At 27.6% G+C, this 115,343-nt stretch carries 134 protein-coding genes and 1 riboswitch (1 of these 135 only partly in view); of the genes, 107 read left to right on the top strand and 27 right to left on the bottom strand.

The genetic code is table 11. The annotated features are described in order from the left end of the window. A protein-coding gene (locus tag ACEXNK_RS11670; RefSeq protein ID WP_373598719.1) for an ATP-binding protein crosses the window boundary here: on the top strand, positions 1 to 584 show its 3' portion. 169 nt of this gene lie to the left of the window's left edge; the window shows 584 of its 753 coding nt (coding positions 170-753); the start codon falls outside the window, past its left edge; its stop codon occupies positions 582 to 584. An 84-nt stretch (positions 585 to 668) separates the two neighbouring features. Here the strand turns inward: ACEXNK_RS11670 and ACEXNK_RS11665 are convergent, their stop codons facing one another. Next, positions 669 to 815 (bottom strand): YvrJ family protein, encoded by a 147-nt coding sequence (locus tag ACEXNK_RS11665; RefSeq protein ID WP_373598718.1) that lies wholly within the window; start codon positions 813 to 815, stop codon positions 669 to 671. 96 nt (positions 816 to 911) lie between these two features. Between ACEXNK_RS11665 and ACEXNK_RS11660 the strand changes: the two genes are divergently transcribed. After that, positions 912 to 1,172 (top strand): Mor transcription activator family protein, encoded by a 261-nt coding sequence (locus ACEXNK_RS11660; protein ID WP_373598717.1) that lies wholly within the window; start codon positions 912 to 914, stop codon positions 1,170 to 1,172. Between the two features lie 113 nt (positions 1,173 to 1,285). Here the strand turns inward: ACEXNK_RS11660 and ACEXNK_RS11655 are convergent, their stop codons facing one another. The 3 genes from ACEXNK_RS11655 to ACEXNK_RS11645 form a co-directional block, all read right to left on the bottom strand. Beyond that, positions 1,286 to 1,879, bottom strand: a complete 594-nt coding sequence (locus ACEXNK_RS11655; protein WP_373598716.1) for an SPOR domain-containing protein — start codon at positions 1,877 to 1,879, stop codon at positions 1,286 to 1,288. Between the two features lie 183 nt (positions 1,880 to 2,062). Then, the gene (locus ACEXNK_RS11650; protein WP_373598715.1) at positions 2,063 to 2,290 is read right to left on the bottom strand and encodes a DUF2922 domain-containing protein; all 228 of its coding nucleotides are present in this window, start codon (positions 2,288 to 2,290) and stop codon (positions 2,063 to 2,065) included. Positions 2,291 to 2,317: 27 nt separating this feature from the next. Beyond that, a complete protein-coding gene (locus tag ACEXNK_RS11645) occupies positions 2,318 to 2,536 on the bottom strand; it encodes a DUF1659 domain-containing protein (RefSeq protein ID WP_373598714.1) in 219 nt (72 codons plus the stop codon). Positions 2,537 to 2,714: 178 nt separating this feature from the next. On the opposite strand from ACEXNK_RS11645, the gene ACEXNK_RS11640 reads away from it, so the two are divergent. The 12 genes from ACEXNK_RS11640 (at position 2,715) to ACEXNK_RS11585 (ending at position 16,070) form a co-directional block, all read left to right on the top strand. Continuing rightward, positions 2,715 to 2,954 carry a DUF1653 domain-containing protein gene (locus ACEXNK_RS11640; RefSeq protein WP_373598713.1) on the top strand — a complete coding sequence of 80 codons (240 nt, stop codon included), beginning with the start codon at positions 2,715 to 2,717 and terminating at the stop codon, positions 2,952 to 2,954. Positions 2,955 to 2,963: 9 nt separating this feature from the next. Next, the gene (locus ACEXNK_RS11635; protein ID WP_373598712.1) at positions 2,964 to 3,185 is read left to right on the top strand and encodes a YdbC family protein; all 222 of its coding nucleotides are present in this window, start codon (positions 2,964 to 2,966) and stop codon (positions 3,183 to 3,185) included. Positions 3,186 to 3,361: 176 nt separating this feature from the next. Then, positions 3,362 to 5,560, top strand: a complete 2,199-nt coding sequence (locus ACEXNK_RS11630) for an ATP-dependent nuclease (protein ID WP_373598711.1) — start codon at positions 3,362 to 3,364, stop codon at positions 5,558 to 5,560. Beyond that, positions 5,542 to 7,494 carry an AAA family ATPase gene (locus tag ACEXNK_RS11625; protein WP_373598710.1) on the top strand — a complete coding sequence of 651 codons (1,953 nt, stop codon included), beginning with the start codon at positions 5,542 to 5,544 and terminating at the stop codon, positions 7,492 to 7,494. The genes ACEXNK_RS11630 and ACEXNK_RS11625 overlap by 19 nt, the downstream gene beginning before the upstream one ends. Positions 7,495 to 7,564: 70 nt before the next feature. Further along, positions 7,565 to 8,320, top strand: a complete 756-nt coding sequence (locus ACEXNK_RS11620; protein WP_373598709.1) for a PD-(D/E)XK nuclease domain-containing protein — start codon at positions 7,565 to 7,567, stop codon at positions 8,318 to 8,320. 25 nt (positions 8,321 to 8,345) lie between these two features. Continuing rightward, on the top strand, positions 8,346 to 9,065 hold the full coding sequence (locus ACEXNK_RS11615; RefSeq protein ID WP_373598708.1) for a restriction endonuclease: 720 nt from the start codon (positions 8,346 to 8,348) through the stop codon (positions 9,063 to 9,065). A 170-nt stretch (positions 9,066 to 9,235) separates the two neighbouring features. Then, positions 9,236 to 10,180, top strand: a complete 945-nt coding sequence (locus ACEXNK_RS11610; RefSeq protein ID WP_373598707.1) for a hypothetical protein — start codon at positions 9,236 to 9,238, stop codon at positions 10,178 to 10,180. Between the two features lie 423 nt (positions 10,181 to 10,603). Then, positions 10,604 to 11,110, top strand: coding sequence for an RNA polymerase sigma factor (locus ACEXNK_RS11605; protein ID WP_373598706.1), 507 nt, complete (start codon positions 10,604 to 10,606; stop codon positions 11,108 to 11,110). Positions 11,111 to 11,113: 3 nt separating this feature from the next. Next, positions 11,114 to 12,166 (top strand): DUF4179 domain-containing protein, encoded by a 1,053-nt coding sequence (locus tag ACEXNK_RS11600; RefSeq protein WP_373598705.1) that lies wholly within the window; start codon positions 11,114 to 11,116, stop codon positions 12,164 to 12,166. 346 nt (positions 12,167 to 12,512) lie between these two features. Further along, positions 12,513 to 13,928: an SMEK domain-containing protein gene (locus ACEXNK_RS11595; protein ID WP_373598704.1), complete on the top strand. Its 1,416-nt coding sequence runs from the start codon at positions 12,513 to 12,515 to the stop codon at positions 13,926 to 13,928. Positions 13,929 to 14,288: 360 nt separating this feature from the next. Next, positions 14,289 to 14,972 carry a hypothetical protein gene (locus tag ACEXNK_RS11590; RefSeq protein ID WP_373598703.1) on the top strand — a complete coding sequence of 228 codons (684 nt, stop codon included), beginning with the start codon at positions 14,289 to 14,291 and terminating at the stop codon, positions 14,970 to 14,972. 45 nt (positions 14,973 to 15,017) lie between these two features. Beyond that, the gene (locus ACEXNK_RS11585; RefSeq protein ID WP_373598702.1) at positions 15,018 to 16,070 is read left to right on the top strand and encodes a hypothetical protein; all 1,053 of its coding nucleotides are present in this window, start codon (positions 15,018 to 15,020) and stop codon (positions 16,068 to 16,070) included. A 141-nt stretch (positions 16,071 to 16,211) separates the two neighbouring features. On the opposite strand, the gene ACEXNK_RS11580 is transcribed toward ACEXNK_RS11585, so the two are convergent. Further along, a complete protein-coding gene (locus ACEXNK_RS11580) occupies positions 16,212 to 16,697 on the bottom strand; it encodes a DUF2798 domain-containing protein (RefSeq protein WP_373598701.1) in 486 nt (161 codons plus the stop codon). A 157-nt stretch (positions 16,698 to 16,854) separates the two neighbouring features. On the opposite strand from ACEXNK_RS11580, the gene ACEXNK_RS11575 reads away from it, so the two are divergent. From ACEXNK_RS11575 to ACEXNK_RS11560, 4 genes are all read left to right on the top strand, one after another. Next, positions 16,855 to 17,286, top strand: coding sequence for a MarR family winged helix-turn-helix transcriptional regulator (locus ACEXNK_RS11575; RefSeq protein WP_373598700.1), 432 nt, complete (start codon positions 16,855 to 16,857; stop codon positions 17,284 to 17,286). Positions 17,287 to 17,552: 266 nt separating this feature from the next. After that, a complete protein-coding gene (locus ACEXNK_RS11570) occupies positions 17,553 to 18,323 on the top strand; it encodes a class I SAM-dependent methyltransferase (protein WP_373598699.1) in 771 nt (256 codons plus the stop codon). Positions 18,324 to 18,637: 314 nt separating this feature from the next. Then, positions 18,638 to 19,261, top strand: a complete 624-nt coding sequence (locus tag ACEXNK_RS11565; protein WP_373598698.1) for an EcsC family protein — start codon at positions 18,638 to 18,640, stop codon at positions 19,259 to 19,261. 130 nt (positions 19,262 to 19,391) lie between these two features. Then, complete coding sequence (locus ACEXNK_RS11560; protein ID WP_373598697.1) at positions 19,392 to 20,309, top strand: MerR family transcriptional regulator; 918 nt, start codon at positions 19,392 to 19,394, stop codon at positions 20,307 to 20,309. A 117-nt stretch (positions 20,310 to 20,426) separates the two neighbouring features. On the opposite strand, the gene ACEXNK_RS11555 is transcribed toward ACEXNK_RS11560, so the two are convergent. After that, entirely contained in the window at positions 20,427 to 22,166 is a 1,740-nt protein-coding gene (locus tag ACEXNK_RS11555) for an ABC-F family ATP-binding cassette domain-containing protein (protein ID WP_373598696.1), read from the bottom strand. Between the two features lie 330 nt (positions 22,167 to 22,496). Here ACEXNK_RS11555 and ACEXNK_RS11550 point away from each other — a divergent pair, with 330 nt between their 5' ends. The 7 genes from ACEXNK_RS11550 to ACEXNK_RS11520 all read left to right on the top strand — a co-directional run bounded on the left by ACEXNK_RS11550 (position 22,497) and on the right by ACEXNK_RS11520 (position 30,005). Next, positions 22,497 to 23,651 carry a 5-bromo-4-chloroindolyl phosphate hydrolysis family protein gene (locus tag ACEXNK_RS11550; protein WP_373598695.1) on the top strand — a complete coding sequence of 385 codons (1,155 nt, stop codon included), beginning with the start codon at positions 22,497 to 22,499 and terminating at the stop codon, positions 23,649 to 23,651. Positions 23,652 to 23,678: 27 nt separating this feature from the next. Continuing rightward, positions 23,679 to 24,827, top strand: coding sequence for a toxic anion resistance protein (locus tag ACEXNK_RS11545; RefSeq protein ID WP_373598694.1), 1,149 nt, complete (start codon positions 23,679 to 23,681; stop codon positions 24,825 to 24,827). Between the two features lie 125 nt (positions 24,828 to 24,952). Then, a complete protein-coding gene (locus tag ACEXNK_RS11540; protein ID WP_373598693.1) occupies positions 24,953 to 25,528 on the top strand; it encodes a hypothetical protein in 576 nt (191 codons plus the stop codon). 284 nt (positions 25,529 to 25,812) lie between these two features. Next, positions 25,813 to 27,642: a glycerophosphoryl diester phosphodiesterase membrane domain-containing protein gene (locus ACEXNK_RS11535; protein ID WP_373598692.1), complete on the top strand. Its 1,830-nt coding sequence runs from the start codon at positions 25,813 to 25,815 to the stop codon at positions 27,640 to 27,642. A 184-nt stretch (positions 27,643 to 27,826) separates the two neighbouring features. Next, positions 27,827 to 28,345, top strand: coding sequence for a GNAT family N-acetyltransferase (locus ACEXNK_RS11530; protein WP_373598691.1), 519 nt, complete (start codon positions 27,827 to 27,829; stop codon positions 28,343 to 28,345). A 289-nt stretch (positions 28,346 to 28,634) separates the two neighbouring features. Next, a complete protein-coding gene (locus ACEXNK_RS11525; RefSeq protein WP_373598690.1) occupies positions 28,635 to 29,342 on the top strand; it encodes a hypothetical protein in 708 nt (235 codons plus the stop codon). Between the two features lie 30 nt (positions 29,343 to 29,372). Further along, positions 29,373 to 30,005 carry a lysozyme inhibitor LprI family protein gene (locus tag ACEXNK_RS11520; protein WP_373598689.1) on the top strand — a complete coding sequence of 211 codons (633 nt, stop codon included), beginning with the start codon at positions 29,373 to 29,375 and terminating at the stop codon, positions 30,003 to 30,005. Between the two features lie 76 nt (positions 30,006 to 30,081). Here the strand turns inward: ACEXNK_RS11520 and ACEXNK_RS11515 are convergent, their stop codons facing one another. Together ACEXNK_RS11515 and ACEXNK_RS11510 are read right to left on the bottom strand one after the other, a co-directional pair. Then, on the bottom strand, positions 30,082 to 30,906 hold the full coding sequence (locus ACEXNK_RS11515) for a nitroreductase family protein (protein WP_373598688.1): 825 nt from the start codon (positions 30,904 to 30,906) through the stop codon (positions 30,082 to 30,084). A gap of 89 nt (positions 30,907 to 30,995) precedes the next feature. Further along, positions 30,996 to 31,346, bottom strand: a complete 351-nt coding sequence (locus ACEXNK_RS11510) for a MerR family transcriptional regulator (RefSeq protein WP_373598687.1) — start codon at positions 31,344 to 31,346, stop codon at positions 30,996 to 30,998. 557 nt (positions 31,347 to 31,903) lie between these two features. On the opposite strand from ACEXNK_RS11510, the gene ACEXNK_RS11505 reads away from it, so the two are divergent. Beyond that, complete coding sequence (locus ACEXNK_RS11505) at positions 31,904 to 33,442, top strand: M4 family metallopeptidase (RefSeq protein ID WP_373598686.1); 1,539 nt, start codon at positions 31,904 to 31,906, stop codon at positions 33,440 to 33,442. Between the two features lie 73 nt (positions 33,443 to 33,515). On the opposite strand, the gene ACEXNK_RS11500 is transcribed toward ACEXNK_RS11505, so the two are convergent. Next, complete coding sequence (locus ACEXNK_RS11500) at positions 33,516 to 33,788, bottom strand: hypothetical protein (RefSeq protein ID WP_373598685.1); 273 nt, start codon at positions 33,786 to 33,788, stop codon at positions 33,516 to 33,518. A gap of 95 nt (positions 33,789 to 33,883) precedes the next feature. Continuing rightward, on the bottom strand, positions 33,884 to 34,183 hold the full coding sequence (locus ACEXNK_RS11495) for a hypothetical protein (RefSeq protein ID WP_373598684.1): 300 nt from the start codon (positions 34,181 to 34,183) through the stop codon (positions 33,884 to 33,886). 486 nt (positions 34,184 to 34,669) lie between these two features. Here ACEXNK_RS11495 and ACEXNK_RS11490 point away from each other — a divergent pair, with 486 nt between their 5' ends. Further along, complete coding sequence (locus ACEXNK_RS11490; protein WP_373598683.1) at positions 34,670 to 35,320, top strand: YidC/Oxa1 family membrane protein insertase; 651 nt, start codon at positions 34,670 to 34,672, stop codon at positions 35,318 to 35,320. Between the two features lie 41 nt (positions 35,321 to 35,361). Here ACEXNK_RS11490 and ACEXNK_RS11485 read toward each other — a convergent pair whose 3' ends face one another. Beyond that, positions 35,362 to 35,535 (bottom strand): hypothetical protein, encoded by a 174-nt coding sequence (locus ACEXNK_RS11485; RefSeq protein WP_373598682.1) that lies wholly within the window; start codon positions 35,533 to 35,535, stop codon positions 35,362 to 35,364. A 111-nt stretch (positions 35,536 to 35,646) separates the two neighbouring features. Then, positions 35,647 to 35,982 (bottom strand): hypothetical protein, encoded by a 336-nt coding sequence (locus ACEXNK_RS11480; RefSeq protein WP_373598681.1) that lies wholly within the window; start codon positions 35,980 to 35,982, stop codon positions 35,647 to 35,649. Between the two features lie 339 nt (positions 35,983 to 36,321). Here ACEXNK_RS11480 and ACEXNK_RS11475 point away from each other — a divergent pair, with 339 nt between their 5' ends. Together ACEXNK_RS11475 and ACEXNK_RS11470 are read left to right on the top strand one after the other, a co-directional pair. Then, positions 36,322 to 36,522 (top strand): cold-shock protein, encoded by a 201-nt coding sequence (locus ACEXNK_RS11475; protein WP_373598680.1) that lies wholly within the window; start codon positions 36,322 to 36,324, stop codon positions 36,520 to 36,522. 151 nt (positions 36,523 to 36,673) lie between these two features. After that, positions 36,674 to 37,495, top strand: coding sequence for a hypothetical protein (locus ACEXNK_RS11470; RefSeq protein WP_373598679.1), 822 nt, complete (start codon positions 36,674 to 36,676; stop codon positions 37,493 to 37,495). A gap of 185 nt (positions 37,496 to 37,680) precedes the next feature. On the opposite strand, the gene ACEXNK_RS11465 is transcribed toward ACEXNK_RS11470, so the two are convergent. The 3 genes from ACEXNK_RS11465 to ACEXNK_RS11455 form a co-directional block, all read right to left on the bottom strand. Further along, positions 37,681 to 38,568: a DUF4300 family protein gene (locus ACEXNK_RS11465; RefSeq protein ID WP_373598678.1), complete on the bottom strand. Its 888-nt coding sequence runs from the start codon at positions 38,566 to 38,568 to the stop codon at positions 37,681 to 37,683. A gap of 114 nt (positions 38,569 to 38,682) precedes the next feature. Then, positions 38,683 to 38,835, bottom strand: a complete 153-nt coding sequence (locus ACEXNK_RS11460; RefSeq protein WP_373598677.1) for a hypothetical protein — start codon at positions 38,833 to 38,835, stop codon at positions 38,683 to 38,685. A gap of 243 nt (positions 38,836 to 39,078) precedes the next feature. Next, a complete protein-coding gene (locus tag ACEXNK_RS11455) occupies positions 39,079 to 39,528 on the bottom strand; it encodes a staygreen family protein (protein WP_373598676.1) in 450 nt (149 codons plus the stop codon). A gap of 148 nt (positions 39,529 to 39,676) precedes the next feature. Here ACEXNK_RS11455 and ACEXNK_RS11450 point away from each other — a divergent pair, with 148 nt between their 5' ends. The 3 genes from ACEXNK_RS11450 to ACEXNK_RS11440 all read left to right on the top strand — a co-directional run bounded on the left by ACEXNK_RS11450 (position 39,677) and on the right by ACEXNK_RS11440 (position 42,220). Further along, positions 39,677 to 40,378: an MBL fold metallo-hydrolase gene (locus ACEXNK_RS11450; RefSeq protein ID WP_373598675.1), complete on the top strand. Its 702-nt coding sequence runs from the start codon at positions 39,677 to 39,679 to the stop codon at positions 40,376 to 40,378. Positions 40,379 to 40,850: 472 nt separating this feature from the next. Continuing rightward, positions 40,851 to 41,423, top strand: a complete 573-nt coding sequence (locus ACEXNK_RS11445; protein ID WP_373598673.1) for a class I SAM-dependent methyltransferase — start codon at positions 40,851 to 40,853, stop codon at positions 41,421 to 41,423. A 5-nt stretch (positions 41,424 to 41,428) separates the two neighbouring features. After that, the gene (locus tag ACEXNK_RS11440; protein WP_373598672.1) at positions 41,429 to 42,220 is read left to right on the top strand and encodes a MerR family transcriptional regulator; all 792 of its coding nucleotides are present in this window, start codon (positions 41,429 to 41,431) and stop codon (positions 42,218 to 42,220) included. 107 nt (positions 42,221 to 42,327) lie between these two features. Here the strand turns inward: ACEXNK_RS11440 and ACEXNK_RS11435 are convergent, their stop codons facing one another. Continuing rightward, positions 42,328 to 42,387 (bottom strand): helix-turn-helix domain-containing protein, encoded by a 60-nt coding sequence (locus tag ACEXNK_RS11435; protein ID WP_373598864.1) that lies wholly within the window; start codon positions 42,385 to 42,387, stop codon positions 42,328 to 42,330. Positions 42,388 to 42,524: 137 nt separating this feature from the next. Between ACEXNK_RS11435 and ACEXNK_RS11430 the strand changes: the two genes are divergently transcribed. Together ACEXNK_RS11430 and ACEXNK_RS11425 are read left to right on the top strand one after the other, a co-directional pair. Continuing rightward, positions 42,525 to 42,905 (top strand): nucleotidyltransferase domain-containing protein, encoded by a 381-nt coding sequence (locus ACEXNK_RS11430; protein WP_373598671.1) that lies wholly within the window; start codon positions 42,525 to 42,527, stop codon positions 42,903 to 42,905. Continuing rightward, positions 42,895 to 43,326, top strand: a complete 432-nt coding sequence (locus tag ACEXNK_RS11425; RefSeq protein ID WP_373598670.1) for a hypothetical protein — start codon at positions 42,895 to 42,897, stop codon at positions 43,324 to 43,326. The genes ACEXNK_RS11430 and ACEXNK_RS11425 overlap by 11 nt, the downstream gene beginning before the upstream one ends. A gap of 59 nt (positions 43,327 to 43,385) precedes the next feature. Here the strand turns inward: ACEXNK_RS11425 and ACEXNK_RS11420 are convergent, their stop codons facing one another. Beyond that, positions 43,386 to 43,601 (bottom strand): helix-turn-helix domain-containing protein, encoded by a 216-nt coding sequence (locus tag ACEXNK_RS11420; protein ID WP_373598669.1) that lies wholly within the window; start codon positions 43,599 to 43,601, stop codon positions 43,386 to 43,388. Between the two features lie 9 nt (positions 43,602 to 43,610). Then, positions 43,611 to 44,087 (bottom strand): DUF2975 domain-containing protein, encoded by a 477-nt coding sequence (locus ACEXNK_RS11415; protein ID WP_373598668.1) that lies wholly within the window; start codon positions 44,085 to 44,087, stop codon positions 43,611 to 43,613. A gap of 239 nt (positions 44,088 to 44,326) precedes the next feature. Here ACEXNK_RS11415 and ACEXNK_RS11410 point away from each other — a divergent pair, with 239 nt between their 5' ends. The 5 genes from ACEXNK_RS11410 (at position 44,327) to ACEXNK_RS11390 (ending at position 50,662) form a co-directional block, all read left to right on the top strand. After that, positions 44,327 to 44,983, top strand: a complete 657-nt coding sequence (locus ACEXNK_RS11410; RefSeq protein WP_373598667.1) for a TetR/AcrR family transcriptional regulator — start codon at positions 44,327 to 44,329, stop codon at positions 44,981 to 44,983. Positions 44,984 to 45,106: 123 nt separating this feature from the next. Continuing rightward, positions 45,107 to 46,345, top strand: coding sequence for an MFS transporter (locus ACEXNK_RS11405; protein ID WP_373598666.1), 1,239 nt, complete (start codon positions 45,107 to 45,109; stop codon positions 46,343 to 46,345). A gap of 190 nt (positions 46,346 to 46,535) precedes the next feature. After that, positions 46,536 to 48,107 carry an oleate hydratase gene (locus tag ACEXNK_RS11400; protein ID WP_373598665.1) on the top strand — a complete coding sequence of 524 codons (1,572 nt, stop codon included), beginning with the start codon at positions 46,536 to 46,538 and terminating at the stop codon, positions 48,105 to 48,107. A 286-nt stretch (positions 48,108 to 48,393) separates the two neighbouring features. Beyond that, positions 48,394 to 49,728 carry a diguanylate cyclase domain-containing protein gene (locus ACEXNK_RS11395; protein ID WP_373598664.1) on the top strand — a complete coding sequence of 445 codons (1,335 nt, stop codon included), beginning with the start codon at positions 48,394 to 48,396 and terminating at the stop codon, positions 49,726 to 49,728. A gap of 79 nt (positions 49,729 to 49,807) precedes the next feature. After that, positions 49,808 to 50,662, top strand: coding sequence for an AAA family ATPase (locus tag ACEXNK_RS11390; RefSeq protein WP_373598663.1), 855 nt, complete (start codon positions 49,808 to 49,810; stop codon positions 50,660 to 50,662). An 80-nt stretch (positions 50,663 to 50,742) separates the two neighbouring features. Here ACEXNK_RS11390 and ACEXNK_RS11385 read toward each other — a convergent pair whose 3' ends face one another. Next, positions 50,743 to 51,303, bottom strand: coding sequence for a cupin domain-containing protein (locus ACEXNK_RS11385; protein ID WP_373598662.1), 561 nt, complete (start codon positions 51,301 to 51,303; stop codon positions 50,743 to 50,745). 196 nt (positions 51,304 to 51,499) lie between these two features. Here ACEXNK_RS11385 and ACEXNK_RS11380 point away from each other — a divergent pair, with 196 nt between their 5' ends. The 4 genes from ACEXNK_RS11380 (at position 51,500) to ACEXNK_RS11365 (ending at position 54,963) form a co-directional block, all read left to right on the top strand. After that, positions 51,500 to 51,760 (top strand): hypothetical protein, encoded by a 261-nt coding sequence (locus ACEXNK_RS11380; RefSeq protein ID WP_373598661.1) that lies wholly within the window; start codon positions 51,500 to 51,502, stop codon positions 51,758 to 51,760. Positions 51,761 to 51,828: 68 nt separating this feature from the next. Continuing rightward, on the top strand, positions 51,829 to 52,425 hold the full coding sequence (locus tag ACEXNK_RS11375; RefSeq protein ID WP_373598660.1) for a helix-turn-helix domain-containing protein: 597 nt from the start codon (positions 51,829 to 51,831) through the stop codon (positions 52,423 to 52,425). Positions 52,426 to 52,568: 143 nt separating this feature from the next. Then, complete coding sequence (locus tag ACEXNK_RS11370; RefSeq protein ID WP_373598659.1) at positions 52,569 to 54,083, top strand: WD40/YVTN/BNR-like repeat-containing protein; 1,515 nt, start codon at positions 52,569 to 52,571, stop codon at positions 54,081 to 54,083. Positions 54,084 to 54,261: 178 nt separating this feature from the next. Continuing rightward, positions 54,262 to 54,963 carry a hypothetical protein gene (locus tag ACEXNK_RS11365; RefSeq protein ID WP_373598658.1) on the top strand — a complete coding sequence of 234 codons (702 nt, stop codon included), beginning with the start codon at positions 54,262 to 54,264 and terminating at the stop codon, positions 54,961 to 54,963. A gap of 57 nt (positions 54,964 to 55,020) precedes the next feature. Here the strand turns inward: ACEXNK_RS11365 and ACEXNK_RS11360 are convergent, their stop codons facing one another. Next, positions 55,021 to 55,374: a DUF6693 family protein gene (locus tag ACEXNK_RS11360; protein WP_373598657.1), complete on the bottom strand. Its 354-nt coding sequence runs from the start codon at positions 55,372 to 55,374 to the stop codon at positions 55,021 to 55,023. A 216-nt stretch (positions 55,375 to 55,590) separates the two neighbouring features. On the opposite strand from ACEXNK_RS11360, the gene ACEXNK_RS11355 reads away from it, so the two are divergent. The 5 genes from ACEXNK_RS11355 to ACEXNK_RS11335 all read left to right on the top strand — a co-directional run bounded on the left by ACEXNK_RS11355 (position 55,591) and on the right by ACEXNK_RS11335 (position 59,788). After that, the gene (locus ACEXNK_RS11355) at positions 55,591 to 56,376 is read left to right on the top strand and encodes a helix-turn-helix domain-containing protein (protein WP_373598656.1); all 786 of its coding nucleotides are present in this window, start codon (positions 55,591 to 55,593) and stop codon (positions 56,374 to 56,376) included. Positions 56,377 to 56,403: 27 nt separating this feature from the next. Then, positions 56,404 to 56,988 carry a hypothetical protein gene (locus tag ACEXNK_RS11350; protein ID WP_373598655.1) on the top strand — a complete coding sequence of 195 codons (585 nt, stop codon included), beginning with the start codon at positions 56,404 to 56,406 and terminating at the stop codon, positions 56,986 to 56,988. Positions 56,989 to 57,225: 237 nt separating this feature from the next. After that, positions 57,226 to 58,434 (top strand): S41 family peptidase, encoded by a 1,209-nt coding sequence (locus ACEXNK_RS11345; protein ID WP_373598654.1) that lies wholly within the window; start codon positions 57,226 to 57,228, stop codon positions 58,432 to 58,434. A 288-nt stretch (positions 58,435 to 58,722) separates the two neighbouring features. Then, the gene (locus tag ACEXNK_RS11340) at positions 58,723 to 59,043 is read left to right on the top strand and encodes a PadR family transcriptional regulator (RefSeq protein WP_373598653.1); all 321 of its coding nucleotides are present in this window, start codon (positions 58,723 to 58,725) and stop codon (positions 59,041 to 59,043) included. Positions 59,044 to 59,056: 13 nt separating this feature from the next. After that, complete coding sequence (locus tag ACEXNK_RS11335) at positions 59,057 to 59,788, top strand: DUF2812 domain-containing protein (RefSeq protein WP_373598652.1); 732 nt, start codon at positions 59,057 to 59,059, stop codon at positions 59,786 to 59,788. A 47-nt stretch (positions 59,789 to 59,835) separates the two neighbouring features. Here ACEXNK_RS11335 and ACEXNK_RS11330 read toward each other — a convergent pair whose 3' ends face one another. Beyond that, the gene (locus ACEXNK_RS11330) at positions 59,836 to 60,024 is read right to left on the bottom strand and encodes a hypothetical protein (RefSeq protein ID WP_373598651.1); all 189 of its coding nucleotides are present in this window, start codon (positions 60,022 to 60,024) and stop codon (positions 59,836 to 59,838) included. A gap of 162 nt (positions 60,025 to 60,186) precedes the next feature. On the opposite strand from ACEXNK_RS11330, the gene ACEXNK_RS11325 reads away from it, so the two are divergent. Both ACEXNK_RS11325 and ACEXNK_RS11320 read left to right on the top strand, forming a co-directional pair. Beyond that, positions 60,187 to 60,723, top strand: a complete 537-nt coding sequence (locus tag ACEXNK_RS11325) for a hypothetical protein (protein WP_373598650.1) — start codon at positions 60,187 to 60,189, stop codon at positions 60,721 to 60,723. Positions 60,724 to 60,798: 75 nt separating this feature from the next. Further along, on the top strand, positions 60,799 to 60,981 hold the full coding sequence (locus ACEXNK_RS11320) for a hypothetical protein (RefSeq protein ID WP_373598649.1): 183 nt from the start codon (positions 60,799 to 60,801) through the stop codon (positions 60,979 to 60,981). A gap of 3 nt (positions 60,982 to 60,984) precedes the next feature. On the opposite strand, the gene ACEXNK_RS11315 is transcribed toward ACEXNK_RS11320, so the two are convergent. Then, complete coding sequence (locus tag ACEXNK_RS11315; RefSeq protein ID WP_373598648.1) at positions 60,985 to 61,251, bottom strand: DUF2087 domain-containing protein; 267 nt, start codon at positions 61,249 to 61,251, stop codon at positions 60,985 to 60,987. Positions 61,252 to 61,526: 275 nt separating this feature from the next. On the opposite strand from ACEXNK_RS11315, the gene ACEXNK_RS11310 reads away from it, so the two are divergent. From ACEXNK_RS11310 to ACEXNK_RS11300, 3 genes are all read left to right on the top strand, one after another. Further along, entirely contained in the window at positions 61,527 to 62,072 is a 546-nt protein-coding gene (locus tag ACEXNK_RS11310; protein WP_373598647.1) for a hypothetical protein, read from the top strand. Between the two features lie 98 nt (positions 62,073 to 62,170). After that, positions 62,171 to 62,506, top strand: coding sequence for a hypothetical protein (locus ACEXNK_RS11305; protein ID WP_373598646.1), 336 nt, complete (start codon positions 62,171 to 62,173; stop codon positions 62,504 to 62,506). A gap of 75 nt (positions 62,507 to 62,581) precedes the next feature. After that, positions 62,582 to 62,899, top strand: a complete 318-nt coding sequence (locus ACEXNK_RS11300) for a hypothetical protein (protein WP_373598645.1) — start codon at positions 62,582 to 62,584, stop codon at positions 62,897 to 62,899. A gap of 78 nt (positions 62,900 to 62,977) precedes the next feature. On the opposite strand, the gene ACEXNK_RS11295 is transcribed toward ACEXNK_RS11300, so the two are convergent. Continuing rightward, a complete protein-coding gene (locus ACEXNK_RS11295) occupies positions 62,978 to 64,318 on the bottom strand; it encodes an S-layer homology domain-containing protein (RefSeq protein ID WP_373598644.1) in 1,341 nt (446 codons plus the stop codon). Between the two features lie 154 nt (positions 64,319 to 64,472). Between ACEXNK_RS11295 and ACEXNK_RS11290 the strand changes: the two genes are divergently transcribed. From ACEXNK_RS11290 to ACEXNK_RS11260, 7 genes are all read left to right on the top strand, one after another. Beyond that, positions 64,473 to 64,679 carry a hypothetical protein gene (locus ACEXNK_RS11290; RefSeq protein WP_373598643.1) on the top strand — a complete coding sequence of 69 codons (207 nt, stop codon included), beginning with the start codon at positions 64,473 to 64,475 and terminating at the stop codon, positions 64,677 to 64,679. Between the two features lie 78 nt (positions 64,680 to 64,757). Then, positions 64,758 to 65,045 carry a hypothetical protein gene (locus ACEXNK_RS11285; protein ID WP_373598642.1) on the top strand — a complete coding sequence of 96 codons (288 nt, stop codon included), beginning with the start codon at positions 64,758 to 64,760 and terminating at the stop codon, positions 65,043 to 65,045. A gap of 406 nt (positions 65,046 to 65,451) precedes the next feature. Next, the gene (locus ACEXNK_RS11280; protein ID WP_373598641.1) at positions 65,452 to 65,889 is read left to right on the top strand and encodes a hypothetical protein; all 438 of its coding nucleotides are present in this window, start codon (positions 65,452 to 65,454) and stop codon (positions 65,887 to 65,889) included. A gap of 47 nt (positions 65,890 to 65,936) precedes the next feature. Further along, a complete protein-coding gene (locus ACEXNK_RS11275; protein ID WP_373598640.1) occupies positions 65,937 to 66,281 on the top strand; it encodes a hypothetical protein in 345 nt (114 codons plus the stop codon). A gap of 51 nt (positions 66,282 to 66,332) precedes the next feature. Then, on the top strand, positions 66,333 to 67,643 hold the full coding sequence (locus tag ACEXNK_RS11270) for a S41 family peptidase (protein WP_373598639.1): 1,311 nt from the start codon (positions 66,333 to 66,335) through the stop codon (positions 67,641 to 67,643). A 168-nt stretch (positions 67,644 to 67,811) separates the two neighbouring features. Then, complete coding sequence (locus ACEXNK_RS11265; protein WP_373598638.1) at positions 67,812 to 68,867, top strand: ABC transporter substrate-binding protein; 1,056 nt, start codon at positions 67,812 to 67,814, stop codon at positions 68,865 to 68,867. Between the two features lie 221 nt (positions 68,868 to 69,088). Next, entirely contained in the window at positions 69,089 to 69,724 is a 636-nt protein-coding gene (locus ACEXNK_RS11260) for a GyrI-like domain-containing protein (RefSeq protein ID WP_373598637.1), read from the top strand. Between the two features lie 22 nt (positions 69,725 to 69,746). On the opposite strand, the gene ACEXNK_RS11255 is transcribed toward ACEXNK_RS11260, so the two are convergent. Next, positions 69,747 to 69,914, bottom strand: coding sequence for a hypothetical protein (locus ACEXNK_RS11255; protein WP_373598636.1), 168 nt, complete (start codon positions 69,912 to 69,914; stop codon positions 69,747 to 69,749). Between the two features lie 162 nt (positions 69,915 to 70,076). On the opposite strand from ACEXNK_RS11255, the gene ACEXNK_RS11250 reads away from it, so the two are divergent. From ACEXNK_RS11250 to ACEXNK_RS11185, 14 genes are all read left to right on the top strand, one after another. After that, on the top strand, positions 70,077 to 70,853 hold the full coding sequence (locus tag ACEXNK_RS11250) for a hypothetical protein (protein WP_373598635.1): 777 nt from the start codon (positions 70,077 to 70,079) through the stop codon (positions 70,851 to 70,853). A gap of 78 nt (positions 70,854 to 70,931) precedes the next feature. Next, positions 70,932 to 71,609, top strand: coding sequence for an MgtC/SapB family protein (locus ACEXNK_RS11245; protein WP_373598634.1), 678 nt, complete (start codon positions 70,932 to 70,934; stop codon positions 71,607 to 71,609). Between the two features lie 252 nt (positions 71,610 to 71,861). Beyond that, entirely contained in the window at positions 71,862 to 72,200 is a 339-nt protein-coding gene (locus ACEXNK_RS11240) for a DsrE family protein (RefSeq protein ID WP_373598633.1), read from the top strand. A 14-nt stretch (positions 72,201 to 72,214) separates the two neighbouring features. Then, positions 72,215 to 72,988, top strand: a complete 774-nt coding sequence (locus ACEXNK_RS11235) for a TSUP family transporter (protein ID WP_373598632.1) — start codon at positions 72,215 to 72,217, stop codon at positions 72,986 to 72,988. Between the two features lie 266 nt (positions 72,989 to 73,254). Next, positions 73,255 to 73,497 (top strand): hypothetical protein, encoded by a 243-nt coding sequence (locus ACEXNK_RS11230; RefSeq protein ID WP_373598631.1) that lies wholly within the window; start codon positions 73,255 to 73,257, stop codon positions 73,495 to 73,497. Between the two features lie 42 nt (positions 73,498 to 73,539). Further along, positions 73,540 to 74,586, top strand: coding sequence for a DUF4003 family protein (locus ACEXNK_RS11225; RefSeq protein WP_373598630.1), 1,047 nt, complete (start codon positions 73,540 to 73,542; stop codon positions 74,584 to 74,586). Positions 74,587 to 74,596: 10 nt separating this feature from the next. Continuing rightward, positions 74,597 to 74,881: a hypothetical protein gene (locus ACEXNK_RS11220; protein ID WP_373598629.1), complete on the top strand. Its 285-nt coding sequence runs from the start codon at positions 74,597 to 74,599 to the stop codon at positions 74,879 to 74,881. Positions 74,882 to 74,977: 96 nt separating this feature from the next. Then, positions 74,978 to 75,057: riboswitch (cyclic di-GMP riboswitch) on the top strand. A 192-nt stretch (positions 75,058 to 75,249) separates the two neighbouring features. Continuing rightward, positions 75,250 to 77,316: a methyl-accepting chemotaxis protein gene (locus ACEXNK_RS11215; protein ID WP_373598628.1), complete on the top strand. Its 2,067-nt coding sequence runs from the start codon at positions 75,250 to 75,252 to the stop codon at positions 77,314 to 77,316. 316 nt (positions 77,317 to 77,632) lie between these two features. Continuing rightward, the gene (locus tag ACEXNK_RS11210) at positions 77,633 to 78,688 is read left to right on the top strand and encodes a DUF4003 family protein (protein WP_373598627.1); all 1,056 of its coding nucleotides are present in this window, start codon (positions 77,633 to 77,635) and stop codon (positions 78,686 to 78,688) included. 32 nt (positions 78,689 to 78,720) lie between these two features. After that, positions 78,721 to 79,314 carry a phosphatase PAP2 family protein gene (locus ACEXNK_RS11205; protein ID WP_373598626.1) on the top strand — a complete coding sequence of 198 codons (594 nt, stop codon included), beginning with the start codon at positions 78,721 to 78,723 and terminating at the stop codon, positions 79,312 to 79,314. A gap of 96 nt (positions 79,315 to 79,410) precedes the next feature. Then, entirely contained in the window at positions 79,411 to 79,728 is a 318-nt protein-coding gene (locus tag ACEXNK_RS11200; protein WP_373598625.1) for a DUF1540 domain-containing protein, read from the top strand. After that, positions 79,728 to 80,465: a hypothetical protein gene (locus ACEXNK_RS11195; RefSeq protein WP_373598624.1), complete on the top strand. Its 738-nt coding sequence runs from the start codon at positions 79,728 to 79,730 to the stop codon at positions 80,463 to 80,465. The genes ACEXNK_RS11200 and ACEXNK_RS11195 overlap by 1 nt, the downstream gene beginning before the upstream one ends. Before the next feature lie 112 nt (positions 80,466 to 80,577). After that, entirely contained in the window at positions 80,578 to 81,096 is a 519-nt protein-coding gene (locus ACEXNK_RS11190; RefSeq protein ID WP_373598623.1) for a GNAT family N-acetyltransferase, read from the top strand. Between the two features lie 39 nt (positions 81,097 to 81,135). Continuing rightward, positions 81,136 to 82,107: a DUF4003 family protein gene (locus ACEXNK_RS11185; RefSeq protein ID WP_373598622.1), complete on the top strand. Its 972-nt coding sequence runs from the start codon at positions 81,136 to 81,138 to the stop codon at positions 82,105 to 82,107. A gap of 67 nt (positions 82,108 to 82,174) precedes the next feature. On the opposite strand, the gene ACEXNK_RS11180 is transcribed toward ACEXNK_RS11185, so the two are convergent. Next, a complete protein-coding gene (locus ACEXNK_RS11180; protein WP_373598621.1) occupies positions 82,175 to 83,242 on the bottom strand; it encodes a TDT family transporter in 1,068 nt (355 codons plus the stop codon). Positions 83,243 to 83,474: 232 nt separating this feature from the next. Here ACEXNK_RS11180 and prmA point away from each other — a divergent pair, with 232 nt between their 5' ends. From prmA to ACEXNK_RS11030, 30 genes are all read left to right on the top strand, one after another. Beyond that, a complete protein-coding gene (prmA, locus tag ACEXNK_RS11175; protein WP_373598620.1) occupies positions 83,475 to 84,416 on the top strand; it encodes a 50S ribosomal protein L11 methyltransferase in 942 nt (313 codons plus the stop codon). A 9-nt stretch (positions 84,417 to 84,425) separates the two neighbouring features. Next, a complete protein-coding gene (locus tag ACEXNK_RS11170; RefSeq protein ID WP_373598619.1) occupies positions 84,426 to 85,178 on the top strand; it encodes a 16S rRNA (uracil(1498)-N(3))-methyltransferase in 753 nt (250 codons plus the stop codon). After that, entirely contained in the window at positions 85,178 to 86,479 is a 1,302-nt protein-coding gene (gene mtaB / locus ACEXNK_RS11165) for a tRNA (N(6)-L-threonylcarbamoyladenosine(37)-C(2))-methylthiotransferase MtaB (protein WP_373598618.1), read from the top strand. Before ACEXNK_RS11170 ends, mtaB begins: the two co-directional genes overlap by 1 nt. A 40-nt stretch (positions 86,480 to 86,519) precedes the next feature. Further along, on the top strand, positions 86,520 to 86,867 hold the full coding sequence (locus ACEXNK_RS11160; RefSeq protein ID WP_373598617.1) for a histidine triad nucleotide-binding protein: 348 nt from the start codon (positions 86,520 to 86,522) through the stop codon (positions 86,865 to 86,867). 162 nt (positions 86,868 to 87,029) lie between these two features. After that, the gene (rpsU, locus tag ACEXNK_RS11155; protein ID WP_021125460.1) at positions 87,030 to 87,209 is read left to right on the top strand and encodes a 30S ribosomal protein S21; all 180 of its coding nucleotides are present in this window, start codon (positions 87,030 to 87,032) and stop codon (positions 87,207 to 87,209) included. 26 nt (positions 87,210 to 87,235) lie between these two features. Next, positions 87,236 to 87,679 carry a GatB/YqeY domain-containing protein gene (locus ACEXNK_RS11150; RefSeq protein ID WP_373598616.1) on the top strand — a complete coding sequence of 148 codons (444 nt, stop codon included), beginning with the start codon at positions 87,236 to 87,238 and terminating at the stop codon, positions 87,677 to 87,679. A gap of 136 nt (positions 87,680 to 87,815) precedes the next feature. After that, a complete protein-coding gene (locus ACEXNK_RS11145) occupies positions 87,816 to 88,313 on the top strand; it encodes a TspO/MBR family protein (RefSeq protein ID WP_373598615.1) in 498 nt (165 codons plus the stop codon). A 169-nt stretch (positions 88,314 to 88,482) separates the two neighbouring features. Beyond that, the gene (locus tag ACEXNK_RS11140) at positions 88,483 to 88,719 is read left to right on the top strand and encodes a YabP/YqfC family sporulation protein (RefSeq protein WP_373598614.1); all 237 of its coding nucleotides are present in this window, start codon (positions 88,483 to 88,485) and stop codon (positions 88,717 to 88,719) included. A 14-nt stretch (positions 88,720 to 88,733) separates the two neighbouring features. Further along, the gene (gene yqfD / locus ACEXNK_RS11135; RefSeq protein ID WP_373598613.1) at positions 88,734 to 90,035 is read left to right on the top strand and encodes a sporulation protein YqfD; all 1,302 of its coding nucleotides are present in this window, start codon (positions 88,734 to 88,736) and stop codon (positions 90,033 to 90,035) included. A 17-nt stretch (positions 90,036 to 90,052) separates the two neighbouring features. Next, positions 90,053 to 91,054, top strand: coding sequence for a PhoH family protein (locus ACEXNK_RS11130; RefSeq protein ID WP_373598612.1), 1,002 nt, complete (start codon positions 90,053 to 90,055; stop codon positions 91,052 to 91,054). Positions 91,055 to 91,064: 10 nt separating this feature from the next. After that, on the top strand, positions 91,065 to 91,523 hold the full coding sequence (gene ybeY, locus ACEXNK_RS11125; protein ID WP_373598611.1) for an rRNA maturation RNase YbeY: 459 nt from the start codon (positions 91,065 to 91,067) through the stop codon (positions 91,521 to 91,523). Between the two features lie 4 nt (positions 91,524 to 91,527). Next, positions 91,528 to 92,241 (top strand): diacylglycerol kinase, encoded by a 714-nt coding sequence (locus ACEXNK_RS11120; protein WP_373598610.1) that lies wholly within the window; start codon positions 91,528 to 91,530, stop codon positions 92,239 to 92,241. A 135-nt stretch (positions 92,242 to 92,376) separates the two neighbouring features. Further along, a complete protein-coding gene (gene cdd / locus ACEXNK_RS11115; protein ID WP_373598609.1) occupies positions 92,377 to 92,778 on the top strand; it encodes a cytidine deaminase in 402 nt (133 codons plus the stop codon). A 39-nt stretch (positions 92,779 to 92,817) separates the two neighbouring features. After that, entirely contained in the window at positions 92,818 to 93,708 is an 891-nt protein-coding gene (era, locus tag ACEXNK_RS11110; RefSeq protein WP_373598608.1) for a GTPase Era, read from the top strand. A 15-nt stretch (positions 93,709 to 93,723) separates the two neighbouring features. After that, on the top strand, positions 93,724 to 95,103 hold the full coding sequence (gene mgtE, locus ACEXNK_RS11105) for a magnesium transporter (RefSeq protein ID WP_373598607.1): 1,380 nt from the start codon (positions 93,724 to 93,726) through the stop codon (positions 95,101 to 95,103). Positions 95,104 to 95,173: 70 nt separating this feature from the next. Continuing rightward, the gene (locus ACEXNK_RS11100) at positions 95,174 to 95,347 is read left to right on the top strand and encodes a YqzL family protein (protein ID WP_373598606.1); all 174 of its coding nucleotides are present in this window, start codon (positions 95,174 to 95,176) and stop codon (positions 95,345 to 95,347) included. Beyond that, positions 95,298 to 96,071, top strand: a complete 774-nt coding sequence (recO, locus tag ACEXNK_RS11095; RefSeq protein WP_373598605.1) for a DNA repair protein RecO — start codon at positions 95,298 to 95,300, stop codon at positions 96,069 to 96,071. Before ACEXNK_RS11100 ends, recO begins: the two co-directional genes overlap by 50 nt. Then, on the top strand, positions 96,064 to 96,645 hold the full coding sequence (locus ACEXNK_RS11090; protein WP_373598604.1) for a DUF4342 domain-containing protein: 582 nt from the start codon (positions 96,064 to 96,066) through the stop codon (positions 96,643 to 96,645). The genes recO and ACEXNK_RS11090 overlap by 8 nt, the downstream gene beginning before the upstream one ends. A gap of 136 nt (positions 96,646 to 96,781) precedes the next feature. Then, entirely contained in the window at positions 96,782 to 97,660 is an 879-nt protein-coding gene (gene glyQ, locus ACEXNK_RS11085) for a glycine--tRNA ligase subunit alpha (RefSeq protein WP_373598603.1), read from the top strand. Continuing rightward, complete coding sequence (gene glyS, locus ACEXNK_RS11080) at positions 97,660 to 99,726, top strand: glycine--tRNA ligase subunit beta (protein WP_373598602.1); 2,067 nt, start codon at positions 97,660 to 97,662, stop codon at positions 99,724 to 99,726. The genes glyQ and glyS overlap by 1 nt, the downstream gene beginning before the upstream one ends. Positions 99,727 to 99,872: 146 nt before the next feature. Further along, on the top strand, positions 99,873 to 100,514 hold the full coding sequence (locus ACEXNK_RS11075; protein WP_373598601.1) for a helix-turn-helix transcriptional regulator: 642 nt from the start codon (positions 99,873 to 99,875) through the stop codon (positions 100,512 to 100,514). Positions 100,515 to 100,524: 10 nt separating this feature from the next. Beyond that, positions 100,525 to 101,361, top strand: a complete 837-nt coding sequence (locus ACEXNK_RS11070; RefSeq protein WP_373598600.1) for a pyruvate, water dikinase regulatory protein — start codon at positions 100,525 to 100,527, stop codon at positions 101,359 to 101,361. Positions 101,362 to 101,605: 244 nt separating this feature from the next. Continuing rightward, positions 101,606 to 104,227 carry a pyruvate, phosphate dikinase gene (gene ppdK, locus ACEXNK_RS11065; RefSeq protein ID WP_373598599.1) on the top strand — a complete coding sequence of 874 codons (2,622 nt, stop codon included), beginning with the start codon at positions 101,606 to 101,608 and terminating at the stop codon, positions 104,225 to 104,227. 144 nt (positions 104,228 to 104,371) lie between these two features. Then, positions 104,372 to 104,620: a hypothetical protein gene (locus ACEXNK_RS11060; protein WP_373598598.1), complete on the top strand. Its 249-nt coding sequence runs from the start codon at positions 104,372 to 104,374 to the stop codon at positions 104,618 to 104,620. 145 nt (positions 104,621 to 104,765) lie between these two features. Next, on the top strand, positions 104,766 to 105,629 hold the full coding sequence (yabG, locus tag ACEXNK_RS11055) for a sporulation peptidase YabG (protein ID WP_373598597.1): 864 nt from the start codon (positions 104,766 to 104,768) through the stop codon (positions 105,627 to 105,629). Between the two features lie 119 nt (positions 105,630 to 105,748). Further along, positions 105,749 to 106,336, top strand: a complete 588-nt coding sequence (locus tag ACEXNK_RS11050) for a hypothetical protein (protein ID WP_373598596.1) — start codon at positions 105,749 to 105,751, stop codon at positions 106,334 to 106,336. A gap of 89 nt (positions 106,337 to 106,425) precedes the next feature. Then, a complete protein-coding gene (locus ACEXNK_RS11045) occupies positions 106,426 to 107,724 on the top strand; it encodes an ArsB/NhaD family transporter (RefSeq protein WP_373598595.1) in 1,299 nt (432 codons plus the stop codon). Between the two features lie 15 nt (positions 107,725 to 107,739). Further along, positions 107,740 to 108,795, top strand: a complete 1,056-nt coding sequence (locus ACEXNK_RS11040; protein WP_373598594.1) for a hypothetical protein — start codon at positions 107,740 to 107,742, stop codon at positions 108,793 to 108,795. 87 nt (positions 108,796 to 108,882) lie between these two features. After that, the gene (locus tag ACEXNK_RS11035) at positions 108,883 to 109,797 is read left to right on the top strand and encodes a LysR family transcriptional regulator (RefSeq protein ID WP_373598593.1); all 915 of its coding nucleotides are present in this window, start codon (positions 108,883 to 108,885) and stop codon (positions 109,795 to 109,797) included. Positions 109,798 to 109,906: 109 nt separating this feature from the next. Continuing rightward, entirely contained in the window at positions 109,907 to 111,295 is a 1,389-nt protein-coding gene (locus ACEXNK_RS11030) for an MATE family efflux transporter (protein ID WP_373598592.1), read from the top strand. Positions 111,296 to 111,430: 135 nt separating this feature from the next. On the opposite strand, the gene ACEXNK_RS11025 is transcribed toward ACEXNK_RS11030, so the two are convergent. Continuing rightward, positions 111,431 to 112,123, bottom strand: coding sequence for a permease (locus ACEXNK_RS11025; protein WP_373598863.1), 693 nt, complete (start codon positions 112,121 to 112,123; stop codon positions 111,431 to 111,433). A gap of 12 nt (positions 112,124 to 112,135) precedes the next feature. After that, positions 112,136 to 112,429, bottom strand: a complete 294-nt coding sequence (locus tag ACEXNK_RS11020; RefSeq protein ID WP_373598591.1) for a hypothetical protein — start codon at positions 112,427 to 112,429, stop codon at positions 112,136 to 112,138. Positions 112,430 to 112,581: 152 nt separating this feature from the next. Here ACEXNK_RS11020 and ACEXNK_RS11015 point away from each other — a divergent pair, with 152 nt between their 5' ends. From ACEXNK_RS11015 to ACEXNK_RS11005, 3 genes are all read left to right on the top strand, one after another. Beyond that, a complete protein-coding gene (locus ACEXNK_RS11015; protein ID WP_373598590.1) occupies positions 112,582 to 113,325 on the top strand; it encodes a metallophosphoesterase family protein in 744 nt (247 codons plus the stop codon). Positions 113,326 to 113,467: 142 nt separating this feature from the next. Beyond that, positions 113,468 to 114,511, top strand: coding sequence for an ACR3 family arsenite efflux transporter (gene arsB, locus ACEXNK_RS11010; protein ID WP_445013608.1), 1,044 nt, complete (start codon positions 113,468 to 113,470; stop codon positions 114,509 to 114,511). Between the two features lie 117 nt (positions 114,512 to 114,628). After that, positions 114,629 to 115,291, top strand: coding sequence for a CatB-related O-acetyltransferase (locus ACEXNK_RS11005; protein WP_373598589.1), 663 nt, complete (start codon positions 114,629 to 114,631; stop codon positions 115,289 to 115,291). Positions 115,292 to 115,343 lie beyond the last annotated feature (52 nt).

Raw genomic sequence — 115,343 nt, 5'->3', positions numbered from 1 at the left:
GTGAAAGTATATTAGAAAACAGTGGAATAAGCGAAGAGTTTAGGAAAAAGACCTTTGATAACTTTGACTATTCCTTTAGCATGGAAAGTTTGGAAGCCTTTAGAACAGCTAACATTTATGCAAAAAACTTCAAGCAACTACAAAGCGATAGAAGAAACTCAATAATGTTTATGGGACAAGTTGGTAGTGGTAAAACACATCTATCTCTTGCAATAGCAAACAAACTTATGGACAAAGGTATAGGAGTGATATATATGCCTTATCGAGAAAGTATTATGAGCTTAAAACAAAATATCATGGAAGAAGAAAGCTATAAAAAGTTGATGAATAGATATAAAAATTCAAGGGTGCTTTTAATAGACGACTTGTTCAAAGGTGGGGTAACTAAAAGTGATTTAAACATTATGTTTGAAATAATAAACCATAGATATTTCAACAACTTACCTATGATTATTAGCACAGAAAAATACCTAGAAGAGCTTATGAACATTGATGAAGCCATAGGTAGTAGGATAATTGAAATGAGTAAAGCTTATATAATCAACCTTGTTGGCAAGAAGTTAAATTATAGGATATACGGTTAGATTCAAGGATAAGGTATAGTGCTTAAAAGATAAATATATAAGTTAATGAAGCCTAGATATTTATCTTTTAGCACACAGTAAAAACTACTTCATACTCATAATATTTTTACTAAGTTCATTGATACAATCAGATAAAGCAGAAAGTTTACCTTCTATCCTAATAAGTAAATACATACTCATAGCGATAGGAAAGCCAACATTTGCAATAAGTGTATGGATTTCTGAATTCATAAAAACACACATCCTTTCAATAAAAGTTATTGATATAAGTGTAAATATAAATTTTATTTTTAAATATTAAAGAAGTTCTTTAATTAAGGAGGGGCTATGATAGAGAGATTGGAATTAAAAGATGTTCCAGAGAATATGCAAGACATTGCACAAGAGATAGGGATAGAGGCATTTATAAAGTTGATTAAGTTAGTAGGGGGCAATTCTATATATTTTCCTAATGAGATTAATTTGACTAGGAGTATTAGAAATAGATATATAAAGGAGAATTTTGATGGAAGCAACTATTTAGAGCTTTCAAGAAAGTATCATATTAGTGATGTTCAGGTTAGAAAGATTATTAAATACGATATGTAGCTTTTAATTTAAACATAAAAAAGTAATCCTTTTTAAAAAATATCGAATTTAAAAAATTGCATTAAAAAGCCGCTTATATTTATAAGTGGCTTAGTATAATATAGACTTATATATTACGGTGTAAATTCACTTATAAAAGCATCATATCCTAATGCTTTTAGTTCATTTACTAGCTTATATGCATTATCTTTATTCTCAAAACTCCCTATTGAAACTCTATAGCAAGTTTCCTCATTTACCCATGCCACATCATAAAAAGCATCATGGTTTAGATTTTTTATTGCTTCAACTAATCTTTCTGCATTCTCTTTTTCTTTAAAACTTGCAACATTAACTCTGTACACTACCTTGTCTGGGTCTGGATTTGGGTCGGGCTTAGTTGGTTCTGTAGGTTTTGTAGGCACTGTAGGTTTAGTAGGTGTAGTTGGTTTGGTAGGCTTAGTAGGTTTGTCATTATTGTTATCATTGTCATTAGGCTCTTTATCATTATCTTTTATTGGCTCTTTAACTTCATCTTTAGGTTTTTCTGATTCTAATCCATTTATAGAATTGTCATTTTCTTCTTTAATTAAACTGTCGTGTTGTTCAAATGTAGAACATGGGTTGATGTGACTACAATTTAGTTTTTCCTCTGTAGGTTGTTGAGTGCTACATCCTGTGAGTACTACACTTGAAACTACTAATAGTGATATGATATTTTTTTTCATTGTTTTTTAACCTCCTAGTACATTATATGGTGGAGGAGAAGATGCGTGTAAAGATCGGTAACTTAATTTTGAAATCTTTGAAATGACTATTACACACAAGTTTTTCACGGATTTTAAAGTGACATAATTCCCTTGTAATTAAATAAAGGGGGTAACATTTCGTTACCCCCCTTACAATTTGGATTATATAACTAAGTCGTAGTCTTTAGTATCTGTAACTACTATTTTTGCATCTATTGCTGATACTATATCTCCACCATTAGGAGCAAAGATATTTTTTGATAATACTAAATCCATAAATGTCTTTATCTCTGCTTCAGTTACATCTTCTCTTGGATCGTCTATAGATATAGATACTGTTCTGTCTATTGAAGTTTTAAAACGCATTACTAATTTTGTTGTAGTTTCCATTATAGAAACACCTCCTAATTATTATTTTTAGTTAAGTATTGTGTTGTCTTGCTTTAAGATTTCAAGTGAGCTGTTCATTTGTAGAGCTATTATTCCATTTGCAACATCTAGTATGTCTTGAGAAGTTGCATCTGCTTTTACGTTAGAGTAAGATCTGTTTTTAACGATAGTTTTACCGTTGTTATCAAGCCCACAATCGAATTTAATTTTTAATGTAGATTGGTTTTTAGTTTCCATAACTGCCATTTAAATCACCTCCATTTGTTTTGTTAAGATAAGTATAGGTGGATTAGGGAGTAGTCAATATTAAAGTAGTTTAGGAATTTAGGAATTAATAAGTAAAATGTTGTATAATATATCAGATAGATAGGTTAAAAATGGGTATAAGATAGTTAGGAAAGTTTTTAGAAAGTAGGTGTAAGTTGTGAGTCATAAGATAGAAGTTCAAAGACCTTATAGACATTTTAAGGGGAATTTATATTATGTACATAGTATAGTGAAACATTCGGAGACAGGTGAGGAATTGGTGTCGTATCAGATGTTGTATCCTCCTTATGATATGTATGTTAGACCGCTTGATATGTTTATGGAGAAGGTTGAAGAAGGTAGAGAAGATAATGTTACAAATCAAGTTTATAGATTTGAGTTATATGAAGGAAAGTAGGTAGATAGTATGGCAGGTATAAAGTTTGAAGTAGTTGAGAATTTTGGATTTATTTCAGAAGGAAGTAATGGATGGAAGAAAGAGTTAAATTTAGTGAGCTGGAATGATAGAGCACCTAAGTTTGATATAAGAGATTGGGATGCCGATCATCAGAAGATGGGTAAAGGAATTACGCTTAGTACTGAAGAATTGAGAGAATTGAAGAAGATATTAAATGATATAGATTTATAGGAAGGAGTACCATTTTGGTACTCCTTTTTTATTGTATAAATAATTTATTTTTTTATAATGGAAAATGATATTGAAATTTAGATAGAACTATGGAATTGTATGTAAAAATATGGAAAATAATGATGCATATATAGTATAATTAGTTTGATATTAACTTATTTGATTGGGGGAAAATAATGAAAATAAAAAAACTACAAGTTGAAAATTTTAGATTACTTAAAAATTTAAATTTAGACTTAGAAGATGAATTATCTGTTATTATAGGTAAAAATAATTGTGGGAAAACGTCATTACTATCAGTGTTGAATAAGTTTATAGGTGATAAATCATCAATAAATACTTTTTCATATGATGACTTTAATTTTCAATTTAAAAAAAATATTAATGAATATATATTAGATAAATCTAAGCTATGGGAGACAGAGGATGGAATATCCTTAACTATTTTCATTGAATATGATGAACATGATGATCTTTCTAATATTAGTAATTTGATGTTAGATTTGGATCCGGATAATAATATAGTAGTATTGAAATTTGAATATGTTATAAATGAACATGATTTTAAAAATATGAAGCAAAAATTTGAAGAATATAAATTAAAATATGAAAAAGTAGAAGAATTAGAATGTTTTAGAAAATTTATAAGCGTATATTATAAAAGTTTCTTTAAAATACGCAGAAAAGCAGTATTATTTGATCAAACTAAAAAAAATATCAATTCAGAAGAGTTTATAGATCTAGATAAAAACAAAATAGATATAAGTAAAATAATTAGTTTTAAATATATTAGCGCACATAGATCAATCACTAATACAGAAAATGATAATACCTTATCAACATTATCATCAAGATATTATGAAAAAATGGAAATAGATGAATCTCAAAGTAAGACTATAGAGGCATTTCAAGATGCATTGATAGAAACAGACTCTAAACTATCGGAAGTATATGATGATATATTTAGTGATATATCTAGAAAAGTAAAAAAATTTGGAGGAATGAAAAAAGATGAAACTGTTATAAAAGTAATTTCATCTTTACAAAGAAGAGAATTACTAAAAGGAAACACAAAGGTTGTATATGATGATAATAATCATTATTTACCTGAAAGCTATAATGGGCTAGGATATTTGAATCTAATAAGTATGATATTTGAAATAGAAACACTATTAAAGGAATTTAGAAAAGATAACAAAAAAGGTATAAAGCCAGCAGATGTGAATTTATTATTTATAGAAGAACCTGAAGCACATACACATCCCCAAATGCAATATATTTTTATAAAAAACATAAAAGATATATTGAAAGAAAGTTGTGAAGAAGATGAAAATATTTTAAACTTGCAAACTATAATTACTACCCATTCTTCACATATTGTATCTGAGTGTGATTTTGATGATATTAAGTATTTTAAAAAAGTAAAATCATCACATATTGAATCAAAAAATCTAAAACAATTAGAAATCGAATATACAAAAGAAAAAGATGTAGGGAAAGCACATTTTAAGTTTTTGAAGCAATATTTAACCTTAAATAGAGCGGAAATATTTTTTGCAGATAAAGTAATTTTAATTGAAGGAGATACTGAAAGAATATTAATTCCTGCTATGATGAAAAAAATAGATCAAGAAGAAAGTAAAGGTTCAGATTTACCTTTATTATCTCAAAATATATCTATAATTGAAGTTGGAAACTACTCACAAATATTTGATAAATTTATATCTTTTATTGGAATAAGGACATTGATTATAACAGATATAGATTCATATAAACAAGAAATAGATAGAGATGAATTCGGAAATCCAAAGAAAAATACTGATGGAAGTATTAAGTATAAAGATGTGGCGAGTTCTGTAGATGAAAGTAAATATACTAGTAATGGAGCTCTTAAACATTTTTATGAAAAAGAGTTAGAACAATATAAATTAGAGGGAAAAGGAGATCAACTTTCATTTTTTAAAGATTTAGATTATAAGAATAAAACATTAGAAAAACATGGGCAATACTGGAGGTCATCACAAGATGGAGATTTGATGTTAGTATACCAAGTTGAAGAAACTAATGATGATAAAGAAACATATAATGCACGAAGCTTTGAAGATGCTTTTTTTCATATTAATAGAAGCTTAATAATTAATAATCAAGATAAATTTAATAGTTTAAAGAATAGAAAGTTTTTTAAAGAAAAGAAAGAAGATGGTATTGAATATAGATATAGTAGCTATGAATTAGCTATAAAATGTATACAAAGTAAAGCATCATTTGCCATGGATGTTTTATTAAATAGTGAAGAGAATGATAACTTAACTTATTCAAATTGGAAAATACCTAAATATATTAAGGATGGATTGATATGGTTAAAGAAAAATTAGAACCTGAAGTAGTTAATATAATAGAGTGCATGAAATCAAATGAAAACTTTTTATTAACAGGAGGAGCAGGAAGTGGAAAAACTTATTCATTAGTTCAAATTATAAAAGAAATTACGAGACTAGACCCACTTTCTAAAATAGCTTGTATTACATACACGAATGCAGCAGCAAAAGAAATAAATGATAGAATTTTAAATGGGAATGTATCAGCATCAACGATTCATGATTTTTTATGGGATAATATTAGTCACTTTCAGAAAGATATGAAGGAGTCATTACTAGAAATAATTAATGATAATAACTATAAAATTAATAATCCTAACAAAGACAATGAATATTACAATGAATTTGAAGATGGAGTTAGTTATAAGGAATATTTAAGGCTAGATAAAGGAGAAATTTCACACGATGAAGTATTAATATTAGCTAACTACATGTACAAAAAATATTCCAAATTGCGTAATATTTTAAAATCTAAGTATAAATATATATTTGTTGATGAATATCAAGACACATCACCATTAGTAATAGAAATATTATTAGATTTTATACAAGAAGGTAAGTTAAAAACAACTGTAGGACTATTTGGAGATTTAATGCAATGTATATATGATGATGGAGTAGGAGATGTAAATAATTATATAGATAAAGGTATAATTAAGGAAATTCAAAAGAAACAAAATAGAAGATGTCCACAAAAAGTTATAGAATTAGCAAATAAATTAAGAATAGATAATCTTGCTCAGACTCCATCAAATGATCTAAACGCACCAAATATGAAAGATGGAGTTATTAAGCAAGGAGACATAAAGTTTATATATTCAAAAGAAGTATTAATTGATAGTGTTAAAGAATGTGTAGCTTGTAAATCATGGGACTTTAAAGATCCTAATAAAACAAAGGAATTATATCTAACCCATAAATTAATAGCTAATAAAGCTGGGTTTGAAATATTGATGAAAATATATGATGATGATCCCATTATAAAATTTAAAAATGAAATAATCAAAGAAATAAAAGCTAAAAATATCAAGATTAACGAGAATGATACATTTGATAGTGTAGTAAATCAAGTAGACTTAAGATACAAAAAAGAACCTAATAAAGGAAAAACTAAGCTAGAAGTTAGAATAGAAGAATCTGATGAATTTAAACAATTATATGAACTTATTAAACATTGGAAATTTGGAAAAGTTAAGAAAATATATTTTACAAAAGATAACTTAATAGATGGTAAAAAAGATAGCTATTTAAATGGAAATGAGAATAAGTCGAAGAGAGATCAATTAATAAGTCATTTATTTAAAATACAAAATGTAATAAATTTATACAATCAAAATAAATATAATGAGTTTTTAAGAATAACTTCTTATAATATAAAAACTATGGAAGACAAGCTTAAAATAAAAAATGTAATTGATGAACTTAATAATATTGAAAATAAGACAATTGAAGATGTTATAAACTATGCACATATCAATAATATATATAAAATTGATGATAGACTTGATTACTTTATAGTTAATAATGAGTATTTATATAAAAGAGTAAAGGATATCCAATATAAAATATTTAAAAATCTATATGATTATTTAGAAGGATATGTTCCAATATCTACTCAACATAAAATAAAAGGTACTGAGTTTGATAATGTTTTAGCTGTTTTAGATAACGGAGGATGGCCTAGTTATAATTTCGAATATTTATTTGATATTGAAAAAAAAGAAAATATTCCGAAAGCTAGGAAGAAAAATTTTGATTCAATATTGGAAAGAACTAAAAAGTTATTTTACGTATGCTGTACAAGAGCAAAAGAAAATCTTGTAGTATACTATGTTCAACCAAGTGATCAAGTTTTAGAAACTGCAAAAGAATATTTTGGAGAAGAAAATATAATTAATCTAGACAAAGAGTGTACTTTGGCAACGATATAGCAGGTGATTTAATTACACAAATTTATCAATTAGTATATTGGATATTGGGGTATAAAAGGAGAAAATTTTCATGGCAAAAAATTCACTAGATAAAACAAGAGAAATTAAGGTTTTATTGGCTCAAATAAAAGCATTTATAGATACTATACAAGATATCTTAAACAATAAAGATGCAGCAGAGCATAATAGGTATGTAGCATATAAAGATATGGCATATATGTATAATGATTTTGCAGAACAAGTACAAAAAGTTCTTGATATTTCATCTATAATTTATACTTTTCAGGTAGATAAAATGCCAGGATTCATGGATACCGTGTGGGGGATGCAAAAAAAGATACTTGAACAAATATTACTAAGTTCAAAATTACTATGTGCGACTTTAGAAGGAAGTGTAGATTTTGTAGATGATGAGTTTGATAATATAGAAAATTTTATTTCTTCAAGACTACGTACAGTTATTTTTAGTAAACCTGAAAAAGAAATAGAGATTCAAAATGCGGTAGAATCATTACTTTTAGGGAGGGGATTAAATAAAGGAACTGACTATGATAGAGAATCAGGTAAATTTGAGTTTTCTGGAAAGGAATACATACCTGATTTCATTATTCAAAAACTTAAATTATGTATAGAAGTAAAACTCCTTAGACTAGGAAGAAAATCAAGAGTAATTGATGAAATTAGTGCAGATATTACTGCATATAGTAAACAATATGATCGTCAGTTATACATTGTTTACGACTTAGGTGTTATACAAAATGAAGTAGAATTTAGGAGAGATATAGAAAAAAGCGGAGATGTTAAAGTGATTATAGTAAAGCATTGAGATAAAACAGATAAGAAGGTATAGGATGTTTAAATTAAAAAAAAAGAATACAGGTAAACAGTATGAGGAGTTAGTAAGATATGTATATGAGCAACTTTCAAACTTTAGTGGAAAAAATATTAAAGTAGAAAGAAATGTGAAAATAGTAGGAAAATCAGGGACAACACATCAAATTGATGTATATTACCAATTTGAAATGAATGGAATTACGCATAGGGTCATTATAGAGTGTAAAGACCATAATAAAAGAGTAGAGAAAAGCATGATACAATCCTTTAAAGGAGTAATTGACGATATTGGTAATTGTACAGGTATATTTGCGTCAAGAAATGGATTTCAATCTGGGGCGAAAGAATATGCTAAATATTATGATATAGAACTTATAAGTGGAGGAGAAACTCCACTGTTAGCAAAAGTATTAGATAAAAAAATAGGAATATTATTACCAGATAAAAATATTATAGGTCAACCGTTTTGGACAATAATGAAAAGTGAGAATAATGATATAACTGGAAGTTATATACTGATAGCTGAGAATACAATTGGCTTATTTATATCAAAAAAATGTGCTGAAGAAATTGCTAAAAAAACCGGAGGAACTGTAAGAGGTGTATGCCAAAAGCATTTAAGAGCAATTCTAACATATACAAATTTATCAGGGCTTAAAATTTGTATGTTTTTACTAGATTCTCAAAAAGGTTTAGTAATAGAATCTAGAGCAATAGAGGAATATTTTATAGTTTAATTAATTATTATTATAAATAAAATGATTAATGAATTATATACATAATCCATTAAATATTTATTAAAATACGAATAAAATTTATAATGAGGAGAACCGTACCACAAGTAAGTGATACGGTTTTGATTTTACTATAAAAACATAACTAAACGTAGACATTATAGGAGTATAAAATGATATCAGAAAAAGAATATAAAGAAGAAAAAGAAGAATTGAGAAAAAGATATAGAGAAGAACAGTTCTATAGACAAAGTATAATTCTTATAAATGATTTCAGTAATGAAGTTTTAGGTGGTGAAATTGATAGGTTAAAAACATATTGTTTTGAAAATTTAAAAGGAGACTTTAAATATTCTTATCCTAATATTGAACAGATACATAATTGGAGATTTGATTGTGATGATACAAAACTAGCTCGAGCGATATATTGTGTTATTTGGGGATATATATTCGGTCTTAAAGCTGATAACATAGGGCCACCTTATTCTAAAAAAACTAAGCAACATTATCGTGGTGATACAATTAATAGCTTTCAAACACTATTTGGAAGTTATGAAAAAGAAATATTTGCATACAGAGCTAGATTCTACGATTTGGATAAAGACATAAAAACTTGGTCGAATATTATTAAATTTAGATACCAATACCATACTATTGGAAATTTTATTTTATTACAGAATAATAAAAGTGATAGATTACGTATAAATAATGGACGTGGAAAATGTAAATTAAAAGATTATTTTGATTTATTTCTTTTAGATGTATATGAGTATCAGAAGGGCAATGCCTGTATATTAAAAAAGCAACTTGAACAAAATTCTTTTTATAAAGAGTTTTCTATAAATTCAATTAGAGAGATATTTTTTTTAGATATTTATTTTAATGATAAAGAACCGAAGGAATTCATAAATATATCTAAAGATAAAAGATTAAAAGAAACTGGAAGCAAAGAATATAGGAAAAAAAATGAAAATAAGTGTTTTTCAGAAAAAGAATATAAAAAATTAGTTAATGATTATATAGAAAAAAGTGAAGAAGTAATTGCTAAAAGATCATGTAAAATGGTTGAGATGTTAAAAGAAGAGATTAAGGAAGCGAAAAAAATTGGTATACTGTAGAATTTTCAATAAAATTTAATTCTAATACGAGACTATTATAAATTAGGATATTTACACTTTATAATAATATGTCTGATAGAACCAAGAAATTAAATAAGATAAACTTTAGTTTATGTTATATTAATTACATAGACCTAAATCAATTATAATAAAAGTATAAATAGGTATATAAAATAAATGTTATACATAGGATTAAAATTGATTTTTTAATTGGTCTTGTAAAGTAATATAAATATATTTAAAATCTTAATACAAGCATATTGAGGAGTAACGTTTTGTTACTCCTTCTTTTATGCAAAAATTAATTTAATAAAATCAAAAATAAATGCAACTATTTTCACAAAACTTACAGTCTAATAACTGTGAATAAACAAATCAAAATTTTGAAAAGCAATATGTACATATACGTTTTAGGAGGAATACATGAACAACTTAATAAAAAAAGCGAAAAAAGGTAACGAAGAAGCCTTTTTCACGCTTATTGAAGACAACAAAGTATCAATGTATAAAGCTGCAAAAGCTATATTAAATAATGATGATGATATAGCAGATGCCATACAAGAAACAGTGATAGCAGCCTATAAAAATATAAAATCACTTAAAAATGATGCCTACTTTAAAACATGGCTTACAAAAATACTAATAAACAAATGCAAAGATATCATAGCTAAAAACAAAGATGTACTAACTTTAGATGAATACCTAGAAGAAGGATATACCCAAGAATTTCTAAGCAAATTTGAAATAGAGGACATGCTAACGAACTTATCAAAAGAGCAAAAACTAGTTATATCTCTTTACTACATATCACAATTTAACACACGAGAAATAAGTGAAATCCTAAAAGAGTCAGAAGGAACTATAAAGTCTAGGCTATCTAGAGCTAGAAACAAGATAAGAAAAAGTATGCATATAGTAGGGGAGGCATAGAAGATGGATCAAATGAAAAAAGTTGATAAAATAATAGGTGGAAATGAAATCCCAGATTGTATAGATATTAAAATAAATGAAGCTAGAAATCATATAAAAAAAGAAAATAGAAGACGTAAAATTGTTAAAAACACAGTATTATCATTTTCAGCAACCTTTGTAATACTCTTAGGACTTAGTATATCAAATCCAGCTTTAGCAGATAAAATACCTTTCTTAGGAAATGCAATAAATACCCTAAAAGAAGATAGTGAACTATGTGAAAAGTCTATATTTATCAGATATATTAACAATAAAAATGCAAAAAAAATAAATGAAAAATCAGCAAGTAATGACGTTGTAATTACAGTACAAGAAGCTACTTGTGATGGGAGCAACTTATATATAAGTTATTTAGTTGAATCAAACAACCATAAGATTGATAAAGCAGAGGATGTGTTACTTGGAGAAACTATTAATAGTGGGCATATAAAAGCAAGCTTTAGTGATGAAGAATTGGAGATAGTTGATACTGATAGTAAGAAGGTAGCTGAAAATACTTATGTCGTAGTACAGTATATAGACCTTGCTCCACTTATAAAGAAAGGAATAGATATAAAAGATGAATTTAAATTAAATATACATATATCAAAAGTAAGAGGATTTATAGAAGATGAAGGGGAAAAAAAAATATGGGGAAATTGGAATTTTGATATAGATATAAAAAGTAGTGACAGTACAAATATAAAGTATAAGCCTAACTTGGAAAATAATAAAGCAGTATTAAAGCAAGTAGTTTTAACTCCATCTACTACTGAGGTGGAGGTGGATATACCTAAAGAATTTGGAGCTAGTGCTTACATATTAGCTTATGATGATAAGGGTAATAAGCTAGAAGGACACACTTTTAGTTATAATAAACCTAGTAAAATTGGAACTTTAGAATATAATAAATTTACACCTATATCTAAAGATGCAAAGTACATAATAGTCAAAGTTGTAGACAAGGCTACTGATAACCTAGACTTACTTAGTGAATTTAAACTAGACTTAACTGACACACCAAAAAATAAATAAAATTTAATGTGTAAAATAAAAGGAGTACCGTTTTGGTACTCCTTGTTAGACCTAGAAATAGTGAACATTATCACAAGTAAAGAAGTATTAAGGACATTGTAAATTGAAATATATTGCATAAGGTTCTTTTTATATACAAAAACACTGAATTATAAGTTAGATATAATTTATGAAAAGTCGGGGTTATATTTATATTGAATATAATTAGGGTGAAAATTGAACCATATATTGACTTGGAAAGAATAAAAATAAAATAATTTAGGTTTGAAATTATTTAAACAAAATTAAAAAATCATACTTAAATAGGATAGCAAGTTACTGTGAGATATTATAATTGGAGGAAATAATGCGAGAAATTACTATAGATTATATTAAAGATAAAGATATCACTATTGATAATATTAAACGAAGGCTATATGAAGTTGCCCGAGGTATTAAGGAAAATAATAAGATGAATTTGACCGATATTAACATAATTTGTGAAGAAATATTTGGGAAAATACTGAATGAGATATTTGACATAAATTTGGTATCTATGTCAGCAGAAGTATCGGGAAATTTTATTGCAGTTGATCTAATTGACTATGATAATAAGGTTGCTTTTCAAGTGACATCAAGAAGTGACAGAAATAAAATAGAAAATACTATTGAAAAATTTAATAAATCGGATATATCAAAAGAAATTGATAGTTTAAATATTTTAATTTTAGATGACGAAGAACATAGGTATAATAAGCCAGAAAAAATTACCTTAGCTAATAATAAGGATTTTTCATTTAAAGATAATATTTATAATTTTAAAAAAATTACTGATTTAATTATAGAACGAAATAAAATAGAAATTGGATTTATCATAAAAATTTATGATGACATAAATATGGTATTCGATTCAGGAAGAATAAAATATTTTAGTATTATAAAAAGTACTGAACTACTTACAAGTGATTGTTATCATGAAGCATATGAAACTGCTATGTGGAAGCATGGGTATGGAGATATTCAACTTACAGCATTTATTCCATTAACTTATGAAAAAAAGATTAGTTGTTTATTACAATTTAGGAAACATGATATTTCTGATGCATATATTACACTTAATCAAGACATGTTACTGAAAGACTACTTTATTGAAGAAGATGAATTTAAAAGAAAACATAATGTAGGTAGATATGTAGATGAAGAAATGTTGTATATGCAGATAGAAAATATACGATTTAATATTAATGCACATACTGGCTATCATATTTTCCAATTATTTTGTAAATTAAAAGATCAGTATCTTGAATCTAAAAAACTAATCGATAAGAAACTTGGTGCGGAATTTATTAGAAAAATTGAAGATGAATATTGTATGATGACCATACGTAAACAGCAGTGGGATGAAATTTTATTTTTTGCTAGAGAGCATGACTACTTTAATGACAATGGAGAATGGAATATTTTCAATAATAATTTGAGCAATGATAGTTTGGTTTTGTCACCTAATGTACATGGTGAAATTAGAGGAGATATCTTGGCTAAAATAAGAGTAGAGCGTTCTAGAGAAAATATAAATATGCTAGATGTATTCTGGGAACCAGGATTTAAATTTGGTAAGCCTAGTATGGAAGGATTCGATAATGTAGTGAAGTGGAAAGCTGATTACACGTTAGATTGGATGAAAAATAAACTTTTACCAGAAGCACAAGAGTTTTATAAAAATGGAAATGAGAATACAAGCAAAACAGTGTCATTGATAAAGCAGATTTTTAGTAAAAGTTAATTTTAAGTGAGCTTTATGTATAAGAGTAAATTGTGTTATGAAAGTGAAAAATTATGAGCATGATGATATAAATACACCAATTAGACACTATCAATTATGGTCACTTGTTTTTTCAAGGAGTAGAAATTGATTAGAGTAAGTTCCTATGGATATGTTACGGATAGCCGTATCACAAATAAGTGATACGGTTTTTTATTGTTTAAAATATTATAATCTTTTTTATATAAAGAAATTCTAACCAAATGGTAAAAAGATATAGTGCATACATTAAAGTTTATAAAAATATTAACGATATATTAAATTAAGTAATAAATTTCCAAAAAAATTTTATAACTTAATAATATATAAGGAGGCTTCAATATGGAAGTAAATTTTCAATATGAAGAACATAATTATTTACCTATTGAGACCATATCTGTAATAGGAAAGTTTAATGATTATGATCATAACAAAGGAATTATGACTAAAGAGAATAATAAATGGACATTTAAATGTGATTTACAAAAAGGCGAGCATCCATATAAGTTTCTTATTAATGGAGAATTAAAACTTAATGATCCAACTGCAAACATATATTTACCAGATGACAATGAAGAACTTTGGTCTATAGTTAAAATTAATGAAAATGATCAAAGATTATACAACAATACTCAATATACAACGCATATAGAAAGCTACAACATAGGTTCTTCAGTAAGTGAGCAAGAAAACATCATAAATAAGAAAGTTTTTAATATAACTTTAGATAAAAAAATAGTAACAAGATTTCAATTTACTAACGTAACAGGACTACATGCCGTAACAACAGCATGGTATACACCTATAGGAGAATTATTCCAAGTAACTGAGAATAATTTATTTATGACACCCGAGATTAAAGAACCAATAATGTTATGGTTTTGGATAGATTTAACGAATAATACTCGTAAATATCCATTTGGAACTTGGACAATGAAATTCTTTATAGATGGAGAATTTGTATTAGAAGATCAATTTAAATTATTACAAAACTCAGTATATTCACCACATGGAGAAATAAGATAGTAGATTGTAAATCAAATAAATAACAGTAAAAGGATGTGAAAGGCTATGAGAATAACTAGCAATGTTAACTTAAACGCAAATGTAGTTATTAATAAAAATGACAATAAGGATGAAGCTAAAAAGGCAGAAAACAACAATCTGACTTCAGCAGTACAAGATATCAATATAAGAGCTAAAGAGGAATATAAACCTTCAATTGTTAATGATGATAAAAACTCTTTAAATAAAGAATCTAAAGAAAGTAATACAAGCAAGAGTTCAATAGGTGGATTTTTCAAATCAGTAGCTGATACATTTACTTATGCAACTAGTGAGGTTTCAAAATTTGTTAAGACATCAGTTTCTGTAGGTGAAAGTGTTATTAATACAGTTAAATCAGTATCAAATACTGTAGTTGACGCAGCTAGTGTTGTATCAAAAAGTATAAAAGATATGTCAGACTCAGTAAGTGAAAAAATAAAAGATACTGCATCACAAATAGCTAGTACTTTTAAACAAGTTACAACTACTGCCGCCGACCTGAAAAAAATAGCTGAAGAAACTAAAAATTCAGCTACATCTCTAATAAGTACAGGAGTAAAGACTGCTGTTTCAATAGGAGAAAATGTTAAGGAAGTAGCAGGGAAAATTGGAACATCAATAGATGAAATCAAGGCTGAGTGGAACAATCCAAACAATGGAATTATAGATAAAATAGTTCATACTGGAACAAAGATAAAGGATGGAGTAGAATCTATAAAAGAGCCAATAAAAGAAATAGGAAACACAGCTTCAACAGGGTATAAAGAAATAAAAAAACATTACCAAGATATAAGAAATAATATTGAAACTTCATTATCTACTATTAATGAAGTTAAAAACACAGTTGTATCAGTTAGCAAGGATGTAGTTGATACAATAAAAACAGTTACAGGTGAAGTTATAAATACAAGTAAAGTTGTATATGGAAGTATAAGTGATGCTTCAACTAATATAAAAAATACAGTTCAAGATGGATATAAAGAAATTAATGAGATTATACAAAACTCATATGGTGATAATGAAAAAGATAGTAATAACTTAGAAAATAATGATGGGATGATACCTGCATTAGCTTAAAGCGTTTTAACTAATGCTATAAGTAATAAACCACAAAATACATAAAATTTAATGTGCAAAATAAAAGGAGTACCGTTTTGGTACTCCTTGTTAGAATCAATAATAGCGAACCCTATCACAAGTAAGGGATAGGGTTCATTATTACATAGCATTTCTTTGCTGATCAAAACTTGAAATAGGTGGAAACATTTTAAAAAATAAAAATCTTACTAAAGGAGATACAATTAATAAATTTAAAGGAATTGCAAAAATAAAGTTTGTAACTATAGCAACACCATAAGCAGAAATAAAGTTAGAATTTAGTCCTAAATTAGTAATTACTCCGAATAATGACATCCAAATAACCATACCACATCCTGTGAAAAATGACATACACAACCCTACTTTTGCCATAGAGTCAGTTGGATTTAATATTTTACTTGTAATGACTTTCACAACTTTACCAACTATAAAAATATCTCCTATTAATGCATATAGAAAAGCGACTGGGAAACCTAGCACTGCATGTTTAAATATAGATAATGAAAATCCTTCAACTATAGCTATATTATAGCAACTCATGATAAATACCATTATTGTAGCAATCATTAATATAAATATAAAATGTTCTTTTTTGTTTTTAAACAAGTTAAATACCTCTCTTCTAATAATTAGTCAACTAAGTTGACTAATGTATAATATCATTTTTAACTCTATAATGTCAACTAAGTTGACTAAAGTTGTATTATAGAGTTAAAAATGATATATAATGTAGATAGACTTAATTAAAAAAAGGAGTATTTATATGAGTTCAAATTTTCAAAATTTAAATATAATAGATTTAATAAGTGAAAAACATGCAAAGCTTAGAAGGATGGTAATAGAAACTTGGGTTGAAAGGGGAGAAGAAAGGGTTAGTGATACAGAATCCTATATGATTGCACTAATAGAAAAAAATGAATTAACAGTGGCACAGATTGGAAGAATAATAGGAATATCACGCCAAGGAGCTCATAAATGTGCAAAAGGCTTAATTGAAAGAGGATATATTATTATAGAAAATCAAGACGTAAATTCTAGAGATAAGATACTTTCTTTAACTGAAAAAGGATTAAGATTTTGCAAACAGACATTAATCTTAAAAGAAGAATTTGAAACTAACATTATAAACTCTATAGGTGAGGATAAATTTAAAATATTAAAAGAGTGTTTAAGTGAAAGTTGGTTTGAAAAATAAGTATTGTGAAAAATTAACCTTAATATAAAATCCTTTAAAATATATAAAAGTATAAGGTGTAATAAAAAATTTTAAAAGCTATTCGATATAATAAAAACACGCTCCGTAGAGTAAGGTACGGAGAACCGTATCACAAGTAACAGAGCACGGTTGTATAAAAATATACTATGAGTTAAAATAAATAAAGTATAAAAGTAGCTTTAATATAGGTAGCTGTATTAAGGCTACTTTTATTAGTTTTAAATTTATATTCAGGAAGGTGATTTATGAGTAAGAAACCAATTTATAAAACATGGATAAGAGTAAATAAGATAATTACTTTTTTAATAATTTCTATTTTGCTACTATTAATGTCATTATTGCCAATTAATTTTTATTTACGTGTTAGTATTATTATTTTGCTATTACCATTTTTATATATTTTATTTATAATATCATATTCTTATTATCAATTTTCAGATAGAGGTGGGGATTTTCAATCCAAAATACATCATTTGATTATAAATAAGATTAGTTATAAAGAAAATGTAAAAATATTAGATATAGGAGTGGGGAGTGCTTCGCTTATAATTAAGTTAGCTAAATCATTTAGGAAAGCATCTCTTGTAGGTATTGATTATTGGGGAGATGATTGGGAATATTCAAAACAAATATGTGAATCTAATGCTGAATATGAAGGGGTATCAGATAGAATTAATTTTATAAAAGCAACTGCATCTGATTTACCATTCAATGAAAATGAATTCGATATAGTAGTAAGTTGTTTAACTTTTCATGAAGTAAAAGATGAGAGTGATAAAATAAAAGTGTTGAAAGAAGCTTTAAGAGTTCTTAATAGGAATGGAGAGTTTGTATTTCTAGACTTATTCCAAGATGAAAAAATCTTTGGAAAGAATGAGGAGTTTTTAAATACTATTAATTCACTTGGAATTTCAGAAGTTAAAGTTGAAAAGCTTGAGAATATAATTAAATTGCCAACTATACTATTACATAAAAAGGTGCTAGGGAACGCTATGATTATTTATGGTAAAAAGTAAAATGAGAATAAATAAAAAATGCTTAGTGCGTTAACACTAAGCATCCTTAGAACATTTATTTTGTTTTAGGGCTATCGGAATAAGTTAATAAAAATTAGCGCTGATCTTTGCGGGATGGAGTGCTTTTTTCTTTGATTTTAATTCTTATGTAATTAAAAAATATATTGTTTGTTATATTAAATTTAAGATGCGATTAAGGAGTAACTATTTGTTACTCCTTCTTTATATATGTCAGAATAATTATGGAATATTTACAACTTTAATATAATAAAATAAGTAAAAAATATAATTTGTAAAAGTATTTGGAGGATTATATGGGGCAAAATAATTTAACTGAATCTAAAATAATGCAAGTGTTAGATTGGAGTTATGATAAAGCAATAAATGGATTACCTGGTATGGAAACGGCAGATGAATTAGCAGAAAAGTATCTTAGTAAATCTAAGTCAATTGATGAAGCTATAGATAAATTTATTAATTGGCAACTAGCTAAATGTGCGACTAGTGGATTTTTAACAGGATTAGGAGGAATTATAACCTTACCTGTGGCGGTACCTGCTAATATAAGTTCTGTAATATATATACAAACAAGGATGATTGCTAGCATTGCAAAAATGAGGGGATATGATTTAAAAGATGATCAAGTTAAAACACTGGTATATGTATCACTAACAGGACAAGCTGCAGCAGATATATTAAAACAATCAGGTATAAAGATAGGTACAAAAATGAGTACAGTTTTAATAAAAAGAATGCCTATTGAAATAATAAAACAAATAAATAAAAGAGTAGGATTTAGACTTGTAACTAAATTTGGAGAAAAAGGGGTTATTAATTTAGGAAAATGTGTACCTGTAGTAGGCGGTATTATAGGTGGAACAGTAGATGCAGTTGGAACACGAACTATAGGAAAAACAGCTAAGAAAGTTTTTAATTAAAATAAAATTACTTTTCACAGAATAAGGTATGGAGAACCGTATCATAAATAAAAAAATATATAGACGTAATCGCTTTTCTATTGACTGATACCTTAGGGATTAGATTAACATATAAAAGAGAGGTGATTATATGTTAATAAATGAAGTTTGTAAATTAACTGGACTAACGAAAAAAGCAATTTCTTATTATGAAGAACAAGAATTAATAGAAATAAAAAAGAATAATAGTGGATATAGAGAATATTCAACAGAAGATATCTCACTATTAAATGAAATTTCATTATATCGTAAATTAGATATTGGAATTAAGGATATTAAGTTAATACTGAGAAGTAAAGATAAAAATAGTATACTTAACAAAATTATTCAAGAAAAACAGAAGAAAGAAATGCAAATAAAAATGCAAAAAATATATTTAGATAAAATTATAAATAATAATTTTAATGATGAATTTATAAAAGTATTAAATGAAGAAATTATAGAGATAGAACAAAATAATGGAGAATTTATTAAGAGAGAATTAGAAAGAGCTTTTCCAAGTGGATTAGGAAAATATTTAGCTTATCATTTTGGGCCATATTTAAATGAACCTATAGACACAATTGATAAATACAAAGCATGGATTAATATTGTTGAATTCTTAGATGATGTACCAGAAATAAAAATTCCAAGAATTATAGAAATTGGGTATGAAAACACAACAGATGAAATGCGAAAACAAATGATTAATAGAGTAAGAGCGGAAATAAATAATATGCTAAATGCCAAAGGGGAAGAATTAGAAGCATATAATAAGAGAATACTTGAAAGTATAGATAAACAAAATGAAAAATCATTATTAAAGACAATGAATCCAATAAATAAATTTAAAAAACAATTAAATGAATTTTTTAATAGTAGTGGATACTATGATATATTTATTCCTAATATGAAAATATTAAGTAATGAATATAGAGATTATCATAATAAACTTATGGAATTAAATGAATTAATGTGTAAAGAATTAGGAATTAAGTATGATGAAAATATGAAAATAATAAGGATTTAAAATAAGTTGAAGGTTTATTTTTAATTAAAATTTGATATTTTGTTACTCAGCATATATATAGATAAAAATAACCCACTTATAATTGATATATTTATCAATTATAAGTGGGTTATTTATTTAAAGTGATTCAATTAATTCTTCTAACTTTGTAGATAAAGTTCTTGCACGCTCAAAATCAGTATCCTTTAAAGCCGAAGCTATTTCCATTTCAACTGATTTCTTCTTTTCTTCAATTTGTAGATAATCCTTATCAAAATGATTAGCATAAATCATCTTTCTAAACTTACGCATACTCATCTTTCTAACTGTCTTATCTTCAACAAGTAAAACATAATCCGCACAGTTAACTATAAAATGATAATCATGAGATACCATTAAAATAGCACCTTTGTAATCAGCTATGGCTTTTTCTAAAGCCATTTGAGAATAAATATCTAAGTGGCTTGTAGGCTCATCCATTAGTAACATATTTGCTTTACTAGCAGAAACCTTCGCCAATTGAAGTATATTCTTTTCTCCACCAGATAAAGATCCAATCTTTTGTGTAAGTATATCTGGATCAAAACCATATCTTCCAACATATCTTCTAATCTCACCATAAGTCTCAAATCCAACATCATAGAACTCTTCAAGTATTGTATTAGACTCATTTACTACCTCACTTTGCATTTGAGATAAGTAAGCTAGCTTAATGTCTTCATGTATTTCAATAGATTCATTATTATTTTTAAATATCTCTCTTAATAAAGTAGTTTTTCCTACACCGTTTGTACCAACAATAGCTACTTTATCAGTAGATTTTATCTCGAAGTTAACATTCTCTAAAAGAACTTCATCAAATGATATACCAAAATCACAAGCCTTTAAAGCAATAGTTTCTTCAATTTCATTATTTGTCTCTAAATTAATATATGGTTGTTTAATATCTACAAATGGAGCTTTTATTCTTTTAGCTTCTAATCTTTCTTGGATTTTAACTCTAGCTTTTAAAGCTCTACCTCTAGAAGCTTCAGCATTATATGTTGCTTTCTCTCTTAATATTTCGATTAAAGCTTCATTTCTTGCAATTTCTTCTTCATCAGCAATAGACATTTCTTGTAACTCTATTTTAGTTTGAAGAAGAGAAAAGTTGTAATCAATATATCTACCATCAAATTCTTGTAACTCTGTATTTTCAAGGTGAATAATTTTGTTAAAGCAATGATTTAATAAGTATCTGTTATGAGTAATAACTAAGATTGTTTTCTTATGAGAATTAATTAAGTTTTTAAGAGCATTAAGGTTCTCAAAGTCTAAGAATACATCTGGCTCATCCATAATCATTAAATCTGGGTTATTAAGCATTTCTTTAATAACTTGAATAAGTTTAAATTCCCCACCACTAAGCTCAGATATCATTTTATCTTTATGCTTAGCTAAATCTGCAAGATTTAACTTCTTATTTATATTGCTTTCATAATCATCACCATCAATTGCATCAAAGGCATCTAAAGCTTCTTGGTACTTTTCTAGTAAAGTGTCAATATCAGAAGATGTTTCCATTTCACTACAAATAGATGCTATTTCATCTTGTAGTTTGATAAATTGTTCAGCTATATATTCGAAAACTGTAGTTTCGTTTGTGTTGTCTAGTTGTGAGAACTGGCTTACGTATCCAATTCTTAAATTTGGATTCATTTCTAATGTACCATCAAATACATATTTTTCTGGATTCATTATTATATCTATAAGTGTACTTTTTCCGCTACCACTTGCACCTATAAAGGCACAGTGTTGACCATCTTCTAATGTAAATGAAACATTATTATATAGATCTTTTTGCGGAAGTGAGTAGGACAAGTTGTCTATTTTTATCATATAAATACCTCTCTTTATTATTGTTAAGCGTAAAAAGAGCCTATAAAAATAAGCTCTTTAATATATAATCAATCTCAATTTTATAATTGATAGTATATAGTAACGACATTTTTGATTTCTTTTGATAGCATAACATTTTTCAAGTCGAATTTCAATTATTTAAAATTGGGTTTTTGATAGGCGAATTAAAGTACTATAAAAGCACATTTTTGAGTAACCAGTTACAATTAGCCGCATTATAATATATAATAGACTTAAAATATTATCATAGTGGTATAGTATATATGTAGAGTGATGATAATTACAATAAAATAATCTGGAGGTAAGACAATGGATAAGAAAGATTTTTCTAATTTAGAAGATCAAATTATGTCTACCGTTAACAATGCACTTAAAGCAGTAGATTTTGCTAATTTGAAAAAAGATATTAATGATAAAACTGAGGGTACTATAAATCAATTTAAAACAAAGCTTAATGGGTATACTTCAAAGTATATGAATTTAAATAAAAAAAATAAAAATGATGTATCAAATTATATAAGTAAAAAACCAGCTGGAAGTAAATCAGGAGTAGTTTATATAGTATTTGGATCGATTGGGATTTGTTTTTTCGGTTCTTCAGCTTTGGGATTTCTAATATTTAAGTTATTGTTAGGTAGTATTGCTGTAGTAGGTAGCAATGTTTTGTTTGGAACTTCACTATTATTTCTTGCAGCAAGTGTAGGTTTATTAGTAAGAGGAATAAGTTTACTAAAAAGAGTAAAACGTTTTAAGACTTATGTAAGATTTATTAACGATAATAGTTATTTCTTAATTCAGGACTTAGCAAACTTTGCTAGACAGAGAAAGAGATTTGTTGTTAAAGACCTAAGTAAAATGATTGAGGTAGGTATGTTTTTAGAAGGACATATAGATGAAGAAAAAACTTATTTTATGTTAAGTGATGAAGTCTATAATGACTATTTAAATTTAAAGAAACAACAAATAATTGAAGTAGTTGAAGAAATTGATGATGAAAAATTAGAGGAAGAAATATATAATTCAGAAATAGAAGAAGTAGAAGGTACTATTAAAATAGGAAGAAATTATATTGAACAAATAAAAAATATAAGAAATGAACTTTATAAAGAAGAGATAGCTGTAAAGTTAGATAAATTAGGAGATATTTCAAACCAAATTCTTAGTCAGGTTGAGAAAAATCCTAACAAAATACAAGAGGTTAATAAATTTATAAATCATTATCTTCCTATTACTATAAAATTAATTAATTCCTATAAAGATTTAAATAATCAATCAGTTCAGGGCGAGAATATAGAAAATGCTAAAATTGAAATTGAAAAAAGTATTGATCTTATAAATAACGCTTTTGAAAATTTATTAGATGATTTATTTGAAGATGTTGTTTTAGATGTTTCAACAGATATTTCTGTTCTTAAAACATTATTTAAACAAGAGGGATTGGTAGAAGATGATTTTAAAAAGTAAGTTTCAAAGAAAATGGAGGAATAAAAGATGAGTGATGAATTTAATAAAGAGTCTATTGATATAAAACCAGAATTAACTTTTCAACCATTTCAAGAGGAAGTACTTGATGTAAAAGTAAAAGAAGAAAAGGTAGAAGAGTCAGTGGTTGAGGATATTCAATTAAGTGAAGAAGAGCAAAGAATGGTTGATCAGTTTGTAGATAAAATAGAGATAACTGATTCAAACTCTATTTTACAGTATGGGGTAGGTGCTCAAAAGAAGATTTCTGATTTTTCACAGTCAGCACTTAATAATGTAAGAACTAAAGATTTAGGCGAAATTGGGGATATGTTATCTAGTGTAGTTCATGAGTTAAAGAACTTTGAAGAGGGCGAAGATAAAAAAGGAATTTTAGGTATCTTTAAAAAGGGTAAGGATAAAGTTTCTAAAATGAAATTAAGTTATGATAAAGTAGAAAGCAATATTGGTAAGATGTGTAATGCTCTTGAAACGCATCAAATACAGCTTTTAAAAGATATTGCTATGCTAGATAAGATGTATGATATAAATAAAGTATATTTTAAAGAGCTTTCTATGTATATCTTAGCTGGGAAAAAGAAACTTCAAATATTAGAGAATGAAGAACTTCCTAAGTTACAAGAAAAAGCAAAAAGAAGTGGGAATCCTCAGGATGCTCAAGAGTTAAATGATTTTGTGGCTCTTTGTAATAGATTTGATAAGAAAATTCATGATTTAGAATTAACTAAAATGATTTCTTTACAAATGGCTCCTCAAATTCGTTTAATTCAAAATAATGATTCTTTAATGTCTGAGAAGATACAATCTACAATTATAAATACTATTCCACTTTGGAAAAATCAGATGGTTTTAGCACTTGGAGTTGCTCATGCTGCTGATGCTGCGAAAGTTCAAAGAGAAGTAACTAATATGACTAATGAACTTTTACGTAAAAATGCAGAGATATTAAAGACTTCAACTATAGAAACTGCAAAAGAATCTGAAAGAGGAATTGTTGATATTGAAACACTTAGAGCTACTAATGAGTCGTTAATTTCAACGCTTGATGAAATACTTAATATACAAACAGAAGGACGTCAAAAACGTAGAGAAGCCGAAGTAGAATTAAGAAATATTGAAAATGAATTGAAAAATAAGCTTTTAGATTTTAGAATGTAGAATTTAAGAAATAAGCACTTATCTTTGAAAGATGGAGTGCTTTTTTTTATTATTAAATAAGATGACTTATATATATACAACTGGTATTATTTAGGTAAAAGAGTGATATTAAAAAGGGGGAAAAAATGATAATAATTGATTTAATGATAATAATGTTATTTATATATAGTATTGTTTTGTTAAGTGGATTAAAACTAATGTTTAATTCTAAGTATGTTCAAGTGATAACTTTTTTACTTATAACGTATACTCCACTTACGCAGTTAATAGAGGGATATAAATTAGGATATACAGGTATTGGTAGCATAATAATATTTATTATAGTGTTTTTATTAATATTTATATGGGGATACAGAAGAAATAAATATATATATTCAATACATAATGTTAAACAAGAGGATGTAATGAATATAATTGAGGAATATTTAAAAATAAAAAATATCAAGTATGAAGCAAGAGATGAAGAAATATATTTACCAGAGTGTTATAAAACTATCTATGCTAATAATTTAATAGAAAAAAGTTTAAATCTCAAAGAGATAAAAGATATGGACTTTTATAATGAGTTAGTAGAGAGCGTCAGAGTTGGAGTTAAAGGAATAAAGAAAAGATATTTTCCTATAGAGGGTATGATGTATTTAATTTTCGTTGGGATTTTTTATTGGATTAGAACTGATTTTTTAGTTGGTTTTCTAAAGTAATATATATTAGTAACTTTTGAAAAAATTAAAGAGAGAGTGCCTATAAAGGAGTACCGTTTTGGTACTCCTTTATTTATATTTGAGCTATGCATAAAATATTTACTAACTAGACAAAAATTTACAAAATATAACAATTATATTATATACTTATACTATATTACATAATATGTAAAAGGCTAATTATTTAAGTGTAAATATGGAACTTACAGAAAGGTAGATGAAAGAATTAAAAAGCGAGCAACGTAGTAAAATAGAATATAGAGGTGAAATATATGGAGAAAAATATGAACAATAAAATTTTAAATAAATTTATTTTGATAACCAAGTATAATTTTGGTACATTAATTTTATTTCAACTGTTTCATAAATTAATAGTTTTACTGATGGTTCCAATTTATAAGTATATATTTGATATAGCACTAATGAGTTCAAATATAAAATATTTAAACGTAGATAATGCTATAAATTTATTGACTAACCCAATATCACTAATATTAATAATAGTAATATTAGTGTTATTAGCATTTATTATATTGTTTGAATTTGTTTCGATGATTATATGTTTTAATGAGTCTTTCCAGTGTAAAAATATTGGGCTTTTAGAATTAGTTAAAATATCAATCAGTAGATGTATACAAATACTTAAATTTAAAAATATATCATTAATAATATTTGTATTACTAATAATTCCACTAACAAATTTAACATTAACTTCTACTTTTATAGGAAAATTAAAATTACCAGATTATATACAAGATTATATAAATTCTAGTCAAACATTAAGTATACTTTATTTTGTTGTTATGTTGATTTTATACATATTAGTTATTAGATGGATTTTTAGTATAAATGAAATTGTATTATCAACAAATAGCTTTAAAGAAGCTAGAGAAAATAGTAAAAAAATTACTAAGGGTAAGTATATTAAAATAATTTTAATTTCTGTAGGAGCATTTATAGTAACTACAATTATAGGATATATAATTTATAATGTTGCTATTATACTAATAGGTCTTTGGACGAAATATTATATTCCAAGATATTATGACTTTAATACTAACCTAAAAGATAAATTTATAAACCGATGCTTTATGTTTAATGAATATGCAATAGTTGCTTCAATGATATTCAACGCTATAATTAGTTTTGGTGTTATTTCATCTCTATATTATGAATATAAAGGTATTACTCCAAATGAAACTAGTATTGATAAAAATAAAAAGCCAGTGTTAAAATCTATTTTTAAATTAGTAGTAATATTAATTTTATTTCAAATTGAATCTTTAGGGTTTTCATATTTAACTCAAAATGATCAATTTAATACATCATTTTTCTATAATACAACAGCTACAGGACATAGGATAGCTGCGGCAAGAGCCCCGGAAAATACAGTAGCAGCACTTAAAGAAGCTATTAATGGTAATGCAAAATATATAGAAATAGATGTTCAGGAGACAAAGGATGGAGAACTAATTGTAATACACGATTCTAACTTTAAAAGAACTACAGGTGTAGATAAAAATACTTGGGAGGTTAATTATGACGAAGTTAAAACTTACGACGCAGGAAGTTATTTTAGTTCAGACTTTGCTGGGGAGAAGATACCAACACTTCAAGAAATAATAGATCATTCTAAAGGAAAAACAAAGCTAGTAATAGAGATAAAACTTAATGGACATGAAAAGGGTGATATAACTAAAAAAGTTTTAGATGTGGTTAAGGCTAATAATATTGAGAAGCAGTGTATTATAGCATCTATGGACAAAAACGTATTAAAAAGAGTTAAACAATTAGATCCGAATATGGAAACATGTTATCTAACAGCAGTAGCATATGGTAGTCTTTATGATTGGGATTATGTTGATATATATGGTATTGAATCTACATTTGCAAATAAAAAAGCTATTGAAGAAATACACAATAAGGGTAAAAAAGTATTTGTTTGGACTGTTAATAATAGCGACCTAATAGATAAGCTAATAGATTTAAACGTTGATAGCATAATAACGGATAATCCATATTTAGTTGAGGATTCTATATATTGGAAGAAAAATGGATCTATAAATAAAGTAGCTAATATTTTATTTACTAATAATGATAAAAAAGGTAATTAATTTATATAGTTATCCTTTAAAAGTGAAATACCCCACTCTTCAACGTAGTAAGGTGGGGAGGTTCAAAATGAGTTAGTAGAGAATGTTAGAGTTGGTATTAAAGGAATAAAGAAAAGATTTTTTAGTTGGTTTTCTAAAGTGATATATTATGAAACTAGATTATGGTTACATAAGGGGGGATAAGATGAAAAGTATAGAGTTAAAAACAAATCGATTAATTATTAAAAGTACTAAAAAAGAAGATGCTGATTTCTGTTTGGATATATGGTTAGATGTTGAAATGGGAAAATATTTATCAGACCCACCACGTGAAAAAGCAGGTGATACTTATATAAAATGGAAAGATAGTGTAGAAGTGTATGATGGATGCTATTACTTTATTGCAATTTCTAAAGAAAATGGAAATTATATTGGAACATGTAGTGCTGTTCCAAGTGAAAACAAAATACATTGGGATTTAGGCTATGCAATTCATAAAAAGTATTGGCGTCAAGGATATGCTACAGAAATGATAAAAGCATTATGTGATTTTTGTACAGAAAATGGAGCAAAATATATAACTGCAGATGTTGCTAAATTAAATAATGGTTCAAATGCAGTATTAAGAAAACTTGGTTTTAAGATTGAAAAAGAAGGTACTTTCAAAAAGAGTGGAACTGATGTTACTTATGAAAATTATACTTATAGACTTGATTTGCAATAAATAATAAAAATATTTATTTGATATTATCAGTAACTTTTGAAAGAGTTAAAGGGATAGTGTATATAAAGGAGTACCGTTTTGGTACTCCTTTATTTATGTTTAAATATTATTTTAAATAAGTAAATGTTAAAACATTTATTTTAAGATGCATGAAATAATTAATGATTAGACAATAATTTACAAAATATAACAATAATATACTATATAATATAGTAAGCAAAGGATTAGTTATATAAAATGTATTTAATTATACCTATGATAAATTGTGATTATATAAGGGGATGAAGTAATGAAAAAATTGATCGGGTTGATAATGTTAGTGTTTATGATATCAGTTACTGGATGCACAAATACTGAAAAGACTTCGAATAAAGAGGTTCAGACTAGCAAGATAGTTTATTGTGATAATTGTGGTTCAGAGTCAAAGGAAGTAACTAAGTTTTGTTCAAACTGTGGAGTAGAAGCTAAATGGGTATCAGAGAAGCCTGAAGTTAAAGAAAATATAAAGCAAGAGTCCAACAAGAAAGAGGAGAAAGAAACTAAAAAAGAAACAACTAATAAGGTGTCAAAAGGAACTAAACAAAAAGTTAAAGAAAGTGAAAATAATAATGAAGAAGATTATAGAGAGTGCTGGGTATGTGGAGAAAAAGATAAAATAAGCAACTTAGAGCATTTACATGGAATAGGCTATTATGTACATGTTAAATGTTATGAAAACTCACCAAGTTGTGAAACATGTGGAAATAAATTGCTTGGAATAGATGGGGATGAAGATAATATTTGTGATTTTTGTGAGGATCATGTGTGTAGTGTATGTGGTAAATATTATGAAGATACTTCTGAACTTTATGATGGTGTTTGTAATACTTGTCAATTTAATGAAGCGTATAAAGATTCAGCGGTATGTAATTCATGTTCAGAAATTGTAGATAAGAGTTTTATTGGACAGAAGTGTTCATCATGTGGAGAGGGAGTATATGAAGCTGCAGTAAATTAATTAACTTTAGTTAAATAAGGGGATGAAAAAATGAAAAAGATTTTAATCTTAACAACAGTATTATTTATGTTAATTATGACAGGATGTAATAATAATGAAAAAGATGATACAAAGAGTGTGGAAAGTGCACAAACTGTCTACTGTGATAAATGCGGAGAAGAATCAAAAGAAGTAACTAAGTTTTGTTCAAATTGTGGAGAAGAAGCAAAATGGTTAGCTGAAAAACCTGATATATCAAAAGTAAAAAAAGAAGAAGCTAAAGATGAAAGTAAAGAGGTAGATAATAATAAAGAAGAATCGAAACATAGTTACAAGGACGAATATATAAATAAGCTTAATTCATTAGAAGAAGGAATGAGTGATTTAGACTATCTATATGAAAATGGAGTAACTGCGGAAATGAATGAAGCAGAGGCTACAAAATTTGGAAGATGGGATAATATGTTAAATGAAATATATAGTTTGCTAAAGACTCAACTTACAGAAAGTGAGATGAATGATCTAAGAAGTAAACAACGTAGCTGGATAGAATATAGAGATAAAACTGCAGATAGAGAGTCTAGTGAATGTGGAGGTTCTATGGCAGGAGTACAATATAATACTACAATGGGACGTGTTACAAAAGAAAGATGCTATGAATTAGTAAATACATACATGAAATAAATAATGTATAAATCTTAGAGGGAGTACCGTTTTGGTACTCCCTTTTAGAATGTAAAATATTGATAAATTACTTAAATTATAATCTTATTACATTTACATCTTTTCTTGGAACTGTTCTCTTATACTGCACTTTTGGATAACCAATTACCATACATGCAACTAACTCTTCGCCATCTTCTATTTGTAGGAACTTATTTATCTCAGGATTAGATTTTGCAGCATGTGCTAAAAATCCACTAAAATATGTTCCAAGACCTAAAGCATTTACCATAAGCTCCATTTTTGATGCTGATAAAGCTCCGTTTATAACATTCTTAGATTTTACTATTATCAATGATGGAGCTTTAAAGAATAATCTATCTTCTCCATCTGGATTTTCTATAAACTTTCTATACATATCCTTCCACATATTAGCGTAATTTCTAACTTGAACTGGAGTAGCTTCATCAGACAATAAATAATCAGCTTGTCTATTTAAAGTTTCAAGTACAATTTGTCTAAGTTCAAGCATTTTGTCTTTTACAACAACATATGAAACGTCTTGTGCATTTAATCCAGTTTGTGTAAACTTACCAGCTTCAATTATCTTATCTATTTTTTCTTCTTCTACATCTTTTTTAGAAAATAATCTAACACTTCTTCTAAATTTCATGAAATTCATTAATACATCTGAATCTACTAAAAAATCTTTATCATTATATTCTTTTACGTCATTCATTGAATATTCTTTTTCATCATCACAAGATATAGCCTTTACAGGACAGATTGCAATACAATGCCCACATTTTATACAAGTTTCATTCTTTATATGAGATTTTCCATCAATCATAGTTATATCATTTGCTATACAATCTTGTTTACATAAAGTACATCCTATACATTTATCAGTATTTACTAACATTAAAAAAACCCCTCTCAGTTAAGTTTGTGGTTATAATTATATTTATTAAACTATACTTTAAGTCAAGTTTTTTAATAGAAAAATTTATACTAATTATTTTGCATTTTTTCTAGACTTGAATTTATCTTATCAATATGAGTTTTTAGTACTCTTCTTTGTTCTTCTAATTTATCTCTATGATGGGTTAAAATATCTATTGCTGATTGATTATTATTTGTATCTGTTAGCACATTTAAATTATTACGTATTTCTTTTACCGACATCCCTATGTATCTTAAGCATCTAATTAAACTTATTAACTCTATATCTTTTTCTGAAAATACCCTTATATTATTTTCATCTCTTTTAAGTTCGGGTAATAGACCTTCTTTTTCGTAATATCTTATTTTTGATTGAGATATATTAGTTATTTCAGAAACTTCTTTTATCCTATACTCCATATAAATTACTCCTTATAATTAACGTTGATTTTAATCATTATAACCTATCTTATATATTTTATAAATTATATGAGAACTTAGCTTTAATAAGTGGAAGATAATTTTATATTTAAAAAGCTAACTGGTTTGTAGGTAGAAGCTTATATATTAACCTATGATTATAATTGAAATGAGTAAGGTAGACGTACTTTTAGGTATTATTAATTTAGTGAAATTTATGGGGGTTAATAAAAAAATTAGTATTCTAATTATTTATTCGCAAAAATAGTTGACAATCTAACTAACGCTATATACTATTTATAGTGTAAGAAATAACATAATTATGTTGAAAAAAATAAATTTTTGTATACAAAATCATTTTAATCTGAACTAAATCTATAACTTTCAAGCTTTTATTACAAAAGCAATCAAAAATCATATTCTTAAATTTCACAACAGAAAAATCAAAACCAATAAATTTTAAATCTTAATTAGTATTTGTATGTAATAGTTAATTACTATTATTTAACGTGCAAATTTGACATTATTATTGAAAATAACAAGGGGGACAAATGTAAATGATTAAAAAAAATATAGCCATTTTAACAATGGCAGGATTAACGTTTAGTTTTTTAGCACCTTCTATAAGTTATGCAGATACTCAAAAAAAAGAGGACTTACCGCAAGCATATAATGTTACCACAGAACAAGATTTAAAAAGCGTATTAAAAAATGTATCAGATAAATATAGTATAAAAAATAATGCAGATCAATATGAATTAGTAGATAAAGAAAAAGATGAATTAGGATTTACTCATTATACGTTAAAGCCTAAAGCTAATGGATATTTTGCAGAAGCATCAGAAGTTAAAATACATACAAATGAGTCTGGAAAAGTTGTTTTTGTAAATGGGGATTTAGATCAAGGAAAATTAGAAGTTAAAAATAAAACTAACATAGATAAAAATAAAGCTATAGACTTAGCATTTAAATCAATTGAAAAATCGCCTGATGAAGTTAAAAACTTATCAGGGAAAGATGTTGTAAAAGATGCAAAGGTTGTTGTTGATGAAAAAAGTAATAGAGCTATATACAGTATAGAATTAACATACACTATCCCAGAACCAGCCCACTGGATTATCAAACTGGATGCAGAAAATGGAAACATAATTGAAAAACAAAATATATTAGAGGAAGCAACTCAAACAACAGGTACAGGAATAGGTGCTAATGGAGAAGTAAAAACACCTTTAAATATGACAGAAGATGGAGGTAAGTATTTTTTACTAGATACTACTCATAAGGGGAAAATAAGTACTATAGGATTTGAAGCTTTTAAAGGTGAAGGCATAGTAGGTAGTGTTGTATCTAATATCAAAAACACTTTTGATGAGGACAAGTTTAAAGCTGCTGTAGATGCTCATTACTTTACAGATAAAGTTTATAATTATTACAAAAACGTTCACAATAGAGAAAGTTACGATGCCAAAGGATCTGACATATATTCTTATGTAAATGTACCAAATCCAGAAACAGGTAAGAGTTGGAGCAATGCAGCTTGGACTGGAACAGAGATGATATATGGTGATGGTAATAAAACAACTGAAAATCCTTTCACGGCAGCCGATGATGTTGTTGCACATGAAATTACACATGGTGTTACTTCATCTACAGCTAACTTAATTTACATGTATGAACCAGGAGCACTAAATGAATCTTTTTCAGATGTATTTGGATACTTTGTAGATAGTGAAGATTGGACAATGGGAGAAGATTTATATAAAGCACCTAATACAGCTATGAGAGATTTAAAAGAACCTAGAAAATATAATCAGCCACAACATATGGATGAATATAAATTTTTAAGTATAGATTATGATAGAGGTGGAGTGCATATAAATAGTGGTATTCCTAATAAGGCTGCATACAATACTATTACAAAATTAGGAAAAGAAAAAGCAGAAAAAGTTTATTACAGAGCACTTACAAAATATCTAACAAGACTATCAGATTTCTCAGAAGCTAGTCAAGCTTTAGCTCAATCAGCAAGAGATCTTTATGGAGAAGATGCAGCTAAACAAGTTGAAACATCATGGAATGAAGTTGGAGTATATTAATTTTTAGATAAAATATATTCAGATATAAAAATAAAAAACCGTATCATAATTAATTGATACGGTTTTTTTATTTTTACACACCCGAGTTACATGCAATAATATATAAGCTAATAAGTGCTGAATATATAGTTATTATTAAGCAATAATGAACTACCATATTTATTTTTTTATGTATTATCCAATATACTACTGATAAAAAGCAATATATTAAAAATACACTTAATAACACTAGCGGGATAGTATACGAACTGTGTTCAACAACCCAATCAGGGATTGATATAAAAGTTAAAGCTATAACCCCTGCTATAATCCAATCTATCATTTTCCAATCATTATATTTACTCATTTTTAAATTCACTCCATTCAAGTCATTTTATTACTAAGGCAATTAGTAATTATATAAAATTAAATACATATAAAGTTAAATACAAAAATTTAGACTTATAATAATCGGTAAATATCCATATAAAACACTAAAAGAACAAAAAGCCATATAATTAAAGATATTAAGGCTATTAATAATTTACCTTTTGTATTTTTTTCAGCAGTTTTATATGCACAACATAACTCATATTGATCTAAACCCCCAACTATTAGAAGTAATATAAATAGAGCTGAATTAAATATTAAACTATTTGGAATTTCAAATATAGGAAATACAATCAGTCTTATAACTAAAAGAAATACAAGTATATTACAAATATATGATTTTAGTTTTTCAAGTTTTTCTCTTGATGTCATAAAAATTTCACTTCCTTGATATTTTTAATAAAGTAAAAATTATTTTAACATATAAAATTAAAAGAAATTTAAAAGTGGACTAAGATAGATTCTATTTGGAGTGAAATAGTAATTTAAATTGTAGAAAGATTGTAATAGCTATTTTTGGGTAAATATAGTATTATGTAATATAAGTAAATTAATTGTGAGGTGAAATAATGAGACCTGATATAGATAATATGATGTATATATTAATCTATGCGGCATTTTTAATTTCCATAATTGGATCTCTAGTTTACTTCTGTAAAGAATCGTTGTGTTCTAAAATTAATGATACTTTTATAAAGATTGTTTTTTATAATAGACTAGGATATCTTTATAAACTAATACCAAAACAGTATTTCGTATTTCAGAAATACAACATTTGGAGGTATTGTAGTCAATTTTAATTGAAATGAAATTTTTTAATCCCAAAATATTAAATTATAAATAGAAGGAGATAATAAAATGGATTTCATTTCAAGTATATTACAAGATTTATTAAGTATATTATTTAGTTTTACAGGAGATTTAGGAGTTGCAATAGTTGTTGTAACATTAATGGTTAAATTAATAATTATGCCGTTATCTATGAAACAAAAATTCTCTATGAGAAAACAACAAGACATGGCTGAAAAGATGAACAAGATAAAGGAAAAATACAAAAATAATCCTAAGGAGCTGGAAAAACAGATAGAGTCACATGCAGTTGAAAGCATGAAAAGTATGGCAGGACTGTTTACCTTATTGCTTCAAATGCCGATAGTATTTGCACTTTATAAAACATTTTCAAGTATGCCACAAGATTTTGCTAGTTCTATAGTACCTTGGGTAAATAACTTAAGCATGTCTGATAATTTATTTATAATACCTTGTATATATGCATTAACAATGTTAGCACCAAATTTAATAAACCGTATACCTTATTTTAAAAACAGTTCTCAAGTAGAACTTAATAAATACATGGTTATAATGACAATAGTTATGAGTTTTATGTTTACTGCTAAAACTCCAGTTGCAATAGGTTTATACTTTATAACGAGTGGTGTTTACACATTAATTGAAGATATATGCTTTAGAATTTATTTTAAATCAAAAAATAAATTGGCATTAGAATAAATAAAAGCCCTTAGAATAATTAAATTCTAAGGGCTTTAACTTTATAGTTTTTTATTGTTTAAATATAAATATACAAATATAATTGATAAATATGTTAATGTTAAAATTATTGAACCTTTATTAATTTCAAAATTATAACTTCTGTATAATATTCCAAGATAAATAGGCATAGTTAAAATTATTTTATGTATTGGTTTAGTTTTTTCTGTTTCCATTTTTTTACCCCTTATATTTTTAATAAACTCAAGTTTATTTTAGCATATAAAATTTAAATAGCTTTAAAAGTGGATTAACATAGCTTTTATTTGGATTAAAATAGTAGTATTTTATATTTCTTTTAATATATCTTTTAATTTATTAATTTCATTATCGTTATCTTCAAAATGTACTCGATTAGAATTTTTCACATCAGTTTCATTAGAATCTAACATAGCCAATAAAATAGTATCAGGATCAGGAGTTACTATGTTATTATCTTTAAATTCTTGTTCTTCTTTAGTAAGTTTTTCCCCTTTAACTTCTTTCTCCGTTATAGTTTTACTTAAAATCATTTTTTCAATAGCTTCTAATATAGGATCTTTCTTTTCTTTTTTTGAAGCATTAAAAAAACTGTTATTTGATGAAGCTAAGAAATTAGTATTTCCGATTAGATTTGTAATCATAGATTTTTATCCTCCTAAGTTTTGTTATAAATATATCCGTAAATAAGAAGGTAAACTTTAGTTAAAATACCATATATTAAAAATTAAATTTGAGAATAGTAGATTTTAGTTACAAATTTATAGATTTTAATCCAATTGTATTTTAAAAAAATCTAGTAGTGATAAACTAGAACTAAAGTTAAAAGGGGAGAGTTATAATGAAAAGAAAAATAAATAAAAATATTAAAAATTCAAAAAACTATATCTATTTATTTTTATCTGTGTTATAATAATATTTGTAGAGATACAACAAATAATTATCAAGTAAAACTTGATACAGGTTAATAGGAGTTATGTTCAATGAATAACGGAATAGTAAAATGGTTTAACAATGAAAAAGGATTTGGTTTTATATCAGTAGAAGGTGGAGATGATGTATTCGTACATTTTTCAGCTATACAAACTGATGGATTTAAGTCATTAGAAGAAGGTCAAAAAGTAAACTTTAATATAGTTGAAGGTGCTAGAGGTCCTCAAGCAGAAAACGTAACTGTATTATAATATATATATGTTCGTGGAAAAGACACATTATGTGTCTTTTTTTTGTATAATCAAGTATATATTTTTGAATATATTCAATATATATACTTTTCAAAAAATAATGGAGTGAGTTATAATAAAGTATATTATTATTTTTTATAGGAAGGGTTATATGAGTATAAAAAGATATAATGAAGAAAAACCAGAATTAATAAATTCAATAGTATGTGCTATAGACATACTAGGATTCTCTCAAATGATACAAAAGTCTTGTGAAGAAGGTTATGGTAATACTTTATTAACAGAAATAAATTACCTAATAAACAAAAACAAAAGCTGTATAATACCAAATAAGTATAGCAAAGGTAGGATAAAAATATTTACTGATAACATGGTAGTAGCATATCCAATATCAGGAGATGCAGAACAAGAATTAGATGAAATCTTAGATAATGTATCTGAATATCAATTTAACTTAGCTTTAGAGGGATTATTTGTAAGGGGTGGAATTAGTACTGGAGATTTCTACATAAATGAAGATATAGTATTTGGGCCAGCATTACTTGAGGCTCACAATGTGGAAAGTAAACTAGCATGTTACCCAAGGATTGTGATAGATGATAAAACAACAAATCTATTAAAGAAACATATAAAGTATTATGATGTAGCACCTCAAACTGCGAAAGTTTTAATAGATAATGATGGAAGATGGTTCTTGAATTATTTAAACACTATATTTAAGTATTATACACAATGTAACAATGAATATGAATTTGAAAGAGTGCAGTATGGTTTACTTTTAAGACATAAAAATAAGTTAGAAGAGTTATTGTGTCTTCATAGTAAAGATATGAGAGTATGGGACAAGTATGTATGGACTGCAAATTATCACAATTACTTTTGTGATTTAAATTTTCCTGGAGAAAAAGATTTAAAAATAAATAAAAGATTATTACTATCGTGGCCGAGAAATATAAGTTCAGAAGATTTATAGTTATAAATTAAAGATTAATATTTCAAGGGAATGATATTATCTATTAAAAAGCCTGTATAATTAATTATATAGGCTTTGATTTTGTTCTAATTATTAATTTAGAAGGGAGAAGATATATTATGGATATATGGATGAATGCATTGAAAACTGGTAGAGAAATTGAATTTGAATATAATAACTATTTTCTAAATATCATATTTAAATATAAGTTCATCATTTTGCAAAATCATTAGTTTGCAGTTTTTAATATCCTTGAACTGTGTAAGTATATATTGATTTAAGTCATTATAATTTTGAAATCTTGAAACTTGATAAGGAAAACAAGGATTCTTTTTTTCAATAAAATAAAGAATATTACTATCTTCAACCAATAAACCTGCATGACCTGGAGTAGCTAACACTTTGGTATCATTAGGCTCAATAAGTACTGCTTGAATTAGGCTTGGAGTACTATTTTTAAATATTAAGTTTTCCTTTTTCCAACAGTCTTTCAAAGTTTTTAGAGTTTCATCATAAACATTAGGGTTTTTAAAATCATATATATCTAAATCAATAGGAGTAAATAAACTTCTAAATGTAGTGGCATTTTTATCTGTAAAATTATCTTCAAAAACAGTACTTATTCTTTGTATTTCTTTTTCTATAGTAGGATCATGTTTTTTTGTAAAGGATTCACTAGAAATCATATCTTTCATCAACATAAATGCACTGATTCTACAGTTTAAATCTAGAGAATCATCTTCTTCAGTCCATCCATTTAAATTTTCAGCAAAATTGATTTTATTATATCTATTTAAATTTATATTAATCCAACCATCACATGTCTTTTGTATGAAACTTTTGCTTTTTAAATTATATTTTTTTACATAATCTAACCAAAGATTAATATTTTCTTTAGGAATATTGTTATTTAGTAATAAGGTTTTTGTATTAGAAACTACTTTGTTGTTATTTAAGTAATTAAAGTCAAATGATATTTTAGATTCAGATGAAGTTAAATATTTAGTTGTAAGACATATTGAGAAAAGTATAATAAATAAAGATAGAAAAATGTGTTTTTTTAAAAATTTCATTACATAGCCCCTTGTTTAATAAAAATAATATATATAATTTAAAGCATATGAAAAAAGCCATTAAATTTTAATAGCTTTTTTACTAGATTAGTAATACCGAATACCTAATCTAAATTAATGTGTTTTGTTATGTAATTTATAGAAGCTTGTTTTTAAAAAGTAGAAAGCTAAAGCTAACACTATAAAAACAGCAGATATAAATAAACCAAAATCTATCCATCCCCAATTAGAATAATTTATACCTAAAAAATTAAGTAAATAAGTCATAAATATTCACTCCCTTATAATTGTAAATGTATAATAATTATACCCTAAATACGCATTTAACAACAGTAAAAGGCAGTTGTTGCAATAGTCTAAGAACTTTAATAAAGTTTGAAAACTAATGATTTATATAAGATGAATATATATAAATAGATTATTTGATATAACTTTTAAAGAAAAATATAAATTTCTTATAATGAAATAAGTTTTTAATATATATTTATAAATTAGAGGGGTAATACTTTTTTACCCCTCTATATAATCTTTTACATATCCATAAAACTCATAATTATTAAATATTGGTATAGAAGAATCAAACTTTATATAAATAGGAGAATCTAAAAGCTTCGGATTTTTCTTTAGAAATTCTCTATCTCCATAAAATATAGCTTCTAAAGCCAATTTCATATGAGTTTTAAAAGCGTTGTACTTCATCAAAGAAGAAACCAAATCTAAACTTCCAATATAAGCGTACAAAAACAATCCATACCCATCATCAAAAGCTTTCCAAGTACCTAAAAGTTCATCTCTTAAATCCAAATTTATAGCATCATAATTATACTCATTGGCTACATCAAAAAACAACATACCTGTTTCATCGGAATGAGTAAGAGTATACCTTCTATCCTCAATAGGACCATAAGGAGTTATAGGTTCAATAAAGGTCGTTTCTAATTTATCGGGGTTAAATTCCATATCATTCACCAACCTAAAAAATTTTGACTTCTATATAATAATATTAAAATAAGGACAAATAGGTTACGAAAATATATAAGTGTATTTCAAATAAGACAAAGGATATAATATAAACTAGAATTAAAGAAATTAAGGGGTGAAGGATTTTATGAATAAATTAAAGTTTTTAGGACGAGGGTCGGGATTTCACAAATACGAAAATAACACATCTGCATATTTAATAAAAGGTGAAACACTTTTACTAATAGACTGCGGTGAAACTGTATTTAAAAAGATTTTAAGAGAAAACTTATTAGAAGGGATAAAAGAAGTTCATATACTAATAACACACATGCACTCAGATCATGTAGGCTCAATAGGTGGATTTGTAGGTTATTGTTATTTAATCAATAAAATAGTTCCTAAAGTATATTTTAACGACAAAGAAAATTTAGTTGCTTTTTTAGATTTTCTTGGTCAAAAAGAAGATGAACACTACATTATAGAAGATGCTAAAAATAAAAGAATAGATACATTAGGATTAACTTTAACAGCACTTTTAACTAAGCATGTTAAAACTATGAACTCATATTCTTACAAACTTGAATTTGATGAAGGCAATGATATTTTCTACAGTGGAGATAGTTGTGAAATAAATCCTAATATAATTTCTTTCTTAGAAAAAGGAAATATAGTTTATCATGACACTTGCCTAAATGACAACGAGGGAAATGTTCATACTTCGTTAAGATTACTTAGTGAGACTATTCCTTCTAAGTATAGAAGTCAAGTTTATTGCATGCATATTGATGGAGAAAACTTTGAACAAAAAGCAAAGGAAAAAGGATTTAATGTAATAAAAGAGATTTAGTGATAATATAAAGTTATAGAGTTTAATATGATAATAAAAATTTAAATAAGTGGGGGAAGAAGTAAGTCTTATGAAGCACAAAGAAAACAATCTATAGTAGGAATAATATCACTTATAATAGTAATACCAATATTATTAGTTGCAGGTAACATAATTACTGTAAATTTGCCGAGTATTGTATTTAATATAATAAATATTTTACTATGGATAATGGTTGTATCGCTTGTAGCCAATACCATAATGCAACTCATGGGGACAAAGTTTGAAAGATATGTAATGAGTATAATAGCATTTATATTACTAATATGTGTATTTATAATTGCTACATAAATAGTAAGGAGTACCGTTTTGGTACTCCTTTTTATATTGGAATAATTAAGGGTATAATAACAGAAAATATATCCTTGACTGTGATGTAACCACACAGTATAAAATGATAAATAAAATAAGACAAATTGAAAGGGGATAAACAATGAAATTTTTTATGAATGAACAAAATGTAGATAAGTATATAGATATGGTAAAAGAATATGATGCAAGCTGGATAGTAAATAAACTAAAGGACTACTTACCAAAAGGATCTTCTTTACTAGAGCTAGGAATGGGTCCAGGAAAAGATCTAGAACTTATAGCTAAAGATTATAAAGTAGTAGGTTCAGACAACTCACAAGTATTTATAGATAAATTTAATGAAAAAAACAATGGGATAGAAGCTATATATGTAGATGCTATAGAAATGAATATAGATAGAAAGTTTGATTGTATATACTCAAACAAAGTCCTACATCACCTAACTAAAAAGGATTTTATAAAATCTATAGAAAATCAAAATAAGAATCTTAATCCAGAAGGAATAATATTTATGACTTTATGGAAAGGCGAACACAAAGAAGAAATGATGTTTAATGATGAAGTAAGATTCACTTATTATTTAGAAGATGATATAAAAGAGATAGCTAAAAATAATTTTGAGATAGTTGGAATGGAAACCTACACTGAATGTGAAACAGATGATTCCTTATTAGTAGTTCTTAAAAGAAAGTAGTTAGTATGAGAAAAAAGCTAATAAAAAGTGAAATAGCTAAATTATTTAATATAACTAAAGCAGCTATCAGACACTATGAAGATAAAAAGATTATTTCATCAGATGAAGATATAAATGGATATAAGCTATATGATTGGGAAGAGGTTGAAAAGTTAGATAAGATAATATTTCTAAAAAACTTAGGTGTAAGCATAAAGGATATAAAAAAGTATATAGATAATGAGGAAAGTGCATCAGAGTTATTGAAAGATAAGAAAAATTATATAGATGAAGAAATAGATAGACTTATGAACATGAAAAGTAGGATTGATAATATATTAGAACTTGATAATACTAAAAAAGTTTTGCTTAATACAGCTAAAGTTATTGATATAGAAGATAGACAGTTTTTTATGTTAAAAGGAGCAGATTCACCAAATATAAAAGAATTTTATGAGTCTGTAGAAAAGGTATGTAGTAAGGTAAACACTATTAATGAGATTTTTATTTTGTTACATGAAAACTATGACCAAGGTATTAATTCTTTTGAATATAGCAAGATGTTGCTTCCATATAAGGGAGATGTAGAGGATGAAAAGCTAGATAAGATAGTTTTATCTAAAGGCAGATATTTGGTTATATATTATATTTATAGAGATATGAATGATTTTAAAATAGCTTATGAAAAAGCTATAGATTATGCAAATAAGCAAGGTTTAAGTATTGATAAAAGTAGATTTATAGAGATAGAATATAAGGATTATAGTATTTTGCATAAGGAAAAACTGTATGAATTGCAATTTAAGATTTTAAATTAAAGGGAGAATTATAACTTGAATCTTTATGAAATTATTTTTATTTAAAAAACTTAGAGGAAGTTAAATAACAATTAATCAAGGAGTACCGTTTTGGTACTCCTTATCATTTATTCATCATCCTTTATAAATTCTAGTATATCCCCTGGTTGACAATTTAAAGCTACCATAACTTCCAAAACAAGTTTTTAAACGATTAAAAAACATAAAATAGATAAAAAATAAGTATATTATGATAATTAGTAGTATTTTTAAGTTTGTGGTTTATGATATTAGCATTGTATAATATATATGAGGTGATTTTAAAATGAGAAATATACCAGAAGATGTTAAACAATCAATAGTAAATGTATTTCCAAAAGAAAGCACTCTAGCCATTATAATATTTGGTAGTTATGGTACAGATAAGCAGACTTTAGGAAGTGATATAGATATAGCATGGGTTCCGAATAAAAAAGTGCCTATTACAGAACTTGCAATAAAAACAGAAGCGTTGAGAAAAGTTTTAGATACTGAGGTGGATTTAAAAATTGTTACAGATAATTATACTATAGCACTTAGAAAATCTATTTTTGAGGGTGATATTATTTATGAATCTAAAGATTTTAAAGATTATTTAAGTAACTTTTATTTTGAAAATAGTGATGTAATAGATATTTTAGATTGGAGAGATATGTATGGTAATTAAAAATAAATTAGCTTGGAGTTCGATAGAAGAAGTAAATAGAGATTTTGGGTCTTGTTTATTTGACTTACAAAATTTTAAAAATTTATATAATAAAGAGGAAATGCCTATACTATGGCAACGATATATAAAAGAAGGTTTTAAAAATTACATGGTTTCATTTTTAGAATTAACAAAAGCAATGTTATATTATAAATCAATTGATTTGAATATAAAATCAAAGAGTTTTTATGATTACCTTGTAGCGTGCGAGTATCATAATTTATTACCTCAAAATTCTGCTATAGTGATAGAAACTCTTAGAAAGTTAAGAAATGATGATTCTCATGGCTATGATATACCAGAGTTTGAAGAAATGTATGAGTTATTTTCACAAAATGAAGAGATATTTATTAATATAAGAAATGTTTGTAAAAAAGATTAAATTAAATCTATAAATTAAGAAAAATATGTAAATATTAAGGAGTACCATTTTGGTACTCCTTAATATTCATCAGATTCTATAAATTCTAGTATATCCCCTGGTTGACAATTTAAAGCTTTGCATATTTCGTTCAAGGTTGTAAATCGAATAGCTTTAGCTTTGTTATTTTTTAATATAGATAAATTTGCATTAGTAATATTTATTTCATTTGCTAAGTTTTTAAGATTTTTCTTTCTTTTTGCCATCATAACATCTAAATTAACAACAATCCCCATAGTATCACCTTATATAGTTAAGTCATTATCGTTTTTAATTTTTATAGCTTTATCAAATACTTCAGACATTACAAAACACATCAAAGATGTAACGAATAAAGCTACCATGATAGGTGTTACAGCGCCATTGTCACTTCCTATTAATTGAATAAATCCTCTATTAGTTCCTGAACTATATCCAATTATAGTTTCAAAAATACTATTAATTAATAAACAATATCCCATCGTTCTAAACTTAGATACATTTTCTTTTACAAATGGAGTATCATAAGTACTATTTATTATTCCTATTAAACACTTAACAACTAAATAATAGTTAAGGGCATAAAGAGTAGTAGTAAAAAGATTTATTACCGTTGAAAAATTAAAATCAGTAAATATTAAAAATAGACCTCTAGCAAAGTGTAAAATAACTCCAATTCCTGTAATCACTAATAAAATATATAATAATATTGATAATACTTCTTTTGAAAATTTTGATTTCAAAATAACCCCTCCTAATCTCTATTCAATATAAATTGTATAGGATTTATTATTGTTTTTCAATAATAAATTACTAAAAAAAAATAATTTAAATATGAATTACGATATTTGAATTATATAAATTGATTTTAGATTTGTCGAAAAGAAATAATATAATTTTTTTCTTTTTTGTTGACGTGAAAAAGTTTGCCTGATATCATTTATTACATACCGAACGAAAGTATGTAAAAGGAGAGATAGAGATGGCAAGAAATAAAAATCCTGAAATAACTATAAACCGTATCTTAGATGCAGCAATGTATTTATTCTTAGAAAAAGGATATGATAACACTACGATTCAGGATATAGTAGACGCCCTAGGAAACTTAAGCAAAGGTGCCATATATCATCACTTTAAATCTAAAGAAGATATAATAGAAGCTGTTATACCAAGACTTTATGAGTCATCGGATAATCAACTTTTAGAAATAAAAGAATCAAGTTCGTACACAGGATTAGAAAAGCTTAAAAAAGTTATGATTATGTCTTTAACAAATTCTGGGCCGAAAAAATTAGCACAAGCAGCACCTAACTTGATGAAAAATCCTAGATTTTTAACTCAACAACTATACAACACTATAGAAAGTATAGTTCCACAACTAGTAGAACCTCTTATAAGAGAGGGAATAGAAGATGGGTCTATAGTAACTGAAAATCCTAAAGAAGTTGCAGAAACTTTTATGATTTTAGTTAACATATGGCTAAACCCAGCTGTATTTTATGTTAAAAAAGAGGAATTTAAAAATAAATTTACATTCCTTCAAAAACTGTTAACAGATTTAGGAGTACCTGTACTAGATGATGAAATTTTAGAAGTGCTAGAAAGATACAGATCAATTATTGAAAGTCACAACAAGTAAGAGATTATCATAATATATAGAGCTTACTAAATAACTGCCTAAACTTAAGAGGCAGTTTAATTTTAAAGTTATACATACCAAACGAATGTATGTAAAATAAATTAAATTTATGGAGGTTTTAAAATGGATACTAAAACAAAACTTTTTAACAAAAGCTTCACACTTATGGTAATAGGGCAGATAATCTCTTTATTTGGAAACTCAATCTTAAGATTTGCATTACCACTTTATCTTTTAGACACAACAAACTCAGCAACTTTATTTGGAGCAGTATCAGCATGTTCACTAATTCCTATGATTACAGTAACTCCTTTTGGGGGAATCATAGCAGATAGAGCAAACAAAAGAAATATCATGGTAACCCTAGATTTTATAACTGCAATATTAATTACTGTATTTACAATTTCTATGGGAAGATTCAATTTAGTATTTATGTTAATAGTCACGCTTATGGCACTATATGGTATTCAAGGGGCATATCAACCAACAGTTCAAGCAAGCATACCACTTTTAGTAAATCGAGATAATTTGTTACCAGGAAATGCTGTTATAAATCAAGTTAGTTCACTTGCAGGGTTATTAGGACCTGTGCTTGGAGGAGTTTTATATGGATTTTATGGACTAATGCCTATATTAATAGCTAGTATAATTTGTTTCTTTGTATCGGCAGTTATGGAAATATTTATAAAAATGCCTTACACAAAACAAGAAACTAAAGACAGTGCTTTTTCAATAGTAAAAAATGATTTTAAAACTAGCTTAAACTTTATATTCAAAGACAAACCAGTACTTTTTAAAACAATTGCAATAATATCTTTCTTTAACTTAGTTTTAAGTTCGTTGATAATGATAGGGGTTCCAGTTATTATAACTCAAATATTAAATATGTCTAGTCAAGCTTATGGAATAACTCAAGGTATGTTAGCTTTTGGTGGACTATGTGGTGGAATTATGACAGGGGTATTAGCAAATAAGCTTAAAATTTATAAAAGCCATATAATTTTATTAATAGCTATAATTTGTTTAATTCCAATGGGAATAGTGGTTATGTTTAATGTAAACGCTACTGTTTCATATGTGGTTGTAACGATATGTTGTTTTTTAATAATGGCAGTATCTACCTTATTTAGTATTCAAATGTTAACTTTCATACAAAGTGAAACACCAACAAATCTTACAGGAAAAGTTATTTCACTATGTTTAGCAGTTTCAATGTGTTCAACACCTATTGGGCAACTTGTATATGGATATTTATTTGAAGTTTTAAAAAACGATACTTATATAATAATCTTTATAGCTGCAATTATTGCAGGAGGAATATCTATATTTTCAAAACAAGTTTTTAAAGGATTAAAAATATAAAAGAATAATAGTAAGGAGTACCATTTTGGTACTCCTTATTATTATTGGATAATTAATGGTATAAGTTATTATTTTTTAAGGAAAGGGTTTTGAATAATTTCTTAAGGGTATGAACTAGAAGGTAAGCTGATTGATTTATAACCAGCCTTAAAAAGTATTATATTAAATATTACGAAGAAGGTGTTGTAAAATGGAAAGAAAAATTTACTTAGTAGGTGGGGGAATAGCCTCACTAGCTAGTGCAGTTTACTTTATTCAAGAAGGACACGTAAACCCTAAGGATATATACATGTTTGAACAACTTGATTGCTTAGGTGGTAGTATGGATGGAGCAGGCGACAATGAAAATGGATTTATAGCACATGGTGCTAGAATGTTTGATAAGGAAGCCTATGCTTGTACGTATGACTTACTTTCAAGAGTACCATCATTAGAGAATGAAAAAATGACTCTTTTAGATGACTTTAATAAGTTTAACAAAGAAACAAAATTTAACAGATCAGCAGTAAGATTAGTAGGAGATAACGCTGAGAAGATAGATGTATTATCTTTTGAACTTTCAAAAGCAGATCAACTAGCTCTTACAAACATGGTAATGAAACCAGAAGAAATGCTTGGAGAAGCTAGAATTTGTGAATGCTTTACTCCTGACTTTTTCAAAACAAACTTTTGGTATATGTGGGCGACTACTTTTGCCTTCCAACCATGGCATAGTGCAGTAGAGTTTAAGAGATACCTACATAGATTTATACATGAGTTTCCTCATGTTACAGATATGGCAGGTGTTAGACACTCAAGATATATACAATATGACTCAATGATATTCCCAATGATTAAGTACTTAGAAAAACAAGGTATAAACTATATAATGAAAGCTAAAGTAGTAGACCTTGAATTTGAAACTATAGATGATAAAAAGTCAGTTAAGACTATAAAATATATTCAAGACGGTTTAGATAAAGAAATAGCAGTTTCTAAAGATGATTTTGTTGTAGTTACAAATGGATCTATAACAGCGGGATTCTCAGTAGGAGATAATGAAAATCATCCAGTAATTAACGGTAAAGATTATGACGGTTCATTCTCACTTTGGGAAAAAATAGCTAAAGAAGACGAGAACTTTGGACATCCTGAAGTATTTACTAGTAGAGTAAATGAATCACTTTGGGAGTCAATTACAATGACTTTTAAAACTCCACTATTCTTTAACTTAGTAAGAGAGTTTTGTAGTGGTACAGGAACAGAGTTTACATTTAAAGACTCTAACTGGTTCTTGTCATTAGTACTTCCAAAACAACCATATTTCAAAGCTCAAGATGAAAATACTCAAGTTGCTTGGGGATATGCACTTCACCCAGACAGAGAAGGAAACTTCATCAAAAAAAGAATGTGTGATTGTAACGGACTTGAAATAATGGAAGAGATAATTCATCTTATGGGACTTGAAGAACATAAAGATGCGATACTAGAATCAGTAATATGTAAACCTTGTGTAATGCCATTTATAACTAGTCAATTCTTAACTAGAAAACCAATGGATAGACCACAAGTAGTTCCTAAAACATCAAACAACTTAGCTTTTGTAGGTCAGTTCTGCGAGATAAAAGATGATACTGTATTTACTGTAGACTATTCAGTAAGAGCGGCACAAATTGCAGTATATACTCTTTTAGGACTAGATTACAAAGAAGTAACTCCAATATATAAAGGTGAAAATGATATTAGAGTTATGATAGGAGCTCTTGCAGCTATGATTAAATAAAAAATTTGTTTAAATATATTTATTAATTAGGAGTACCGTTTTGGTACTCCTATTTTTTATAAAAGATATTAATGATAGTTATAAATAAAAATAGACATAAATTTCCAAAGGTGGTATCATTTTGTTGCCGACAAAAATACATGAAGAAATATATTAGAAATAAGCATAACAAAATTTTTAGCAATAAAATTAAAAGGCTGTAACGTAAACAGCCTTTTTAAATGTAATAAAATGATTGTCTATCTATTGGGGGAGTAAAGGTAGTTGACTTAGAAAGGAATAAGGTATGAGAAAGAAAAGATTCGCTTTTTTTGCTATCATGGCTTTTATTATTTCATTTATAACTTTTAATATTATTATTTTAAAAATAGAGAAAAAGCAGTATTTAAAAGAAAATGAACGTATTGAATATATAATAAATTATCAAATAGGTAAAATTCAGTCTACTATTGATAAATATTTAAATTATACAGACTTATGGGCAAATTTTATCATGGAGAATGAAGGGCATATAGGTGATTTTTATAATTTAACAGAACTTTTTTACGAAGCTGATCCTATAGTAAGAAGTATTCAACTTGCACCAAATGGAGTAGTTACATATATTTATCCTGTTAAAGGTAATGAAGATGGATATGTAAATTTATTTTCTGATCCTATTAGAAAAAACGAAGCAGAATATGCAAAAAAAACTGGTAAAATGACTGTAACAGGACCTGTAAATCTCTATCAAGGAGGAATAGGATTAATTGCAAGAAAGCCTATTTACCTTAAAGATAGTAGTGGTAAAAAAGAATTTTGGGGATTTTCAATAGTTGTATTAAATACAGAGGAAATGTTTAAATCATTAAAAATTGATAATATTGAAAAAGAAGGTTATGAATATAAGTTATGGAAAATTGACCCTAGTACTAAAAAGAAACAAATTATTTTAGAGTCAACAAATAAATCATTTGATAAACCTATAGAAATAAGCTTTAATGTATATAATTCCAAGTGGACATTTAGTGTAGAATCAAAGCATGAAATTTGCCAAAAGTTAAATTATATATATTCTGTAAGTCTGGCAATAATAGCTTCTATTCTTATTGGCCTAGTTGTATGGTTAGGGCTTAAACTTAAACAACAAAACAAAATATTAACTAGGTATTCTTACCAAGACAGCTTAACAAGTTTATATAATCAAAGAAAGCTATTTACCATTTTAGCTCAATATGAAAAAGAAAATAGACATTTTGGAATAATATATTTAGATTTGGATGGATTTAAGTTAATAAATGATACCTATGGACATGATGTAGGAGATAAATTTTTATCTGAAACAGCTACAAGATTAGAACAATCTATTAAAGATATTGGATTAGCATTTAGGATTGGTGGAGATGAGTTTGTTGTCGTTATAAAAGGAGAGCATGAAAAGAAATTTTTCAAAGATATTATTAAAATAATGCTAGAAGCTTTCAAAGAAGATGTATTAATTGACGATATTAAATTAAATATAAAGGGAAGCTTTGGATTTGCAAGATTTCCACAAGATGCAACTGATGTTGAAGCACTTATAAAAAAAGCTGATAAAGAAATGTATGAAATAAAGCGAGGTAAAAAAACTAACAAAAGGTAATTATCTATAGTAGTATAATATACATAGAAATTTATTAAAATACATAATTAGTATTTCAAATACGAAAGGATAATTGAAAATGATATATTTAAAAACTTTTGAATTTGTTAACGAAGATAAAGAATATAAATTTATATTAGATGAAAAAAGAACTTGCTATGATTCTTTCTATCCATTTATGACATTATCTAAGAACCAATTTGAACGAATAGATTTTGAACCAATAACTATACTATATGGAGGTAATGGATCTGGAAAATCAACAGCGTTAAATATAATAGCAGAAAAAACCGAGATAGAGAGAGAATCTATATACAATAAATCTAACTTTTTTGGTAACTATGTAGACTTGTGCTACATGGAACTTGCTGAAGAGATACCTGAAAAAAGTAAAATTATAACTAGTGATGATGTATTTGATTATATGCTAAACATTAGAAACATAAATGAAGGAATAGACCAAAAGAGGTCTGAACTATTTGAGGAATACCTAGATACAAAATATTCTACTTTCAAAATGAAGACCTTAGCAGATTACGAAGAAATGAGAAGAATAAGTAGGGTTAGAAAAAGAACTCAATCCAAGTTTGTAAGAGGGAACTTAATGGATAATGTAAGAGAATATTCAAATGGAGAAAGTGCTTTTAAATACTTTTTAGAGAAGATAGAAGAAAATGGACTATATGTATTAGACGAGCCTGAGAATAGTTTATCACCTCAAAAGCAAATAGAGCTTATTAGTATTATAGAAGATTCGGCAAGGTTTTTCGGATGTCAATTTATAATATCAACACATTCACCATTTATGTTAGCCATGAAAGGTGCTAAAATTTATGACCTTGATGAAGATCCAGTTGTAGTGAAAAAGTGGACAGAGTTAGAAAATGTTCGTTCATATTATAACTTTTTTAAAGAACATGAAAATGAATTTTAGTATTTGTTTTAATATACAAAATAGCCTTCTATTAGAATTTAAATTTATTCTAGAAGGCTATTTTTATATAATATATTTTATTATTCTAGTGCATCTTCCTTAGTTTCATGAACTGTATCACGTGGATGTTCAGGTGGAGCATATATAGCATAAAGTTTAAGAGGCTTATCGCCTATGTTTATTATATTATGCCATTTACCAGCAGGTATCATTATTGAAGAATCATTAAAAGCTTTTCTTTGATAATCTAATTTATTTTTACTATCCCCCATTTTAACAAGGGCTTCGCCCTCCTCAATACGTATGAACTGGTCACCTTCAGAGTGAACCTCTAAACCTATATCATCCCCAACATCTATACTCATTAAAGTAACTTGTAAATTCTCTCCTGTCCATAAAACAGTACGGAAGGTATCATTTTGCTTAGTAGCATCCTCAATATTAACTACATATGGATCTGGACCATAGTCTTGTAGAATAACAAACGGTCTAGCAAAGTATGGATTATTACCACCAAAAGCAAAAGGATTCATAAGTACTTGCATGTTATACCAAAAATAATAAGGATTCATATTATGAAAATTCTGCATTGAATTATTTATCCAAAAAGGATACGAGCTTTGATTAGAAAAGTTATACATAACGACCACCCCTTTTATAAACTTTATAACATTATATGGTTGAAAAATATGTAAAGTGCTTGACTAAAAGTAAGGATAAAATATATTAATGAATTATTGGTTAAATTATATATAGGAAAGTTTAATTAGCTTTTATATTAATTTACGTATATAATAGATAAATACAATATTAAAAAAAGACTACTAAGGAGATTTTATGATAAAAAGAGAATTTGATATAAATGATATAGCATACCTTGCTAAAAAGAGAAGAATAAAGGCTTGTGTTGATGGCAATGAAAATAACATGAGAAACATATCTCTAAAAGAAGGAGATGCTGTTAAGATACTAGATTATTATGAAATAGAAACACATGGTTTTTCATATGAAGCAGAATTTAAAAAAGATAACACTATATATATAATAAGAAAACACTTAAGTCAATCAGATTTAAAACCTAAAAATACAGAGAAATAATACTACTCTACGGAGCGTTTATTGTTAGATATATATTACCTTGATATAATTTATCTACGGAGGTGATTATGATAGATACTACAAAGATTGGAATGCTGATTAGATCTTTAAGAATTGAAAAGCATATGACACAAAAGCAGTTAGCTGACAAAATGAGATTAAGTGATAAAACAATTTCAAAGTGGGAAAGAGGTATTGGGCTACCTGATATTTCATACCTTACAGAACTATCAGAAATCCTCAATGTAAATATTGAAGAAATGTTAAAGGGAGAATTGGCCCCAAACAATTTCGAAGGAGGAAATATGAAAAAATCTAAATACTTTGTTTGCCCTACATGTAAAAACCTTACTATATGTACAGGAGATTCACAAATATCATGTTGTGGTAGAAAACTTGAACCACTTAAATTAGAAAAAGCACCTGAGGATAAGAAACTTATTGTAGGTGAATTTCAAGATAACTGGCATATTACAAGCAATAACCCTATGACAAAGGATAACTATATTTCATTTGTTGCGTTAGTAAGTAGCACTGAAATTGATATTATAAAGCAGTACCCAGAGTGGGCATTAACTGTTGAATTTAATAAAAACAAGCGTGGTATGTTAGTTTGGTATTGTGCAAATGATGGGTTACTATACCAGATGCTAAATAAAAGATAATAATTTAAATATGAAATAAGATGGATTAAGATGTGTAATTCATCTTTTTTTGTGCAAAATTATATGTGTTTTAAATATACAAATATTTCCATAAAAAGGATATACTTATATATGACTAATAAATACAACTAGGGGGGGATATATTGAAGGAAAAATTAAAAAAAATAATAATATCATTGATAACAGATCCAATAGTTTTAATAGTGTATGGGATTTTATTTTATCAGTTAACAACATTATGTATGTATGGAAGGTATAATAATAATTTATACATTTTCATAGCATGTACATTATTACTTATAGGGATTACTATATTTAAAGTAATCAAAGTTACAAAATCTAATAAAAATAAAAGTTTTCTAGTCAATTCAAAAAAATGGAAGTGCCTATCAATTATAGTTTTCATTATAATAACATCACTTGGAGGATTTAAAATTTATAAAAGTGCAACTAATTATGGAGGAAAGCTTGCATGGGTTATAGACAGGATAAATAGAGAAAGACATGTTAAATTTAATAATGATAATATATATGAAAATGGAGTGACAGGTTTTTTCTCAGATATAAATAAAAAGTATGAACTACCTAAAAAATTATATCTAGCAAATGATTTTAAACTTAAATTTGAAAAAGATGGAACTATAACATATGTTGAAACTTTTATATATGGAAAAGACAATAATGGAAATCAAAAAAGCTACTTAATATCTTACGATAAAAGTAAGTCAAACAAAATAAAGATATTAATGGATGGTTATGCAGGTGATGATTATAGTAATGATAAACTTGTAGAGCCTTTAATAGAAACAGTTGCAAATATTCCTATAGACAAAGCAATTGAAAAATGGGATGCAAAAGAGTATGGACTACTTTATGCAGGTAAGCGAAATTGGGGATACAACACAGATGGAATTATTGAAATTGGTAAAAATGGAGTAGAGTTACCTTTATATGATGAAGAAAATACAAGAGATATTACTGATGAAATAGTTGGATATACAGTTTCTATATATATTCCAGGTAAAGAAGATATAGTAACTCCGATTAGATATAATTTAATAACTGATTCTTATTGGAGAGAATTTACAGATCCTCAAATAGATAGAGATAAAGAAGAAAGTAAAAAAGAGCTTGATATTGTAAGTGGAAATTCAAGCAACCCTGAAGAATTTTACTTAAAAGATGGAATTAGATATAAACTAACAGTAATGGATAAGGCAGCGGGTCAAAGTTTTTATATCCTAGATAAAACTATTGATGGAGGAACCAAATGGACTACCGTAAATCATGATCCACTTAATGGTGTTGTTGGAGGTATATCTGGAATGTACTTCATGGATGAAACTACAGGCTTTGTAGGAGTAATTAGAAACGGTGGAGATGAAGGCGAGCTATATCGTACAGATGATGGAGGACAATCTTTTAATAAAATAGAATTTGACACTAAAGAGGTTAGTTTAGGAGATGGAGTAAAATATAAACCATATGATTTTCCAACAGTTCCATATGAAGAAGATGGAGTTTTATATTTGAAAGTGGAACAAGGAGCAGATGGTGACTATAAAGGAAATAGTAGTTTATTATATAGCTCAAAAGATAAAGGAAAAACATGGGAGTATGTTAAAGAAGTTAATGAAGCTCCAGAAGAAATTGGATAGATAAAAAAAGTACCGTTTTGGTACTTTTTTTATGTTTATCTAATTTCACTCCACTTTTAGCCTATTTTAGTCCAACGGTATTGACTAAAAAAGGATATATAGTATAACATTAATTAGAAAGAATTTTTAGAATAATTAGAAAAATTCTACAATAAAAAAGCAAAAAAGGAGAGGTATAATGAAGAAATATTTAAATGCTATTACTAGCTTATTTGTAGCTGTACTGCTAGTTTTTAGCGCGACATCAACTGTATTAGCAGCACAACCTGAACAAGATACACAATTAAAGGATGCAGATGGAAATCTTTTAATAACTGGGAAACAATATATAATAGAACCTGAACACTTTAAAAATAGAGGACTTACTTTTGAAGTTTATAATAATTGGGATTATGTATTAGCATCTAACAAAAGAGATGATGATAAGATGTATGGTACACCAGTACAACTTTTTATAGAAAATACTAATGAAGCAGAAGGTGTAGAGATTAAAACAAATGATAAACTTGTTATTAAAATGGTAAATCATAATTGGGCTGGATATAAATATTTAACTTTTGATAGAACTGGTGGTTTTGTATGGTTAGGTGATAAAGGAACAAGTGTAACATTAGAACAAGGAAATGATAACTACGGAATAGCTATAAATGCAGGAGCATTTGTAACTAAATACTATGATGGATTTGGTAGACCAACAGGATCATTACTTGCAAAAACTCAGGCAAGTGATTATACTTACTTCCATGTATTCCCTACAGGTCAAGTATTTAGTAATCCAAATAAACTTTGGTTAGCTATATATATGAGAAGACATTCTACTTATACAGGTAAAGCTATACCTGGACCAAAGCCAGAATTTTTATTTAAGGCAGTAAATTAATACATTATTTTATATAAAATAAACTTATAAAAAGGAGTACCGTTTTGGTACTCCTTTTTAATTTTCAATATCCTCAAATATAGTATTAGCTGTAACCCATTGTTCAAATCTTACTTTTACAACTAATCCATAGATACCAACTGTAATAATCATTAAAAACCACCAAAGAATCCAATGTCCTACCAACTCTTTAGGATTTCCAATAAATTTAAGTCGTTTACCGCATATTACTGTATGATTGCATTTAGCTTCTTGATCCATACACAATATCCAAGGATAAGCAAGTCCTAACGTTATAACTCCTAATAAAAAACTTTTTAAATGGTGCAATACAGTATTCTTAACTGTATTATCAAAATATGAATCGTATTTTTCTTTATTGGCTAGTATAGATGAATGATCATAAGCCATAGTTAAACATCCCCTTTATAAATTTAAATTATTACCCAATTTTAATTTATACCCTAATACTAAAATTATAAAAACATTTATCTATAAAATAAGCTAAAACACAGTGAATTACATAAGTGCAACCTATAATTTACAAAGTGCAACCACAAGGTGATAGTTATAATTAGAATGTTCTGATAACATAAAGGTATAGAATTTATTAGGAGGTTATTGGATATGGATTTTGGAGAAAAGTTATTAGCACTAAGGAAAAAGGAAGGAATGTCACAAGAATCTTTAGCAGAAAAATTGAACACAAGCAGGCAGGCTATTAGTAAGTGGGAAAATAATCAGGGGTTTCCAGAAACAGAAAAGTTACTTAAGATAAGTAATATATTTAATGTTTCATTGGATTATTTATTAAAAGATTCTGTAGAGCATAAAGAAGAAAGTGATGCTTATTATGTAAGTAGAGAAGTAGCTCAAAGTTTTTTAGAAAATGAAAGTAAGATGTGCAAAAATATACTAATAGGAATTATAACTATGGCATCAGCATATATACCTTATTTGCTATTTAAAGATAGCATGCCAACTTATATAATAATTATTTCAATGATGGTAGCTGTAGGGGTAGCCTTTTTTATAAAAGGTGCAATGTTAGAAGATAACTACAAAGTATTAAAAAAACAAGTATTAGTTTTTGATGAAAAGGTATTAAAAGAGTTATGTGGAAAATATAATGTTATAAAAAAGAAATATAATACTTTAACAGCAGTGGGTGGTTGCTTTTTAGCTGGAGGAATAACTATATTTTTATTTGTTAAAAATGAATTGGTTTTCCAAGGTAATAATTTAGGTTATGAAATATTAGGTGTAGGTTTGATTTTAGTAGGGATTTTTCTTTTAGGATATTTTAGTTCTATACTTGAAGCTTATGAAACATTAGTAAAAAATGATGAGTATGTAAATAAAATTAGTTTTAAGCTTATGAAAAAGTTTCAGAAAAAAATAGATAATATATAAAGGTTAATTATATAAGGGGGATATAGTTTGAAAAAATTAATAGCTTTAATTACAGTATTATTAGCAGTAGTCATAATTTTTATTGGTTATAATCAAACTAAAGACTTTGAAATTGAATATGAAGGTCTACCAGAAGAATACTCAGAGTTATTAACCCTGACTGGGAACAAGGTTTTAAAATATGATTTGAAGAACTTATCTAATGAAAAAAGTTATGAGATTGGGTTAGTGTATGAAGTTTATAAAAATAGTCAGAAAGTAAAAGAAGAAAAGATACTTGGTATTGGGTATGGGCCTACAAAAGAGAAGATAAAAGATCATGAGTTGGCAATAAATATTCAAGATAAAAAGATAAGATGCATAACAGGAGAAAATGGGGGAGTATATTCATATATTGATGTAGAAGAAGATATATCTAAGTTTTCTTATCAATGTTTTGAAGGAGGAAATAAAGTTAACTTTGGAGATGATATCTATTTGTTTCATGGAACAAGTGGAGAAGATGGACTTAGATGTTATGATTTAGGAAAATTATCAGAAGAAGATAAAAGTAGTCTTGTTAAGCATAACGATTTAAACGTATTTATAAAATTAGTATACGAAGAAATATAAAATAAAAGTTGTAGTATTAAGTAAAGGAGTACCGTTTTGGTACTCCTATTTCAAATTCAGGAAAATTAAAAAATATTACATCATATAATTGGTTAATAAACTGTAACTAAAAATTAAGAGGGATTTAAAGGAAAATTTATAAATATTTATAAGTTAATAAATATAAATTTAAAAATTACATTACTAAATTTAAAAAGCATATATATAAATATAATTAAAAATGGGGAGAGAATAATTATGAAAAAGCTATTATCAATAATATGCATTTTGGTGATGTGTATAGGAGTAGTTGGCTGTAGTTATAAAGAGGTTAAAGATAAATCTTCAACACAGTTAACTACAAAAGAAAAGGTAGAAGACTTTGAGTATATGTTTGAAACTATAAAAGAGGTGTATCCATATTTAGAAGTAAATAAAAGACTATATAAAGTAGACTGGGTGTCTAATAAAGAGAAATACTTAGATAGAATAAAAAATACTAAGGATGATGAAGAATTTATAGAGGAAATTAATAAAATGTTAATGGATTTAAAAGATGGTCATACACATTTAGTTTATGATAAGAGTTGGTATGAGTTTTTGAAAGCTGGTTATAAACAAGCTGGATGGTATGATTTTTTTGGAGATGAAAATGTAGAAAATAGGTATGAGAGTATAGGCTATATGGATAATAGGAACAAAGAAGTAATGCCTAAAAAAGATATAATAGTTAAAGATGTTGTAGAAGGTAAAATTGGATATATACATATGCCACAGATGTACCCAGAAGGGGATGTTAGATTAGAGCAAATGACAGCTATAAATGATTATATAAATACACTTAAAAATCATCAGGCATTAATACTTGATATAAGGGGGAATTCAGGAGGGGATGATGCTTATTGGCAAAGTGTAGTTTCTCAACTTATAACTGAAGATATGAAAAGAACTGGATATATGTTATTTAGAAATGACAATGAGGTTATGAAAAAATATTCAAATAAAAGAGGTATAACTTTACAACCTATAAGTGAGTTACCTAAAGAGCTATTGAAAAAAGCCCCAAAAGAAGTTTTACAAGACTTTAGTGAGTTTAGTACAATGCGTTCGTTAATACCTGCAACTAATACTTCTCAGTTTAAAGGTAATATATATTTATTAGTAGATGAAAAAGTTTATTCATCAGCAGAATCATTTTCTATATTCTGTCAGGAAAGTGACTTTGCTACTATAATTGGAACAACAACAGCTGGAGGTGGAGGAGGAATTGATCCTGTGCTATTTGAATTAGAAAACAGTGGACTTTTGGTTAGAATGTCTAGTGATATGTATTTAACTGATAGTGGAGTTTGTAATGAAGAAGTTAAGACTGTTCCAGATTATGAGATTAAGGGGCATAGGAGAACTGAAAAGTTTGAAGATGATAAGTGCATAGAAAAAGTTTTAGAGCTTGAAAATTTAAAATAAATAAAAAAAGTACTTGGGATTCCTAAGTACTTTTTTTATTGCTACTTTTTACTTTTAACCACTCTAATATCTTGTATCCATCACTTGTAAAACCTGCATAAACGCTGTTGTCATTGTACTTAAGAGGTAATACTGTTGATACAAATTGAAATAGGCTAAATATAGCACGGTTTTAGAAGAAAAAAATTTACTTTTAAATTAATATGTTTTTGTTGCTAACTATATCATTAAATGATATAGTTTAAGTATATTATATCATTTAATGATATAGTTGGAAGGAGATAAAATATGGCTAGAAAAGATTCAATTGATGTTGGAGAGTTAAACGATTCTGCATTTTACATTTTATCTAGCGTTATTGAAGAAAAGCATGGATATTTAATTATGAAGACCATTGAAGAACTTACAGAGGGGAAAGTTAGTATTGGTCCTGCATCACTTTATACAACGCTTAAAAAATTATTAAAAGCAGAATTAGTAGAATTAAGTCCTGGCACTGACTCCAATAAGAAAGTATATAAGACAACAAGCAAAGGAAAAGAAATGTTACAAAAAGAAATTGAACGTAAGAAAGATATGATTAAATTTGCAAACACATTTTTAGATTAAAGGGGTGAAAGTTGTGAAGTATAAATATGTAATGATTGGTGGGGTTGCTTTTAGTGAAGAAGCTGATATGGAAAAACTATCAAACTATGCTAAGCAAGGCTGGATATTAGAGGGAATAAAAGGAGGTTTTTTCTATAAATTAAGAAAAGATGAACCTCAAGATATAATTTATAGTTTGGATTATCAATCAGATGCAAATGAGGAGTATTTGAGCATTTTTGAAGAAGCTGGATGGGAACATGTAGTTTCTTCAGGAAATGTAATTCATATTTTCTCAGCAAAAGCTGGAACTAAACCTATTTATAGCGATTGCGAGTCAGAGCTGAGTAAGTATATAACTATTAGAGATAAATCAAAGAAAGGTAGTTTGTATTCTCTTATATTATCAATTATTTTAACGGGAATGTTAGTATTGTCAGGATTTTTTATGAGACAAATATTTTTAATTATAGTTGCAGTTTGGTTTATAGATATTGTTGTATTTATTTTTAATTTCATGCCATATCTAGCTTATAATAATAGAATAAAAGAAATGAAAAAAGGTGGTAAATATAATAAGAGGGAAGTAAGTAATAGAATGAATTGGAAAGTAAATGCATTTATAGCAACAATGCTTTTGATATCAGGAATAGTGAATTTAAATAAAAATATATTTGTATTTATTCTTTATTTAATTGCAGGAACAGCATTTGCTTTTTCAAGTGTAAGTTTTTACAAACAATATAAAAAATCTTCAAAGCATTAAATTCAAGGAGTACCGTTTTGGTACTCCTATTAAAATGTTATATATACTTACTTTTTAAATTTATGTGGCTTATTTACCTTCATATTAACAACATGACCACATTCTGTACATATTTCTAGTATTAATTTAGAACCTGTTAATGAGAATGGATTATCTTTTGGCACTATCCAACTTCCAGTCAATTCACCATTTCCAAATTCAGAACTTCCACACTTTGGACATATTTCATTATACATATAAAAACTCCTTTTAGTTTTAATTTAATAACCTGATTTTACTCCCAAATATATGAATCTTACTCCAAATTTATAACTTTTATAAATGCAAATGGTATAATGAACCCTTCATGATTGTTATAAATTGTGAATATGAATAATTATGTTTAGGGAGAAATTTAAATGAAGAAAAATATCATTAAATTAGGAATAGTTTTAGGAATACTTTTAATAGCAGTTCTTTGGATAATGGGGGTTATTCCACCTGATTCTCGTTCGTATCATCATACCGTTACAAAATCAACAGATTTAAGTAATGAAAATGTTGATGGATTATATTTAGGAGATAGGTTTAATAGTGAAAAAGTAATATCTAAATACGGTGAAATGCATATAAAAAGTAGCGATGTTGATGATTACGATTACTATTGTTTAAGTAAAAATATTGAAGTGGCAACTAAAAAAGATGACTACAATATAGTTAGATTTTGTGTAAATAATGAAACTTTAAAAACTAAAATGAAAACTGAAAAAGGAGTAAGTTTTGGAGATAGTAAAGAGAAAGTTATAAAACTATATGGAGAAAATTATTATAATCGTATAGAGCAAGGACTTGATATTATTGGTTATGTAGATAAAGAACAGGATTGTTCTATTGAATTTTGGTTAAGCGAAGAAGGGGTTTGCTATATTCGTCTTGATTATAATTATATGATATAAACATTAAATACAAGCGTGTGTTTATAAATAATAAAAAGGTATTAGTTATTAGGTTTTCATTTAGGGAGGTTTTATATGAAATATAATAAATTTGATTTATGCATTTTTGCTATGATAATATGTTTGTTAATTTCTATAGTAGCAACTATAGCAAGTTATTTTTTTCAACGTGAAAGTTTACCAACGTGTATAACTTCAACTATGTCACTTATAGTTATGACTATAGTAGTTTTTAATACAAAAGACAAAAAGTCGTAAAACTTACTTTACGACTTTTTCTTTCCAATATTTTTTACAATCTTCACTTCTATTAATAAACTTATAATCTACTAAGTATCGTCTTACTATAGCGTAATCTGGATAGATATTACTTAATATATCATTAATTTCTGATTCATCATAAATTACATCTTCTTCAATAAATGTATCTGCAATATACTTAAAAACTTCATACTTTTTTTGTTGTTTTGATGGAATAACATTTAATTTATTATCCTTAAAAAATCTATCTACTAATTCTTTATTCATAGAAATCACCCCTTGATACTATAAATAGTAGTCCATGCAGTAGTTATTATCAAATATTTATTTTACTCCATTTTAAAGCTATGATAATCCAAAAGTATTGATTAAAAAGATTATCGTGATAACATAAATTAGAATAAGTAAGGGTTATAAAATTTTAAAATAGCTTTTAGTTTGTGGTTATGTTAGATAATAGATTGATTAATTCTATATAAAAATTGAATTAGCTTAAAATCATGATGTTATCAATAGGTATATATAAAGGAGGGGTATACTCTATGAAAAAAATCTATTATTTAGATAGTATTATGATGGCAATATGTATAATACTTTATCTTGTATTTTTTAAGGATATTAAAAATATATTTCACTTTTTAATATTTTCAAGTTATCTTTTATTCAATGTATATATAATTTCTAGATTGCGTTTGGTTAAGAATCTTGATAATGATGTTAAAATGAGTCCTAAATTTAGGGCAGGAAGTATATTTTTATTTTTAGGAAAGCTAATATTTATAGCTCTAATTATACTAATTTATGTGTATAATCAAGAAAGCACACCAACATTTATGTTAGTTTATTGTATGTGTATGTCTTTCTTTATTCTTGAATATACGTACATTGATGATAATAAAATAATAAAGTTGAGCGGAAAATATATTTCATTAAAAGATATATCTTCATATAAAATTATTGGTAATTACAATGAATACATATATCTAAATATTTATAGCAATTCAAGAAGAATATTTAATTGTTCTCCATCTAAAAAGAATTTTGATTTGTTTATTAAAGAACAATTTAGAAATCATAATTCTATATAAAAAATAGCGAGGCTTTATATGTGCCAATAGTTATAGCTGTTTTTTATTTTAGTGATTTGAGAAATAATCAGTTTATTAAAAGTAATGGGGGTTAAAATATGGTTGGAATAATATTTGGTATAGCATTTATTATATTAGGATTAAAATTTATTTATATAGGCTTTGATATAAAAAGAAGTAAGGATATATATAAGATTAAAAATAATATGATAAAGCCTGAGAGTATTAAAGATAAGGAAGGATATTTGAAATTTAACTTTACAATGAATATTATTATAGGTATATCACTTTTTATAAATGGTATAGTTGCATTGCTAGCAGAGTACTTTGTAGCTATTGATAATATATCTAGTAGTGTCAATGCTGTTGTAGCTTTGGTTATAATAGGATGTATTTTTAAATGGATTTTTACAGTAACTAAGTTTAATAAGTGACTAAATTGTTATAAATTCTCAGCCAGTAATTTGGTATAATATAGTTAGTAATCTTATAAAAGGGGAAGTGTAAAAATGTATGCTTTAGCCATTTTAACTGGCATGTGGTTTATAAACCGTTGGATAGAATTAAAGAAAACTAAAAACATAAGAAAGTATGGCTGGGATAATCCTGCTAGAATAAAAGATAAAGAGGAATATACAAATTTAGTTTCAAAAGTATATTTTATTCAAGGTATAACTTTAATATGTTGGGGAGAATTCTTAATAATAGATACATTGTATTTAAATCTACCACTTGAAATCTTAGCAATAATATGTGGTGTGATATTTATATCTGCTTTTATACAAGCAATTATAATTAAAAAGAAAAGACATAAATTCACTTATTGAAATAAAAAGATATAACTAATTGAAGGTAAATAACTTTCAATGGTTATATCTTTTTTATTTAATAATATTTTTAATAAACTAATTTACATATACAGTAACTACTTTATAACTGTAATTTGCATTACCGTCCCCTACACTTATAAGCACTGGATACTGACCAGGTCTATGTGTATCAACATCTCCTGAGTATGTTATAGAGCTAGAAATATCATCTCCATCTATATTTTTTGCTTTAGCATCTAACATATTGTAGTTAAAACTATCGCCTAAACGTAAGTCTAAATATTTAGACGGAATATCTATTGAAGGTGAAGTATAGTTTGGATACATTGAGTTATCAACAAAAACAATAGCTTCACTTGAAGACGTTTTTCCTTCTGAATCGGTAGCAATTGCTGTTACCGTATAAACTCCAGACATGTTAAGATCTACATATCCAACATATTCAACTTTTAAAGGATTACCATGTTTATCAATAGCTTCAGCATGAAGCATTTCATCCATATTATAATTATCCCAATTATAACTTCTAGTTAAATGGAACTCTACAGTAGGCATAAATATAACAGGGTTACCATTATAATTAGGATTATTAGGATAAACGTCATTATTAGGATATTCATCTTCATTAGGGTAAACAGGGTAATTATCATCAATAGGATATTCATCCTCATTAGGAATAACAGGATAATTATCTACAACAGGATCCTCATTATTATCAGGATTTACTGGGTTGATATTATCAACAATCTCAGGTTGTACATTTATAACAGGATTATTATCACCTATCACCTCAGGTTTTACATTTACAACAGGATTAACATTTTGATCTACTCTAGATAATAGAGAAACTGATTCAGCTCTTGTAATACTATTTGTAGGATGTAGATTTTTTAATGTATCACCTTTTAAATAACCACTTTCTATAGCACCTTCTACATATGGTTTTGCCCAATTAGAAACTAGGTGTTTATCTGGGAAAGTATCTAATTTATCATATACATCATCTTGTTGATTTTTTATACTTACAATTATTTTAGATGCTTCCTCTCTAGTGATAGGATTGTTAGGTCTAAAAGTATTATCTTCATATCCGTTTATATAACCAGCTTGAACTCCTATACAAACATCATCATAATACCAATTATTCTGATTTATATCTTTAAAGTTTGAAATACCTTTGTTATTAAATCCAAAGTATTTGTTAACTAATTTTACGAATTCAGCACGAGTGATAATATTATCAGGTCTAAAAGTGCTATCTCCATACCCATTGGCATAAGAATTTTGTATGAATTGATTAATTTCTTTTTGAGCCCAATGTCCATTTATATCATTTACTTTAGTGTCTGCATATGCACTTAATGTAGTTGATAAAATTAACCCTAAAGACAGTGTGCTTATCAAATGTTTTTTCATAAAAACCTCCAAATAAAGTTTAATTTTAAATATTATAGCATAATTTGTAAAAATTTGTCAGTTTTTTTAGAAAAAATAGATAATTATAAAAATTTAAATACTTGGGCTTGGAATTACATCAAAAGAAAGACTAGATGATATTAAATATATAAATTTGGAGGAATCTACTTTTAGAAAAACTCAAGGCATGCTTGAAAATGGGAAAGTTATATCTTTTAAAGAAGGTAGAGCTTTAGAGGTCGAATATGATGTGAAATATAAAACAGAAAATGAACTTGAAGAATCTGGAATAAATTATAGTAGGTATATTTTATCAAAGGATACAGACGGCAATTATAAAATAATAGGTGCTGGTTATTAACATATTGTTACATTTAATACTGGGTTTATAGAGTAAAATATAATTAGAAATAAATTTACATAAAAGGGGTAATGTAGTATGGGTATTACATTAAAAAGATGTTTATTTTCAATAATTTTAATCTGTGCTAGTTTAGTAAGTTTTTTAACTCAATCACATGTAGGGTTTCAAATTTCAATTGCTATAATAGGAGTTCCTATAAGTTTATTATTTTTACTTAGACTAATATTCCCAGAAGTAACAACATTTAATGAAACATCAAATGAGTATAGATATTTATCATGTAAAGAAAAAGCCAGGGTATTATTAACAGTATTTCTAATAATAATTTGGGTAATTGCACAAATTATTTGCTTAACAAAATAAATACAAAAAAGAACTTTGGTTAGTGTACAATTTACAGAAATAGCTCTATGTAAAAATTTTGATAAAGATGGAAATAGAAAAAACTAAGGGGTAACGATTTGTTACCCCTTGATTTATTGTCATTATACATTTTAAATTAGATGTTACTTATGTGATTAATATTTATATATACTATGAATGTTAATTAGAAATATATAATTAAGCAACAAAAACAAAATCAATAATTAATTAACTTTAGGGAATAAGGAGGAATATGATTTTATGAAAAAGAAGAATGAAAACATAAAACCTATAATATATTTCATACTAGGATTTGCTACTTTTATTTGTATTTACATAGTATGGATTATGATTAGTTATAGATATATAGAATAAAATATATAGAGTAAATGGGAGAGAGAATTTAATGAAAAAGTTAACTATAGTTATTATACTATTTGTTTTTTTAACTTGTATAAGTGGATGTAGTAGAGCTAATGAGAAAACAAATTGGAATATGCAATCCATTCAAGGTAGTGGGGGAGCTGTTATTTATTGCTCAAATGAAAATAAAGATAATTATTTAAATGCGACTATCAAAAACATTGTTTGCACACTAGAAAATTCTTCTATCACTATTACGGATAAAGATACAGGTGAAGAATGGATTGGGAAATGTAAAATAATCGAGGAATCTCCACAAATTAACACGACTATATATGAAGTGAAATTTGATAATAATCAAAAAGGTTATATAGGAAAAAGTATTACTAAATACGCAGATAATACACAGGAGAATACATTGATTATTTCATGTGGAGAATATTCATTAAATTTTACTGAAAATACAAATGAAACAAACTGATAAAAATTAATATAAATATATTAAAATTAGAAAATGGAGGGAACTTTATGATTTCGTTTTGGCAAGGTGTATTTCTTATAATAGCTTGGATATTATATTACTTATTGTTAAAAAAATTTATTTTCAATAAACAATTAGATAAATATATACAAGAAGCTAAAGAAAAAGGTGATTACTACCAAAGTGATATCAATGATTACAAAAGATACCTTAAAGCTAAGGGTATAGCATCTACATCAATAGTTGTAGTAGTAACTTTAGGTCTTTGTGTATTTGATTATCTAAGTATAAATATGTGGCTAGTTGAAATAGTAGTTATCTTATCCTTAGCCAAACTAACTGAAATGATAGGTAGTAAAATTGTTAAAAATAAATATCACTTTAAGGTGTAGAAGGAAATTTTAAGTTAAGCTTTGATAACCTTACTTTGATTTGGAGGATGTATGAGAAAAACAATTTTAATTATGTTTTTGATATTCTCAACTTTAGTTATAACAGGCTGTACAAATACTAAAGACACTGAAAAAGTATTATCAAATAAACAGTGGATAGAAGACATAAATTATTTTGACGAACAAATGAAACTAAATCATCCAGACCCATTTATATATTTAGACGAAGAAACTTGGGATGAAAGTATAAAAGAACTAAAATCAGATGTAAGAAAATTATCAGATGTAGATATAGCTTTAAGAATTTCACAAATAGTATCATCTATGAAAGACTCACACACCAGTATACACATACTAAATTTACTTGCACCTGTAGGAAATGAAAAAATAGATAGAAAAGAAATAGTTGAATTTCCAATTAATCTAGAATACTTTGAAGATGGAATAAGGGTTATAGCTTGTGGAAATGAATACAAAGATATATTAGGTTATAAATTATTAGCTATAAACAACACGTCTATAGAAGAAGTTATAGAAAAAGTATCTAAAATTATGCCTTATGATAACTCTCAATTTGCAAAAGGACTAGGCAAAGAGTATTCAAATATATATGAGTATTTAAGATTTTTAGAAATAGTAGACAATAAAGAAGTTGAATACTTATTTGAAAATTCCAAGCAAGAAAAAGTAGTTGTAAAAATGAAAGCTATTAAAAATGCAGACATAGATTATGTAGATATAAATAAAAAGGAAAGTAAAATAAGTGAAAAAGTAAATGATTCAAATGATTTTTATTGGTATAAGTTTTTTGAAGAAGACAATGTTTTATATTTTAAACTTAGTAAAATACTTACTAATCAATTACCCAGTGTAGCTCATATAAACAAAAAAGAACTTCCTAACTACTATGATTTTCACAATAAATTCATAGAAGAAATAAACAATAAAAAACCTGAAAAATTAGTTGTAGACATAAGGCATAACCCAGGTGGAAGTACTGGACTTATAGATTTTATTGCACATGATTTAAAATACAGAATTGATGTAGAAAAAGAAAATATATATGTTATAACTGATAAAAACACTGCTTCAGCCGCTGCTGATTTAGCATGGAGGCTACAAAATGATATGGGAGTAAAAGTGATAGGTGAAGAAACTGGGGGAAATGTAAATTACTTTGGTACAGAAGGCGAAAGTATAGCATTACCTAATTCAAAATTAAAGATTAAACATCCTTATATGTTTATAGAAAATAAAAAGGGGCACGTAGGTGGAGTGAAACCTGATGTAGAAATAATACAAAGCTTTGATGCCTATATGCAGGGAATAGATGATTGTTATGAATATATAAATAATAAATAGGAGCGAAAGCTTCTATTTTTTATATTCAAGATAAGCGACTTTTTACTCAAATAAAATTATGGATAACTTAGGAAATTAATTGATAATAATATATAATAGAAATTGGATTGTAAAATATCAATTTGGGGTATATACCTAATCCACATAATATATAGAAAGGGTTGTAGTATGAAAAAAATATTTAAATTATTAAGTTTATCATTTTGTATAGTAATGGTTTCATTACTTTTTGTAGGGTGTGACAAAAAATCTACTGAAGAAATAAGTTTCCTTAACTATGGTGAAAACATAGACGAAGAAACTATAAAAGAATTTGAAAAAGAATACGGTATAAAAGTTAACGTTGAAACTTTTGACGAGATGGAAACAATGTATCAAAAAGTTAGTAGAAGTGGACTAAGCTATGATGTTATCTTAGTATCTGACCTTTTACTTCCAAGAATGATTAAAGAAGATCTTGTTCAAGAAATCAACAAAGACAAAATACCTAATATAAAACAAATGGATGATGCTTACCTAAATCTAGAAATAGACCCAGGTAACAAATATTCAGTTCCTTATATGTTTGGAACAGTAGGACTAATCTACAACAAAGATGTAGTAAAAGAAAAAGTAGATAGCTGGGACATATTATGGGATGAAAAATATAAAGATAAGGTATTTATGTTTGATACATATAGAGATACTATAGGAGCAGCTTTAAAGAAATTAGGATACTCTTTAAACTCAGAAAATCCTAAGGAAATAGAAGCAGCTAAAAACCTATTAATAGAACAAAGAAAAACAATAAATCCTATATATGGAGTAGACAATGGAACACAAATGATTCCAGCAGGCGAATCTGATATAAATATGATTTGGTCAGGAGAAGGATTAAACCTTCAAGATGAATATCCTAACTTAGAATATGTAGTTCCAAAAGAAGGAGCAAACTTCTGGATTGATAGTTTATGCATACCTCACAATGCTAAAAATGTTGAAGGTGCTGAGAAGTTTATAAACTTTGTAAGTGATAAAGAAAGTGCTTTAAGAATAGCAGACGAAATAGGATATACAACACCAAATAAAGAAGCTAGATTAGAACAACCAGAAAAAGTTAGAAATAATCCTAATGCATATATGCCAAAGGAAATAATGGATAGATGTGAAATCTACAAAGACTTACCAAAGGATGTAAAAAGACTATACGACGACGCATGGATAAACATAAAATCAAGTAACTAAGACAAAAAGGAAAAGCTAGTAAATTAGCTTTTCTTTTTTTGATCAACGGACGAAGTTGTTGGCAACATGAAGTGGTTTGGACACGTAGTGGCTAAAGTAAAGTGAAATTTTTGTTTAAGGATTAGATGATAAGTAGATATAAAATAAACTATAATATAAATATCTATTAAATTAAATCAAGAACAAATAGTAATACTTGAAGATAATGAAGGGAGAAATTAATGAAACACGAGTGGAGAAAAAAAGAAAAAAATTATTATATACCAAAAGCTAAACCTGAAATAGTAGATGTAGAAGAGTTTAAATTTATACAAATAAAAGGAGCAGGAAATCCAAATAGTGAAGAATTCCAAGAAAGAGTAGGAACTCTTTACTCAATAGCCTATGCTATAAAAATGATGCTAAAAAAAGGTGAAACTCCTGAAGGTTATACTGATTACGTGGTTTACCCTCTAGAAGGAATATGGGATTTAACCGAGGAAGCCAAAGAAAAAAATATATTTGATAAAGACGAGTTAGTATACACTATAATGATTAGACAACCGAACTTTATAAGTGATGAAATATTTGAAGAAGGAATAAGAATTGCTAAAAGTAAAAAAGAAAATAAATTATTAGACGAAGTAGAGTTTGTGACTATTGAAGAAGGTATGTGCGTTCAAATAATGCATATAGGTAGCTTTGATGAAGAAGCTAAAACTTTTGAAGTTATGGAAAAATTCTGTGAAGAAAACAACTTAACTATAAAAAGTAAAGCTCATAGAGAAATCTATATATCAGATTTTAGAAAAACAGCACCAGAAAAGTTAAAAACTGTATTAAGATATAGAGTCGAAAAAAATAATGTACAAAAATAAAGGAGTACCGTTTTGGTACTCCTTAATTATTTTCTAAATTATTAACTCTATCTTCTAGTTCACAAACTTTACTCTCTAATAATGTCCTTCTTTGCTTACATTTCTTGATAAAACTATATATAAGAAATGGGATTAATATTAATAAAACTATATTTATTAATTGAAAGAAAAACTCAATTGATATAGACAAAAAAACACCTCCTAGCTTTTAGTAAGTATTATTTTACCATATTATGGAGTTGTAAAATTTAAATAATAGTGCCTTAAAAGAGCATTTTAGTCCAAAATCAAAACACTTAATAATGTATATGGTAATATTTTGAAAGAGATTAAATGTTAAAGGATGATTATTATGGAATATAAAAAGTTATATGAACTTGTAAAAAACTTAAATGGAAAAAACGTAGAAAAAAATAAGCCTGAATTAATGAAATACTTAATTGGTTTAATGATGAATATAAAAGAAATTAATGAAGAAATTTCTTTAGATGAATTACAAGGTTTATTTGATATCTATTTATTAAAACAAGAAGTAAAAAAAGATATTGAAGAAATGGAAGGTAAAAAATTAAGATTTGGACTTTTAACTTATGAGTTTATGAAAGTATATAAAAGCTTTATAGACGATATATCTAATAGAGGATACACTATGGATGCTATCAGTATAACTAAAAATGCTTTAAAGGGCATAGGTGGAGAGTATAGAGAGATTTTAGTAGTTAAAAAGAACATTAAAGATAAAGAAGAAGATTTTTCATATTTATATACAAAAAATCATTTAAATGACTTAATTAATGAATTGAGAAAACACCTAAAACAGAATGAAGAACCAATTTCAAGAGAGCAATTTAATATATTAGGATTAATAGAGTATATAAAAATTGATTTGGATGAAAGGCTTGAAGAAAGTACAAATACAATTTTAAATGAATTAAAAGAAAAAAGTTTAAATGAATTTATGGATGAAAGAAAAGAAGTAGATGATGAATGTGAACAAGAATATGTAAATACATTTAAAGCTTCATATATAGAAGAATTAAAAAGAAGAAAATATGAATGGGCGATTTCAACGGAAAAATTAAAGCAACCATATTTTTTAGAACAATTGTATAGTTACTTAAAAGAGTAGGGAATTAAAGTTGTAAATCTAAAATTATGGGTATGTATAAACTAATTGAATTTAAGAAAAATTGATTGGAGCGGTTTTATGAGTTTACAGGATATAATAATAAGAATTTTACTATCAATACTAATCGGTGGAACAATAGGATACAACAGAGAGCGAGAGAATGTATCGGCAGGATTTAGAACTCATGCATTAGTTTGTTTAGGAGCAACTATTGCAGGATTGATTCAAGTAGAACTAGGACAACTAGCTATAAGTGAAATTACAAAAACTCCAGAACTAGCAAGTGCAATAAAAATAAATGATGGTAGATTTATCGGACAAGTAATATCAGGAATTGGATTTTTAGGAGCAGGAACAATTATAAAAACAAAAGGTTCTGTAAGAGGATTAACAACCGCAGCATCGATATGGTCGGTAGCCTGTATCGGAATAGCTATAGGTGTAGGATTTTATAGGATAAGTATAATAGGTGGACTTAGTATAATAACAGTACTTGTGGTACTTAAAAAAATAGAAGAAAAATTTATAATAAAAGCTAGTAATATGAAATTAAAAATTAAGTATAAAGATAAAAGTGAGGCTATAAAAGAGATAAAAGAATCTATTGATGAATCTCAAGTAAAAATAGAAAACATAGAAGTTTTAAATGAAAATGAATGTATTTACACGCTAAGCAAATCTAAATTAATAGGAGTAAATGAAGTAGTTAGTACATTTATTGAAAACGATAGTGTAGTATCGGTTAGTCAAATATAAAATTACATAGGCATAAATATAAAAAACTAGAAGCGATTCTAGTTTTTTATATTTAGCGAATTATATATTAAAAAAACTAATAACAAGCATTAAATATTACTATTGGAAAATCATTTTTCAAAGTGGTAGAATTATCTTAAATTATCGATGACTTGCTCGAGAAACATGATATAACTAAATAATCATTTTTTGGATTAAGTGCAATCGATATATATAAATATATAAGTTCAATAAAGATTGGGGTAATGATTTATGAAAATTATATTACATGTTAATGAACTAAACAGATGGCACATGGCAATAGGAAACATACAAAACCTATTAAACTTAGATCCAAATGTTGAGTTAGAAATGTTGGTACATGGGGAAGCTATAATCAACTATACAAAAGAAAAAGCTAAGGTACTAAAAGAGTATGAACTACTAAAAGAACTTAGCGAAAAAGGGGTAGTATTTACAGCATGTAACAACACCTTAAAAAAACTAGACATAAGCAATGAAGAACTTTGTGAATTTGTAAAAGTTGTTCCAGCAGGAGTAATGGAGCTTGCACAAAAACAAAGTGAAGGATTCCATTACATAAAACCATAAAAAGGATATAAACTATGCAAATTTTATATTTTTTCATCGCAGTTATTTCAACAATAATAGGATCAGCTGCTGGAATAGGCGGAGGAGTAATAATTAAACCTGCATTAGATGCAATAAGTAACTACCCTCTACCTACTGTAAACCTATTATCATCAGCTACAATATTTGTTATGTCTATAGTTAATGTAATTTATCAAGTAAAAAACAAAAGCAAAATAAATGTTAAAAGCATGCTAACTATAGCAATAAGCTCTATTATTGGTGGAGTATTAGGGCAAAAAATAATGGATATTTTACAAGATAGCAACATAAAAATGAGTGTTATAAATAACGCTCAAAGTATTATGTTAATAATAATATTACTATTAGTTTTTATTTACATGAAAAACAAAGACAAAATAAAAACTTACAACATGAAAAATACATTATTAATAGGACTTGTTGGACTACTTCTAGGATCTATATCAGCATTCTTAGGAATAGGAGGAGGTCCAATTAATGTAGCAGTATTTACAGTATTATTTTCTATGTCAGCAAGTGAAGCTGCAAGAAATTCAATAATTGTAATATTTTTCTCACAAGGATCAAAAATTCTATCAATAGCACTTACAACAGGATTCTCTAGCTACAACCTACAAAGCTTGCCAGTAATGCTTATAGGGGGAATTGCTGGAGGACTTATAGGATATAGACTAAATAAATCTATATCAGAAAAAAATATAATTAGAATATTTGATACAGTCCTTGTAGGAATAGTTATGCTAAATATATACAATATATTTAGATAAATTGTATTTTTATTATATAGAGAGATATCTAAAATTACTTAATTTATGATTAATATATAGACTTTAAAAATATATAAAGGTACCTTGCCGCTTTTATATATTAAAATTTACATATTTATCATAAGTATCCCCCCCGTAATTAGATATCTCTTTTTGTGTTAAATATCATATCTTAATCCCATAAAATTAAATCTTAGTCCAATTTCCAACAATTAAATAAAAAATGTGCTACTATTTAAGTAATTAAAGTATTTGGAGTGAATAGATTGAAAAATAACAAAAAAGATAAAATACCACTAAGTAAGATAAAGTTGGATAAAAAGACCTATAAAGAAGGAAACAAAATATCCGAAGATAATAGCATATCGATAAACTTGATGGTAAGTGGTATGTTAATTGGAACCAGTATGGGACTTATATTAGATAATCTAGAATTGATATCAGTAGGTAGCTTCTTAGGTCTTGGATTAGGATATGTTGTAGAAACTATAATAAAAGTTAGAAAATAAAATGTTAGTATATATAAATTTATAATTTTAGGGGGAAAAAATTTGATAAAAAAGATAATTGAAATATTAAATGATGAACACCAAGAAATACAAGAAAGTCTTGAATATACAGATTTAGACTTATATCGTAAAACGAAATTATTAGTAAACAACTATAACACTTTAAAAGAAACAAATGGAGTGTACGTATCAGGAATAATACTTCAAGGATATGCACTTTCATACACAGTAGAAGGAAAAAGTGTAGATAAAGATAGATTAGAAAAATGTATAGAAACAATAAAAGAAAATACATCTGTATTTTCATCATTTAGAGGACAAAGTATAGTAAACACAGCTAAAGTATTGGCAAATCAAATAAATCCAAAAGAAAGTCTAGATGAAATCGTAGAAATATATGAAAAACTTAAAAGAAATAAATTCTCTTATGGAGAATCTTCAATATTAGTATCTGCTAAAATGTTTGAAAATCAACACAATATGAATGTTGATACTTGTATAGATAAAATGAAATACGTATATGAAAGTATGAGAAAAAATCATCCATTCTTAACATCTACAGATGATTACATAAGTGCTTACATGATAGCTACAAACTCAAAAGATATAGATAACAACTTAGAAAGAATTGAAGAGATATATACATATTTAAATAATAATGGTTTCTACAAAGGAAACACACTACAAAGTTTATCTCATGTACTTTCATTTAGTAAAGATGAAAAAGATTGGGGTAGATGCATAGAAATAAAGGAAGCTCTTAAAAATAATGGGATAAAAGTTGCAGAAGCGGGATATCCAATAATAGGAGCATTAGCACTACTTAATATAAAAGATATGGATAAAATGGTAAAAGAAATAGATATGGTATCAAATGAACTAAAAAAACACTCTGGATACGGAAGCTTTGGGATAGGAGAAGCATATAGAAATATGATAGCTATAAGTATAGTTGCAACTAGATACAAATCAAAATTAAACATGGATACTATGCTTATAAACAAAGTAATAGAAGATATAAATCAAGCTATTAACATAGCTATAATGGCAGCAACTACAAGTGCGATATTAGTAACAGTTACAAATTAAGGGGATAAAAATGATTAGAATTTTCTATATGACAATTGCATATCTTATAACTTATTTAGTATTAGAAAATTTAAATAAAAAATATTTAATAATAGATAAAATAGATTCTAAGCTAAAAAGTAGATTTGAAATTGCAAATAAAAATGGATTTTACATAATGAGTACGGTATTTGCGACTATTGTAATATATATTATTGTATCTAGTTTTATGGATGTACCAGAAGAAGCTATAAGTATTTTTCAAGGTGTAACACTTCCAATAGCAATTATATTTGATAGTAGAAAAAAGGAGTAACGAAATGTTACTCCTTTTTTAATTACCAAATTTTTATAAAAATTTAACAAATTGCTTAAGATTATTTTTTAATTACCGATAATATAGGATTGTATAAAACTTAATAGGCAAACCCGGAGTGATCCGGCGACGCAAAGCTATAGGGACTTTTTGAAAAAAGTTAGCCAGTTGCATAAATTTGATCTTAAAAAGAGCGTCAACATGTAATTGTGATGCTCTTTTATTTAGTTATAGGAGGTTTATTGAATGGTATTACGAAAACAAATGTATTACTAAAACAGGGTATAAAATAATTAATTAGGATAAATGTAGAAACTTAGTGAGGACAAGGGCAGTTCTTATTAAAAAATAACGGGAGATAAGTAAAAATGAAATTTAAAATTGGACTAAAAAGTAAGGACAGAGAGAAAAGTATAAAAACTAAACTTATACTAATAATAGTTAGTTTAGCAGTTATAAGTTGTTTAACTTTAGGAGCAGTAGCAAGTTACTTAAACTACAAATCTGCAAACTCTATATTAAGCGGTTCTGCTGTAGAGGTAACAAAACAAGCTGGAGAAATAGCTTCTCAAAAAATTACAAACTTAAAAAATGCAGCAGTTCAAACAGGGATTATAAAAGAAATATCAGATCCTAAAGTAAGTGTAGAAGAAAAACAAAGTATCATAACTAGACAAGAGAAATTATATGGAGTATCACTTGGACAAATAATTTATGCAGATGGTAAAGATCTTTTCAGTGGAAAAGACTACTCAGGTAGAGATTATTTTAAAATTGGTATGGAAGGGAAAACATATATGAGTTCTCCAGTATTAAGTAAGGTAACAGGAGAACTTGCACTTGTAGTTGCAGCACCTATTTGGGAAAATGGAGTACAAGGTAGTAAAGTAGTAGGAGTTGTAACTTTTGATGCAGATAAAGATTTCTTAAACAAAATAGTTGAAAATATAAAAATAAGTGGAAACAGTTATGCTTATCTTATAAATAGAGATGGAACAACTATAGCTCATAAAAATAAAGAGCTTATAACTAAAGAAAATATTATAAAAGAATCAGAGTCAGAAGCTGAATTAGTACCTTTTGCAGATGCATGCAAAGCAGTTATAAATGGAGAAACAGGATCAATTGACGTTAGCTTACACGATCAAGATTGGATATTAGGATATGCTCCAGTACAAGATAGTGATGGTTGGGGTGTAGCTGTAATGATAAATAAAGCTGACTTCTTAGGAGAAATGTATAAATCTATAATAATAACTGTTATATTAGCTATATTATTTACAGTTATAGCATTTATAGCAGCTATAAGATTCTCTAATAAAATAGCTAACCCACTAAAACAATGTAGTGAAAGATTAAGAAAGTTAGCTGAAGGAGATTTAGAATCAGAAGTACCTGAAGTTAATGAAGATAATGAAATAGGGTTAGTTGCAGGAGCTACAGATACAATAGTTAATGATTTCAGAGATATGATAAGCACATTAACTAACATATTAACTCAAATTAGTGAAGGAAACTTAGATGTTGAAACAGATAATGAGAGATTAAATAGTTTATTTGTAAATGACTTTGAACCTATGTTAACAGCAGTAAACAAAATAGTAGATGGATTAAACCATACTTTAACTCAAATAAATATGGCAGGAGATCAAGTTGCAATTGGTTCATACCAATTATCAGAAGGTGCACAAATGCTTTCTCAAGGGGCTACAGAGCAAGCTAGTTCTATACAAGAACTTTCAGCAACTATAAATGAAGTATCAGACCAAATACAACAAACTGCTCAAAATGCAATAAAAGCAAAAGATATATCTGTTAAATCAAGTGTAGCAACAGATAAAGGTAAGGCACAAATGCAAGAAATGATTGCAGCAATGGATGAAATAAGCAATACTTCAAATGAAATAGGAAACATAATCAAAAACATAGATGATATAGCTTTCCAAACTAATATATTAGCTCTTAATGCAGCTGTAGAAGCAGCTCGTGCAGGAGAAGCTGGTAAAGGATTTGCAGTAGTTGCAGATGAGGTTAGAAACCTTGCAGCAAAATCAGCAGAAAGTGCAAAAGATACAGCAGAGTTAATTGAAAAATCTCTTAAAGCAATAGAAAATGGAACAATAATTGTTTCAGAAACAGCTAAATCACTTGAAGAGGTAGTTGAAGGAGCTAAGAGTTCAGCAGAAGTTATACAATATATTGCAGATGCAAGTAACGAACAAGCTGAACATATCAACCAAGTAAACACAGGTGTTGATCAAATATCAGTAGTTGTACAAACAAACTCAGCAACGGCTGAAGAAAGTGCTGCTGCAAGTGAGGAATTATCAAGTCAAGCTCAAATGCTAAAAGACCTTATAGGACAATTTAAGTTAAAAGACGGACATGATAATTATAAAAATAATGAAATATCATTTGAGAATGAAGAATTTTAAAAATAAATAGATAAGTATTAAAAAGGGGCTATCTCGAAATAGAGTTTAATTATGGGGGAAAAATATACCATTATATATTTATTTTGAGATAGCCCTATATTAATATGCAATAATATGCAATTTAAACAATCCATAATTATCCAATTTGCCTAATGGACTTTTAATTTTAGCAAATTTATTATAAAATTCTTTTTTGGGGATTGTTGCAAGAGTTTGATTAATGTAAATTATAACTATAAAATAGTACCTAAATAAAAAATTCATCTTGTACTTAATAATGTTAAGGTAAAACATAAAATAGGAAGGCAAATTAAGGATGATAAAAAAAATTGATATACTTGTAAATCATAAATTAGGATGCACAAACGACATTGAAGAAAATATGTATATAGAATTAGAAAGAGAACACCGAATAAATTTTTTATTGAAAAATTATGAAAAGTTGAGAAATATCAAAGGTATATGCAAAGACAAAAGCACATTATATATATATGCGCTTACATGTACACTTAGAGGTATATGTATTGATTGTAATAAGATAAATGATAGTATAAAGACAATAAAGGAAAATACACTTGAAAATTCAAACTTTAGAGGTAGTAGCTTAATAAATACAGCTATAGCCATATCAAATACAAAAAATCCTAAAGAAAGTTTAGGAGAAATAATAGATATATATGATAATCTAAACAAAAATAATTGTGAAGAAAATCAATTATTAATATTTATAGCAAATAAAATATTTGAAAATAAAAAACATAGTAGTATTATTAAAAGTATAGAAAAAATGAAATATATTTATGAAAATATAAAAAATAAAGGTGCATTTAGAGAATCTTTAGATGATTATACTCTTGTATATTTAATCGCATCAAACTCAGAACGTATAGATGAAGATTTAAAGTCTGTAGAAAAAATATATGAAAATTTAAGTAAAAATATATTAAAAAGCAGCAATACACTTAAGAGCCTTTCATACGTACTTTCATTTAGTAAAGATTTAAAAGCTGTAGATAAATTTATAAAATTAAAAGAAGCTATAGAAAAAGCTGGTATAAAAATAATTGATTCAGGATTACCTATATTAGGAGGACTATCACTTATTGACATAGATGATATTAGTAAATTGATAAATGAAATCAAAGCATTTTTAGAAAAATTAAAAAAATATGATTTGTGCAATGAAGTTTACTTAAAAGAAGAATATAGAAACATTATAGCTATAGGGTTAGTATTATCTAAATATCATTGTGACATGAAAATGGAATATGCTTTTAGTAAAAAGTCTATAAAAAGCATAAGTCAAGGCATAGACATATCTATTATGTCATCAGCAGCCAGTTCAATTTTAGTAGCTTCTAAGGATATTTAATTAGGTATAAGGTTGTAGGAGGCTTAAATAAAATGAGTTTTTGGGACACAATATTTGAAATAATAAATTCAGTAGCAGGACGAAATGATATACTAGACAATATAATGCTATTTAGCTCACAAAAGCTACCTATAATATTTGCACTAGTAGTGGTTTTATTATATGTTGTCGGGATTATAACAAAAAATAGAAAAGCTAGAGAAGTAGCTGTAAACACAGTAATATTTACATTCTTAAATATGATATTATCGTTTATATTAGGTCATATATTCTATGCTCCAAGACCTTTTGTAAAAGATAAAGGAGCAACTTTATTATATCCACATGAAGCAAATTCATCATTTCCAAGTGACCATTCACTAGCTAGTATGAGTATTGCTTTAGGATTAAATAAATATAGCAAAATACTAGGAACGATAATGATAATTTTATCTGTATTAATGGGAATATCTAGAGTATATGTAGGGCATCACTATCCGCAACATGTACTAGGTTCTTATGTAATAGCGGTTATAACAAGCTATTTATACAATAAATATTTAAGTACTAAATTTAGAAACTTGTATTTTAATATAGAAAAAAGAACGCCTATACTAAAAGGTTTAGTAAAGAAGAAACATAGATAAAAATAAGGGGTACCGATTTGGTACTCCTTATTTTTTTGTATATGTAGATGGATATATGGAAAATCTAATAGAAAATAAATAACAGGAGATGAAAAAATGGAAGAAAAAATATTGACTTGTTATGCAGATGAATGTGTATATAATAAAAATTTAAAATGCCAAGCTGGAAGTATACTTATAGGAAATCCATCAGCAATGACAACTTCAGAAGCAAGATGTAAAACTTATGAAAAAGGTGAAAATAAATCATTTCAAAGCCAACTAAATGATTACTTATCTGAAACTGTTGCTGTAAGATGTACTGCTAAAAATTGTGAGCACCATAACTCTAAGATGTGTAAAGCTAGAGAATTAAAAATTAATGATAGAACAGGTAGTTGTGAAACTTTCACACCTAACTATAGAATATTATAATGAAAATTTTAGTTCCTATAAAATCAAAAATAAAACCTATAGAGGTTGATGAAGAAATAAAAAAATTTAAGAAAATACATAAAAGTCCATATAGCCAAACTTATTATGATACAGATGATATATCCTGGGAACATAAACCAGAAGGAAGTCTAAGAATATCAGACCACTGGAACTTTGAATCTAAAGGAAAAAAACATTGTGAACTTTATAATTTAGATTCATATATAGAAAACAAATGGATATTAGCACAATATAAAGAGGGTAAGTATCATATATTAAAAGAGTTTGGAGAAGGTATAGATGGATATATTTATAAGTCTTTACACAAGGTAGAAATAGAAACTCTAAAATATTTATATGATATTGGTGGAATAGAGAAAACTTATAATTTTTATAAAAAATATAATGTAAGACCAACTTTCACAAGAGAAGGTTATATAAAAAACGTAAAGAAATTAAATAAGTATATATCTATAGACAGACTAAGAAAATTTAAAAGTAAAAAACCAAAAGCTAAAAAAATTATATTTATAGAAGATATGTATTTAGAAACTTTAGATAAGATATTTAGTATATATGAAAAAAGCTATGAATTAGAAAACTTACTTAAATTAAATGATACTGAAACTTTTATAAAAAACTATGGAGCATATGAATTGAAAGCAGGAAGAGAAGAAAGTTTAAAGGAAATTTACACTTTAGTATTAGATAAAAACATAGCTATAGACTTTGATTAATTTATAAATCAACACACTTTTATTTTTAAAATTATATATAAAAATTTATTAATACAAAGAAAAAATACTAGATATGAACTATACTTATATAAAGTTAAATGGGGGGATTTTAATGGAATTTATAATAAGACCAGTAAAACCAGAAGATTCAAAGGATATACATGAACTTAGAAGAATGAAAGATGTAATGGAAAATACTTTGGCTATAAGTAGTTTAAGATTAAGTTCAACTTTAAAGCACACAGAGAACTTAGATGCAAACACTCATGTATTTGTAGCTGAGGTAAATGAAAATGGTAATAAAAAAGTAGTAGGTCTTGCGAGTATGAATGTAAATACATCTCCAAGAATAAGACACAGTGCAGGTATAGGTATAAGTGTTCATACAGATTATCAAAGCAAGGGTATAGGTAGAAAATTAATGGAAGCCTTACTAGATTTAGCTGACAATTGGCTTATGTTAGTTAGAGTTGAATTAGGAGTTTATCCTCACAATGAAAAAGCTTTAAGACTATATGAATCTTTAGGCTTTGAAAAAGAAGGAATAAAAAAATATGCTGCTATAAAAAATGGGGAGTATGTAGATGAAATAATAATGGGTAGATATAACAAAAAACTAATTAAAAACTAGACTGAATAATGATTTTAAATTACTAGTAGGGGGACTGGTATGGAACAGAAGATAAACACTTTGACAAAGAACTATTCAGCACTTAGGAACATAAAGGTTGCATCTTGGATGGGATTAATATTACATGGATGCGCACTTAAATATACAGTACAAGGCAAAATTATAGAACCTAAAAAAGTAAATGAAGGATTAAAACTCATAAGAGAAAACACATCGATATTTTCAGATTTTAGAGGCAATAGCTCAGTAAATACAGCTATAGTATTATCATTTCAACAAAATCCAAGAATAAGTTTAGAACATATAATAGATATACATAAAAAGCTAAGAAAAAAGAAATTTTACTCTAGCGATTCATTGGCACTAACAGCCAACACCATATTTGAAAATCAAGAAAAAATTGATATAGATGAATGTATAGATAAAGTAAAACTTATACACGAAGCTATAAGACAAAGTAACTCTAGTTTGACAGCTATAGATGACTATAGAATTGCATGTGAAATAGCTATAAATTCTAAAGATATTAGTAAAAGTTTACTAGATATGCAAAATGCTTATGAGTATTTAGTAGAAAATGGATTTAATAAAAATAGTACAATACAAAGTTTAGCATATATACTTTCTCAAAGTAATAAAAGGCGTATTTGGGATAGTTGTACTAATATAAAAAAAGAATTAGACATAAATAAATTTAAGCTACATGAATATGGCTATCCATTAATAGGAGTAATGGCATTATTAGAAACTGATGATATAAAATCTATTATAAATGAATCAAAGAATACATCTAAAAAGTTAAAAGAATATAAAGGTTATGGAGATTTCGTATTAGTAGATAAATATAGAAATATGGCTGCAATTATAATTGTAATATCAAAATATATAGAAGGAATCGATAAAAGCAACTATATAGTAACAGATGTAATAGATAATATTGATTATATTATGGATATGGCAGTGAATGTAGCAACGACAAATACTATAGTTGTAAATAACTGTCCTAGTTAAAAAAATAAGCTATATCAAAAGTTATTTTAATTAATTCTATAACTTTTAATATAGCTTATTTAAATTTCTATTTTTCTATTTTATCTTCTATATCAGATTTATAATCATCAAATTCATCTTCAACTTCATCATCATCAAGAGATTCTTCTCCTATAGTTTGACCAAGTAAACCTTCATTTGATTCAAATGATTTACTTAAGTTAGGATTTATAGCAGCTAAGAATAATTTAATAAAGTTATTAAGCACATAGAATATAACATAAGTTGCAATGAAAATTTCCATATCACCTAAAAGTTTAAATACACTACCATTAAAACCTAATCCATTAACATAAGCACTAGTTTTATACATTGCTAAAACACTAATAGCTAATGGGAAGGTAAGTGCTGCATATATTGGTTTAAATCCTTTTCTAATAAACTCAGTTATATAAGTATAAACTAAAACTAAATTAAATAAAGAAGTTATTATTAAAAATCCTAATACATATGGGTTTGGATTTTCAAATGAAGTTATATAACCAACAATACAAAGACTTGCAGGGGCAGCCATAACACCTATAGTTGGAAGCTTATGTTCTTCTATCTTTTCACATTTATAAACTCTATAAAGCATAACTGGCCATGCTACAACATACCAGAAAAATCCAAAATAGAATAAATACTTAGCTAAAACTGGGTATCCCATTCCTGTACTTGATGCACAAGCAACAACAACTCCTATTAAAATTACAAACCAACTTGGAACCATATCTGTAACTTTAAAATTCTTAAATCTAAAGCCTAAAAATACAACAAATAAAATTAAGTGTATAGCTATGCATAAAAGCCATAATGCTTTAGCAAATGTAGGAGCCACATCTAAGAAATATGATGCTATTAACAAACCTGCCATATCAATTGTAGGATAAAAACTTCCTAACACTGGATTTTTTAGTTCCTCTAAAATTTTCTTAGGATATAGCACGATTCTTAATAACATAAGCGATAAAGCACAAATAGCAAAGATTATTGAAATTGGTTTTAAAAATTTTATTCCATTTATTAACCAACAATTGCTTAAAGTTATGAATGCAAGTGAAGTACCACATATACCTATTGGATAATTCTCTAATTTTTTTAATAATGAGTTCATTAAAAACACCTCCTGATAGTTTAATACACTGAAATATAATATCCAAAACAGTATTTTGTATACAAAACAATTTGAATATATTATAAAAATCATTAAAAAAATTAATAGTAATCGGATTCTATTATATAAAATAGGAGTTAAAAAGTATAAAAGAATATTTTAAAAGACAATACTAAATATGATATAATAAAATTTACGGAAAATAGCAATTTTAAAAGGAGCGTGTACATAAATGAAATGGGCAGAAATAACTATTAAAACAACAACTGAAGCAGTTGAAGCCATAACTAATATATTATATGAACAAAATGTAGGTGGAGTATCTATAGAAGATCCTAAGGACTTCAAATTCCAAAAGAAAAATGAATACGACTGGGACTTTGTTGAAGAAGAAATATTTAACAGTGGATATGACGGAGTTATAATAAAAACTTACATAACTGAAGAAAGAGACGTTACGGATGATATTAAATTAATAAAAGAAAAAATAGAAGGTTTAAAAGAGTTCGGAATAGATATAGGAGAAGCTATAGTAGAACTTTCTCAAGTTGATGAAGAAGATTGGGCTAATGAGTGGAAAAACTACTACAAGCCAACTAAGATAGGTGAAAAAATAGTAGTAAAACCTACTTGGGAAGAATATGAAGCTAAAGATTCTGACTTAATAATAGAGTTAGATCCAGGTATGGCATTTGGAACAGGAACTCACGAAACTACAAGTATGTGTATAAGAGAGTTAGAAAAATACGTTAAGCCAGAATCTAAAGTATTTGATATAGGATGCGGAAGTGGAATACTTGGTATAGCTGCTGCAAAACTTGGAGCTAAAGAAGTATTAGCAGTAGACTTAGATGAAGTAGCAGTAAAAGTATCTAAAGAAAATATAGAGTTAAACAAAGTTGAAGCTAACGTAACAGCTCTTCACGGAAACTTAATGGAAGTTGTTAAGGATAAAGCTGACATAGTAGTAGCTAACATAATAGCTGATATAATAAAACTTTTAGCAAAAGATATCAAAAACTTCATGAAAGATGATGCAGTATTCATATCTTCAGGTATAATACACGCTAAAGTTGACGAAGTTAAAGAAGCTTTAGTAGAAAATGGACTAGAAATAGTACATGTAGAATCTTTAGGTGAATGGAACGCTATAGTATCTAAAATAGCAAAGTAGGTGAACTTCATGGATAGATTTTTTGTAGAAAAGAAAAATGTAAACCTAGAAAACAATACTTGTTTAATCGAAGGTGAAGATGTTAAGCACATATCTAAAGTTTTAAGATGTAGAATTGGAGAAAACTTAGAAATATGCGATAACGACAATAATGAGTATATATGCGAAATAACTAATATAGATAAGTCTCAAGTAGAATTAAATATATTAGAGCGTGTCGATATAAAAAGAGAATCGGACTTAAAAATAAAAGTATATCAAGGTCTTCCAAAAGGTCCAAAAATGGAAATGATACTACAAAAACTAACAGAAGTAGGAGTAGACGAAATAATACTAGTTGAGACTAAAAGAACTGTAGTTAAAGTAGATAACAAAAAAGAAGACAAGAAAATCGAAAGATGGGAAAGAATAATATACGAAGCAGCTAAGCAAAGTAAGCGTGGTAAAATACCTACATTAAGAGGTGTTTTAAGTTTTAAAGAAGCTTTAGCTGATATGAAAGAAAATGACTTTAATATAGCACCATACGAAAACGAAAGAACTAAATCGATTAAACAAGCTATAAAAGGTTTAGACATAAATAACATAGGTATTTTCGTAGGTCCAGAAGGTGGATTTGAAGATACTGAAATACAAGCTATAGAAGAAATAGGTGGACAGTCAGTATCTCTTGGACCAAGAATACTAAGGACTGAAACGGCATCACTTGTGGCCTCTTCTATAGTGTTATATGAATTAAGCGACTTAGGAGGAAATGCATAGTGAAAAAGGTAGCTTTTTATACTTTAGGATGTAAAGTAAATCAATATGAAACAGAAGCTATGCTTGAGATGTTCAAAAAAGATGGATACACTCAAGTAGACAGCGAAGAATTTGCTGATGTTTATGTTATAAATACATGTACAGTAACACATATGAGTGATAGAAAATCACGTCAATATATAAGAAGAATGAAAAAGAAAAACCCAGACGCTATAATAGCTGTTGTTGGATGCTATTCTCAAGTTTCTCCAGAAGAAATACTTGAAATAGAAGAAGTAAACTTAGTAATGGGAACTAACGAAAGAAGACAAATAGTTGAAGAAATAAAGAAACTTGACGCTTCTAAAAAAGCTAGTACAGTTGACGATATAATGAAAGTAAGAGCTTTTGAAGAAATAGAAATAAATCAAGCTAATGGAAGAACTAGAGCATTTATGAAAATACAAGATGGATGCGATAGATTCTGTTCTTACTGTATAATACCTTACGCTAGAGGTGGAAAAGTAAGAAGTAGAGATTTAGAAAGTGTAGTAAATGAAGCTAAAAAACTAGCTGATAATGGATACACAGAAATAGTTTTAACAGGTATTCACGTTGCATCTTATGGAAAAGATGTAAAGGATGCTGAAGTTAATTTATTAAGCGTTATAAAAGCTATAAATGAAATAGAAGGCGTGAAAAGAATAAGATTAAGTTCTGTAGAGCCTGTATTAATGACAGATGAGTTTATAGATGAAGTTTCTAAAATGCCAAAAGTATGTCCTCATTATCATTTATCACTACAAAGTGGATGTGATGAAACTTTAAAGAGAATGAACAGAAGATATACTACAAAAGAATACAAGGAAATAGTTGATAAATTAAGAGAAAAAATGCCTAATGTGGCAATAACTACAGATGTAATAGTAGGGTTCCCTGGAGAAACTAATGATGAGTTTAATCAAACTTATAAATTCTTAAGTGACATTAAACTTTCACAAATGCATGTGTTTAAATATTCTCCAAGAAAAGGAACACCTGCAGCTACAATGGAAAACCAAATAGATCCGCAAATGAAACAATTAAGAAGTGATAAGTTAATAGCATTAAACAAACAAAACTTCAATGAATTTGCAACTAGATTTATAGGAGACGAGTTTGAAGTATTATTTGAACAAAATGTAGAATCAAATAAATACGAAGGTTTAACACCTAACTATATAAGAGTAGTTGTAGAAAGTAATGAAGATATTCATGGTAAAATACTAAAAACTAAAATATCTGACGTAAAAGATGAATACGTAGAAGGAATTTTAGTATAATATGTAGAAATAATAAGTCTTATAGATGGGAGGTGTAGTTATGAGCTGTATATTTTGTAAGATAATAAATGGAGAAATACCATCAAGTAAAGTTTATGAAGATGATAAAGTTTTAGCTTTTAATGATATAAACCCAGTTGCTCCACTTCATGTTTTAGTGATACCTAAAAAGCACTATGAGTCTATATTAGATATAGATGAAGAAAATATGGAAATAATAGCACATATTCATAATATAATTAATAAAATAGTTAAAGAAAAAGGATATGATGAGACTGGATTTAGAATAATAAACAACTGTGGAAATGACGGTTGCCAAGAGGTTAAGCATATTCATTATCATGTATTAGCTGGAAAAAAATTAGATTGGTACGATGCTGAGAAATAGTTTATATAAATTAAAAAATTAATGGATTATTCACAAAAATACTTGAAAAAATAAAAAGATTAGTTTATAATAAACAAAGTGTGAGGTTGTAATGCATATTGTGCAGATATAATCGAGTTACAGTCCCAGCATAATTTGCGCTATCGGAGGGAGGGAAAAAGAATGTCAGAAGTAAGAGTAAGAGAAAACGAAACATTAGACAGCGCTTTAAGAAGATTTAAGCGTTCATGTGCTATGTCTGGCATAATGTCTGAAGTAAGAAAAAGAGAACACTATGATAAGCCAAGCGTAAGACGTAAGAAAAAAGCTGAAGCTGCAAGAAGAAAAAACGCTAAGAAATAATTTTTGTAGATAAGAGGTGAAGGGATATGTCCCTTAAAGCAAAGTTGCAAGAAGACTTAAAACTTGCTATGAAAAACAAAGACACAGTTAAAAAATCTGTTGTTACTTTAATAAGAGCTGCAATCAAACAGCAAGAAGTTGATACTAGAGAAGAACTTGATGATGACGCTATTATAGATGTAATAACAAAACAGTTAAAGCAACGTAGAGATGCAATGACTGAATTTGCTAAAGCATCAAGAGATGATTTAGTTCAAGAGGCTGAAGCTGAGATTGAAGTATTAATGGAATACCTACCTCAACAGCTGAGCAAAGAAGAATTAAACGAGATAGTAAAAGAAACTATATCTGAAGTAGGAGCTACTTCTATGAAAGATATGGGTAAGATCATGGCAGCTATAAAGCCGAAAACAAAAGGTAGAGCTGACGGAAAAATGATAAACGAGTTAGTTAAATCTAACTTACAATAGATAAAAAAACCTAGAGTATATGCTCTAGGTTTTTTGCGTTTAAAAAAAGTGTTTACTTTGTCCTAAAAGTAGTAATAATATTTTATGTTTGTACATATTTATAAATTAAATAAAGGATAAAGGAAGGGTGAATTGATTGATCATATCTACTAAAGAAATTAAAAATTTTATAATAAGTGTATGTATACCTCTCATAATAGGCTTTTTGAGTAGTCATATAGCTGAGTTTATAAGCAATACAACTTCTAGTGCTTATTACGCAGAACTTATAAAACCAGGATTTTTTCCACCATCATATATATTTCCTATAGTGTGGACTATATTATACATACTAATGGGTGTATCAGCCTATTTAATAACAAAACAAGGAAGAGAAAATCTTAAAGTAAGAGATGGAATGTTTTACTATTACTTACAATTAGGACTTAACTTTATATGGTCTATATTATTCTTTGGAGTGGGTCTTAGATTTACAGCTTTAGTTGTTATAGGATTAATGATACTTGTAGTTACAGCAATGATAATTAAATTTGCAAAGGTTGATAAAAGAGCAGCTTATTTGAATTTACCATATTTAGCTTGGCTATTTTATGCATTCTTTTTAAATTATGTTATATGGTCAATAAATAGATAGTATAAAGAAAATAAAAGCCAGCTTGGCTTTATTTTTTTTGAAAAGTGAAAAAATCCTAAATAAAAGTCTCCAAATTCATGTCTTAAACATAGTATTATATATGGCTTACTTATTGATAAAAGTAATTAAAACTATAATGGGACATAGAATATACTAAGGGGGTAGTTTTATGATAGAAGTTCCAACTGATTTACAAGTTAATCAACCAACGGTAACAATACTTAGCAATACATTTATAAACATAGAAAATTATAAGTCTATTTTGGAATACGATGTAAACTTAATAAAAATAAAAACAAAAGTAAATACAGTAAAAGTATGTGGGGATAAGCTGTATTTAAAATATATTACGGATACGGAAATCGGAATAAAAGGAATTATATATAGTGTAGAATACACTACATAGAGGGGGAGTTACTTTTGATAAGTTATATTAGGGGATACTATGTGATAACTGTAGAGGGGTTAAATACAGAAAAATTATTAAATACTCTTATAAGAAACCAAGTTAATATATATGATGTAAAAAGGTTATCAAATACTAAAATTGAGTTTAAGGTAGATAGAAAAGACATAAGAAAGTTAAAAAATATATACAGAAGCAATAAATTTGATGTGAAGGTAAAACAAAAGATGGGATTGCCTTTTTTAGCAAGAAAAATATATAGACACAAAGGAATGTGGATTTGTGCTATAGTATCATTATTTTTATTGATGAGTACATCGCTATTTGTTACTGATGTGTATATTCAAGCACCAGAAGGAATAGATAAGACTTCGGTAAGAAAAGAACTAGAAAAGGCTGGAGTCAAACCTGGAGTTTATAAAAAAAGTATAGATAGAAAAGAAGTTCGTGACTATATTATGGGCGAGTTTGATGATATAGCGTATGTATCTATAAATGTTAAGGGAACGAACATATTTGTTACAGTAACAAAAAAAGATGAATCTTTAAAGGAGAAAAAAGAAACGAATTATTGTAATGTAATTGCCAAGAAAAATGGTATAATAGATAAAGTAATACCAAGAAGTGGGAATCAAGTAGCTAATGTTGGAGATATAGTTAGAGAAGGAGATGTATTGGTTTCAGGAGCTAATACAAAATCTATCCCAGAAGTTTGGGCGGTTACCTTTTATGAATCTAAGCAAACTGCAAATTACATAGAACAAACGAAAGTAAGAACAGGAAACAAAAAGACTGTATATACTTTAAGCTTTTATGATAAAAAATATACATTTAGAAGAAGTATAGATTACAAAAATTATGAAATCGAAAATAAAGATTATCAGCTAAAATTAGGTGATTATACTTTTCCATTAAAAATAAAAGCAAGTACTTTCCACGAAGTTAATATAAAAGAAGTTAAGCAAGATAAAGAAGAAGTTAAGGAAAGTTTAAAGCAAAAAGCACTTAAGGATTTAGAGTATAAAATACCAGTAGATGCTAGATATAAAGATGTTAAACATCAATATAAATTAAAAGATGATAAATTAGAATACATAGTAACTGTAGAAACGTTAGAAAATATAGCTAAGGTTCATTCATTAAGTAAATCAGAAGCCGAAGAACTTATAAAACAAGAAAATGAGGATAAAGAGGAAAGTGAAGTTCCTTCAAATCCTGATAAAAGACCTATAAATGATATAAGAAATGATTTTGAGGATATGAATAAAGATAAAGAAGAAAAGGATAAAGACAAAAAAGAAGAATCAACATCATGAATCTAAGGAGGCAAAAATTGATAGTACAAAAGAGCTTTGAAATAACAGATGATAGATTTGAAAGAGAACTATTTGGCAATTTTGATGAAAATATACAGATTATAGAAAGTAGTTTAAATGTAGATGTAATTTTAAGAGAAGGTAACATAGTTTTAATAGGGCAAACTAAGAATGTAGATAAAACTATAGAATTTATAAATGAGCTATATAAAAATTTCCAAAAAGGAAAGACTTTAGATAAACAAAGTATTACCTATGCGATAGGATTATTAGAAGAAGGTAATGAAGAAAGATTAGAGGAATTAGAAGACGTTATAGCAGTAACTAAAAAAGGGAAAGAAGTAAAGCCAAAAACATTAGGGCAAAAGCATTACTTAAACCTTATTAGGAATAATGATATAACATTAGGAGTTGGACCTGCTGGAACTGGTAAAACTTATCTTGCAGTAGCTATGGCAGTTAGAGCATTTAAAAAAGATGAAGTAAATAGAATTATATTAACTAGACCTGCTGTTGAAGCAGGTGAAAGTTTAGGATTCTTACCAGGAGATATGAAAGATAAAGTTGATCCATACTTAAGACCTTTATATGATGCATTATTTGACATGTTAGGTGATGAAAAGTGTGCTAAATACCTAGAAAGAGGTATAATAGAAGTAGCACCACTAGCTTTTATGAGAGGTAGAACATTAGATAACGCATTTATCATATTAGATGAAGCACAAAATACAACTCCAGAGCAAATGAAGATGTTTTTAACAAGACTTGGATTTGGGTCTAAGGCCGTAGTTACAGGAGACTTAACTCAAATAGACTTACCAAGCAAAACTAAAAGCGGACTTATACAAGCCATGCATGTATTAAAAGATGTAGATGGTGTTGGTATAAATAAATTTACAGAAAAAGACGTTGTAAGACATGAGTTAGTTCAAAGAATAATAAAGGCATATGAAAAATTTGATGAACAACAAGAGTTAAACAAAACGTCTAATGACGAAAGAAACAGAAGAAGAAAATAGGAGATGCATTATGGAAATTATATTAGATGACAGACAAGATAAAATAAAAGTAAAACAAGAACTTTTAGAGAAAATTCATGATATAGTAGTAGAATGTTTATATTATGAAGGATACGATGATAACTATGAGGTAAGTTTATCTTTTGTTGACAACGAAGAGATACATGAATTAAACAGAGAATACAGAGGAGTAGACAGAGCAACAGATGTTTTATCATTCCCTCTTTTAACTGATGAATTTGATATTGAAATAGAAGAAGAATCTTTAGGTGATATAGTTATATCGCTAGAAAGAGCATTAGAACAAAGTGAAGAATATAATCACAGCTTTGAAAGAGAAGTATGCTTTTTAGTATGTCACAGTATGTTCCACTTATTAGGATATGACCATGATACAGAAGAAAATACTAAAGATATGAGAAAAAGAGAAGAAGCCGTACTTAATAAGCTTAATATAACAAGGGAGTAAATTTATGGGTAAAAAGAGCCGTAAACAAGGAATAATTAAAGCGTTTAATGCAGCTATTGCAGGTATATTATATACTTTTAAACATGAAAGAAATATGAAAATACATTACTTTGTAGCTGCAGTAGTGCTTGTAGCCAGTTTATTCTTTGAACTTACAAAAATAGAGATGATACTATTGCTTTTTACGATAAGTTTAGTTGTAATATCTGAAATGTTTAACACAGCTATAGAAAAAAGCGTAGATATGATAACCGATACTTATCATCCACTAGCAAAAATAGCAAAAGATGTTGCAGCAGGGGGCGTTTTAATCGCAAGTTTAAATGCCTGTGTAGTAGGATATTTATTATTTTATTCTAAGATAGAATCAATAGGAGAGCCCGTATTCTTTGCTATAAGAAAATCTCCTATTCATGTTACACTAATATGTATAGTATTAGTTTTAATAGCTGTTGTAGTGGTTAAATCACTAACAGCGACTGGAACTCCACTTCAAGGAGGTATGCCAAGCGGACATTCAGCACTTGCTTTTGCACTTGCTACACTAGTAACCTTTATGACGGAAAGAGTTGTAGCATCTACTATTGCATATATTATGGCTGGGTTAGTTGCTCAAAGTAGAATAGAAGGAAAGATACATACTTTTTGGGAAACTGTAGCAGGAGGGTTACTTGGTATACTAGTAGCTATGTTAGTTTTACAAATAGCTCAATATTAAAAAGTGGGAGATTTATCCCACTTTTTTTGAAAGTAAATAGAAATATACTTTTTTCTTTAATTTTATTTTGGTATAATGTAATGTACTACTTAAAAATATTAAGGTACAAGTGGCCTTTAATGGAGGTTAAAATAGATGAACAATAAAGAATTATTAGAAATAGCAGAAAAAGCAAGAGAGCACTCTTATTCACCATATTCAAACTTTAAAGTAGGAGCTGCACTTTTAACTAAAAGTGGAGAGGTTTTTACAGGATGTAATGTAGAATGTGCATCATATGGAGGTACAAATTGTGCAGAGAGAACTGCGATTTTTAAAGCTATATCTGAAGGACATAGAGATATAGAAGCTATAGCAGTAGCTAGTACTAATTCAGAAAAAAATGAACCAACATATCCTTGTGCTATATGTAGACAAGTGATAATAGAATTTGGGCCACAAATAAGAATAATAACTGGATACTCAAAAGGAGATATACAGGAGCATACTATAGGAGAATTAGTTCCACACTATTTCTCAGGTAGTGACTTTAAATAAATAATAAAGACAAAAGACAAATTGAAAAGAGGAATTAATATGTTTAAATCAGGATTTGTTAGTATAGTAGGTAGACCAAATGTTGGGAAATCTACTCTTATGAATAGTGTTGTAGGAGAAAAAATAGCTATAATGAGTGATAAGCCTCAGACTACAAGAAACACTATACAAGCAGTTTACACAGATAAAGAATGTCAAATGGTATTCTTAGATACACCAGGTATTCACAAACCTAAAAATAAATTAGGAGAGTTTATGGTTAAGTCAGCAACAGATGCATTCAAAAACGTTGATGTAGTTTTATACGTTGTTGACGAGTCTAAAAAAATAGGACCTGGAGACAGAATGATAATAGAAAGCTTAAGAGCTATAAAAACTCCTAAGATATTAGTATTAAATAAAATAGATATGTTAAGTGAAGAAGAATTATTCAATTTAATACAAATGTATGATGCAGAGAATGTATTTTCTGAAATAGTTCCAATATCAGCATTAAAAGGAAAAAATACAGACAGATTACTAAAGGTAGTAGAAAGATACTTAGAAGAAGGACCTCAGTACTTCCCAGAGTACATGATAACAGACCAACCGGAAAGAGTATTAATATCAGAACTTATAAGAGAAAAAGTACTTCACTATGTTCATGATGAAATACCTCATGGAGTAGCTGTTGAAATAGAAAGAATGAGAAAAAGAGAAGATAAAGATATAATAGATGTATCTGCTGTTATATACTGTGAAAGAGATTCACACAAAGGTATAATAATAGGTAAGAATGGTAGAAAATTAAAAGGTATAGGAAAATCAGCCAGAGAAGAAATAGAGTTATTATTAGGTTCTCAAATTAACCTTCAAATATGGGTTAAAGTAAAGGAGAACTGGAGAAATCTACAAAGCTTTATAAACAACTTTGGCTATACAGATAAATAGTAAAAGGTGGGTTTTATGGATAATAAAGAAGAGCATTCCAAATATTTATTAAGTCAAGTAGAAAGTTTAATTGAAAATAATAAAATTTTAGAGCTAAGAGAGTTAATTGAAGAATATCACGATAGAGATATTTTTGATATATTAGAGCGATTAGATGAAGACAATCAGGTAAAATTATTTGAAATATTACCTATAGATACAGCTGCATCAATACTTGATGATGCAGATTCAGAGTTTTTTAAACATATACTTTCTAAAGTAAGTACAGAGCATAAAATTAATATACTAGAGTTAATGTCACTAGATGACATGGCTGATATATTAGCGGATTTAGAGGAATTTGAAAGAGAAGAAATAATAAATCTTTTAAATCAAGAAGATGCTCAAGACGTTAAAGAACTGTTAATATATGAGGAAGAGTCAGCTGGAGGTATAATGACAACTGACTACATATCTATAAATAAAGATATGACTGCTAAAGAAGCTATAGCATACATGAGAGAACATGCTGTAGATGCAGAGACTATATATTATATATACGTAGTAGATAATGATGAAAAGCTAGTAGGTGTATTATCTTTAAGAGAACTTATAACTGCTAGAGATGACAGTATAATAGAAGACTTAATGAGTGAAAATATAATATCTGTATTTGTTGATGAAGACAGAGAAAAAGCTGTTAAATTAGTTTCTAAATATGATTTAATAGCAATACCAGTTATAGGTAGAGATCAAACCTTAAAAGGGATTATAACGGTAGATGACGTTATAGATGTAATTGAAGAAGAAGCCAGTGAAGATATGTATAAATTTGCAGGGACTTCTGAACAGGAAAGAGATATAATAGAACAAAGCAATGTAGATCCAAAGGATCAAGTTATATCTTCTGTAAAAGCAAGAATACCTTGGCTTGTAGTTACTTTAATAGGAGGATTTATAGCTACTTTAATACTATCTAGATTTGAGTATGTGATAGATTCTAAATACTTCCCATTAATATACTTTATACCTGTAGTTACAGGTATGGGAGGAAATATAGGAACGCAAGCATCAGCACTTACTGTAATGGCTTTATCTAATAAACATTTAAACTTTAAAAATGTTTTATTAGAAGGTTTAGTAGGAGTGTTTACAGGAATAATTTGCAGCTTAATTATAGGTATAGCTACATATGTTTTTGTCAAGGATATAAATATAGTTTTAATAGTTTCTTTATCATTATTTATAAATATGATAATTGGAGCTATGATAGGGTCTTTTGTACCTATGTTATTTAAAAAATTAGAGGTCGATCCATCAACGGTGTCGGCTCCGTTAATAGCTACAGCCCTTGATATAATTGGGATGAGCATATATTTTATTACTACAACAATTATATTGTCAAAAATTGTCTAAGAACTTCATGCATTTTTTCCCCCTTTCTTACTAAAAATATAGTATAAGCGTAAGAAGGGGGTTTTTAAAAATGAACAATTTGTGTTGGGAAGTTTTTAAAAAAACAGGAAGTATAGAAGCGTATCTATACTTGATGAATAGCACAAACATAAATGAAAGAGATGAAACTATAAACAGGGAGATAGAATTGGACCATGATAATTTTGAACACCCAGGGGATAGTACTACGATCAGCGAGATATAAAGAAAATGATTTAATATTAACTATATTCACAAGAAAGCTTGGGAAGGTATCAGCTATAGCAAAAGGAGCTAAGCGAAATAAAAGTTCTTTACTATCTTCATCCCAAGTTTTCTCCTATTCTAACTACACCTTAAAAAAACAAGGTAATATGTATAGAATAAGTCAAAGCGAGACTATTAAAAGTTTCTACAACATAGCATATGATATAGATGCCTTTTCATATGCTACATACATAACGAGCTTAGTAGAAGGATCTATATATGAAAATCAAACTAATAATAGATTATTTGTACTATTAGCTCAAACACTTTATCTATATACTCAAAAAGATAATGATAAAGAATATATAACTAGAGCATTTGAACTTAAATTTTTAGACTATATAGGGTTTAAACCTATAGTCAATAAATGTGTAAATTGCAATACCATTAATCTTAAAAACAGTGTATTTAATGTTGATGAAGGTGGTATACTATGTGAAAAGTGTAAAGTAAATCATGTATATAATTTTAAAATTGATGCAACAACAATAAAACTTATGGATTATATATTTAGAAATGATATCTTAACATGTAGCAAAGCAAAAGTTTCTAAATATATAGTAAATGAGCTAACAAAAATATTAAAAGTATATATTCAAGTTTACATTGACAATGCAAACCTAAAGTCATTACACTTATTACAGGGAACAGAATATAACAAGGGAGCTGATAATAATGACTGATATAACATTAGAAAAAATAGATCAAATATTAGAAAGAGTTCCAAATGCTACTTACAAAGAGGCAAAAGAAGCTTTACTAGTTACTGATGGAGATATATTAGATGCAATAATATATTTAGAGCAAAATAAAAAAGCTACAAAAGTTAAAACTAAGGCTAAAGCTAAAGTAGAAAATGCATTAGGAAAAGACACTGAAGAAATAAAAACTCAACTAAAAGAAATGCTAAAAAGAAGCAATGTAATAAGAATAGTAGTTGAAAAAGACGATAAAATAATAATGAATATACCACTAACAGTAGGTGTTGTTGGTGTAGCACTAGGACCATTAGTTACATTAGTAGGTCTTTCAGCAGCTGTAATAGGTAAGTTTAATATAAAAGTTGAAAATGAAGAAGATAAAACAGTTGTAGATTTAGGTGAATTAACTGAAGAAAAATTAAATATAATAAAAAATATGTTAACAAACACTGCAAAGGATGTTACTGATGTAGTTAAAGATAATAAAAAAGATGAAAAAGATATAACTGATGAATTAATACAAGAAGAAGAAAATGATGATGTAATCAAATACTAATCAAAGTATTGACAATACTGTAGTCAAGTGTATTGACAAATTTTGATTAGTTTGATATTCTAAAAGTTAGAAAATAACCATTTAATGGCCTTTCGTGTAGACGAAAGGCTTTGTTTTTAATATAGGAGGTATTCGTATGAATTTTCAAAATATGATACTAACATTACAAGGTTACTGGGCTAAGCAAGGATGTATAATGATGCAACCTTACGATGTAGAAAAGGGTGCAGGAACAATGAACCCTAATACATTCCTTAGATCTTTAGGACCAGAGCCTTGGAAAGTATGTTATGTAGAACCATCTAGAAGACCTGCAGATGGTAGATATGGTGAGAATCCTAATAGATTATATCAACATCACCAATTCCAGGTCATATTAAAGCCATCTCCAGACAATATACAAGAATTATACTTAGGAAGCTTAGAAGCTATAGGAATAGATACAAAAGCACATGATATAAGATTTGTTGAAGATAACTGGGAAGCAACAGCAGTTGGTGCCTGGGGACTTGGATGGGAAGTTTGGTTAGACGGTATGGAAATAACTCAGTTTACTTACTTCCAACAAGTTGGTGGTATCGAGTGTGAGCTTGAAACAGGAGAAATTACATATGGTCTTGAAAGACTTGCAATGTACATTCAAGAAGTTGAGAGTGTATATGATTTAAAATGGAACGATGAAATAACATATGGTGAAGTATTCAATAGAGCTGAATATGAAAACTCTGTATACGCATTTGAAGAGTGTGATGCAGATATGTTATTCAATTTATTTGATGTATATGAAAAAGAAGCATTAAAACTTATGGACAAAGGACTTATAACTCCAGCATATGATTACGTGTTAAAATGTTCTCATACATTTAATACTTTAGATGCTAGAGGAGCTATAGGTGTAAGTCAAAGAGCTTCATTTATAAGTAGAGTTAGAAACATGGCTAGAACAGTAGCTAAAGCTTATGTAGAATTAAGAAAAGAAATGGGATATCCACTTTTAAAGGAAGGTGACAAGTAATGAAAAATTACCTTTTATTTGAAATAGGTGTTGAGGAATTACCAGCAAGATATGTAAACTCAGCAATGGAACAATTAAAAACTAATGTAGTTAAAGCATTTAATGAAAATAGAATAACTTTTGATGAAGTTAATGTATACTCTACACCAAGAAGATTAACAGTTATAGCAAACAATATATGTGAAAAGCAAGCAGACTTAGAAGAAGAATTAAAAGGACCTGCTAAGAGAATAGCTGTTGATGCTGATGGAAACTTTACTAAGCCACTTTTAGGATTTATGAAAAGTAAAGGTATAAAAGAAGAAGATTTATACTTTAAAGAAGCTGGTAAAGAAGAGTACGCTTTTGGTAAAATAAAGCAAGAAGGTAAATTAACAAGTGAAGTTTTACAAACTATACTTCCAGAGGTTATAAAATCTATGACATTCCCTAAAGCTATGCGTTGGGGTGGAAAGAACATGAGATTTATAAGACCTATAAGATGGATGGTTTGTATATTAAATGATTCACTACTTAACATAGAATTAGAAGGTATAGTATCATCTAATACTACAAAAGGACATAGATTCTTAGGACAAAGTGAATTTGAAGTAAATACTTTAGATGAATACTTAACTAAGTTAAAAGAAAACTTTGTAATATTAAACCAAGATGAAAGAAAAGAACTTATAAAGAACCAATGTGAAGATGTTGCTAAATCTTTAGGTGGAGAAATAGAATTTGATGAAGAGTTATTAGAAGAGGTAACTCACTTAGTAGAATACCCAACAGCTTTCTATGGAGAGTTTGATGCGGACTATGCTAAACTTCCAAAAGAAGTTGTTATAACTCCTATGAAACAACATCAAAGATACTTCCCAGTATTAAAAGATGGTAAGTTACTTCCAAACTTCATAGCTGTTAGAAATGGTGACAGCCATATGATAGAAAATGTTAAAAAAGGTAATGAAAAAGTTCTAGAAGCTAGACTTGCAGACGCATTATTCTTCTACAAAGAAGATACTAAGAAGTCTTTAGAAAGTTACATAGAAAAATTAAAAACTGTTGTGTTCCAAGCTAAACTTGGCACAGTATATGATAAATCTTTAAGAATAGAAAAATTAGCTAACAACATATTAGATAAATTAAATGAAGAAGCTATAAAAGAAGATACGCTTCGTGCAGCTAAGTTATGTAAAGCTGACTTAGTTACAGGAATGGTATTTGAATTTACAGAACTTCAAGGTGTAATGGGAAGAGAATACGCAAAAGTAAGTGGAGAAAATGAAAATGTAGCAGAAGCTATATTTGAACACTACTTACCAAGATTTGCAGGAGATATACTTCCTCAAACTAAAGCAGGTATTGTTTTATCTATAGCAGACAAGCTAGACTCTATAGCAGGGTTCTTTGCAATAGGTATACAACCAACAGGTTCTCAAGATCCATATGCACTTAGACGTCAAGCATTAGGAATAATAAATATATTAATGGATAATAATTTAGATATAAGTTTAAGAGAACTTGTAGAGTTAACTCTTGATAACTACTCATTTATAGAGTTTGATAAAAATGAAGTTACAAATCAAATAATGGAATTCTTCAAGGATAGAATAAAGAACTTATTTAGAGATTTAGGTATAAGATATGATGTTATAGATGCTATATTAAGCTCTAATATAGATGATATAGCAGATATGCATGCAAGAGCTGTTGCTCTAAACTCATGGATAGATAAAGGTGAGTTAGTTGAAATGTTAACTGCATTTAACAGAGTTGCAACTTTAGCTGAGAAAGCTGAAAGTGATAAAGTTAGCATAGGCTTAATGAAAGAAGAAGCTGAATTTAACTTATACCAACAATTCCAAGAAACACGTTCTAATGTTGAATACTTACTAGCAGATAAAGAATATACTAGAGCATTAGATGCATTTGCATCTTTAAGACCTGCAATAGACAATATGTTTGATTCTGTTATGGTAATGGATAAAGACGAATCTATAAAGAATAATAGATTAGCTATATTAAAACAAATATATGATACAATGTTAAATATTTGTGACCTATCAAAGATAGTATATAAGTAATCTATTTAAACAACCGAGGAATTTCTCCTCGGTTATTTAAGTCTTTAGGAAAAATTTATTTTTCGTGTTTACATTATACTATAAAAAATATATAATATACTATATAAAGAAAAAACGAATAAATAGTATATCACAATAAGAGGAGTGTGATTATTATTCAACTTAATAATAGACAACTAAAGATTATTGATATAGTCAAAGAAAGTGAACCTATAACAAGTGAAAGTATAGCAGCTAAACTTAATGTAACTAGAGCTACTTTAAGATCTGATTTAGCTATACTGACTATGACAGGAGTATTAGATGCTAGACCTAAAGTTGGGTACTTTTATTCAGGCATAGATAAAGTTAATTTATTAGGAGACAAAATAAAGAATAAAACTGTAGCGGACATAATGAGTATGCCTATAATGGTAAGACAAGACACTAACGTATACGATACTATAGTTAATATATTCTTATCAGATGTAGGTAGTATATTTATAATAGATAACAAAGAAGAGCTATGTGGAATAGTATCAAGAAAAGACTTATTAAAAGCAACTATAGGTGGAGGAGATATAAATAAAATACCAGTAGGTATGATAATGACAAGAACACCTAACGTTGTAACAGTAACACCTAATGATACTGTTGTACTAGCGGCCAAAAGAATAATAGAACATGAAGTAGACTCTATACCTGTTGTAGAAGAAGTAAAAAGGGATAACGAAATAATAAATAAAGTTGTGGGTAGAATTTCTAAAACTAATATAACAAAGTTATTTTTAGAAATAGCAGATAATTAAGGAGGAATACATGGAGAATTTAGTCATATATGTAATATCAGACTCAGTAGGGGAGACAGCTCAACAAGTTACTAAAGCTGCAATATCACAATTTAAATTAAAAGATGACTATGAAATAAGAAGATTTCCATATGTTATAGAAGTTGACTTCCTAAAAGAAATATTAGAAAGTGCTAAAGAAGAAAATGCAATAGTTATATATACTTTAGTAGAAAAAGAACTTTTAGAATTTACAGAACAATTCTGTACAGAAGAAAATTTAAGCTGTGTAGATTTAATGACTCCAATATTAAGACAAATATCTAGTAAAATAGGTATTAAGCCAAAAAGAGAGCCTGGAATTATAAGAAAATTAGATGAAAGCTATTTTAAAAGAGTTGAAGCTATAGAATTTGCTGTTAAGTATGATGACGGAAAAGACCAAAGAGGAATATTACAAGCTGATGTAGTTTTATTAGGAATATCAAGAACTTCTAAAACACCGCTTAGTATGTACCTTGCAAATAAAAATATAAAAGTAGCAAATGTACCTTTAGTACCAGAAATACCTATACCTAAAGAAGTATTTGAAATAAATCAAAAGAAAATCATAGGTCTTACTAATACACCAGAGAAATTAAACCAAATAAGACAAGAAAGATTAAAGTCTTTAGGATTATCAAGCAATGCAAACTATGCTAAGTTTGATAGAATACTTCAAGAATTAGATTATTCAGATAAGATAATGAAAAAAGTAGGATGTCCAGTTATAGATGTTTCTAACAAAGCAATAGAAGAAACAGCAGGAATAATAATGGATATAATGAAAGAAAATGGTCTAAAGGTAGTTAAAGAAAGTGATAAATAAGATTTTAGTGCACATCGAAAATAACTAAAATTATTTTCGGTGTGTAGTATAAATCTTATTTATACACGATACAACTCGTATAATATAAGATTTTAAAGTGATAAATCAATAATGAGGACAACGTTTTACTAAAATAAAACAATGATTAATATATTATGAACTAACAATAATAAGTAGGCATGAATACAATGTACAAAATACCTTGTAATTATGCACTAAAAATCATATTTAGGAGGAGTTTTTCATGAGTAAGTTTGTTTATAGTTTTGGTGAGGGTTCAAAGGAAATGAGAAGTCTTTTAGGTGGTAAGGGTGCTAACTTAGCCGAGATGACTAAGATAGGCTTACCAGTGCCTCCAGGATTCACAATAACGACAGAGGCATGTAATGACTATTATCAAAACAATGAAGATATAAGAGAAGAAGTAGTAAATCAAATAGAAGAAAAACTAGCTGAATTAGAAAAAGCTTTAGGTAAAAAATTAGGATGCAACGAAAATCCATTATTATTATCAGTTCGTTCTGGAGCAGTTTTCTCAATGCCAGGTATGATGGATACTATATTAAACCTAGGTTTAAATGATACATCAGTTCAGGCAATTGCTAAAAATACTCAAAATGAAAGATTTGCATACGACAGTTACAGAAGATTTATACAAATGTTTTCTGATGTTGCTATGGAAGTGCCAAAGTACAAGTTTGAAAATGTACTAGATAAAATAAAAGAAGAAAAAGGATATAAATTCGATACAGATCTTACAAGTGAAGATTTAAAAACTGTAGTTGAGGAATATAAAAAGATATACAAAAAAGAATTAAAGCAAAAATTCCCAGAAGATCCTAAAGAGCAATTAATGTTAGCTATAAAAGCAGTATTTAAATCTTGGAATAACCCAAGAGCTAATATATACCGTAAATTAAATGATATACCACACAACTTAGGAACAGCAGTTAATATACAATCAATGGTATTTGGTAACATGGGAGAAACTAGTGGTACAGGAGTTGCCTTTACTAGAAACCCATCTACTGGAGAAAATAAATTATTTGGAGAATACTTAATAAATGCACAAGGAGAAGACGTTGTTGCAGGTATAAGAACTCCTCAAGATATAGAAACTTTAAAAGTAGCTATGCCAGTTATATATGATGAATTTGTAAAGATAACTCATATACTTGAAAATCACTATAAAGATATGCAAGATATAGAGTTTACAATAGAAAATGAAAAATTATATATACTTCAAACTAGAAATGGAAAAAGAACAGCTAAAGCTGCTATAAACATTGCAGTTGATTTAGTTGAAGAAGGTATAATAGATGAAAAAGAAGCAATAATGAGAGTTGAGCCTAATCAATTAGACCAATTACTTCATCCAAACTTTAAAGAAGAGTCTTTAAAAGAAGCTAGATGTATAGCTAAAGGATTACCAGCTTCACCAGGAGCTAGTTGTGGTAGAGTATACTTCAATGCAGAAGATGTAGTTAAAGCTGCTAAAGATAACCAAGAAGCTATACTTGTTAGATTAGAAACATCACCTGAAGATATAGAAGGTATGGTTGTAGCACAAGGTATACTTACAGCTAGAGGTGGTATGACATCTCATGCAGCAGTTGTTGCTAGAGGAATGGGTAAATGTTGTGTTGCAGGATGCTCAGATATAAAAGTTGATGAACGTTACAAGGAAATAACTGCAGATGGATTAGTTATAAAAGAAGGAGATTATATATCTTTAGATGGTTCAACAGGATGTGTTTACTTAGGAAAAGTAGATAAAACTGAAGTTGAACTTACAGGAAACTTTGAAACTCTTATGAACTGGGTAGATAAGTACAAGACTTTACAAGTTAGAACTAATGCAGATACTCCAAGAGATGCAGCTGTTGCTATAAAATTTGGAGCTGAAGGTATAGGACTTTGTAGAACTGAGCACATGTTCTTTGATGAAGATAGAATACCAGCAGTTAGAGAAATGATACTATCTAAAACATTAGATCAAAGATTAGTAGCTCTTGAAAAATTATTACCAATGCAAAGAGAAGACTTTAGAGAAATATTCAAGGTTATGGATGGAAGACATACTAATATAAGATTATTAGATCCACCACTACATGAATTCTTACCTCATGAAGATGAAGCTATAAAAGCTTTAGCTGATAATATGGGACTTGATGAAAAAGAAATAAGAAAGAGAATAGTAGATTTACAAGAAGTAAACCCAATGCTAGGACATAGAGGTTGTAGACTTGCTGTAACTTACCCAGAAATAGCTATGATGCAAGCTAAGGCTATAATTCAAGGAGCTATAGAAGCTAAAGAAAGTGGAGTTGAAGTAAATCCTGAAATAATGATACCTTTAGTAGGGGAAGTTAAGGAATTAAAGACTATAAAAGAAAATGTTATAGCTGTTGTAGAAGAAGAATTAGAAAAATCAAATACAAAAGTAGACTACACTGTAGGTACTATGATAGAAGTTCCGAGAGCTTGTTTAACTGCTGATGAAATAGCAGAAGAAGCAGACTTCTTCAGCTTCGGTACTAACGACTTAACTCAAATGACTTTTGGATATTCAAGAGATGATGCAGGTAAGTTCTTAGGAGAGTATGTAAACAGTGAAATATTAGAAAAAGATCCATTCCAAGTATTAGATCAAAATGGAGTTGGTAAATTAGTTCAAATGGCAGCTAAGCTAGGAAGAGGAGTTAAACCAGAACTTAAGCTAGGAATATGTGGAGAGCATGGTGGAGAGCCAGCATCTATAGAATTCTGCTATAAAACAGGATTAAACTATGTATCTTGTTCACCATACAGAGTGCCAATTGCTAGACTTGCAGCAGCACAAGCATCAATAAAAAACAATAAATAGTATGTATTAAAAAAAGCTATCTTGAAGTAGGTATTATAAGCTACTTTAAGATAGCTTTAAAATTTTGTATGAATATATATCACAAAGCAAGGTTTTTCCATATTATATAGTACTGAAGTTTATATATTATATGGGGGGATATTTATGATTAAGTGTCCAAGATGTGGAAAAGAAGTATCTAATAGACCAGGGACTATTTGCCCAAGATGTGGGCTTGATGTTGGGAGAGTAACAGAAAAAGTAAGATGCCCAGAACCAAGCTGTAGAGCATTAGTATCTAAAAAGTTAGAGTATTGCCCTAAGTGTGGATGCAAGTTAAAGGGGTATAACTTAGGTGAAATGCTTAAAATAGCCAAGATGAGATTTAATAATACATTTTACGATGAAGAATAAAAAGAGCATTAAATGCTCTTTTTATTTTGGGAAAATACATATGATTAGAACGAAGTATGTAAAAAAATGAAGAATAAAGTAACTAATTTTTATATTTAACCATATATTGTATATAAGATGTAAACATCTTAAAGGAGAATTGTATATGAATATAGGTGATATAGTAGCTAGAAAATCATACAATTTTGATACTTGGTTTGTTATAAATCATATAGAAAACAATAAAGCAATACTAAGTGGAATTTACTATAGGTTAATAGCAGATGCAAATTTAAATGATTTAGAAATTGTAAACACAAGAAACCTTGAATTTAATGATTTAATAGACATAAATGCAAGAGGAGACAAAGTTAACTTTTTTAAAAGTTGGTACGAAAAACAATATAGTCTAGATAGTTACAGCAAAGAAAATAATATAAAACAAAATATTGAACAAGAAGGCAATAAAAATACTAATAAAATTATAGGGAAAATTTTGCATATAGATGGAGATAAATCATACTTAAAAGAAAGCTTAAAACAATATCAAAAATTAGGAGTTCCAGTTGAAGGATTAACTATAAAAGAATATGAGCAGCCTGAAAAATTAAAAGAACTATTAAAGCTGTATAGACCAGATATATTAGTTATTACAGGTCATGATAGCTTAAGAAAAAGTGGCGATTATTCAATGGATATAGAGGATTATACTAATTCTAAATACTATGTTGAGTGTGTGAAAATAGCTAGAGAATACAATCCTAGTTATGACGATTTAGTAATTTTTGCAGGAGGATGTAAATCTCACTATGAAGCTATTATGAATGCAGGAGCAAATTTTGCTAGTTCACCAAATAGAATTTTATTACATGTAACTGATCCTGTTATTGTTGCCTCTAACATAGCGAAAGCATCTATAAGAGAAGTTTTATATATTGATGAAATTATAAATGGGACTTTTTCAGGGATAGGAGGTATTGGAGGAGTAGAAACAAGAGGAAAATGTAGGGAAGTAAAGCCTGTATTTTAAAATGTCATATATATACAAAATTAGTAACAAAATTAATAATGGAGAATAAAATATAAGTAGAAACCATAGGACACATAAGGTTTCTAGGTAGATGCAACTTAATAGGAGGTATTTTAATAATGACGGAAAATACAATGACAACAAGATTCAAAGGTAGTGGTGGGGACCTTATAAAGAAAAAAATAATATTTGCTCCGCCAGAAAAAGATGCAATTGTTAAAATTACAGATAGAAAGTATGAAATAATAGTTGAAAATTCTGAAGTTGTTCAAAATGGAGACTATGTTTTAGTAAAAGGTTATCTTAATAAGAGTATAACTTACAATACAACTAATAAAGATCAATTGCTAAAATTAATGGGAAAAGAATCTAATAAAGAAGAAAAGAAAGAAGAAAATGACGAATCTAATAAAGAAGAAAAGAAAGAAGAGAGTAAAAAGCCTAAAAAAGGTGTTCAATGTGAATCTTTAGTACCACCGCTTGATTTAATAGCAGTTGATGGTGTTGTAAGACACACAACTATATGGATACCTTTTGAAGTACTAGTTTATGTTGAAGGAGCTAGAGAAGAAGATAAGGTCAATGTTGAAAGTAAAACTATAAAATCTTTATATAAAGATGATGAAGTTGTAGAAGATGAATTAATAGTAGGTATACTGGTACATGATGTAATTAATATAGATGTTACTGTAACTAAAAATAACTAATTAAGCTTGAAATAAGGTGTGTAATAATTATTTATAGGCATAAGTTACACACCTATTTAGTTTAAAATATGAAATCAGGAGGAATCCTAGTGTTTTATGTAATTCTAATATCAGTGATAACCTATATAGGTATGATTTTTTTTACTAAGCACAGGACATCAATATCTTTTATTGGATCAGGATTACTTTTAATGCTAGGGAGTATTACTGGTATATTTGATTCAGCTGAAGCTTTTTTAGAATTCCCAGGTGAAATAGTTATTTTAATAATAGTACTATCACTATTTACTGAAATTTTTAAAAAGTTAGGTATTATTGACTATATAGGGTATAGATTTATAACTTTATCTAAAGGTAATAAATCTATGATAGTTTTAACTATTCCAATTTTAATGTATGTAACATCGCTATTTATGAATAATTTAACTGTTGTATTACTATTTACTTATATGACTTTGTATTTGGCAATTGAATATAGGTTGCCGATAGTACCTATTTTAGTAAGTGTAGTAATAGGATCTAATATAGGAGGAGCACCTCTTCCTTGGGCGGATACACCAGCAGTAGTATTAACATTATATAGTGATTTTACGTTGATAGATTTTTTAAATAAATTATTTTTACCTTGTTTAATTTATGTAATATTATTATCTGCATATACCTATATTTGGTATAGATATTTTACGCCTAGAAAAAGATTCTTGCCTTTTAGAGAAAAACCAAATGTTGATTGGAAAGAAGTAAAAATACCATTAATTATATTTGTAATATATATAATTAGTGTGAGCATAGGTCCATTTATAAATATATCAATAGCATATATATCATTATTATTTGGAGGTATAGCATTGCTTATAGATAAGAATAATCCTATGGATACTCTAAATAATTTACCTATAATGGATTCTATAGCTTTTATAATTGCACTATTTTTAATAGGTGGAGTATTAGAATATAGTGGAGTATTAGCTAATATAGCAGACAGTGTTATGAGCTTAACTAATAAGGACAGTATATTGATTGTATTAGCTATACTGCTTTTAGCATTTATAATAGCGACATTTCTTTCTGCAGGACCAGCAGCAGCAACACTGCTTCCAATATGTGCAAACCTAAGTTATGCAGTTCCATTTAATTTGATATATGCTGCATTGGCATTAGGAATATTAGCAGGAAGTAGCATGTTACCATGGTCGGCAACGGGAGGGCCAATACTATTAAGTCAAACCAATAAGTTTTTAAAAGAAGTATCACTAGATGATGAAGATAGAAAAAGCATAGAAAAAATTTATGATTTAAAATCGTATTTGTTATTCTCTATACCTTTTTCCTTAATAATTCTAAGTTTAAGTGGAATATACCTAGTTATATTTACAAAAATAATGTAAAAGAGGGGGTTAATTATGAGTAAAAACTTTCAGGTTATAGTAAGAAGAAAAGATAATCAAAATGATTTTAAAGAGGAGAAATTAGAAATGTCGGCTGTAAATAATGAAATAGCAGTAGATAGAGAGGTTAGAGATAGGCTTATAAATAAAAGACATATTGGACCTAAAGAAAGAAAAGAATTAGAAAGACTTGGAATGGAAATGGAAGAACCTAGAAAAGAAGAGGAAGTAGAAGAAAAGAAAGAAGAATCTAAAAAAGAAGAGAAAGCAGAAGAAAAGAAAGAAGAACCTAAAAAAGAAGAGAAAGCAGAAGAAAAGAAAGAAGAACCTAAAAAAGAAGAGGAAGCAGAAGAAAAGAAAGAAGAACCTAGAAAAGAAGAGGAAGTAGAAGAAAAGAAAGAAGAGTCTAAAAAAGAAGAAAAGAAAAAAGATAAAAAGAAAGAAGTCAAAAAAGAAAACACATCTAAAGTTAACCCATTTATAGAATATAGCCCAGAGAAACAAAGAGATAAAAGAAGAGTAGACGCTTTAAACAATATAAATGATGAAAATATAGTATATGGAAGAGGTCAAGTATATAGAAGTAAAAAAGTAAATATAGATAAGCCAGAAAAAGATGTAGTTATAAAAGTAGATAAAATAGATAGAGACATATATATAGAAAATATAGAGATATTAGATGACAGAGCTAGTGTGTTAGCTATGGTTACAGAAAATATAACTTACTATACAGCAAAACGAATACCTCCTAAACCAGAAAAGAAAGAAAATGATGAAAAATGTAAGCCAAATAAACATCCAAGATGTGAAGATTTTAAAAGAGAAGTTATATGTTTAGACGGCGTTGTTAGAAGTACTACAGTGATAACACCTTGTTTAATACATTTAGATGTAATTGGTGCAAGAGAAGATAGCACGTATGAAGTAGAATCTGCGACTGTAGAGTGTATAAATACTAAATATGTATTAGAAGATGGAACGATAGTTGATAGGGAAGATTTACCGATGGGAAGCTATATAGAAAGCTTAATGGAAGGCTATGTAATAACTATAAGTATAATAGTTAAATAAATAGACAAGAGCTACTTAGCAAAAGTAGCTCTTGTTTATTTGTAGGAATTTTGTGATAAAATATAAAGATAAAGCGGAGGTGAATTTGTGCAACTGAATCAATTAAGATACTTAATAGAAGTAGCAGAAACAGGATCAATAAATAAAGCTTCTCAAAACTTATTTATATCACAGCCAAACTTAAGTAATTCAATAATGAGTTTAGAAGAAGAGTTTAATATAAAAATATTTGAAAGAACAAATAGAGGTGTAAAGTTAACAAAAGAAGGAAAAGATTTTTTAATTTATGCAAAGTACATAATAAGTCAAGTTGATAATATAAAACATGTATATTCAAATCTGTCTAATGAAAAAACATTTACATTAGAGATTTCGAGTGGAAAACTATTTGACTTAGGAATTGTAGCAAGTGAACTTTATAAAAAAATAGATGCAAAGAAAGTAAAGATAGCGATAAAAGAAACTCATAAAGAAAAAATAATAGAAGATGTAGCTAGCATGAAATCTGAAATAGGAATTTTAGCAGTTTCTAATATTCAAGAACGCGTTTGGAGTAGTATGTTAGAAACTAAAAACCTACAATTTAATCCTATATTAAAGGACAAGGTATATATTTATGTAGGAGAAAGTAGTCCTCTATATAATAAGGAAATGATAACATCAGAAGACTTAAATGATCATATATGTGTACATTTAGTAGAAGAACCTATAAATGCACTTACATATAGTATAGAACTAGACTCAATAGGGCTAGCGAATAAAGACCGTGCTATATATTTAAATGATAAGGAGACAATAGTTCAGTTTATTTTACAAACAAATGCATATGCTATGGGTTCTGGATTTAATAAAATTGAAAGAATAAGAGGTATAAAAGCTATACCATTTGAGAGTGAAAATGTTTACTTTACAATAGGTTGGATAAAAAGAAAGAGGGAAGAGCTATCAGAAGAAGCAAAATTGTTTTTAGATGTATTTTTAGAAAATATGAATAATAGATAGTTTGTTATAAGCTACAGTTATAACCAGTAATAAGATATATATATTAACGATTTATAGCCAGAATTGATAAAATATTAGTATGAAGTTATCAAATAAGGAGTGTGATAAAATGAGTACTAATATAGATAAAGCCAAGATAATGGAAGATGATAATATAGGAAAAGTAATATGGAAATTTGCTATACCAGGAATTATTGCTAGTTTAATAAGTGCCATATACAATATAGTAGATACAGCTTTCATAGGAATGTTAAATGATACTCTAGCAATGGCAGCAGTATCAGTAGTATTCCCATTATTTATATTAATAAATGCAGTAGGACAATTAATAGGAGTTGGAGCATCATCATATATAGCTAGACTTCTAGGGGCAAAGGATAAAGATAGTGCAGATGAAGTAGCATCAACTGCTATAATCGCATCGATAGGTATAGGAGTTATATTTACTATTTTAACTTTAGTATTTTTAGAGCCAATGCTAAGAATGCTAGGAGCTACAGAAAATGTAATGCCATATGCTATTGAGTATGCAAAACCAATAGCAATAGGAGCTAGTTTACCTATAATGATGCCAACACTTGCTAATATAATAAGATCAGAAGGAAACACTAAACTTAGTGCTACAGCAGTAGCTTTAGGGGCTATAATAAATATAGTTTTAGACCCTATATTAATGTTTAATCTTGATATGGGTGTTGTAGGAGCATCTGTTGCTACAGTGTTTAGTCAATTGATATCTGTTGTTTTATTATTATCTTATTATTTAACTAAAAAGAGTTATTTAAAGTTAGAAATTAAGAAGTTTAGATTTTCAAAGAAGATATACAATGAAATAGTTTCAGTAGGTACTGCAACTTTCTTAACACAAGCTTTAATAAGTATATCTATGGGATTATTAAATGTTGCTTCAAAACCTTATGGAGATGAATTAATAGCATCATTTGGTATATCTCTTAAGTTATCAGCATTAGTTATGTTTGTAGTTATAGGATATAACCAAGGTTTCCAACCAATAGCTAGTTATAACTATGGAGCAGGAAATTATGAAAAATTAAGAGAAGCTATAAAGATATCTATAAAGAGAACAACTATATTTGCAACATTAGCAACTTTATTTTTAATGGTGTTTGCACCATATGCTATAGAGTTATTTAGTAATGACCCAGCTGTTATAGATATAGGAGCTAAGACTTTAAGATATACTTTATTATTATATCCATTCTTAGGATTCACTCAGTTATATGCAGTGTTATATCAATCATTAGGTATGCCTAAGGAAGCTTTAATAATAGGGACTGCTAGACAAGGAATATTCTTCTTGCCAGCTATAATAATACTTCCTAAGTTAATAGGAATGGATGGAGTGTTATTAACTCAAGCTGTAGCAGATTTATTTACTATAGTTTTAACTGCATTTTATGCAAATAAGACTAATAAAGAGTTACAAGCAATGGCACAAGGTAGTGTTTATGAAAATAATAATACCGTAAAGGCTTAATAAAAAGACTGACTAACGTTTGGACGCGAAAGGGTCATATATAAGTTTTGCTCCATACACGCGATGAAGCTGCGTGTAAATGTCGCTACAACTTATATATGACCCTTTCGCTAATTACGTTTAGTCAGCCTTTTTTTATACTAGTAGATATGCAAAATAGTTGAATGCATATCCTATAAATATTATACCTACTGTTACTATTGTTATGAATGTGAATAAAAGTTTAGGCTTTAGAACTTTACTTAACATTATCATAGATGGAAGCGATAGTGCTGTTACACTCATCATGAATGTAAGTATTGTTCCTATTGGAACTCCTGTCATAAATAATGCTTCAGCTATTGGTATTGTACCAAATATGTCAGCATACATTGGAATACCAACTACGGCAGCTAGTATAACTGCAAATGGATTGTCATTTCCAAGTATAGATAGTATTATTTCTTGAGGTATCCAGTTATGGATAAGTGCTCCTATTCCAACTCCTATTAATACATATTTATAAACATTTTTTACTATAGCTATAGTGTCGTCTTTAGCATAGTTTAATCTTTGTTTTTGATCAAAGTTTTCAGATTCACCATAAAGTTCTTTAACTTCAGAGTCTAAGTCAACAATTTGATCTTCCATGTTCAATTTGCTAATTAAAGTACCACCAAGAATTGCTAATATAAGTCCAAGTATTACATAAGCTATAGATACTTTAAATCCAAAGAAAGAACTAAGTAAAAGTATTGATGCAACATCAACTAGTGGTGATGATATTAAGAATGAAAAAGTAATCCCTAAATGCAGACCTGCATTTGTAAATCCTATAAATATAGGAATACTAGAGCATGATCAGAAAGGTGTTACAGTTCCTAAAAGGGCAGATATTGTGTTCCCCCAAATACCTTTAAAGCTAGTTAACATTTTTTTAGTTTTGTTAGGTGGGAAGTAACTTTGTATATATGATATACCAAATATTAATACTGATAATAGTATAAATATTTTAGTAGTGTCGTATATGAAAAATTGGATACTACCACCAACTTTAGAAGCAACATCTAAGTTAAGTACATTTTCAACGAATAATGTAACTAAATCAGATAGCCACTTCATACCCAAAATTTGTTGGGTAAAAAAATCAAACATAAACATACCTCCTGTGTATCAAAATTATTTGATACTTATATTATATATCAAATAATTTTGATATTGTATAGTTTTTTGAAAAATGTTAATATGAATATATCAATTTTACTTGATTAATACTAATAATATAATTAAAAATGAGGAGATGAATTATGAGAATAGCAGTTATATCAGATATACATAGTAATATATATGCACTAGAAGCAGTTTTGGAAAATATTAAAGAAAAAGATATAGATTTAGTAGTATGTACTGGAGATTTAGTAGGTTATGGAACAAGACCTAATGAGGTTATAGAGACTATAAAGGATAATAAAATACTTACTATAATGGGTAACTATGATGATGCTATAGGTAATTTAAAGATAGTATGCGGATGTGATTATAAAGATCCAAAAGATGCAGAGAAAGCTGGGTTATCAATGCAGTTTACAGGAGAAGTTACAAGTAAAGAAAATAAAGAGTATCTAAGAAATTTACCAGGAGAAGCTACTTTTAAATTTAGTGGTAAAACTATAAGATTTGTTCATGGTAGTACAAGACTTATAAATGAGTATTTAAAAGAAGATTCTAAAGAAGCAAATGAAGTAATGGATGAGTTAAGTGAGGATATTTTAGTTTGTGGACATACTCATATACCTTATTATAAGTATTATGGTAAAAAGTTACTTGTAAATGCAGGTAGTGTAGGAAAGCCTAAGACTAATAATCCTAATGCAAATTACGTTATTATAGATATAAAAAGTCCTAACCCTTTAACTAATGAAGAATCAAATGTTGAAGTTGAGATAGTTGAAGTAGGTTATGATTTTGAGAAAACAGCAAAAGAAATAGAAGCTAATGAAATACTTCCAAATGATTTTGCAAGACTTATAAGACAAGGTAGTGCTAAGTAGAGGAGCAAAGCTAGGGGCGAAGTGGTGATATATAAGTTTTGCTCCATACAAGCGGTGAAGCTGCTTGTAAATGTCGCTGCAACTTATATATCACCACTCCACCCTGTTATCTAGATTTAAGGATAAGAAAGGAGAGACAAAAGTGAAGAATGAAAAAAACAAAGGCCTAGGCATGTTTGAAAAGTATTTAACAGTTTGGGTAACACTTTGTATAATAATAGGAGTTTTAATTGGTGTTTATTTACCAGAAATACCTACTACATTAGATAAATTTAAATATGCAGAGGTATCTATACCAGTAGCAATTTTAATATGGTTGATGATTTATCCAATGATGTTAAAGATAGATTTTACAGCAATAAAAAATGCTACAAAGCAAAAGAAAGGGCTAATGGTTACATGTGGGACAAATTGGTTGATAAAACCATTTACTATGTATCTGATATCATATTTCTTTTTAATAATAGTGTTTAAAAGTTATATACCTCAAGATTTAGCCAAAGAATATTTAGCAGGAGCTGTACTTTTAGGAGCGGCACCATGTACAGCTATGGTATTTGTTTGGAGTTATTTAACAGATGGAGATCCAGCATATACACTAGTTCAAGTAGCTGTTAATGACCTTATATTATTAGTTGGGTTTGTTCCGATAGTTACACTTTTATTAGGAGTAACTGATGTAGCAGTACCGATGGATACGCTTTTATTATCAGTGGTATTATTTGTCATAATACCTTTTGTAGCAGGATATTTTTCAAGAAAATTAATAATAGAGAAAAAAGGCTTAGATTATTTTGAAAATGAGTTTTTGAAAAAGTTTGATGGGATAACAGTTGTGGGGTTATTATTAACTTTAATAATATTATTTGCTTTCCAAGGACAAAAGATAATAGATAATCCAGTACATATATTATTAATAGCTATACCACTTACAGTACAAACTTTCTTTATATTCTTCTTAGCTTATTTATGGGCTAAGGCTTGGAAGTTACCTCACAATATAGCTGCACCTGGGGCTATGATAGGGGCTAGTAATTTCTTTGAATTAGCTGTTGCAGTAGCGATTGCTTTATTTGGATTGAATTCTGGAGCGGCACTTGCTACAGTTGTTGGAGTTTTAGTGGAAGTTCCAGTAATGTTGGCATTAGTATCTATAGCAAATAAAACTAAATCATGGTTTGAGTAAAGTTAAGTTCCTGTTAGCTATTTGAGGGAAGAAGGAGAATAGAAAGAGACTCTTGATATATCAAGAGTCTTTTTATATGCTAATATTAATAAAATAATTGATTTTAAAGGAGCTAAAATGAAGAAGGAATTTAAAAGTTGGTTAAATGGAATACAATTAAAAGATGATATAGAAAATCCAAATATAGAGGTGGGTGAGTTTACTTATTATTCAGGGTATTATCATAAGGAAAAGTTTGAAGATATATGTGTGAGATATCTTTTGGGTGATGGTAGTACTAGAAATTATAAGGATATATTTGGAGAAGATTTTGAGTGTGATAGGTTGTATATAGGAAAGTTTTGTTCTATAGCATCAGGAGCAAGTTTTATGCTAGCTGGAAATCAAGGTCATAATCATAAGTGGATATCTGCTTATCCTTTTGATGCGAGTGTATTTTCTAATGCTAAGGATGGGTTTGAAAGAAAGGGAGATACAATTATAGGTAATGATGTTTGGATTGGAACTGAGGCTATGATTATGCCAGGGGTAAAGATAGGTGATGGTGCTGTTATTGCTAGTAGAGCGGTAGTTACCAAGGATGTTAAGCCATATAGTATAGTGGGTGGAAATCCTGCAAAGGAAATTAAAAAGAGATTTAGCGAAGAAGAGATTAGTATGCTTTTAGAAATTAAATGGTGGGATTGTGAAGTAAGTGATATAAATGAAGGTCTTAAGTATATATGTAGTGAAGATGTTAAGGGATTATATACTTTTTATAAAACTCATATAAAGAAATAAGTAGAGAAGGATAGCTAGGGGCGTAGTGGTGATATATAAGTTTTGCTCCATA

The sequence above is a fragment of the Paraclostridium bifermentans genome, from assembly GCF_964259345.1.
Taxonomy (GTDB): Bacteria; Bacillota; Clostridia; order Peptostreptococcales; family Peptostreptococcaceae; genus Paraclostridium; species Paraclostridium bifermentans_B.
This window is presented reverse-complemented; position numbering and strand designations above follow the sequence as displayed.

Excerpts from the sequence above, each read along its gene's own strand:
- ACEXNK_RS11445 (WP_373598673.1), top strand. The coding sequence starts at position 40,851 with ATGAAATTTTTTATGAATGAACAAAATGTAGATAAGTATATAGATATG.
- ACEXNK_RS11425 (WP_373598670.1), top strand. The coding sequence starts at position 42,895 with ATGGTAATTAAAAATAAATTAGCTTGGAGTTCGATAGAAGAAGTAAAT.
- ACEXNK_RS11280 (WP_373598641.1), top strand. The coding sequence starts at position 65,452 with ATGAAAAAGTTAACTATAGTTATTATACTATTTGTTTTTTTAACTTGT.
- ACEXNK_RS11480 (WP_373598681.1), bottom strand. The coding sequence starts at position 35,982 with ATGATTACAAATCTAATCGGAAATACTAATTTCTTAGCTTCATCAAAT.
- ACEXNK_RS11235 (WP_373598632.1), top strand. The coding sequence starts at position 72,215 with ATGCAAATTTTATATTTTTTCATCGCAGTTATTTCAACAATAATAGGA.
- ACEXNK_RS11485 (WP_373598682.1), bottom strand. The coding sequence starts at position 35,535 with ATGGAAACAGAAAAAACTAAACCAATACATAAAATAATTTTAACTATG.
- ACEXNK_RS11265 (WP_373598638.1), top strand. The coding sequence starts at position 67,812 with ATGAAAAAAATATTTAAATTATTAAGTTTATCATTTTGTATAGTAATG.
- ACEXNK_RS11630 (WP_373598711.1), top strand. The coding sequence starts at position 3,362 with ATGAAAATAAAAAAACTACAAGTTGAAAATTTTAGATTACTTAAAAAT.
- ACEXNK_RS11620 (WP_373598709.1), top strand. The coding sequence starts at position 7,565 with ATGGCAAAAAATTCACTAGATAAAACAAGAGAAATTAAGGTTTTATTG.
- ACEXNK_RS11610 (WP_373598707.1), top strand. The coding sequence starts at position 9,236 with ATGATATCAGAAAAAGAATATAAAGAAGAAAAAGAAGAATTGAGAAAA.
- ACEXNK_RS11330 (WP_373598651.1), bottom strand. The coding sequence starts at position 60,024 with ATGTATAATGAAATATGTCCAAAGTGTGGAAGTTCTGAATTTGGAAAT.
- ACEXNK_RS11285 (WP_373598642.1), top strand. The coding sequence starts at position 64,758 with ATGGGTATTACATTAAAAAGATGTTTATTTTCAATAATTTTAATCTGT.
- cdd (WP_373598609.1), top strand. The coding sequence starts at position 92,377 with ATGAACAATAAAGAATTATTAGAAATAGCAGAAAAAGCAAGAGAGCAC.
- ACEXNK_RS11305 (WP_373598646.1), top strand. The coding sequence starts at position 62,171 with ATGGTTGGAATAATATTTGGTATAGCATTTATTATATTAGGATTAAAA.
- ACEXNK_RS11185 (WP_373598622.1), top strand. The coding sequence starts at position 81,136 with ATGGAACAGAAGATAAACACTTTGACAAAGAACTATTCAGCACTTAGG.
- ACEXNK_RS11015 (WP_373598590.1), top strand. The coding sequence starts at position 112,582 with ATGAGAATAGCAGTTATATCAGATATACATAGTAATATATATGCACTA.
- ACEXNK_RS11510 (WP_373598687.1), bottom strand. The coding sequence starts at position 31,346 with ATGGAGTATAGGATAAAAGAAGTTTCTGAAATAACTAATATATCTCAA.
- ACEXNK_RS11490 (WP_373598683.1), top strand. The coding sequence starts at position 34,670 with ATGGATTTCATTTCAAGTATATTACAAGATTTATTAAGTATATTATTT.
- ACEXNK_RS11525 (WP_373598690.1), top strand. The coding sequence starts at position 28,635 with ATGAAAAAATTGATCGGGTTGATAATGTTAGTGTTTATGATATCAGTT.
- ACEXNK_RS11455 (WP_373598676.1), bottom strand. The coding sequence starts at position 39,528 with ATGGAATTTAACCCCGATAAATTAGAAACGACCTTTATTGAACCTATA.
- ACEXNK_RS11200 (WP_373598625.1), top strand. The coding sequence starts at position 79,411 with ATGGAAGAAAAAATATTGACTTGTTATGCAGATGAATGTGTATATAAT.
- ACEXNK_RS11355 (WP_373598656.1), top strand. The coding sequence starts at position 55,591 with ATGGATTTTGGAGAAAAGTTATTAGCACTAAGGAAAAAGGAAGGAATG.
- ACEXNK_RS11240 (WP_373598633.1), top strand. The coding sequence starts at position 71,862 with ATGAAAATTATATTACATGTTAATGAACTAAACAGATGGCACATGGCA.
- ACEXNK_RS11460 (WP_373598677.1), bottom strand. The coding sequence starts at position 38,835 with ATGACTTATTTACTTAATTTTTTAGGTATAAATTATTCTAATTGGGGA.
- ACEXNK_RS11070 (WP_373598600.1), top strand. The coding sequence starts at position 100,525 with ATGGAGAATTTAGTCATATATGTAATATCAGACTCAGTAGGGGAGACA.
- ACEXNK_RS11600 (WP_373598705.1), top strand. The coding sequence starts at position 11,114 with ATGGATCAAATGAAAAAAGTTGATAAAATAATAGGTGGAAATGAAATC.
- ppdK (WP_373598599.1), top strand. The coding sequence starts at position 101,606 with ATGAGTAAGTTTGTTTATAGTTTTGGTGAGGGTTCAAAGGAAATGAGA.
- rpsU (WP_021125460.1), top strand. The coding sequence starts at position 87,030 with ATGTCAGAAGTAAGAGTAAGAGAAAACGAAACATTAGACAGCGCTTTA.
- ACEXNK_RS11540 (WP_373598693.1), top strand. The coding sequence starts at position 24,953 with ATGATAATAATTGATTTAATGATAATAATGTTATTTATATATAGTATT.
- ACEXNK_RS11585 (WP_373598702.1), top strand. The coding sequence starts at position 15,018 with ATGAGAATAACTAGCAATGTTAACTTAAACGCAAATGTAGTTATTAAT.
- ACEXNK_RS11215 (WP_373598628.1), top strand. The coding sequence starts at position 75,250 with ATGAAATTTAAAATTGGACTAAAAAGTAAGGACAGAGAGAAAAGTATA.
- recO (WP_373598605.1), top strand. The coding sequence starts at position 95,298 with ATGATAATTTTGAACACCCAGGGGATAGTACTACGATCAGCGAGATAT.
- ACEXNK_RS11565 (WP_373598698.1), top strand. The coding sequence starts at position 18,638 with ATGGGGCAAAATAATTTAACTGAATCTAAAATAATGCAAGTGTTAGAT.
- ACEXNK_RS11340 (WP_373598653.1), top strand. The coding sequence starts at position 58,723 with ATGGCTAGAAAAGATTCAATTGATGTTGGAGAGTTAAACGATTCTGCA.
- ACEXNK_RS11220 (WP_373598629.1), top strand. The coding sequence starts at position 74,597 with ATGATTAGAATTTTCTATATGACAATTGCATATCTTATAACTTATTTA.
- ACEXNK_RS11365 (WP_373598658.1), top strand. The coding sequence starts at position 54,262 with ATGAAGAAATATTTAAATGCTATTACTAGCTTATTTGTAGCTGTACTG.
- ACEXNK_RS11530 (WP_373598691.1), top strand. The coding sequence starts at position 27,827 with ATGAAAAGTATAGAGTTAAAAACAAATCGATTAATTATTAAAAGTACT.
- ACEXNK_RS11195 (WP_373598624.1), top strand. The coding sequence starts at position 79,728 with ATGAAAATTTTAGTTCCTATAAAATCAAAAATAAAACCTATAGAGGTT.
- ACEXNK_RS11450 (WP_373598675.1), top strand. The coding sequence starts at position 39,677 with ATGAATAAATTAAAGTTTTTAGGACGAGGGTCGGGATTTCACAAATAC.
- ACEXNK_RS11470 (WP_373598679.1), top strand. The coding sequence starts at position 36,674 with ATGAGTATAAAAAGATATAATGAAGAAAAACCAGAATTAATAAATTCA.
- ACEXNK_RS11345 (WP_373598654.1), top strand. The coding sequence starts at position 57,226 with ATGAAAAAGCTATTATCAATAATATGCATTTTGGTGATGTGTATAGGA.
- ybeY (WP_373598611.1), top strand. The coding sequence starts at position 91,065 with ATGGAAATTATATTAGATGACAGACAAGATAAAATAAAAGTAAAACAA.
- ACEXNK_RS11520 (WP_373598689.1), top strand. The coding sequence starts at position 29,373 with ATGAAAAAGATTTTAATCTTAACAACAGTATTATTTATGTTAATTATG.
- ACEXNK_RS11275 (WP_373598640.1), top strand. The coding sequence starts at position 65,937 with ATGATTTCGTTTTGGCAAGGTGTATTTCTTATAATAGCTTGGATATTA.
- ACEXNK_RS11615 (WP_373598708.1), top strand. The coding sequence starts at position 8,346 with ATGTTTAAATTAAAAAAAAAGAATACAGGTAAACAGTATGAGGAGTTA.
- ACEXNK_RS11625 (WP_373598710.1), top strand. The coding sequence starts at position 5,542 with ATGGTTAAAGAAAAATTAGAACCTGAAGTAGTTAATATAATAGAGTGC.
- ACEXNK_RS11090 (WP_373598604.1), top strand. The coding sequence starts at position 96,064 with ATGACTGATATAACATTAGAAAAAATAGATCAAATATTAGAAAGAGTT.
- ACEXNK_RS11515 (WP_373598688.1), bottom strand. The coding sequence starts at position 30,906 with ATGTTAGTAAATACTGATAAATGTATAGGATGTACTTTATGTAAACAA.
- glyQ (WP_373598603.1), top strand. The coding sequence starts at position 96,782 with ATGAATTTTCAAAATATGATACTAACATTACAAGGTTACTGGGCTAAG.
- ACEXNK_RS11395 (WP_373598664.1), top strand. The coding sequence starts at position 48,394 with ATGAGAAAGAAAAGATTCGCTTTTTTTGCTATCATGGCTTTTATTATT.
- ACEXNK_RS11595 (WP_373598704.1), top strand. The coding sequence starts at position 12,513 with ATGCGAGAAATTACTATAGATTATATTAAAGATAAAGATATCACTATT.
- ACEXNK_RS11410 (WP_373598667.1), top strand. The coding sequence starts at position 44,327 with ATGGCAAGAAATAAAAATCCTGAAATAACTATAAACCGTATCTTAGAT.
- ACEXNK_RS11665 (WP_373598718.1), bottom strand. The coding sequence starts at position 815 with ATGAATTCAGAAATCCATACACTTATTGCAAATGTTGGCTTTCCTATC.
- ACEXNK_RS11440 (WP_373598672.1), top strand. The coding sequence starts at position 41,429 with ATGAGAAAAAAGCTAATAAAAAGTGAAATAGCTAAATTATTTAATATA.
- ACEXNK_RS11020 (WP_373598591.1), bottom strand. The coding sequence starts at position 112,429 with ATGTTTGATTTTTTTACCCAACAAATTTTGGGTATGAAGTGGCTATCT.
- glyS (WP_373598602.1), top strand. The coding sequence starts at position 97,660 with ATGAAAAATTACCTTTTATTTGAAATAGGTGTTGAGGAATTACCAGCA.
- ACEXNK_RS11300 (WP_373598645.1), top strand. The coding sequence starts at position 62,582 with ATGTATGCTTTAGCCATTTTAACTGGCATGTGGTTTATAAACCGTTGG.
- ACEXNK_RS11400 (WP_373598665.1), top strand. The coding sequence starts at position 46,536 with ATGGAAAGAAAAATTTACTTAGTAGGTGGGGGAATAGCCTCACTAGCT.
- ACEXNK_RS11475 (WP_373598680.1), top strand. The coding sequence starts at position 36,322 with ATGAATAACGGAATAGTAAAATGGTTTAACAATGAAAAAGGATTTGGT.
- ACEXNK_RS11505 (WP_373598686.1), top strand. The coding sequence starts at position 31,904 with ATGATTAAAAAAAATATAGCCATTTTAACAATGGCAGGATTAACGTTT.
- ACEXNK_RS11605 (WP_373598706.1), top strand. The coding sequence starts at position 10,604 with ATGAACAACTTAATAAAAAAAGCGAAAAAAGGTAACGAAGAAGCCTTT.
- ACEXNK_RS11210 (WP_373598627.1), top strand. The coding sequence starts at position 77,633 with ATGATAAAAAAAATTGATATACTTGTAAATCATAAATTAGGATGCACA.
- ACEXNK_RS11160 (WP_373598617.1), top strand. The coding sequence starts at position 86,520 with ATGAGCTGTATATTTTGTAAGATAATAAATGGAGAAATACCATCAAGT.
- ACEXNK_RS11245 (WP_373598634.1), top strand. The coding sequence starts at position 70,932 with ATGAGTTTACAGGATATAATAATAAGAATTTTACTATCAATACTAATC.
- mgtE (WP_373598607.1), top strand. The coding sequence starts at position 93,724 with ATGGATAATAAAGAAGAGCATTCCAAATATTTATTAAGTCAAGTAGAA.
- ACEXNK_RS11495 (WP_373598684.1), bottom strand. The coding sequence starts at position 34,183 with ATGACATCAAGAGAAAAACTTGAAAAACTAAAATCATATATTTGTAAT.
- ACEXNK_RS11040 (WP_373598594.1), top strand. The coding sequence starts at position 107,740 with ATGAGTAAAAACTTTCAGGTTATAGTAAGAAGAAAAGATAATCAAAAT.
- ACEXNK_RS11545 (WP_373598694.1), top strand. The coding sequence starts at position 23,679 with ATGAGTGATGAATTTAATAAAGAGTCTATTGATATAAAACCAGAATTA.
- ACEXNK_RS11205 (WP_373598626.1), top strand. The coding sequence starts at position 78,721 with ATGAGTTTTTGGGACACAATATTTGAAATAATAAATTCAGTAGCAGGA.
- ACEXNK_RS11635 (WP_373598712.1), top strand. The coding sequence starts at position 2,964 with ATGGCAGGTATAAAGTTTGAAGTAGTTGAGAATTTTGGATTTATTTCA.
- ACEXNK_RS11270 (WP_373598639.1), top strand. The coding sequence starts at position 66,333 with ATGAGAAAAACAATTTTAATTATGTTTTTGATATTCTCAACTTTAGTT.
- ACEXNK_RS11190 (WP_373598623.1), top strand. The coding sequence starts at position 80,578 with ATGGAATTTATAATAAGACCAGTAAAACCAGAAGATTCAAAGGATATA.
- ACEXNK_RS11645 (WP_373598714.1), bottom strand. The coding sequence starts at position 2,536 with ATGGCAGTTATGGAAACTAAAAACCAATCTACATTAAAAATTAAATTC.
- ACEXNK_RS11390 (WP_373598663.1), top strand. The coding sequence starts at position 49,808 with ATGATATATTTAAAAACTTTTGAATTTGTTAACGAAGATAAAGAATAT.
- ACEXNK_RS11375 (WP_373598660.1), top strand. The coding sequence starts at position 51,829 with ATGATAGATACTACAAAGATTGGAATGCTGATTAGATCTTTAAGAATT.
- ACEXNK_RS11005 (WP_373598589.1), top strand. The coding sequence starts at position 114,629 with ATGAAGAAGGAATTTAAAAGTTGGTTAAATGGAATACAATTAAAAGAT.
- ACEXNK_RS11385 (WP_373598662.1), bottom strand. The coding sequence starts at position 51,303 with ATGTATAACTTTTCTAATCAAAGCTCGTATCCTTTTTGGATAAATAAT.
- ACEXNK_RS11100 (WP_373598606.1), top strand. The coding sequence starts at position 95,174 with ATGAACAATTTGTGTTGGGAAGTTTTTAAAAAAACAGGAAGTATAGAA.
- ACEXNK_RS11030 (WP_373598592.1), top strand. The coding sequence starts at position 109,907 with ATGAGTACTAATATAGATAAAGCCAAGATAATGGAAGATGATAATATA.
- ACEXNK_RS11655 (WP_373598716.1), bottom strand. The coding sequence starts at position 1,879 with ATGAAAAAAAATATCATATCACTATTAGTAGTTTCAAGTGTAGTACTC.
- ACEXNK_RS11660 (WP_373598717.1), top strand. The coding sequence starts at position 912 with ATGATAGAGAGATTGGAATTAAAAGATGTTCCAGAGAATATGCAAGAC.
- ACEXNK_RS11570 (WP_373598699.1), top strand. The coding sequence starts at position 17,553 with ATGAGTAAGAAACCAATTTATAAAACATGGATAAGAGTAAATAAGATA.
- ACEXNK_RS11500 (WP_373598685.1), bottom strand. The coding sequence starts at position 33,788 with ATGAGTAAATATAATGATTGGAAAATGATAGATTGGATTATAGCAGGG.
- ACEXNK_RS11180 (WP_373598621.1), bottom strand. The coding sequence starts at position 83,242 with ATGAACTCATTATTAAAAAAATTAGAGAATTATCCAATAGGTATATGT.
- ACEXNK_RS11550 (WP_373598695.1), top strand. The coding sequence starts at position 22,497 with ATGGATAAGAAAGATTTTTCTAATTTAGAAGATCAAATTATGTCTACC.
- ACEXNK_RS11050 (WP_373598596.1), top strand. The coding sequence starts at position 105,749 with ATGACGGAAAATACAATGACAACAAGATTCAAAGGTAGTGGTGGGGAC.
- ACEXNK_RS11590 (WP_373598703.1), top strand. The coding sequence starts at position 14,289 with ATGGAAGTAAATTTTCAATATGAAGAACATAATTATTTACCTATTGAG.
- prmA (WP_373598620.1), top strand. The coding sequence starts at position 83,475 with ATGAAATGGGCAGAAATAACTATTAAAACAACAACTGAAGCAGTTGAA.
- ACEXNK_RS11315 (WP_373598648.1), bottom strand. The coding sequence starts at position 61,251 with ATGAATAAAGAATTAGTAGATAGATTTTTTAAGGATAATAAATTAAAT.
- ACEXNK_RS11325 (WP_373598650.1), top strand. The coding sequence starts at position 60,187 with ATGAAGAAAAATATCATTAAATTAGGAATAGTTTTAGGAATACTTTTA.
- ACEXNK_RS11405 (WP_373598666.1), top strand. The coding sequence starts at position 45,107 with ATGGATACTAAAACAAAACTTTTTAACAAAAGCTTCACACTTATGGTA.
- ACEXNK_RS11295 (WP_373598644.1), bottom strand. The coding sequence starts at position 64,318 with ATGAAAAAACATTTGATAAGCACACTGTCTTTAGGGTTAATTTTATCA.
- ACEXNK_RS11120 (WP_373598610.1), top strand. The coding sequence starts at position 91,528 with ATGGGTAAAAAGAGCCGTAAACAAGGAATAATTAAAGCGTTTAATGCA.
- ACEXNK_RS11555 (WP_373598696.1), bottom strand. The coding sequence starts at position 22,166 with ATGATAAAAATAGACAACTTGTCCTACTCACTTCCGCAAAAAGATCTA.
- ACEXNK_RS11170 (WP_373598619.1), top strand. The coding sequence starts at position 84,426 with ATGGATAGATTTTTTGTAGAAAAGAAAAATGTAAACCTAGAAAACAAT.
- ACEXNK_RS11535 (WP_373598692.1), top strand. The coding sequence starts at position 25,813 with ATGAACAATAAAATTTTAAATAAATTTATTTTGATAACCAAGTATAAT.
- ACEXNK_RS11465 (WP_373598678.1), bottom strand. The coding sequence starts at position 38,568 with ATGAAATTTTTAAAAAAACACATTTTTCTATCTTTATTTATTATACTT.
- ACEXNK_RS11575 (WP_373598700.1), top strand. The coding sequence starts at position 16,855 with ATGAGTTCAAATTTTCAAAATTTAAATATAATAGATTTAATAAGTGAA.
- ACEXNK_RS11060 (WP_373598598.1), top strand. The coding sequence starts at position 104,372 with ATGATTAAGTGTCCAAGATGTGGAAAAGAAGTATCTAATAGACCAGGG.
- ACEXNK_RS11310 (WP_373598647.1), top strand. The coding sequence starts at position 61,527 with ATGAAAAAAATCTATTATTTAGATAGTATTATGATGGCAATATGTATA.
- era (WP_373598608.1), top strand. The coding sequence starts at position 92,818 with ATGTTTAAATCAGGATTTGTTAGTATAGTAGGTAGACCAAATGTTGGG.
- ACEXNK_RS11320 (WP_373598649.1), top strand. The coding sequence starts at position 60,799 with ATGAAATATAATAAATTTGATTTATGCATTTTTGCTATGATAATATGT.
- ACEXNK_RS11250 (WP_373598635.1), top strand. The coding sequence starts at position 70,077 with ATGGAATATAAAAAGTTATATGAACTTGTAAAAAACTTAAATGGAAAA.
- ACEXNK_RS11150 (WP_373598616.1), top strand. The coding sequence starts at position 87,236 with ATGTCCCTTAAAGCAAAGTTGCAAGAAGACTTAAAACTTGCTATGAAA.
- ACEXNK_RS11430 (WP_373598671.1), top strand. The coding sequence starts at position 42,525 with ATGAGAAATATACCAGAAGATGTTAAACAATCAATAGTAAATGTATTT.
- ACEXNK_RS11360 (WP_373598657.1), bottom strand. The coding sequence starts at position 55,374 with ATGGCTTATGATCATTCATCTATACTAGCCAATAAAGAAAAATACGAT.
- ACEXNK_RS11260 (WP_373598637.1), top strand. The coding sequence starts at position 69,089 with ATGAAACACGAGTGGAGAAAAAAAGAAAAAAATTATTATATACCAAAA.
- ACEXNK_RS11560 (WP_373598697.1), top strand. The coding sequence starts at position 19,392 with ATGTTAATAAATGAAGTTTGTAAATTAACTGGACTAACGAAAAAAGCA.
- ACEXNK_RS11140 (WP_373598614.1), top strand. The coding sequence starts at position 88,483 with ATGATAGAAGTTCCAACTGATTTACAAGTTAATCAACCAACGGTAACA.
- yabG (WP_373598597.1), top strand. The coding sequence starts at position 104,766 with ATGAATATAGGTGATATAGTAGCTAGAAAATCATACAATTTTGATACT.
- ACEXNK_RS11380 (WP_373598661.1), top strand. The coding sequence starts at position 51,500 with ATGATAAAAAGAGAATTTGATATAAATGATATAGCATACCTTGCTAAA.
- ACEXNK_RS11420 (WP_373598669.1), bottom strand. The coding sequence starts at position 43,601 with ATGGGGATTGTTGTTAATTTAGATGTTATGATGGCAAAAAGAAAGAAA.
- ACEXNK_RS11650 (WP_373598715.1), bottom strand. The coding sequence starts at position 2,290 with ATGGAAACTACAACAAAATTAGTAATGCGTTTTAAAACTTCAATAGAC.